The sequence below is a fragment of the Streptomyces sp. NPDC101151 genome (assembly GCF_044768335.1).
Taxonomy (GTDB): domain Bacteria; phylum Actinomycetota; class Actinomycetes; order Streptomycetales; family Streptomycetaceae; genus Streptomyces.
In genome coordinates, this window is record NZ_JBIWPP010000015.1 from 1 (window position 1) to 112,392 (window position 112,392).

Here is a 112,392-nt window from a genome sequence, read left to right on the forward strand (position 1 = left end):
AACTTGCGGGGCCCCTGAGGCTTGCGCCCCTCCCGAATCTCGAAGTCCATCGCATCCCCTGAGCTGGGGTGTTGCGACGACCACTAGAACGGAAGCCGCGGCGGGGGCCGGCCCTGTTCCGTGCGCAGGCTCAGGCCTCGCTCCTGCGCAGCACGATCTGGGTCTGCGTCGTCTGCCCGACCAGCCGGTCCCGGTCGTCGCGCAGATCCGTCTGCACCACCAGGAGGGTGCCGCCGACGTGCAGCGGCCGGGCCGTGGCGCGCACACGGCCGCCGGTGACCGCCCGCAGGAAGTTGGTCTTGGACTCCACCGTCGAGGTGCCCGAGGCGCCCTCCGGCAGGTTGAGGTACGCGCACACGGCGCCGACGCTGTCCGCCAGCGCCATCAGCGCCCCGCCGTGCAGCGCACCGCCCGCCGTACAGACGTCCGGGGACCAGGCCAGGCTGCCGACCGTGCGCTCGGCCGTGGCTTCGTCCAGCTCGATGCCCAGCCCGGCCGCGAACGGCATGGTCGCCAGCAGATCGGCCGGCTTCGGAACGACCGGCTCGGAGAGGGACATGGCGTACCGCCTTTCGTGAGTGCCGCGGTGCTCCGGACGAAGATCCGCCGCGGTGCCGCCAGGCAGTGTGCCAGCACGCTCCGGCCGGGACCCGGCCGACGGGCGCGAATGCGCCAGTCAGTCCTCGGACGAATCCTGGAGCATGGCCAGGGTCAGCACGCCGCCCCCGATGCCCCAGCCGCCGTCGGTGACCTCCTCGACCAGGACCATCGTGGTGGCGCGGGCGCGCTCGCCGTAGATCTCGGTGTACAGCTCGGTGGTACGGGTGACGATCAGCTCCTTCTGCTTCTCGTCCAGGCTTCCGGCAGGGACCTTGAAGTTCGCGAACGGCATGATGGTTCTCCTGAGTCGACGGGGTGTCGGAGGCGGGTCAGAGCGAGCTGCCCGCGGTGAGCAGGTCCTCGAGTCCGGCGCGGCGGAAGAAGTCGACGCGGATGCGGTCGGCGACCGCGGAGACGACCTCGCTGCCGTCGCGGCCGGGGTCGACGTGGGTGCGCAGCGGCCGGCCGCCGGCCGGCAGGTCCACCAGGCGTACGACCGCCTCGGCGACCTCGGCCGCATCCGCGTCCGGCGGGACGAGCGCCGCCAGCCGCTTGTCGAGGCCGGCGAGCAGGGTGCCGTAGGGCTCGGCGTAGGCGGCGGCCCGCTCGGTGTCGGCGGGCGTGCCCGCGTGAGCGAAGTGGTTGGTGCCCGAGGTGAACGCGCCGGGGACGACGATCGCGGTGTCGATGCCGAACCGGACCAGCTCGGCCGCGTAACTGACCGCCAGCGCGTCCATCGCGGCCTTCGCGGCGAAGTACGGCGCCAGGAACGGCGGGCAGCCGCCCCGGGTGCTGGAGCTGCCGATCCACACCAGCAGGCCCTCGCCGCGCGCCCGCAGGCTCGGCAGCGCCGCCCGGTTGACGCGCTGGGCGCCGAGCACGTTGACGTCGTACAGGTCCGCCAGCTGCTCCGGGGTGAAGGCCTCGGCGGGTCCGCTGACCATGTGGCCCGCGTTGTGCACCAGCACGTCCAGGCGGCCCTCGGCGGCCAGAACCCGGGCGACGGCCGCGTCGGCGGAGTCCTGGGAGGTGACGTCGAGGTCGACCGCGTGCAGGGCGACCCCGTGCTCGGCCGCGTACCGGTCCAGGTCGGCCACGGCGGGCGCGTTGCGGGCGGCCGTGTGCCGGATGCCCGCGTAGACGGTGTGACCGGCATCGGCGAGCGCGCGCACGGTCAGCGCGCCGAAGCCGCTGGAGGCGCCGGTGACCAGGACGGTCCGGGGAGTGTCGGTAGGCATGATTCCTCGCTGGGAGTGTTCTGAGAGTGCAGGGAGCCGTGAGAGTGCGGGGGCGCCGGGGGTGTTCAGACGATGCCGCCGTTGGCGCGCACGACCTGGCCGTTGACCCAGTGGCCGGCCGGCGAGGCGAGGAAGGCCACCACGGCGGCGATGTCGGCGGGCGTGCCGAGCCGCTCCAGCGGGGGCTGGGCGGCCAGCCTGGCGACGGTCTCCTCGTCCTTGCCGTCCAGGAACAGATCGGTGGCCGTGGGCCCGGGGGCGACCGCGTTCGCGGTGACGTCCCGGCCGCGCAGCTCCCGGGCCAGCACCATGGTCAGCGCCTCGACCGCGCCCTTGCTGGCGGTGTAAGCGCCGTAGGACGGGAAGGACAGGCCGACCACGGAGGTGGAGAAGGCGATGAACGAGCCGCCCCGGCGCAGCGTCCGGGCCGCCTGCTGAGCGACCACGAAGGTGCCCCGGATGTTGGTGCGGTGCATGGCATCCAGTTCCGCCAGGTCCAGTTCGGCGATCGGCGCGAGGTACATCCGGCCGGCCGCGTGGACCACGACGTCGACTCCGCCGAACTCGCGGGCCGAGGTCTTGAACAGCTCGGTGACCTGCGCTTCGTCGGCGACATCGGCCCGGACGGCGACCGCACGTCCGCCGGCCGCGGTGACCTCCTTGACGGCGGCCTCGGCCAGGTCGCGGTTGCCCGCGTAGCCGACCACCACGGCGAAGCCGTCGGCGGCGAGCCGGGTCACCGTCTCGCGGCCGATGCCGCGGGACCCGCCGGTGACGAGGGCGACGCGGGGAGCCGTGGGGGTGGATTCCTGGGTGGACATGGGAACTCCTGGGTGCTGGAGGGGGGTGGTGCCTTCTGGCTCCAGCCTGGGCGTCCGCCCGCGCTCGGGCCACGGCTCTGCTCACCCTGGGGTCGGCAACCCCTGGTTCCGGCCGGCCGCAGGAGTGACCATGGATCCGTGAACCACTCGGAACTCGCCGCATTCCTGAAGTCCCGGCGCGACCGGGTCCGCCCGGCCGACGTCGGCCTGCCCACCGGGCCCCGTCGCCGGGTCCCGGGCCTGCGGCGCGAGGAGGTCGCGCAGCTGGCCGGGCTCTCCGCCGACTACTACACCGAGCTGGAACGAGGTCGCGGTGCCCAGCCCTCCGCACAGGTGCTGGCCGCGCTCGCCCGCGCGCTGCGGCTGAACGGCGACGAACGCGACCATCTCTTCCACCTGGCCGAACGCCCGCTCCCGCCCGCCGCCCACGCCCCCACCGCGCACGTCCAGCCGGCCATGCTCGGCCTGCTGGACCGGCTCACCACCACCCCGGCCCAGATCATCACCGACCTGCACGAGACCCTCGTCCAGAACCCCCTCGCCGTGGCCCTGCTCGGCCCGCCCCCGGCCACCAGAGGCCCCGAGGCGAGCTTCGTCCACCGCTGGTTCACCGACCCCCGAGCCCGTGCGGTCTACCCCGTCGAGGACCACCCGCACCACTCCCGGGTCTTCGTCGCCGACCTGCAGGCGGTCGCCGCCCGGCGCGCCAAGGACGCCGAGGTCACGCGGATGGTCGCCGCACTGCGCAGGCGCAGCGCGGAGTTCGCCGCGCTCTGGGAGGAGCGGGACGTGGCCCTGCGCCGCACCGACCACAAACGGATCGTCCATCCCGCGCTCGGCGTCATCGAGCTGGACTGCCACAACCTGTTCAGCGAGGACGGCCGCCAGCGCCTGCTGTGGTTCAGCGCCCCGCCCGGCACCGAAGGTGCCGCGCAGCTCGAACTGCTGTCCGTGATCGGCACCCAGGACATGACGGCGGGCGCGGACCGGTCGGGACACCGGCAGGGCTGAGGGGGCGCAGGGGCGCGGGATTCACGCCGTCCGCCCCGACTCCTCACCGATGTCCGCAGACCCATGGCGGATCATCCGTCGCCTGAGGCACCCTTGACGGTGTGCGTACTGTTTCGCGACATTTGAGCATGGGCGCACGGCGGGGATCCGAAGACGGCAGGACGCGCCCGGCGCGTCATGGGGGGAGCGATCGCCCATGCGATCCATGAGCCATGTTCCACACGCCTCACCGGCCTGTGCCACACACGACACGCCAGTCGTGGAGCCGGCGGAAGGGCGGATGAGCTGAGGTGGAGATCACCATCCACAGACCGGGCGAGCTGACCTCCGCACTGCGCGGGGCCTGGCACCGGGCGATGGACGAGTCGCCGGAGTACGCCAACCCGTTCCTGGCACCCGAGTTCACGATCGGGGTCGGCCGGCACCGGGGCGGGGTGAGGGTGGCGGTCCTGCGGGAAAGCGGGGAACCCGTCGGCTTCTTCCCGTACGAGCGGGGCCCCTTGGGCACCGGACGGGCCGTCGGACTCGGGCTGTCCGACTGCCAGGCCCTGGTGCACCGGCCCGGCGTCACCTGGGACGCCGGGGAACTGCTGCGCGCCTGCGGACTCAGCATCTTCGAGTTCGACCATCTCGTCCAGGAGCAGCGGCCGTTCGCCCCGCATGTCACCGGAACCTTCGCCTCACCCGTGATCGACGTGAAGCCCGGCGACGGCACCTACGCGGAGTGGCTGCGCGGCACCTACCCGGGCCTGGCCAAGACGACGCTGAAGAAGGAACGGCGGCTCGGGCGGGACCTCGGCGAGGTGCGGTTCGAGTTCGACGAACGGGACCCGCGGGTCCTGCGCACCCTCATGGACTGGAAGTCCGCCCAGTACCGCCGGACGGGACGGATGGACCGGTTCGCGCGACCCTGGATCGTGGACCTGGTGAACCATCTCTTCCATGTACGCGAGGAGCACTTCACCGGCGTCCTGTCCGTGCTGTACGCCGGAGACCGTCCGGTCGCCGCCCACTTCGGCCCGCGCTCCGGTACGGTCCTGGCGGCCTGGTTCACCGCGTACGACCCCGAACTCCACTACTACTCACCGGGGTTGATGATGCACCTGCGGACCGCCGAGGCGGCCGCCCGGCACGGTGTGACCCTGGTCGACCTGGGACGCGGCGACAAGGAGTACAAGGACTGGCTCAAGACCCGTGAACTGCGGGTCGGCGAGGGCTTCGCCGCCCGGACCCATCCGGTGGCCATGGCGCAACGGCTGTGGCGCAGACCGGTACGCGGTCTGCGGAACACGGTCCTGGCCCATCCCCGGCTGCGCGAGCCCGCCGACCGGCTGCTCAAGACGGTCGGCCACCTGCGCACCCAGAGTCCGGCGACCGAGCCCACGGTCGGGACCCACCGCCCTCGGTCAGGATGAGCGGGCCGAGGTGACAGCTCTTTCACCCGGGTGAGGAACGGGTGGCCCCGCCACGCACGGGGCCACCCGTCGTGCGGATCCGGCGGCACCCCCGCTCCCCGCCTCACTCGCCGTGCCGTACCGCCCGTCCCACCTCCGTGCGCAGCGCCACGAAGTCGGGCAGGCCCCGCGTCGTGATCTGGTCGCGCTTGCCCGGCAGGCCGACCGCCAGGTCCCGGACGACGCGGGCGCCGGGGCCGCGGGACAGCACGACGACGCGGTCGCCCACGTAGACGCTCTCGTCGATGTCGTGGGTGACGAACACGATGGTCGTGCCGTCGGCGCGGTGCACTTCGAGGAGGAGGTCCTCCAGGTCCTCCCGGGTGCGGGCGTCCAGGGAGCCGAACGGCTCGTCCATGAGCAGCAGGGACGGGGAGCAGACGAGTGCGCGGGCGATGGCCACGCGCTGCTGCATTCCACCGGAGAGCTGCCGGGGATGCCGGCGGGCCACGCCGTGCAGGCCGACGCGTTCGAGGATGGCCTCGGCCTCCTCGTGGCGGGCGGCCCGGCCAAGGCCCCTGCGTCGCAGCGGCAGGGCCACGTTGTCGCGGACGGTGAGCCAGGGCAGCAGCGAGCGGCCGTAGTCCTGGAAGACGACCGCCAGCCGGTCGGGTACGCCGGTCACCGGTGTGCCGTCGACGGTGATCGTGCCCTCGTGCGCGGGCAGCAGCCCGGCGATGGTGCGCAGGAGCGTGGACTTGCCGCAGCCGGACGGCCCGACGACGCACAGCAGCTGGCCGTCGGGCACGGTGAGGTCGATGCGGTCCAGGACGCGGTGGTCGCCGTAGCGCTGGCTGAGGGACTCCAGGCGCAGCATCCCTCACCCGGCCCAGGGCTCGTACAGGGTGCCCGCGCTGCCGGTCACCCGCAGATGGAGCAGGAACGGGCCCGCGTCGTCGCCCCGGCCCAGCGCGTGGTCGAGGGCGGCCGGAAGGCCGGCGGGGTGTTCGACGCGGGCCGCCGGGCAGCCGAAGGACTTCGCGAGGGCCGCGAAGTCGATGCCTCCGATGTCCGTACCGGGGACGGGCGCGATGCCGATCCGGCGGCCCAGCGCGCGGACGGCCGCGTAGCCGCCGTTGTCGAGGAGGACGTAGGTGACCGGCGCCGCGTGCCGGGCCGCGCTCCACAGGGCCTGCACCGAGTAGAGCGCCGAGCCGTCACCGACCACGCACACCACCCGGCGCCGGTCGGCCAGCGCGCGGCCGACCGCGAGGGGCAGGCCCCAGCCGAGCGCTCCGCTGCCGGTCGTGAGGAAGCCGCCCGCCATCTCGACGGGCACGCGCGCGTGCAGGGCGTCGCGGTGGCTCGGGGCCTCCTCGACGAGCACCCGGTCGCGCGCCAGCCGGGCGTGCAGCAGCTCGAAGAACAGCTCCGGCGTGATGTGTTCCCCGTCGCGGGCCGGCCCGGGCGCCGGGCGGGACGGCGGCGGGTCGCGGTCCGCCTCCTTCAGCAGTTCGGCGAGCCGGGCGAGCGCGGGCCGCAGGGCCGTCACGATGCTGGTGCCGACGGGCAGCCAGGCGGCCTGCCCCACGTCGCAGTCCAGGTGGAACAGCTCGGTGCCCGGCGCCAGCAGCGGCCCGTCACCTGCCACGTGGTACGTGAACACCGGCGCGCCCAGGGCCACCACCACGTCGTACGGCGCCAGGCGCGCGGCCAGCGGGCCGGGGACCGGGGGCAGGAACCCCTGGAACAGCGGGTGCGACTCCGGGAACCCGGAGCGGCCGGACAGGGGACTGATCCACACCCCGGCACGGATCCGCTCGGCCAGCGCCCGGACCTCGTCCAGCGCGTCCTCGTCGTCCACGCCCGGGCCGACGACGAGGGCCGGTCGTGCGCAGGCGTCGAGGCGGGCGGCGAGGGCGGCGAGGGCGTCCGGGTCCGCCGTGAACGACGAGTACAGCGTGCGGGGCGCGACCGGCTCGGCGGGCCGGTCCCAGTCGTCCTCGGGCACGGAGACGAAGACCGGGCCGCGCGGATGCGTCATCGCGATCCGGTACGCCTCGGCGAGCACCGCCGGCACGTCCTCGGCCCGCTCCGGCTGGCGCGCGTACTTCACGTACGGGCGAGGGAACAAGGACGGTTCGTCGGCGCCGAGGAACGGCCGCAGCTGGATCAGCGACCGTGCCTGCTGGCCCGCCACGACGACCAGCGGCACCCGGTCGCGGAAGGCGTTGAACACGGCACCCAGTGCGTGCCCCACCCCGCCGGCCGAGTGCAGGCTGACGAGGGCCGCGCGCCGGGTGCCGAGGGCGTGACCGGCCGCCATGCCCACTGCGGTGGACTCCTGCAGGCCTAGGACATAGGTGAAGTCGTCCGGCCAGTCACGGAACATGCGCAGTTCGGTGGAGCCGGGATTGCCGAAGACGGTGGTCATGCCGGTGTCCCGCAGGAACCGGACGACCGCGTCGCGCACCGTTGCCGTCATGAGGTCCTCCCTGGGCCGACGAGCCGCCTCTCGATCGCCAGCAGACCGGTGTTGAGGAGATGCCCGAGCACGCCGAGGAGCATCAGCGCGGCCCACACGGTGAGCAGGTCGGACCGCGTCTGGGCGTCGGTGAGCGTGAAGCCGATGCCGTCGGCGGTCCCCGGCAGCAGCTCCGAGAAGACCATCAGGATCAGGCACAGCGACAGGCTCAGCCGGAGGCCGGCGAAGATCCGGGGCAGCGCGGACGGCAGGACGAGGAACCACAGCCGCTCGGGCCCCGTCAGCCGCAGCACCGCGGCCACGTCCAGCCGCAGCAGGTCCGTGGCACGGGCGCCCTCCGCCGAGTTGACCACCACCGGCCACATGGCGCTGAACGCGATCGACGCCACCTGCATGGGCGTACCGAAATCGAAGGCGACGACGAACACCGGTACCAGGGCGGGCGGCGGGACGGCCCGGGCGAACTGGAGCACCGGGTTGCACAGCGCGTACGCCCGCCGCGAGCGGCCCACGGCGATCCCGAGGGCGATGCCGGCGACGGCGGCGAGCGCGAAGCCGGCCGCCATCCGGCCCAGACTTGGCAGGACGTTGTCGACGGCCGCCCGGGTGAGGAACAGATGGCCGGGGGACCCGGAGAACCACAGATCGTGGGCGTGCCGGGCGATGCGCAGCGGGGGCGGGACGTACACGCTGCCGTGGGTGCGGGCGGCCGTCTCCCAGAGGGCGACGGCGAGCAGAAACACCGACCAGCGCAGCAGGAACGGGACGGCCGTGCGGCCCCGGCGGGTCGCGGAGCCGTGCGGTGCACGGCGGCGGCCGAGGCGCAGGTCCACGGTCATGCCCGGACCCCCTCCCGGTCCGCCCCGAACTGCCGGCGCCCACCGAGGGGTTCATGGGACCAGGCGAGAAACCGCCGCTCCGCACCCACCAGTACACCGTTGATCACCAGCCCGAGGACGCCCGCCCACACCACACCCGCGAGGACGTCCCGGGTGCCGTCCGGGTCCGTCTGCGCGTCGGCGATGAAGATGCCGAGCCCCTCGCCGAACCCGGAGAGGATCTCCGTGGCGACGGCCAGGATCAGCGCGACAGCGGCGGAGATCCGCACCCCGGCGGCGATGAACGGGGCGGTGCTCGGGAGTTCCACCCGCAGCAGCACCGCGAACCGTCCGAAGCCGAAGGAACGCAGGGTGTCCTTGGCCAGGGGATCGGTCTCGGCGAGGCCGTACACGGTGTTGAACAGCACCGGCCACAGGGACGCGTAGGCGATGAGCGTCACCTCGGTGGTGGTTCCCGACCCGAGGAGCAGCGACACCAGCGGGATCAGCGCGACGGACGGCAACGGCCGCAGGAACTCGACGATCGCACGCAGGGCCTTGTCGAGGAGGGGCACCGTACCCAGCAGCAGCCCCAGCGGTACGGCGACCGCGCAGGCGAGGCCGAGCCCCAGCGCCCAGGCCCGCAGTGTGGCCCCGATCCCGTCGAGGAAGGCCTGGTCGCCGGCCAACCGAGCGGCGCGGACGAGGACTTCGGAAGCGGGCGGCAGATAGCTGCGCCGGACGATCCCGGCCCGGGCGACCGTCTCGCAGGCACCGAAGGCCAGCCCCGCGCCGAGGACGCCGAGCAGGATCTCCTGGCGCCGCGTCATCGGGCCAGCAGGGGCGCCGGGTCGAAGGCCTTCTTCAGCAGCCCCTGGTCGTGCATCAACCGGATGAGCCGGCGCAGCCGCGCGGGGTCGGCGGTCGCCGGATACGTGGGCAGATGGAGGGACTTGGCCTGGCCGGCGGTCACCTTGGTGTACTTGGGCAGCTCCGTGCGCACGGCCTGCGGATCCTGGGCGGCGAGCTTCGATGCGGCCTCGATGGCGCGCCGGAAGCCCGCCGCGGCCTTCGGGTGCTCGGCCACGAAGGCCCGGGTGGTGACGTACCCGCTGGCGGGCAGGCCCTGCACCGGTGCCGAGCCGCCGTCCAGCAGTACCCGGGTGCCCAACTCGCCCTGGATCGCGCTGTTGAAGGGCTCGACCGCGTGGACGGCGTCCACCTGACCCTTCTCCAGGGCGGGACCCATCTGCGGGAACAGGATCTGCCGATAGACGGGCCGGCCGGCGCCCCTGGCGTCGAGGATCGCGTTCAGGGTCAGCGACTGGATGTTGTTGAGGACGGCCACGGCGATCTTCTTGCCCGCCAGGTCCGCCGGAGTCCTGATCGACGATTCCTTGGACACCAGAACGTCCATCATGTGCGGGGCGATCCGGACGCCCTCGGCGAGGATGCGGAGGTCCAGGGTGCCCTTCTCGTACGCCTGGAGGTAGGTGACGTAGTTCGCGCTGGCGATCACGCTCACCTGGCCCTTGATCAGCGCGGGCAGCGCCTGGATGCTCTGCTGCACGGGCCGGATGCGCACGTCCAGTCCCTCCTTGGCGAACAGTCCGCGGTCCCGGGCGAGATAGAGGGCGGCCGAGTCGGTGAGCGGCAGCGCGGCCACGGTCAGCTGCTGCCGCCCGTCGCCCGAGGAGGAGCCCCCGCCGCTCCCGCAGCCCGCGAGGATGAGTGCCACGGCGGCGATGGCCGCGGCGAACCTGGTCCGTCCCGATCGTGATCGACATAACGCCATACGGGCATGCCTACCCCGCGGTTGTCATGATCGCTACATGCGAGAGGTGACTTTCGTCGGTCTTTGGAGAAATGTGAAACCTTGCCGTGTTTCGGCGGGCGCGTTCGCCTCGGGAGACGTCCGTACAAGAGACGTCCGTACGGGAACCGCCTGCCCCGGAGCCGCCCGCGCCGGATCCCCGAGGCTTGTCGCCTTGAGCGAGGAAACCGATCGGTTTACGATTCTGGAAACCGATCGGTTTCATCTGTCTGGAGACTACCGTGACCGCACTGAAGAACTCCGTCGTCCTCGTCACCGGCGGCAGCCGGGGCATCGGAAAGGCCCTGGTCGAGGAGTTGTACACACGGGGAGCCGGGAAGGTGTACGCCACCGCCCGCGACCCGCGCACCGTCACCCACCCCGACGCCGTCCCGCTGCCTCTGGAGGCCACCGACCCCGCCTCCGTGGCGGCCCTGGCCGAGCGGACGCCGGACGTGACCGTCCTGGTCAACAACGCGGGCGCCTCGACCGGGGCCCGGGTGCTCACCTCGCCGCTGGAGGACATCCGCCGGGAGTTCGAGATCAACTACTACGGCCCGTTGTTCCTCACCCGCGCCCTCGTGCCGATCATCGAGCGCAACGGCGGCGGCCACATCCTGAACGTCCACTCCGCGCTGTCCTGGCTCGCCGACGGCAGCAGCTACAGCTCCACCAAGGCCGCCCTGTGGTCGCAGACCAACAGCCTGCGCCTGGACCTCCAGTCCCGCGGCATCCAGGTGACGGGCCTTCACATGGCGTACGTCGACACCGACTTGACGGCCGGCCTGGACGCCCCGAAGGCGCACGCCCGCGACATCGCCGTGGCCGCCCTCGACGGCATCGAGTCCGGGGCGCACGAGGTCCTCGGGGACGACACCACCCGCTGGGTCAAATCGGCGCTCTCGCAGGACCTCGCGTCGATGTACCAGCAGCTCGCCAAGTGACCCTGGCGTCCGGGGAGCCGGGGCGCGGCACCGCCCGTTCCCGCTCCTGGACGCGACCGATTGTGGCGCCTCGGTTTGCCCGCCCCGCCGTCCATGGCGTACCTGTGCCTCTGAGTGAAGTACCGGACCAGAACGGTGGGGTGGAACCAATGGCACGCATTCTTGTGATCGGCGGCGGCATCGGGGGAACGGCGGCGGCGCTGGCTCTGCACAAGGCCGGGCACGACGTGGCAGTCTTCGAGGCGCATCCCGACACCGCCGAGGACATCGGTGCCTTCCTCACCCTGGCGAGCAACGGCATGCGCGCGTTGGCCCAGCTCGACGCCACGGAGGCCGTCACGGCCAGCGGTTTTCCGCTGACTTCGCTGCGCCTTCTCGACGGCCAGGGCAGCGAGGTGATGCAGGCCCCGCTCGCCGGGGCGGACGACCCCGCCCTGCGCTACCGCTGCCTGCGCCGCGGCGAGCTGAACGCGGCCCTGCAGACGGAGGCGGTGCGGCGCGGCACAGCCCTGCGCCACGGCATCCGCCTGGTGTCCGTGGCAGACGGCCCCGACGGTGTCACCGCACACTTCTCCGACGGCAGCACCGCCACCGGAGACCTGCTGATCGGTGCGGACGGCCTCAACTCCGTCGTCCGCCGCCATGTCGCGCCCACCGCACAGCCCCGGTATGCCGGCCAGCGCATCTTCTACGGCTACACGGACGGCGTTCCGGCGGCCGAGGGCACCGGCGCGATCACCATGGTGCGGGGCAGCGCATCGGCCTTCGGTTACGCGGTCTCACCGGCGGGGGAGACGTACTGGTTCGCCCGTGTCGCCGGCGACCCGCTGCCCGTCGGCGGGCCGGCGCACCGCACGGCCGTCGACCGGCGCGAGGAGCTTCTTCCTCTCCTGCGCAAGGACGACACCCCCGCCGGCGACATCGTCGAGGCCTGCGCCGAGCGCATCATGGTCACCAACGCCACCGAGATGCCGCTCGGCACCCCCTGGCACGCGGGCCGCGTCCTTCTCATCGGCGACGCCGCCCACGCGGCCTCCCCGGCCACCGGCCAGGGAGCCTCGATGGCGCTGGAGGACGCCGTCGTCCTCGCCAAGGCCCTGCGCGACACCCCCGATCCGCGCACCGCGTTCGCTCTCTACGAGCACTACCGCCGCCCGCGCGTCGAGCACAACATCACCGTCAGCGGCGGCATCTCCCGCGGCACCCACACCCCTTCGCCCGCTTCCTCCACGACTCCCGGACCGCCCCGCGAGGATGACGCGCTGATCCGTCAACTGACCTGGGACACAACGCTCCGGGTCGACCCCGACCGGGAGGACTGAGCGCCCCGGGCCGGTCCCGGCCGGGAGGTTGAGCGCCACGGGCCGGCCCCGGCCGGGAGGTTTGAGCGCTGCGGTTCTGCCGCGACCGGGCGGGCCGAGCGGTGCGTCCGCCGCGAAAGTGCAAGAGGCGGAGCATGGGAGTCCATTGCCGGAGCAACCACCGGGCCCGGATCGTTCCGGTGCAACCGGCCCTTCGGCAACAAGGAGCACCCGTGCGACTCTTGAGCAGAGCAGGCGGCGCCCTGGCCGCGGCCGCCACCCTGACCCTGGGCGGCGGCACACCGGCCCCGGCGTCCGCCGCGCCGCCGGCCGCCGACGCGACCTACAGCGTGACCGTAGGCACACCGGTGCCGTTCACCCACCCCACGGACACGCCCGCCACCCCGTACACCGACAAGGACGGCACTTTCCACTACCAGCAGTCCGCCGCGCTCTACGGCGCCGAGGACCCGCGCACCTGGGACTTCTACACCGGCAAGGACTTCGACACCGCCGCCTTCGACAAGACGCTGAGCAAGGCGGTCAACCCCGCCAACGCCCAGGACCGCAACGACGACACCACCTGGCGGTGCAACAACAGCCCGACCGGACGCGAGTCGACCTACGCCCCGACCGGTTCGGGCTACGCCCAGAAGAACTACTGCGACCTGTCCGGGGTGTGGGTCGACCCCGACACCGGTGCCTGGTACGGCCTGGTGCACAACGAGTTCACCCCGCAGCCCTTCGGCGACGGACTGCACTACGACGCCATCGACTACGCCGTCTCCACCGACCGGGGCCGCACCTGGACCATCAAGGACCACGTCATCACGTCCCCGTACAGCACGAAGCGAGGGGACACGACGGCCTTCCCGAACCAGACGTACTACTACGGCGACGGCGACCAGCGCCTCTTCGTGGACACCGCCTCCGGCTACTTCTACGTCTACTACGGCTCCCGGATCGTGGAGAAGAACGGCGGCTGGAAGGCCTTCCACGAGCACGTGGCCCGCGCGCCGATCGCCGCGAAGATGGCGCCCGGCTCCTGGCAGAAGTGGCACGACGGCTCCTGGTCCCAGCCCGGCACCGGCGGCCAAGAGAGCAACATCGTGCCCGTCGACTCGGACCACCCCAGCGGCTACACCCCCGTCTCCGGCGAGTACGACCCGGCCAACACCGGCACCGCCGCGGAGCAGATCGCGGCCGGCAAGATGCCCCCGACCTCACCGCTGTTCGTCATGAACATCGCCTACGACGCCTACCTCGGTCTGTACATCGGCGAACCGCAGGCCGTCGACCAGAGCGGCAACTCACCGCAGTACTTCTACGCCACCGACGACCTGGCGTCCCAGAAGTGGCGCCTCATCGGCGACACCGGCGGCTACACGAACGCGTCCTGGTACCGCTGGTTCCTCGACCCGGCCAACAGGACCAGCTCCGCCGTCGTCGGCAGGACCTTCCGCTCGTACTGCTCCTTCGGCTGTTCCCACGACTCCTCCGGCGAACACGTCGACGTCACCATCGACTCCGGCCGGCCCGCCGCCCCGCCGGTGGACACCACCCGCCGCTACCGCATCGCCGCCGGCACGGGCCGTGTCCTCACCCAGGCATCCGGCGGCTCCACCACCACCTCCGTCGCGTCCCCCTCCGGCTCCGCCCGGGAGTCGTGGATCTTCGCACCCACGGGCGACGGCGCCTTCACCATCGCCAACGCCGCCGGCGGCCGCCTGCTGGGCGTCGGCTCGGCCTCCACCGCCGGCCGAGCCTGGGGCGCCAGGCCGACCGTCACCGCGGCACCGGCCGGCGGGCCGACCGTCGGCCAGCAGTGGTTCCTGATCCGGAGCGCCTCCGGCGACGGCGGCTACCGTCTCGTGAACCGCTACAGCGGCCTCGTACTCGCCCTGTCCGCGACCTCCGGCCGGCACGCCGAGACCACTGCGCCGCGCAACTGGACGGACACCAGCGGAAGTTCCGTCGGCGGCGGCCGCACCGCGGCCGAGCAGACCCTGTCCCTCAGCCCGGTCGGGCGGGCCCACAAGCCGTAGCCGGCCCCGGGCCCGCCGTCGGGGCGGGCCCGGATCTATGCTGCGTGCATGCTGATCGACATCGGGGAGTCCGACGCCCAGCTGGCCCTGACGGCCGCCCGGGCGGGCGCGGACGTGGTGCGCGACATGTACGGCGAGTCCCTCGCCCGCTTCGAGAAGGCCGCCGGTGACTTCGCGACGGCGGCCGACCTCGCGGCGGAGAAGACCATCGTCGAGGTGCTGCGCGGCGCGCGGCCCGACGACGCCGTGACGGGGGAGGAGAGCGGCAGCACCGGCGCCGCGGCGACGCGGCGCCGATGGCTGGTCGACCCGCTGTGCGGCACCCTCAACTACGCGGTGCGGAACATGCTGGTGGGGGTGAACGTGGCCCTGCGCGTCGGCGACGAGATCACGGCGGCCGCGACGGCCGACCCCTTCAGCGGCGAGGTCTTCTGGACCGACGGCCGGCTGGCCCGGGTCCGAAACGACGGCAGGGACGAGGAGTCGGCGCCCTCGCCGGACTCGCGGCTGGTGGACGTCAACCTCGACCCCCCGTTCCCCAACGCGCCCGGCTTCCAGGCGGTCCGGCTCCTGGCCGACCCGGCGTTCGCTCGGCGGTTCCGGCCCCGGGTGGTCTCCACGACCCTCGCGGTCGCCTGGGTGGCCGCCGGCCGCCGGGCCGCGTACGTCACTGACGGCGACCTGCGCGACAGCGTGCACTTCGCCGCCGGAATCGCCCTGTGCCGGGCCGCCGGCTGCACGGTCACCGGCATCGACGGCCGGCCCTTGCACACCGGCGCGGGCGGCCTGATCGCGGCCGCCGACGCCGAGACGCACGCCGCACTGCTGGGCATGATCAAGGAACAGATGTCACACAGCAGTTGAGGAACGTGGCTTCCGAGGTTCGTCACGCAGGGGATCCGTGACGCCCGTTCGGACGCCGGGCCAGGGCGATCCAGGACATGACCACGGTTTCATTCATGCCCCGTGGCCGGCTGCGCCTCATGGCCGGACGGGAGCGACTCCCGCTGCGGGGCCGACTTGCCGCCGCGGCGGCCGCGCAGCAGCAGGCGTCTGGCAGGGCGTTCCACCGCCTCGTACAGGACCCAGGACAGGGCGAGGGAGAGAGCGAAGGCGACCGTGGTGACCGCGAGTCCGGCCAGCACCCCGAAGTGAGGCTTGGTGCCGAGCAGGCTGACGCCCGCGCGCAGGACCAGCAGGTGAATCATGTAGAAGGCGAACGACAGTTCCCCGAGCCGCACCATCCGCCGGTGCCGCCACAGCGAGGGCAGCCCGTGCAGGTCCGCGACGGCCGCCGCCGGGATGAGCAGGGCGAAACCGGCGAGGGTGCAGACGGTGGCGGAGTAACCGGGCGTGACCTGCGGGACCAGGAAGTACCCGATGATGGCCAGGGCCAGCGAGGCCTCCATTCCGGGTCCGCGCCAGCGGCCGAGCAGGACCAGCCGGGCCGCGACCGTACCGAGGACGAACTCGGGAAGGCGGGCGGCGGGATGGGAGTAGATCGACTGGCTCATCCAGTGGTGTGCGTCCGCCCGGGCCAGGACCAGCACCGCCACGACCGACAGCGTGCCCAGCGCCGTGGCGCCCCGGGCACCGAGCCGGCGCAGCAGCAGGAACAGCAACGGGAAGGCGGCGTAGAAGAACGCCTCGCAGGCCAGCGACCAGCTGACCGGGTTCAGCGTCTGCCACCAGGGGCGCCACCAGGAGTGCAGCAGCAGCACATTGGCCAGCGCCTGCGAGCGCGTCGGCTTCGACTGATGGGCCAGTGTGTACGCCATGAGCAGCGCGACGGCCAGGGTGACCAGGTGCACCGGGTAGATCCGGGCGATGCGCCGCCGCCAGAAGTCGAGGGCACGGTCGCGCGGGCGCGCTGACCACGTCAGCACGAAACCCGACAACACGAAGAAGAACGACACGCCGGTGGCACCGGCCCCGAATCCCCAGGTCACGATGCGGCCGGCGTGGCCTCCGAAGTAGCCGAAGTTGTTCACGTGCAGGCCGAACACCAGCAGCGCCGCGACCCATCGCAGTCCGGTCAGGGACGGCAGGGAGGTCATGGCGGCGGGCGGGGAGGATCTCGCCCGGCCCGTGGCCGCGTCGGTTCGTGCGGGCGGCGTCCGGGTCGCCCGGGTCGTCGCCGTGGTCATGCAATCACCTGCCGCAGGGGGGTCGCGTGGGGCATGAAAGGGAACGTTGCCCGTTCGCCCGCTGTCCATCACATCGCGTTGTAAACATCACACTGCTGCCGAACGACGGAGCCGCGGGTATGCCACGGACGGCCGCACCTGGTGCACCCGGACGAGTGACGGTCCCGGTCGTGTCCGGCCGCCGCGATGCGCGGTGCGGGATCACCCCGCCCCGAGGCCTTGCGAGCCGAGTGTCCGGAGCGGCCGGGACCGCGTCCGGTACCCGGCGTCAGGACGACTCGTGGAGCCGGTTCGCCGCCAGTCGTTCGACCCGCGCGCCGGCGGCTCCTGCGCGGCGCCGCGCCTCGTGCGCGTCCCGGTCGGCCGTCCTTGCACGCGCACGGGCGTTCCGCTCCTCGGCGCGGGCCCGCCCCTGTTCCTCCTGGGCGCGCCGGGTCTGTTCCCGCAGTTCCCGCAGTCGCCCTTCCGCCGACGCCGACCGGCGGGCGGCCTTTTCCGCCTCGGCTTCGGCGGCCTTCGCCTCCTTCTGCCGGGCGCGCAGCTCGCGCTCGGCGTCGCGGGCCTCCTTGCGGGCCTCGGAGAGACGCCGGCGGCGCTCCTCGTCTTCTGCACGCTCGCCTGCGCTGTCTCGTGCGCGCTCTCGGTCTCCTGCGCGTTGCCCGGGCTTCGGCGTCGGCTGCCGGTTCGGCCTCGGTGCGGGAGCGGAGCGGCGGCCGACGGCGGCCTCGTCGGCCGCCGGGAACCCGATCGCGGCGCTGAGCGGCTTCACCAGCCGGCCCGCCGCCCATTCCCGGGCGGCCCCGGGGTCGGCGAGGACGGCGTGCAGAGTCTCCTCGACCTCGCGCTGGACGCCCTCGCCGACCGGATGACCGGCCTCGCCGGCCAGCCGCCGCGCCTGCCGCCCCAGCGCACCGATCACCTCGGTCTGCCTGCGGGCGAGCAGCCGCAGCTGCGGACCGTCCAGCTCGCGGTGCGCCCGGCGCAGCTCCTCGCCGAGCCCGAGCAGCGGCTGAACCTCCTCCGGCAGGCCGCGGACGAGGAGATTGCTCGTCCAGGCGGCCAGACTCGGGCGCCGCAGCGCGGCGATCTCCCTGGCGAGGTCCTGCTCGCCGGAGGTGCGTGCCTGCGCGGCGTGCCGGTCGCGAGCGGCGACGAATTCCTCCGGCCGCAGCCCGTACAGCTCGTCGGCGACGGTGTCCAGATCCACCTGCGTCCCTCTCGCACACCCTCCCGTGACGGACTCCGAGTCTCGCACCGGGTGGGGTTCATATGCGGTATGCCCGCCGTGCCCCGGTCGGGGTGCTGCCGCTTCGGGCTGCCGCCCTGTGGGCGCGGAGGGGGCAGCCGCGGGGGCAGGTGCGGGATGGTCGCGCGGTAGCCGGGTGGTCGCAGCGGAACGTCGACAGCCGGCAGGTCCGCTGGGAGCATTCGTGATCATGAGCCAGAGTGCGCGCGTCCGGCCGGCCCGGCCCGATGACGACGACCGGATCATCGCGGTGGTGGACGAGCGGTGGGAGCGGCCGATCCGTCCGGTGCTGCCCCGGCTGTTCCTCGACCACTTTCATCGCACCCAGCCTGGTCGCCGAGGACGGCGTCGGCCTGGCCGGGTTCCTGGTCGGGCTGATCTCCCTGTCGGTGCCCGATGCCGCGTACATCCACTTCGTCGGAGTGGCGCCACGGGTCCGCGGGGCAGGGCTGGCCCGCGGGCTCTACCAGCGGTTCTTCGACATGGCCGCGGTCGAGCACCGCACCGAGGTGCAAGCGATCACGGCGCCGCAGAACCAGCGTTCCATCGCCTTCCACACCGCGATGGGGTTCACGGTCGGCGGGCCCGTCCGCGACCACGACGGCCCGGGAGTCGACCGTATGGTCTTCCGGCTACGGCTACGGCTACGGCTACGGCTACGGCTCCGGCTCCCGGAGCGGCCGGGACAGGCGTCGTCCTGACGGTCGGCAGGCGGCCCGCCGGTCTGTCGGCCAGGGGCCGGACTCCGCGCGACGATGCATGCGCCGCGCACGCCGGCCGCCCCGGCGGAGGCCGACCGGACGTGCGATGATGCATGCGCCGCGCACGCCGGCCGCCCCGGCGGAGGTCGGCCGGACGGTGGGCGGGCACATCGCCTCGGACGGGCGGCAGCAGGCCGGTCCGCGCCGGCTCGGCGCCCGCCGGGGCCGGGGCGCGGGCCATGGCGCGGCCCAGCCTGCTCGTCTCGTCCCGTCTCGTCTCGTCCCGTCGGTCACCAGGACCCACGTCGCGGCCGTCGCCTCACGGACCTCCGTGACGCCGGGGCACGGAGTGCGCTCCCGTGCGGGACAGGCCGTTGCGCGGCAGCGACTTTCGCCGCCCGATCCCCTCCCTTTGGCGCTGTGCCGTAGACCATCGGGGGACGGCGCGGGCGGGCCCGCTCCCGCCAGGGTGACCGCATGCAGAACACCACAGGGATCAACCGCGCACAGTTCCTCGCCGGGATGGCGTCCGCCGGACTCGCCGCGACGCTGCTGCCCGCGGGCACGGCCCGGGCGGCGCAGCAGCGCCCCGGACTGCGCCACCGGGGCGTCGTCTACACCGTCGGCGAGGGCGGGACACCGGCCACCGGCTTCCGTACGGCCCGGATGCGCAAGGACATCCGCGCGATCCGCGACGACCTGCACGCCGACACCGTGGACGTCACCGGAGACGGCGTGGAACGCCTCACGGCCACCGCGGCCGAGGCGGCGGAGCGCGGTCTGCACGTCTGGCTCCAGCCGACCCTCGGCGACGTCCCGGAGCGGGACATCCTGGAGCACCTCGCGGAGACCGGCCGGTTCGCGGAGCGGCTGCGCCGCCAGGGCGCGAGTGTCGACTTCAGCGTGGGCTGCGAGTTCTGGCTGTTCGTGCCCGGCATCGTCCCGGGCGACACGGTCCTCGAACGCGTCCAGAACCTGCTGGACAACAAGGTCGACCCGGTCAGGATGCAGCACCGCCTGGACCGTTTCACGGCGAAGGCGGCCGCGGTCGGCCGCTCCGTCTTCCACGGCCGGCTCAGCTACGCGGCCGCCCAGGACGACCAGGTCGACTGGCGGCTCTTCGACATCATCGGCATCGACTACTACTCGTACTTCCCCCACCGTGCCGACTACGTGCGGGAGTTGCGCCGTCATCTGCGCCGGGGCAAGCCGCTGGCGATCACCGAGTTCGGCACCTGCGCCTACGTGGGCGCGCCCGAGACCCGGGGCATGGGCTGGAACGTGGTCGACCACGACAAGGACCCCGAGGAGATCAAGGGCGACCTGGTCCGCAGCGAGCGCACCCAGGCCGCCTACCTCATGCAGCTCCTCGACGTCTTCTCCTCGCTGGACCTGTATGCGGCGATGGCCTTCGAGTTCGTCTCGCTCGACGCCCCGCACCGCCCCGGCGACCCCCGGCATGACCTCGACATGGCGAGCTACTCCATCACCAAGACCATCGAGGACCGCCCCTACGACCCGGCCTCCGGCCGGCACTGGGAACCCAAGGAGGCGTTCCACGCCCTGGCCCGCCGGTACGCAAGGGAGGCATGCGGCAGCTGACCCGCCGCACCGGAACCGGGTGCTCACCCGTTCGGAGGACCCTTCGGCCCGGCGCGCGGCAGGGCAGGACGCAGGGCCACATGATGCGTTCGTGCCCGCGCGCGGCCCCTCGCCTGCCCTGCCGAGCAAAGCCACGCGCAGGCAAACACCGGCCGAATGCATGAGGTCAGAATTGCATTGTTCGTTTTCTTGAATCCTTCGTGTTTGTGAGGGTAGGTTCGGCCTCATGACCGCATCCCAGACTCCGACCACCGCCGAGGAGCTGCGCGGTGCCGGCCTGCGCGTGACGGCGGCCCGCGTCGCGCTGCTGGAGACCGTCCGGGACGGTGACCACCTCGGCGTCGAGGCGATCGCCTCCGGGGTCCGTGACCGCGTCGGCCACATTTCCCTGCAAGCCGTCTATGAGGCCCTGCACGCGCTCACCGCGGCGGGCCTCGTACGCCGTATCGAGCCGGCCGGCAGCCCCGCCCGGTTCGAAGGACGCGTCGGCGACAACCACCACCACGTCGTGTGCCGGTCGTGTGGTGCCCTCGCCGACGTCGACTGCGCGGTCGGCGAGGCACCCTGCCTGACCGCGTCCGACGACCGCGGCTTCGCGATCGACGAAGCCGAGGTCGTCTACTGGGGCACCTGCCCCGACTGTTCCACCGGCCGCAGTTTCTGAGCACCGAGTTCCGTCCATTTCGGAAGGATTGCCATGACTGAGAACCACGACGCGATCGTCACAGACGCGAAGTCGGAGGAGGGGAGCGGCGGCTGCCCCGTCGTGCACGGCCGTGCCGCGCACCCGACCCAGGGCGGCGGTAACCGTCAGTGGTGGCCGGACCGGCTCAACCTGAAGATCCTTGCGAAGAACCCCGCCGTGGCCAACCCGCTGGGTGAGGACTTCGACTATGCCGAGGCGTTCGAGGCCCTCGACCTCGCGACCGTGAAACGGGACATCGCCGAGGTGCTGACCACCTCGCAGGACTGGTGGCCCGCCGACTTCGGCAACTACGGCCCGCTGATGATCCGTATGGCCTGGCACAGCGCGGGCACCTACCGCATCAGCGACGGCCGCGGCGGCGCCGGCGCCGGCCAGCAGCGCTTCGCCCCGCTCAACAGCTGGCCGGACAACGCCAGCCTGGACAAGGCCCGCCGCCTGCTGTGGCCGGTCAAGAAGAAGTACGGCCAGAGCATCTCCTGGGCCGACCTCATGGTCCTCACCGGCAACGTGGCCCTGGAGACGATGGGCTTCAAGACCTTCGGCTTCGGCGGCGGCCGCGAGGACGTCTGGGAGGCGGAGGAGGACGTCTACTGGGGTCCCGAGACCACCTGGCTGGACGACAAGCGCTACACCGGCGACCGCGAGCTGGAGAACCCGCTCGGCGCCGTCCAGATGGGCCTCATCTACGTCAACCCGGAGGGCCCCAACGGCAACCCGGACCCGATCGCCGCGGCCCGCGACATCCGCGAGACGTTCCGCCGGATGGCGATGAACGACGAGGAGACGGTCGCCCTCATCGCCGGTGGCCACACCTTCGGCAAGACCCACGGCGCCGGCCCGGCCGACAATGTCGGCGCCGACCCCGAGGCCGCCCCGATGGAGCAGCAGGGCCTCGGCTGGCGGAGCACCTACGGCACGGGTGTGGGCAAGGACGCCATCACCAGCGGCCTCGAGGTCACCTGGACCACCACCCCGACCCAGTGGAGCAACGGGTTCTTCAAGAACCTCTTCGAGTACGAGTACGAGCTCACCCAGAGCCCGGCCGGTGCCCACCAGTGGGTGGCCAAGGACGCCCCGGAGATCGTCCCGGACGCCTTCGACCCGTCGAAGAAGCGGCGTCCGACGATGCTCACCACCGACTTGTCGCTGAAGCTCGACCCGATCTACGGGCCGATCTCCCGCCGGTTCTACGAGAACCCGGAGGAGCTCGCGGACGCCTTCGCCCGCGCCTGGTACAAGCTGACCCACCGTGACATGGGCCCGAAGTCCCTGTACCTCGGCCCGGAGGTCCCGGCGGAGACGCTGCTGTGGCAGGACCCGCTGCCGGAGCGCGTGGGCGAGCTGATCGACGGTGCGGACATCGCCTCCCTGAAGGCCAAGCTGCTCGACTCCGGCCTGACCGTGTCCCAGCTGGTCTCCGCCGCGTGGGCGTCCGCGTCCACGTTCCGCGGCAGCGACAAGCGCGGCGGTGCCAACGGCGCCCGCATCCGTCTGCAGCCGCAGCGCGGCTGGGAGGTCAACGACCCCGACCAGCTGGCCCAGGTGCTGCGCGTCCTCGAAGGCATCCAGCAGGAGTTCAACGCCTCCTCCGGCGCCAAGCAGGTCTCCCTGGCCGACCTCATCGTCCTCGGCGGTGTCGCGGCCGTGGAGAAGGCGGCCAAGGACGGCGGCCACGAGGTGGAGGTGGCCTTCACCCCCGGCCGTGTCGACGCCACCGACGAGCACACCGACGCCGAGTCCTTCGCCGCGCTGGAGCCGGCGGCGGACGGCTTCCGCAACTACATCGGCAAGGGCAACCGCCTGCCGGCCGAGTACCTGCTGCTCGACAGGGCGAACCTGCTGGGCCTGAGCGCCCCCGAGACGACCGTCCTCGTCGGCGGCCTGCGCGTCCTGGGCGCCAACCACCAGGGCTCGCAGCACGGTGTCCTCACCGACCGGCCCGGCACGCTCACCAACGACTTCTTCGCCAACCTGCTCGACCTGGGCACGACGTGGAAGTCGACCTCCGAGGACCAGACCACGTTCGAGGCCCGTGACGGTGCCACGGGCGAGGTGAAGTGGTCCGGCACCCGTGCCGACCTGGTCTTCGGCTCGAACTCCGAGCTGCGCGCGCTCGCCGAGGTCTACGCCTGCGACGACGCGAAGGAGAAGTTCGTGAAGGACTTCGTCGCAGCGTGGGACAAGGTCATGAACCTCGACCGGTTCGACCTCGTCTGATCAACCTCCGAAGGCGCCCAGGCCGGCCCGCACGGGCCGGGCTGGGCGCCTTCGCCGTCCCTGGGCCCAGGAGGACGACGACGACACCCGCGTCTGCCGCCCGGAGATCCACGACAGGTACAGGTCGCAGATCCACGGCAGGTGCAGGTCGTGGCAGTCGCTCGCCGGAGACAGACCCCGGCCGCACCGTGCGACGGTGTACGGACCGACCTCAGCGGCCCAGTGCCGCCGCGCCCGCCTGCGCGTACCGCTCGTCCAGGTCGCCCGACGGGGCGCCCGCCACGCCGATGCCCGCGACCGGGGCGCCCTTGGCGGTGACCGGGGCACCGCCCGCGAGGAACAGCGTGCCCGGGATGTCCTTCAGGTTCGGCGCCTGCTCCAGCCGCTTGGCCAGCTCGGACGTGGGCGCGTTCCAGGAGACCGCGGTGAACGCCTTGCGTTCGGCCGACTCGTACGACTGCGGGCCCGCACCGTCGCCGCGCAGGGTGACCAGGGTGTTGCCGGTGCGGTCGACGACGGCCACCGACACCTGCCGGCCGTCCTTCTCCGCGGCGTCCACGGCGGCCTGCGCCGCCTTCGTGGCCGCGTCGAGGGTGAGGTGCGTGCTCTGGGTCAGGTTGCCGTTCCGGGCGGCCACGGCGGCGGGTGCGCTGCCCGTGGAGTCGGCGGCGCTGGCGGCGACCGTACCGACGACACCGGCACCGGCGACGGCGAGGACGGCGCCGCCGACGAGGACGCGGGTACGGCGGGACGGCTTCTTGCGACTGGGCATGACGAGGACCTCTCTGCGGTCGGATTCGGGGGCGGAGTCGCTCCCGAATCGATCCTCGGCCCGGATCCGGGCCGAGGGCGTCGACGGACCGGTGGTCCCGGGGGTCATCCGATCGGATGACCCCCATGGCCTCGGGCCAGGGAACAATGGAGGGTGTTTGCCCAGCTCAGCGCGATGGTCAGGGAGGATCCGCCGGTGGCCAGGCCCGAACGCGACGACACCCGCGCCCTCACCGTCGTCATGCACACGGCGTTCTTCGTGCTGCTGGCCGCGTCCCTCGCCCGCTATCTGGCCCGGCACGCTGAGGGGCCGCGCACCCCCTGGATCATCGCCCTCTCCGCCCTGCTGGCGGTGCTCTACGTCCTCGGCCCGGTCCTCGGCATCCGCCCGACCCCGCGCCGCCTGGTCTGGCTGGGCCTGGTGGTGGCGACCTGGGCGCTCCTCGTGGTCCTGGCCCCGAGCTTCGCCTGGTGTGCGGTCCCGCTCTTCTACACCGGCCTGCGCACGCTCCCCGCACGCGCCGCGATCCCGCTGGTCGCGGTGCTGACGGCGCTGGCCGTGGCGGCTCAGCTGAGCCTCGCTGGCTGGCCGGACCCCAACGTGCTGCTCGCACCCCCGGCCGTGGCCGCCGTGGCCACCACCGTCTACGTCGTCATGCAGCGCCAGGCCGCCCGCCGGGACGCCCTGATCGCCGACCTCGTCCGGACCCGCCGCGAACTCGCCGCCACCGAGCGCCGGGAGGGCACCCTCGCCGAGCGTGAACGGCTGGCGCGGGAGATCCACGACACTCTCGCCCAGGGCCTGTCCAGCCAGCGGATGCTCCTGCAGGCCGCTGACCGCCTCTGGGACAGCGCCCCGGACACCGCCCGCGACCACGTCCGTACGGCGGCGTCGATCGCCGAACGCAGCCTCGCCGAGGCCCGCCGCTTCGTCCACGACCTGACGCCGGCCGACCTGGCCGAGGGCGGCGGCCTGCTCCAGGCCCTGCGCGCCGTCGCCGAGCGCGAGACGACGCCGGCGCTCACCGTCCGCGTCCACACCGAGGGCACCCCGCCCGCCGCGCTGCCCGCGCCCGTGGAGTCGGCCCTGCTCCGCATCGCCCAGGGAGCGCTGGCCAACGTCCGCGAACACGCGGCCGCCACCACGGCGACCCTCACTCTGACCTGCCTGGACGACCAGATCGTCCTGGACGTGACGGACGACGGCCGAGGCTTCGCCACCGGTACGGCCCCGGAAGCCGGAGAACGCGGCCACGGCCTGTCCGCCATCCGCGCCCGGCTGCGCCAGCTGGGCGGCACCCTGACCATCGAGTCGGCCCCCGGCGAGGGCACGGCCCTGTCGGCCTCGATCCCGCTGGAGCCCAGATGACCGGGACACCCGAGCCGGCGCCCAAGGCCCCCGTCCGCATCCTCGTCTGCGACGACCACGCCGTCGTACGCGCCGGACTGCTCGCCCTGCTGCACAGCGCCCCGGACATCGAGGTCGTCGGCGAGGCCGGCAGCGGCGAGGAGGCGCTGGCACTGGCCCGCAGGACGACACCGGACGTCGTACTGATGGACCTGCAACTGGGCGTGGGCATCGACGGCGTGGAGACCACGCGCCGCCTGTGCGCCCTCACGCCCGCCCCGCACGTCCTGGTCCTGACGACGTACGACACCGACGCGGACGTCACCCGCGCCATCGAGGCCGGAGCCACCGGTTATCTGCTGAAGGCCGAGCGCGCAGAGGACCTCTTCACCGCGATCCACGCCTCCGCCCAGGGCCGCCCCGCCCTCTCACCCCCGGTCGCCGACCGCGTCATGTCCCGCCTGCGCAACCCCCGCCCGGCCCTCACCCCCCGCGAACGGGACATCCTCGCCCACCTCGCCCAGGGGCTCCCCAACCACGCCATCGCCCGCGCCCTGTACATCAGCGAGGCCACGGTCAAGACACACCTGCGCCGCATCTACGACAAGCTCGGCGTCGACACCCGGGCGGGTGCCGTCGCGGTGGCGAAGGAACAGCGCCTGCTGCCCTGAGACGGCCACCGCGGCCACCGCGCGATCCGCCACATGTCATGCCGCCGGATGCTCTGCTGTGGCGGTGCGGCGCCACCTCGCGCAGCGTGGGGCAAGGGGGACCGATGGGCGAGGCCGGTGCTCCGGCCGCGAGAGAGGTGGGACGCATGGACACGGAGGTTTCCCGGCCCCGGGTCGTCGTGGGTGTCGACGGGTCGCCGTCCTCGTACGCGGCCCTGCGCTGGGCCGTGCGCTACGCCGGGCTCCTCGACGGCACCGTGGACGCGGTGGCCGCCTGGGAGCTGCCGGGCCTGTACGGCTGGTCGGGGCCCGCGGTGGACATGGACGTCGACCAGGAGGAGGCCCGGGAACGGATGGAGCGGGAACTGACCGAGGCACTCGGCGCGGACGCGGCCGGCTCGGTACGGCCACTGGTGGTGCACGGCAACCCCGCCGACGTTCTGCTCAGGGCCGCGGAGGGCGCCGATGCCCTGGTCGTCGGCGGCCGGGGGCGAGGCGGCTTCGCCCGTGCCCTGCTGGGTTCCGTCAGCCAGCACCTGACACAGCACGCCAGTTGCCCCGTGGTGATCGTGCGCCCGGGGGCGACGTGAGACGAGACCCAGGTCAGGCCCGGCTCTGATGCTCCCCGAAGTCCCCTTGGTCCAAGTGGGTGGCGAGGACCGCCGCCTGGACCCGGCGCTGCACGCCCAGCTTGGCCAGCAGCCGGGAGATGTGGTTCTTGACGGTCTTCTCCGACAGATACAGCTTCTGGCCGATCTCGCGGTTGGTCAGGCCCTCGCCGATCAGGGCCAGGACGTCCCGCTCACGGGAGGACAGGTTCTCCAGCTCCGGCGGCAGCGACGGAGCCCGAGCGGAATCGGCGCGCAGGGAACGCATGAGACGGGCCGTGGTCGCCGGGTCCAGCATCGACTGGCCCGAGGCGACGGTGCGGACCGCAGACACCAGGTCGGAGCCCTTGATCTGCTTCAGCACATACCCGGAGGCACCGGCCATGATCGCGTCCAGCAGGGCGTCCTCGTCGTCGAACGACGTCAGCATCAGACACGCCAGCTCCGGCATCCGGTCGCGCAGCTCCCGGCAGACCGAGATGCCGTCGCCGTCCGGGAGACGTACGTCGAGCACCGCCACGTGCGGGCGCAGGGCCGGTCCGCGGGCGAGCGCGTGCTCGACCGTGTCCGCGTCGCCGACCACCGTGATGTCCGGCTCGGCGCCGAGGAGATCGGCCAGGCCGCGGCGCACGACCTCGTGATCGTCCAGCAGGAACACCCGGATCGGATGCTCCGCCGTGAAGGTGCGTGTCTCGGTCATGCCGACCTCTCGTTCCCCCCGAAGAGACGGACTGCGCTGCCCACCAGGCCGATCATCACTCCCCGGCCCCGCCGGCGCCAGGGCCGACCGGCCCACTTGCGCCGGCGGCGAGGGCCGGTCGGTCCCCGGCGGGGCCAGGTGACCCCTGCACCCCGCCCCCGCCGTGTCACCACGCTGAGATTCCTGACCCTCCCGGCTGATGTGCCGACCACCGACGACAACCTCCGGAGTCCTCATGTCCCAGGCCGCCCACCCGGACGCCGCCGCACCGACCGAAGAGGAACTGCGCACCCTGGACGCGCACTGGCGAGCCGCCAACTACCTGGCGGCCGGCCAGATCTACCTCATGGCCAACCCGCTGCTGACCGAGCCACTGAGGCCCGAGCACATCAAGCCCCGGCTGCTCGGACATTGGGGTACCTCGCCCGGCCTGAACCTCGTGTACACCCACCTCAACCGGGTGATCAAGGCGCGCGGACTCGACGCACTGTGCGTCTGGGGACCCGGCCACGGAGGGCCGTCGGTCGTCGCCAACTCCTGGCTGGAGGGCAGCTACAGCGAGACGTACCCGGACGTGTCACGGGACGCGCCCGGCATGGCGCGGCTGTTCCGGCAGTTCTCCTTCCCCGGCGGGGTGCCCAGCCACGTGGCTCCCGAGACCCCGGGCTCGATCCACGAGGGCGGCGAACTCGGATACTCGCTCGCGCACGCCTACGGCGCGGCCTTCGACAACCCGGACCTGCTGGTGGCCTGTGTGATCGGCGACGGCGAGGCGGAGACCGGACCGCTGGCCGCCTCGTGGCACTCCAACAAGTTCCTCGACCCGGTCCACGACGGAGCCGTCCTGCCGATCCTGCACCTCAACGGCTACAAGATCGCCAACCCGGCCGTGCTCGCCCGGCTCCCCGAGGACGAACTCGACGCGCTGCTGCGCGGCTACGGGCACGAACCCCTCCATGTCACCGGCGACGACCCGGCCACGGTCCACCGCGCCCTGGCAGCGGCCTTCGACGAGGCACTGGACCGCATCGCCCGGGCGCAGCGCGCCGCCCGCGACGACAGCACCGGTGAACGCGTGCACTGGCCGGTGATCGTGCTGCGCACCCCCAAGGGCTGGACCGGCCCCGCCGAGGTGGACGGCGAACCCGTCGAAGGGACCTGGCGCGCCCACCAGGTCCCGCTGGCCGGCGTCCGGGAAAACCCCGCACATCTGCGGCAGTTGGAGGAGTGGCTGCGCTCGTACCGGCCCGAGGAGCTGTTCGGCCCCGACGGACGGCCCGTCGCCGACGTCCTCGCGTGCATCCCCGAGGGGACCAAGCGTCTCGGCGCCACACCGCACGCCAACGGCGGCCTCCTCGTCCGCGAGCTGCCCCTGCCGGACCTCGACGGCATCGCCGTACCCGTCGACAAACACGGCACGACCCTGCACGAACCCACCCGGGTCCTGGGCGACCTGCTCGAACAGGTCATGCGGGACACCGGCTCACGACGGGACTTCCGTCTCGTCGGACCGGACGAGACCGCCTCCAACCGGCTCCAGGCCGTGTTCGAGGCCAGCGGAAAGGCCTGGCAGGCCGCGACGCTCCCGGTCGACGCACACCTGGACCGGCACGGCCGGGTGATGGAGATCCTCTCCGAACACCTCTGCCAGGGCTGGCTGGAGGGCTATCTGCTGACCGGCCGGCACGGACTGTTCTCCTGCTACGAGGCGTTCGTGCACATCGTCGACTCGATGGTCAACCAGCACATCAAGTGGCTGAAGACCTGCCGCGAGCTGCCCTGGCGGGCCCCCGTCGCCTCCCTCAACTACCTGCTGACCTCGCACGTGTGGCGCCAGGACCACAACGGCTTCTCGCACCAGGACCCCGGCTTCGTCGACCACGTCCTCAACAAGAGCCCCGAGGTGGTCCGCGTCTATCTGCCGCCGGACGCCAACACCCTGCTGTCCGTGACCGATCACGTCCTGCGCAGCCGGGACTACGTCAACGTGATCGTGGCCGGGAAGCAGCCGTGCTTCGACTGGCTGTCCATGGACCAGGCCCGCGCCCACTGCGCCCGCGGCGCCGGGATCTGGGACTGGGCCGGCACCGAGAACGGCAGCCCCCCGGACGTCGTCCTGGCCTGCGCGGGAGACGTACCCACCCAGGAGGTGCTGGCCGCCGCGCAGCTGCTGCGCCGGCACCTGCCCGACCTGGCGGTGCGGGTCGTCAACGTGGTCGACATGACCCGGCTGATGCCCCACGACGACCACCCGCACGGTATGACCGACTTCGAGTACGACGGTCTGTTCACCACCGACAAACCGGTGATCTTCGCCTATCACGGCTACCCGTGGCTGATCCACCGTCTCGCCTACGGCCGCACCGGCCACAGGAACCTGCACGTGCGCGGCTACAAGGAGTCCGGCACCACGACCACCCCGTTCGACATGGTCGTCCGCAACGACCTCGACCGCTACCGGCTCGTCATGGACGTCATCGACCGTGTGCCCGGCCTCGCGGTGCGCGCCGCCGCCGTACGCCAGACCATGGCCGACGCCCGCACCCGCCACCACACCTGGATCCGCGCCCACGGAACCGACCTGCCGGAGGTCGCGGAATGGAGCTGGCACGGCTGAAGCCACCGGGGGCACGGGAGCCGGCCCCTCCTGCGCCCCCGCCGCGGTGTCAGTGGGAGCCGTCGGGCCCCGGCACCGGGACGAGCGGGGGCAGCGGAAGCACCTCGAAGACGCTCGACAGGCCCGTGACCCGCAGCATCCGCAGGAAGCCGGGGCTGTCGGCGACCAGCCGCAGCCGGCCCCGCCGGGCCAGCGCCCGGTTCCGGGTCCGGCACAGCACGCCGAGGCCGGTGCAGTCGATGAACGCGACCGGGCGCAGATCGAGCACCAGGTCGGGACGCGGATGCGCGGTCAGCGCGTCGAGCCTCTGGGACAGCGCGGTCGCGGTGAGCATGTCGATCTCGCCGTGCACGGGCACGACGGTCGTTGCCCGGGGTGTGTGGTCCGCGGGGTCCGGTGCCGACGAATGGTTCTCGGACATGGCATCAGCCAACCGATCTGCCGGGATGCGCGATAGGGCCGATCGGCCCAACCCCGGTGGCGTCCGGACCACCGTCCGAGGCCGCCGGGCGGGAATCCCCGCCGTCTGTCCCCGGCTCGGTGAGCAGGACCCCGGTGACCACATCGGGGCGGATGCGCACCGCGTGATCCACGCCCTGCTGGGGCGCCCAGGGATGCAACAGCTCCCGGATACGGGCCAGTTCGCGGGGGTCGGTCACCAGGTGGGCGTAGCCCGTGACCACCACGCTCCAGCCGAGGTGGGTCCGCGGGTCGATGGCGTCGGCCTCGTAGGCGACGACGACCCCGGTGCCGTTGGCCCGACGCGCCTGGGACGTCAGGGCCGCGCCCTCGTGCGTGCGGATGACGATGTCACCGTCGTCCAGCACGTGACTGACCGGGCGCACGGTGGGCAGCGCCTGCCGGGTGAAGACGATCCTGCCCAGGGACACACTGCCCAGCAGCCGCAACGCCTCGGCCCGGTCGAGGTCGATGCGCCGGCACGCCGGGTTGTCGTCACGGATCATGGCTGGCTTCTTCGCGGGTACGTCGGTCTCTCAGCCCCGGTCGGTGGCGGGGCGGAGCGACACCGCGGGGGATCGGTGCCGCTCCTGTGTCCACTGTCGGCCCTCGCCGCGCTCCCTCTCCAGTGCCGATCGGCCCCGGCGCGGGGCCGGACGTCCCACGCCGGCGCCGTGCAGGGGCCGTCGCCGGTGCGACCCGGCCGTGGACGTGCCGCCCCCGGCCGGGGACCGATACCGTGGCATATGACCCGACCGGTCGGGGCCGGGCCGAGGGGACCTGGAGGAATCTGGTGGCAAGCCCCGGGGAGCCCCGCGTACGGCTGCCGCACCTGAGGCTGGACGAACTGCTGGAGGAGCTGCAGGCGCGGCTGGAAGCGGCCCGGGGCACCCGGGACCGGGTGCACAGCCTGCTGGAGGCGGTGCTCTCCGTCGGCCGCGAGCTGGATCTGGAACAGGTGCTGCACTCCATCGTCGAGGCGGCCGCCGTCCTCGTGGACGCCGAGTACGCCGCCCTCGGCGTCATCGGACCCGACGGCAAGCGGCTGTCGGCCTTCCACACGGTGGGGGTCGGCGAGGAGGAGATCGCCCGGATCGGCCCCTTCCCCGAGGGCCACGGCATCCTCGGCGAGCTGATCCGGCATCCGCAGCCGCTGCGGCTCGCGAAACTCTCCGGCCATCCGGCCTCGTACGGTTTCCCGCCCGGCCATCCGTCGATGAACAGCTTCCTGGGCGTTCCGATCCGGGTGCGCGACCAGGTCTTCGGCAATCTGTACCTGACCGAGAAGCGCGGCGGAGCGGAGTTCGACGAGGAGGACGAGTCGGTGCTGTCGACGCTGGCCGTGGCGGCCGGCGTGGCCATCGACAACGCCCGCCTGTACGAGGAGTCCCGGCTGCGCGAACGCTGGCTGCGGGCCAACGCGGAGATCACCCACCGGCTGATGTCCGGCAGCGAGCGGGCCGAGGCCCTCGGCCTGATCGCCGACCGTGCCCGGGAGATCACGGCTTCGGCCCTCGCTGCCGTCGCGCTTCCCATGGAGCACACCGATGCGCTCGCCGTCGAGATCGCCGTGGGTATCGACTCCGAGGCGCACCGCGGCCTGGTGTTGCCCCGGAACAGGAGCCTGATGGGGCTGGCCTTCGCCGCCGCCGCGCCCGTCAGCAGCGCCGACGTCAACAAGGACGAACGGATCTCCCCCGAACCAGCGCGCTTCCACGGGCTGGGTCCGGCCGTCGCCGTTCCCATCGGGACCAGCGAGCGCAGCGTCCGAGGAGTCGTCCTGCTGGCGCGCAAGGCCGGCCGTGCGGTGTTCGCGGGCTACGAGACCGAGATGCTCCAGGGCTTCGCCGGGCAGGCCGCGATCGCGATGGAACTGGCCGAGCGCCGCGCGGACGCCGAGCGCATCGCCGTCCTCACGGACCGCGACCGGATCGCCCGGGACCTGCACGACCTGGCCATCCAGCGGCTGTTCGCCACCGGCATGACGCTGCAGAGCGCGGGCCGCTTCATCGAGCACCCCGAGGCCGTCGAGCGGGTGCTGCGGGCCGTCGACGACCTCGACGAGACCATCAAGATCATCCGCTCGACCATCTTCGGGCTGCGGGCGCGCGCGGGCACCGCCGGCACCGGGCTGCGGGCCCGGGTGGTGCGCGTGGTCGGCGAGGCCGCCCCGGTCCTGGGCTTCGCGCCCAGCGTGCGCATGGAAGGCCTGGTCGACACCGACGTGCCGCGGGAGATCGCCGACCACGTCGTGGCCGTCCTCTCCGAGGCGCTCACGAACATCGCCCGGCACGCGCAGGCCGACCGCGCTGAGGTGGCCCTGACCACCGACGGCCACGAGGTGACCCTGACGGTCTCGGACGACGGCACGGGCATCCCGCCCGGCGGCCGCCGCAGCGGTCTGCGCAACATGTCCGAGCGGGCGGAACAACTGGGCGGACGGCTGGAGGTGTCCCGTCCCGACGGCGGCGGCACGACGCTGCGGTGGCAGGTGCCCGTGCCCCCGGAGTAGGCCCCGGGAAGCCGACGCCCTCACCGGCCGCCGGACGGGAACCCGGGGCCGTCGTACGGCTCTTTCGCCGTGCGGGCGGCACCGATCCGCTTCGAGGTGCACGATGGTGTGGTGACGCTCAGCGGCCGGTTGTACGACACCGTTCCGGTGCCGCTCGACGTCCGCCCGGCTCGTGCCGCGGCGGGCGTGGCGGGCGCGCGGTGCGCCCCGGCCGGTCCGCTCCGTCACCCGGACCTCGACCCGGAGCTTCGGGACGCCGAGCGGGCCCGCACGCCCTGACCGGCGGCCGCCGGCACGCGAGAGGAGGCGGCGACCGATGACGCGGACACCTCCCACAAGAGTGACCCGGGTGCGGTGCTGGCGATGGCATCGCAACCCGCTCCGTCGGCACAGCGATGTCGTCGAGGCCTGGATCGTGCTCGCCACGTGGATCCTCGTCGTCCTCGGCGGCGCCTTCGCGGGCACCGCGGCGGCACTGTCGGTGGACTCGGCGTTCTCCGCACGGCGGGCCCAGGTCCACGCGGAGACCGCCGTCCTGACCGACGACGCGGCCAGGACCCCGCCGGCCGGCAGCGGCTATGAGGACGGCCGGGTGTGGGCCACCGTGCGCTGGACGGCACCGGACGGCACGGTGCACAACGACCGGACCAAGGTCTTCCCCGGCGCCCCGGCGGGCAGCCGGGTCACGGTGTGGACGAACCACTCGGACCGCCTGGTCTCCGCGCCCCTCAGTACGGGTGAGGCGGCACTGCAGTCGGCCCTGACCGGCGTCCTCGCCGCCTCTTCGACCGGCGTGGCCGTCTGGACCGCGGGCTGGCTGGTCCGCACCTGCCGCATGCGCCGGCGCCTGTCCGAATGGGACGAGGAATGGAAGCGGATCGGCCCGGAGTGGCGGAACTTCAGCAGCGGCGGCACCTGAGCGGGAGGCGGCACCTGAGCCGGCACGGGGGCCGGGAGGTGCCGCTCATCCGGCTGTGCCCGTCGGCGCGGTCATTCCAGGCCACCGCTGCCGTAGGGGGCGTAGAGGTCGAGCAGCCGGATTCGGGAGGCGTGCAGCCGCTGGGCGACCACGCGCCCGATCCAGACCGCGATGGCCCGCCCGAACTCGGGGTCGGCCGCGCACATCGTCCGGACCGGCTCCGCGTCGAACTCCCACGCCCGCACCGGTGTCAGGGCCTCGCCCCCCAGGTGCCACAGATGAGGATCGAAGAGCCAGGACCAGCCGACCAGTTCGCCGTGTCCGAGCGACTCGATGACCGCTGGACGCCGGCCGGGCACGTGCAGGTCGAGGGCGACGGTGCCGTTCCGCACGATCCAGAAACGGTCGGCGCTTCGGCCCTCCTCGAAGAGTCGGGCCCCGGCGTCGAAGGAGACCGCGCGGGCGACCCGCATCAGCTGTTCGCGATGTTCGGCGGGCAGGGCCGCGCTCATGGTGGTGACGGAGGTCATCGCTCCCGCTCCCTTCGCTGCAGGTCCCGTAGCCCCCGTGACCGTGGGGCTCCTGCTCCCAGCCTGCGCTCGTCCGGGCCCGGCCACAACGTGCCGCTCGGCCCCACGAGGGGCCCTTGGGCCCAGGGAACGGCATGGGCCGGTGTCCGGCCGACCTGTCCGGCCGCGAGTCTCTTTGACGCGGATGCGGCTCGACCCCGCCACGACGGCGTACGTCGCCCGCGGAATCACTCACTCAATCTGCTTGAGACGACACAGCAGCCTCGCGGGCTGTGTTTTTGGCTGCCGTAGAACGTCCGGCGTGACGTGGGGCATACGCGACTAATGCCCATTGTGGATAGTTTGGTGTGCTTGCCCTGCTCACGGCGTCATGTCATCGAGTGCATCGCCCCGTCGTTCGTCCAGGAGACCCATGCGCCCTCGCATACCTTCCATCCCGCGAAGAGCCTCCGCTCCGGCCATCGGCCTGGCCGGCGGCGCCCTGGCCGTCGGCACGGGCGGCCTGTATCTGGCCGGGCTGTTGCTCACGGGCGGGGAGATCGAGGCCGGTACGACCGTGCGCGGCGTGGACATCGGGGGCCTGAGTCGCGCGGACGCCGTCCGGGAGGTGGAGAAGCACCTGGCCCCGGCGGGCTCGCGGGAGCTGGCCGTGACGGTCGGTGACCGCAGAGGCGCGGTCGATCCGCGACGGGCCGGGCTCAGCTTCGACGTCGAGCAGACCGTAGACCGGGCGACGCGTACCGGCTCCGATCCGTTCAGCGTGGTCGGCGGCCTGTTCCACTCGCATGGCGGCGACATCGAGCCGGTCGTACGCGTCGACGAGAAGAAGACCCGCGCCGCTCTGGTGAAGCTGGGCAGATCTCTCGATCAGAAGGTCCGCGACGGCGCGGTCTCTTTCGCGGACGGCCAGGTCGAGCAGGTGGCCCCACGCCGCGGCTACGCGCTCGACGTGGACACCGCGGTCGGCACTCTGCGCAGCTCCTTCCTGCGTGGCAAGGCCGGCCCCGTCACGGCCCTGCCGGCCCGCGAGACCGAACCGAAGGTCACGGCGGCGGAGGTACGACGAGCGGTGCGCGAGTTCGCGCGGCCGGCCATGTCGGCGCCGGTCACGCTCACCGCGGGTGACAAGCGGTTCACGATCGGCCAGGCCGCCCTGGGCAAGTACCTCACGATGCGACCGGACGGCACCGGCAGGCTGATACCAGGGGTCGACGGCAAGGGCCTTCGGGCGGCACCCGAGCTGGCCGGCCTCGCCAGTGAGCCCGAGAACGCCGACGTGGGGCTCGACGGTGACAAGGCCGTGGTGGCCGACGACGCAACGACCGGCCGGCAGGTCACGCCCAAGTCGCTCGGCAATGCCGTCCTGCCGCTGCTCACCAAGTCGGGTACCGCCACCCGCACCGGCGAACTCACCACCCGCAGGATCCAGCCCGAGGTGAGCCGTGAGAACGCCGCGCAGCTGGGACTGAAGGAGAAGCTGTCCTCCTTCACCGTCAATTTCGAAAAGGCCCCGTACCGCACCAAGAACATCGGCCGTGCCGCGGAGTTGATCAACGGCTCCGTGATCAAGCCGAACGAGACATTCAGCCTCAACCGGACCGTGGGCCAGCGCACCGAGGCCAACGGCTTCGTCGAAGGCATCATCATCCTCGACAACGAGTTCACGAAGGCGTCCGGCGGCGGGGTCTCCACCGTGGCCACCACGGTCTACAACGCGGCGTTCTTCGCCGGGGTGAAGTTGGTGGAACACGGCGCCCATTCCTTCTACATCGAGCGCTACCCGGAGGGCCGCGAGGCGACGGTCGTCTGGGGCAGCCTGGACCTGAGGTTCAAGAACGACACCGGCAACGCCATCTACATCAAGGCCGAGGCCACCGACACCTCCGTGACCGTCACCTTCCTGGGCACCAAGAAGTACGACGAGATCAAGTCGGTCAAGGGGCCGCGCACCGATGTGAAACAGCCGGCGAAGAAGGTGAGCACCGACGAGAATTGCGTGCCGCAGACACCGCTGGAGGGCTTCGACGTCACTGTGGAACGGGTCTTCTACAACGACGGCCGGGAAGTCGAGCGAGAGCCGTTCCGCACGCATTACGCCCCGCGCGACGAGATCACCTGCGAATGATGCCGAGCCCGACGTCAGACATGTCGGCCATGACCCGTCGCCATGCTGTCGGGTGGCTCCGTCCGTAACTCGCCGGACAGCCCTCAGCCGATGAACGCAACCTCGGGGTAGGCGGCCGAAGGACCGTTGAGGAGACCGCGGTCGGGGCGGTGCCGGAGGTGCACGTCGAAGAAGGCGCTGAGGTAGGCGCGTTGTGCCCGTAGGGAGCGAGCCGGCTCGACGTCCCCGACGAGCCCGGCGAGCTTGTCGGCGGGCATCTTCCCGGCGGCGGCGATGAGCGGCAGCTGGGTCTGGAGATCGGTGTAGGCATAGTGGCCGGCGGAGGTCATCTGAAGGTTGAGGTGCCAGCCGCGCAGGTTCTTCCAGAGGGATGAGAGCACGTCGTCGTGGTGGTTGCCGAGCATGCTGTTCATCAGCAGGAATGGCCGATCGAGGCCGTCCTCGACGACGGAGCCGATCGCTTCCGCCCCTGAGCCCACCGCGCCATCGAGATCGGCGGCCGCGAGGATGCGCGGGTCGTCGTACATCGCCTGGGCGGCCGTGGCGCCGCCGATCGAGTGCCCGAACATGCCGACCGCGGACACGTCGGCGATGTCGCTCTTCTCCAACTGGTCGAGGACGAACCTGACGTCGGCCACCCGAACGTCGGCCAGGGCGCGCAGAGTTGCCTCCTCCGTGGCGTCGAGCACGGTGGCCACGCGGCCGTCGGGGAACTGCACGGCGATCGTCTCGTGGGTATGGTCGATGGCCACCACCAGATAGCCCCGGCTGGCCAGTTCCTCGGCAAGGACGGTCCCGAAGCCGCGTGGGAGGTTCCTGCCCGGCGAGTAGAGGATCACCGGCAGCCCGCCGCGCCGGTGCCGTACCGGGGCGCGGTGGACGGCGTGGGTCCGCGTGGCCGCCCAGTCGACGGCCCCGGGCTCGACCGAGAACTCCTCCTTCTGTTCAACGAGCCGCTGCCACTCGGCCGCCACCCCGGACGGCAGCTGAAGGGCGGGCGCTTGCTCAGGCACGGGCCGGGCGGGATACCAGAAGGTGACCATCAACTCCCGTGCGGCGGCGTCGCGGGTAGGAAGCCAGGGATCGGTGCGCGCGTTGTCCACCAGGTGCAGCGACATCGTGCCGACGGGGAAAGGGCCGGTGGGCGTCGGCAACGTCATGGTGACGGGGTGGGGACGGGGCCGGCCGCCGAGTGCCGCCTCGGCGCTGCTCGCACCGGCCATCGGTGCGAGCAGCGCAAGGCCGAGCACACCGGCGAATTGGCGGCGGCGAAGGTTCGCAGAGTTCATGCCTCAAACGCTAGGGAGCGGACCCGGCTGGAACGTCCGCCCTCAGGGGGGACCACCTCCGCCGGAGGGTGGAGGCGTTCAGACAGTTGGGCTGATGCCGGCGCTTGGGCCAGGGCCACGCGTACCGTGCTACGGGTGGTGTCCTCCATCGTCGGACGGGCTCGATCTGGTGGCCACGGAGTTCAGGCCTGCGTGACCGCAGGCCTGTTCGGTGCGCCGGACGCGACGGATGTCGCGCAGTGCGCGCCGAGGGTGGATCGTTTGCCGACACCCGCTTGACACGTGGTGCGCCGTGACGGGGCGTGGCGCAAATCAATACGTGGCGCGGGTCAGTAGTACTGGGCCAGGCAGAATTCGTGTTCCTCCGGATCGGCCATCACGACGACCACCCCCTCGTCGTAGTCGTGCCGTTCGCCGGTGAACCGGCCGCCGAGTGAGATGACTTGGGCGATGCCCTCGTCGATGTCGTCGACGACGACATCGAGGTGCAGGCGTACCTTGCCGTGCTTCGGCTCGGCCACCGGCTGGAAGACGAGGCGGGGCAGCGGGTCACCGCGCTCGCCGAGGTAGACCCAGCCGGGCATGGACGGGCCCTGCGGGCGGTCCAGCAGGACGCTCCAAAAGCCCGCCACCTTTTCGACGTCGACGCAGTCGATGGTCACTCCGGACCAGCGGTTCGGCATGCTGTCAGCTCTCCTGTTGTCATGGCGTGGGTGGTCGACGGTCCATGGCTGACCCGTTCCTCGGTCAGCTGCGCGGCCGCGATGCCGTCGATGCGGGCGGTCAGCCGCGCCTCGGATTCCTGGCGCAGTTCGACCCCGGTGGCGTGGGTGACGCCTCCGGCGCCGACCACGACGTCCGGCGCCCACAGGATGCCAGCTCCGCGAGGAGGCGGGCGGTGGCAAGGTTCGTCCAGTTGATTGTTCGCCGGGCCTGCGACGGCGGCGCACCGCACGCGCGGCACCGTGCAGGCGGTCAGCTTGACCGGCTCGAGGATCACCCGCGAGCCATCCTCACCTAGGACGCTCGTGGCCGGTGCGGACCCGGGTCGCCGCCGTGCTCCTTTTCCTCTCCGCACAACCCGTCAGCCGCATCGTTCGCCTCACCATCGACGACGTCACCGACGGCGAGGCCACCGTCACCGTGCAGCTGGGAGCCCCGCCGCCCCCGCTGCCGGAGCCCGTCACCGATCTGATGCGGGCCCTGCATCCAGTCCCGGCAGCACCTGCCCTACGCCGGCAGCAGGAGCTCACAGTTGCTCTTCCCCGCCCGCCGGCCCGGACAGCCGATGAACCCGCGACACCTCTACATACGAGTCCACCGGTCCCAGGCCGTACGAGGGTCACCGACCCCCGGGCGTCCGGCAGGGGCAGCCCCTGCGAGTGGGCTGCCCCCACGGGCGTCATGCCTGCGGCTCGTAGCTCCCGCTGAAGGACGGCGAGCCGGAGACCTGGGCGTCCGGCGGCACTGTTCCGGCGGAGGTACTGGAGCGGCTGATGTTGTCGCGGCCTACCCGCGCGCGAGTAACGGCCTTGCGCAGCACTTGCACCACCTGCGCCCACCGCGGGCTGATGTCTCCCGTCGCCCACATCACCAGCCCCACCAACACCGTGACCAGGACTCCGACCGTGCCGGCGAAGCTCAGCGTCACCGCACCGACCGGCGACTCGATGCCTGCGGCCGGGATGATCTCCCGCCTGCCGAACGTCATGAACCAGGTGGTCCACGCGACCAGGACGGTGCCCAGTCCGACGAGCGTCACGCGCAGCGCGCGGATCGCACGGTGCGCGTGGACGCCCACCGTGCCCGGCGCGGACCCCAGCACCTGGGCCGCCTCCGCTTGGGTCATCCCCAGCTCCCGGGTCAGCAGCATCACCCTGCGCTGCCGCAGCGGCAGGTCGCTCAGCGCCTCGTCGACAACGTGCCGCAACTCGGCCTCGGCAACGGGGTGGACCGCCGGTTCGTCCTCCGGCCGCACGTCCGCGTCGAGCGAGGCGTAGCCCTTGCCTTGGGCGTGGCGCTCCGCCGCCAGCTTGATCTCGTTGCCCATGCACGTGTAGACGTAGGCGCGCACGTTACCGATCGGCTTCGTGACGGCCAGCACGGACTTGAGGGCGTTCTGCACGACGTCCTCGGGGTCCGCCGACGACTGCGGCACCCCACGGTTGCGCAGCCGGCTCCCGGCGTAGCGGACCAGCTTCCTGTACCGCTCCTCGACCAGCGCCCCCAGAGCCTCGGCGTGCCGTGACCGCGGCCTCTCCTGATCAACCACGCCGTCCCCGCTTCCCCATCCGGCGCCCCTTGCCCGCCCGGACGTCCGACTTCCCCTTCGCACGGATCATCTCGGCCTTGCCCGCCGCGCGGTTGCGGAACGCGATGCTCTTCAGCACGCTGCTCAGCGCCGGCGCGAAGAGCAGCACCAAAAGCGCCACGACCCCTGAACCCGTCGACCCCACCGGACCTCCTCCAGTCTGCGGCCCAGCGCTTCACGGTGAAGCAGCGGCCGTACGCATGCTGAGAGGCGCACGGCCGCCGGATTCTTTACACGGCACCAAAATCTTGCGGGGACATCGCCTGGGCTGTGTGGGAGTAGGGAGTACCCAGTTCCTCCGGCACCGCGAGCGCATGTACCGGCGGCGGACCGAATGACGGCCCGGCGCTCGCCCCAGTGCTGACCTTCGGGTGGTCGTCTGACTGGCGCTCTACGCCCTTCTCTGACTCTGACCTGGACTGTTACCGGCACGGGACCGCATTTGCCCGTCTGCTCGATGACCTCGGCCGGGCTGCCGCCGATGACCCGGACGGCATCGAGGACCCGCGCACTCGCTTCGCGCTCCCGCTCCCGATGAGCGTCATGTACGAGCTGCTCGGCGTGGACCCCGAGCACCGCGGCCGGCTGCACGACCACGGTGATCACCGGAGTGGGCGCCTCGCAGTCGAGCGTGGTGTTGACGGTCCACAAGTGCCCGGTGAGCAGGCGTGGTTCCGTGATCTCGTCGAGGACCTGGTGGTGTTCGACGGTGAGGTCGGCGACCTTGCGTACGTCCGCGGCGTCCAGGCCGAGATGCGGGCACGCCCGCGTCGTCACCCGGCGCCTGCGGGAGTGGGCCTTCGAGTATGACCGGCCGGTGTCAGGGCCGGGCCCTACCGTTCCCACTGTGCAGCCCCGACCGTTCGCCCGCTGTCTTCGAGAGGACCAGCGATGACCACCGACGCGCACGAGCACTGGAAGTCCCTGACGGTGCGCCGTCCCGGCGACGTCCCCGCGACGACGCCGCTGGCCTGGCACGTCGAGAAGCTCACCGAGCACAGCGACCGGCTGATGAACAACGCACTGCCCGCCAACTTCAAGTACGCCGTCCAGCGCGGCGACGCCGGCGATGCGCTCGCCGCTCTCGCCCTGCGCGAGTCCATGCACCGCGACATCGAGGCCCAGCGCGGCAGCCGGGTCCGCGAGGCGATCGAGCTGGGCGCCACCTGGAACCAGGTCGCGGATGCCCTGGACGTCACCCCGGGCGAGGCCCGCGCCCTGCTGCGTGACTGGGCGATCGGGCAGCACCAGCTGCACCAGGGCGACATCGACAACGGCCGGACCGCGCCGCTCGGCCTCAGTGCCGAACGGCATGCGGCCGTGGTCGCCCTGACCGAGCTGCGCGACGACCAGGCGGCCTCCGCGGCCAGGACGCAGGCGCGCAGGTGAGCAGCCCGACCCCGGAGGAGCCGGTCAGCCGGATCGGCAGCCTGGCCTCGCAGCTCGCCCGGCGCACCAGCCTCGCCAGCGGTCGGGCTGACTCGGGATGCTTGGCCCTGCATGCGGAGGAACATCGCGGACCTGTCCATCCACCCGCGGTGCCTTGCGCGAGGCGCTCGCCACGCGACCCGCTTGCGACACCGCACACACGACTGGAGGCCGGAGTTCGATGCGGTGTCGTGCGGGGCCGGCTGGAGCGGTCGGCAAGGCCTGCCTCGCCCTCGGCTCGCCGGCGGCGGACCCACCTGTGGGCCGTGGCGCGGGAAGTGCCCATTTCGGCGGCCACATGAGCGGCCGGGCGACCTGCGCAGACACGTTCGACCAGCAGCAGCCTGCCGTGAACGGTCAGTCGGGCATTACGGTGGGACAGGAAGGCCTCCGTGCGGTGCAGTCCTGGACAGCTCCACCACACCGGAGGTCTTCGCCATGATCGAACCCGGCTGGTGTCAACAACGCTCGTGATCAATACAGCTGGACGCTGTGCCGGGGCGCGGGACGAGGCAAGAGCGCGCTGGTCCCTATGGAGGTGCAGACGCCGGCCGAGCAGACCTTGAGCCGCTCGTACGTCACTGCTGACGAACTGCGCTTCGACGTCATCACGTTGTCGGTGGAGCACCATCCGGACCGTAGCGCGACGTTGACGTACTGGCTGACTGTGGGCCGCCAGGGCCATCCGAATGAACGCTGGACGGTGGCCCTCCCGTGGAACGACAAGTCATGGGCGGGCATGTTCACCTCACCTGCGCCTCCTGCTGACCGGCTTCGGCAGCTCGTGCACCTCGTGCACCTCGTCCATGCCCATCTGGAAGAGTGGTGGGACACGAAGGGACACAGCCGGCAGTCGGCGAAGACGGGACGGCGACTTTCCTACTGCGAAGGACCGCACGACAGTCGCGTGACGAGCGTGGCGCACTCCCCGGCCTCCTGCCGGTCGAAGACCAGCTCCGTTGGCACCCCCGGTCACCGCTGCGGCCTCCGTCCCGCTGCATTGGCGGCCGGTGTACGACCCGCGTTGCCCCGGCGACCCGCGTCGTTTCGACTGGTCCAGAGACAGCTCTTGACCGTGGCAGAACGACGGCGGGTCGCCCGCTTCTCAGTCGTCGCTGATCCACTCGAAGGCGAGCGCCTGCTGCCAGGCGGCGATCATCTCCTTGATGATGATGTCCATCTCGCGCGCGGTCGCGCGGCCGTAGGCGGTGGCGGGAATGCCGTGTGCCGGTCCTTGAGCGGCGAACTGCTTGCGCATCTCTTCGAGGACCAGGGGGATCTTGTCGTCCCCGTGGCCTTGTTCGCGGGCCTTGTGCGCAATGCCGGCTCCCGCCGAGTAAGCGCTGTAGCGCGCCTTGTCGCTCGGGGGCATGGCGTCGTCGGGGCGTAGAGTCGCGTCGGCCACCTCGTACTCGATGCCGGCTCGGCCGCTCCACAACGTCAGCAGCTGACCCGGGGAAAGGACGGGCCGGCCGTTGACGCGCAGGATGCCGGTGAACTCCACCCTGGTGGTGCCGTTGTCTTCCTGCCGCACGCCGAGCTGCGTGCCGTCGACGGACACCGCGGACATGGGCACATCGGCGGGCAGCCGGACCGTACGGGTACGAGTCATACCCGGACGCTACACCGACTCCCTGCGCGAACATCCAAGCCGGCCAACTGTCCCGCACGCAGGTGCGGTTCGCGGGCGACGCACTACGTTGGGCAAGCCATGAAGCCCTTGCGGTTCCAGCAGGGCACCGAGCCCTGGCCCACCGAGGCCGGCACGCTGCTCCACTGGTACATCACCGTGGGCTGGGACGATCCCCGGCACCAGCCCCCCGGCCCGGCTGCTCGCCGATTCCCACCGCACCCTGCTGGACGCGGGCTTCCCCTTCACCCCGGTCGAACCGCGGTGGGCACACATCACCGTCGACCGGATCAGCCGCCGCCCGCCTCATCACCGCCATGCAGCGCGTCCGGCTCGCCGACGAGGCCGCCCGGTGCCTGGCGGACGTGCCGGGCTTCGCAGTGACGGTGGGCAGTCTGCAGTCGACCACTCCGGCGTGGTCGCCGGCCTTCGTCCCGACGAGGACCTGGACGGCCTCCACACACTCATCCGCGGCGTGACCCGGGCCGTCCTCGGAGACGACGCCTGCCGGTATCCCCCCGTGATCCCGCACCTCACCACCGCCTACGCCCACGGCGAGGCCGACTCCGACCAGGCCCAGCGCATCCTGCGCCGCGTCCGGCCCGGCCACGCCGACCTCACCGTCGACGCCGTGCACTGGGTCGACGCCCGCGCGAACCCCACCGGCAAGGCGATCACCTGGGATCACCTGGATTCCGCTCGGCATCGAGCGTTGACGCCGCCCGGCCACGGCGGTGTGCATGACGACGTCCTCCACCCCTCAGGCCGTGCGAGTGAACGTGGTCCGACGCGAATCTTGCCCGGCGCCATAGCCACAGCACCTGGGCACGGACCTCGGCCGTCGGTCGGAGCCCGGAGGGGCCCAGAGGCGGATGTGCGGGACGGCGCGACTGCGTAGCGTGAGAAGTGGTTCTGGCACTCAGAGGACAGGAGGCCCGACCCATGGCCATCGAACTCAACCACACGATCGTCAGCGCGCACGACAAGCAGGAGTCCGCGCAGTTCCTCGCCGAGCTGCTGGGGCTGGAGGTGGCAGCACAGTACGGCCCGTTCATCCCAGTACAGATCCCGAACGGCGTGACGTTGGACTACATGGACACGGCCGGCTCGATAACCCCGCAGCACTACGCGTTCCTGGTCTCGGAGGACGACTTCGACGCGATCTTCGCCCGGATCCGCGCGGCCGGTCTCGCGTACTGGGCGGACCCCTACCACAGTCGCTCCGGCGAGATCAACCACAATGACGGGGGCCGTGGGGCGTACTTCGAGGACCCGAACGGACACAACCTGGAGATTCTGACGAGGCCGTACGGCAGCGGCGGGGACTGAGGCCTGGCTCCGTTCGCGGGATCTGCGTTACCTCCAGGGCCGGACGGTCGGGCGTCAGGACGCGCGATGGAACGTCGCCGCCGGTCCGACGGCGTCTGTCGCGGGGCGGGCCTCCTTCCGGCTCGGAGGTCCCGGACGAAGCCCCCATGGCCCACCTTCAGCCCCAGCCCGGCGAGCGGCTTCCACTACGCGCTGTGGCGAGGTTTCCGGGCGGCTGTCTTCTTCGTGGCCTTCCTGGCCGGCTGTTTCTCAGTGGCCGCCTTCGTCCTCGGCTTCGCCGGCTCGGGTACGTCGGCATCGCTGGCCGGCTCGCCGCGGGAAGCCTTGGCCTCCCGCACGGATGCGTTCAGAGCGGCCATGAAGTCGAGCACCTGGGGCAGCTGCTTCGGCTCCGGCGCCGGGGGAGCGGCTTCTCTCTCCCCCCGCTGTGCCGCGATGATCTGCGCCATGGCCTCCGTGCGCCGGTCCTGGGTGCCTCGCACCTGTCGCGTGGGAGCGAGCCAGGGAAGACACCGTTCCTATACTCACCAGGAAGGACACAGCCAAAATCTGGACGTGATGTTCACCGGCGGTGCGTTCACCAGCGTCGTCATGCCTGGCCACTCGGCACAGCTCGGACTGCCGTACTGGCGGCGCTGCCCCGCCCGGACGATCCAGAACGGGGCCGCTGCACGCTCAGCCTACGGCGCCTCATTCCCCCTGGGTCGCAACGCCGGTGATCTCCACGGACACCTTCGTGCCCGCCGGCCGACTCCCGCGACGAGTGCGTCGAGCGCCTGGAGCAGCTCGTGCAGCTGGACCTCGTCCCCGTCATGCTGCCCGTGCAGATCGGCGGCGACCGGTGGATGGCCCGAGCCGTACACCGGCCGGCGGTCCGAGCTGACGAACCTGCGTCGACGTCCGGCTGACAGCTCGAAAGCCGTTGCTCTGCTGCGGGTTGTCTCTACGCTGCGCGCATGAGCGCGAGCGGGTGAATGACAGGCGCGTCGGTGAGTTCCGCGACCGGCTTCAGGCACTACCGATCAACGCCTGAACGAAACCGCCTTGTGCGTGAGGGGATTGTGCCCCGGCGCGGCAGGCGGCCGGAGTGAGCGGAAGCGGTCCGCCTCGGCGATCCTGCCGCCGTGGTGCCGTAAGTCCCCGAAGAGCAGCGGGGTGCTGCCGCTGCTCATGATGCGCGACTGCGCCCACCTTCCTCGTTCGAGGAGGCGGGCAGCCCTGCTCCGCCGGAAGTAGGTGATGGCCCGGCTCGGCGACCGGTACCCCGCGCTCACCCGCCGCCGTGTCAGGCATCCCGTCATCGGCCTGGAGATCACCTGCTGATTCCGGCGCCTCCGACCTCCCTGTGACCCGAGGTGCCGAGGTGTTCCGTGCGCGCCGGGAACAGCCGGTACAGCCGGCACTGTTGCATCGACCGAGGGACCGGCGCCGCGCGGCCGGGGAACACGGTGACCACAAGGTCGTCGCCCCGACAGGATCCGGGCCCTCGGGATCGCGGTACGCCCGCCGCGCACTCGGACCGAGACGTATGTCTGCAGGAGGACTGTTTCATGACTGACCGGCCATTGACGCTCATGGCAGTGCACGCCCACCCCGACGACGAGGCCACCGGAACCGGAGGGGTCCTCGCGCGGTACGCGGCGGAGGGTGTCCGCACGGTTCTCGTGACGTGTACCGACGGCGGTTGCGGTGACGGACCGGGAGGTGTCAAGCCGGGCGATCCCGGACACGATTCGGCTGCCGTTGCCTTGATGCGCCGTCAAGAACTCGAGGCGAGCTGTGAGGTCCTGAAGGTCAGTGATCTGGAGATGCTGGACTATGCCGACTCCGGGATGATGGGCTGGCCGAGCAACGACGCCCCCGGATCCTTCTGGCAGACCCCGGTGGAGGAAGGCGCCGCCCGACTCGCGGAACTCATGCGGCACTACCGACCCGATGTGGTCGTCACCTATGACGAGAACGGCTTCTACGGCCACCCCGACCACATCCAGGCCCACCGCATCACGATGGCGGCGCTGAAGATGACCGCGCTGACACCGAAGGTGTACTGGACGACGATGCCCCGCTCGATGATGCAGCGGTTCGGTGAGATCGTGCGCGAGTTTCATGAGGACATGCCTGAGCCGGATCCTGCCGAGGCCGCGGCGATGGCCGAGATCGGCCTCCCCGACGATGAGATCACCACGTGGGTGGACACCACAGCGTTCAGCGGTCAGAAGTTCGACGCGCTGGCCGCGCACGCCAGTCAGGGCGAGAACATCTTCTTCCTCAAAATGGGCAAGGAGAGGTTCGGTGAGTTGATGGGCATGGAGACCTTCGTACGAGTCCAGGACGCCACCGGCGCGGCCGTACCCGAGAACGATCTCTTCGCCGGACTGCGCTGATCCGCCTGTCAGACCGGGGCCGGGGAAAGCTCATCGGCCGCACGGCGTGATCGAGCGTGCTCGCACACCCGGAATCTTGTCCACGCGGCTTCCGCTCCGACAGCCCGCGACCAGGCCGGCAGGCTCTCGCCGGCGTCGGCGGCGCGTGCCCGCACGCCGACCCGGCACCGGCGCGCTCGTCCCCCGACCACCTGGCAACCGCACAGGTGGGGGACCTGCCGTCTGCCGGCCGATCACTGTGGTCTGCACTCGGCGTTTGTCCAGGGCCATGCAACCTCCAGCCGTACTGGAGAGGGAATCCGCCTCTGGTCGGCGCCCGGCCACACTGCCGGGCGCCCGACTGATCGGCGATGTCTCCCACCACCGGCAACGCCGGGCGCCGCTGAGACACACGGACCGTCTGGGGCGTGGCGTCACGACTCGCGGACGGGAGCTGCAGCGCTGCGCCTGGTGGTCTTCACCGGTAGGGGCTACTGGCTGCCACCAGTTGAGGTGATCAGGGCGATGAGCACGAGCAGGCACGTGATGAGGGTGATGACCTGCTCGGCGGTCCGGCCTTCTTGGCGCGCCAGGACGATTGCGGCGGTGACGGCATAGGGCCACGAGCGGCGCGGCGGCCGTGCGGGGTTGGGTGTGACCGCGCCGGGTCTCCAGAGATTGAGTCGTGTGCTGGAGACTCACGTTCCTCCATGGTCTGGTTGTCTGCCGTAGCCAAACGAGATTGCTGCAGGTGAAGACTCATAGATCAGGGACAACCTCACGTTGTTCCTGGACAAAGCGTTTCTCCCTGGCGGACGTGCGGCCTGGGCGACGTGACCCGACCACGCGTCCCTTCGCGGAACCGAGTGAGATTCCGGACAGGTTCCTGCTCGCGGTGTCGCCACTTTGTTCACTCGGATGGCCCGTGCGCGGGGACAAGCCGACCGGTGCCTTCGAATATGGAATCCCGGGTGTCGCCCGACAACCTCGCGCCGAAGGAATGACATGCGAATACGCAGCAGGTCGTGTGGCAACTCGACCATCGCCCGCTGGGGTGCGGCACTTCTGGTGGCATCGGGAATCACCTACGCCCTGGCAGCCGAAACGGCGCAGGCAGGCGGTCCAAGCGGTGGTCCCCGAAGGGAGAAGCCCACCATCGTCCTCGTACACGGCGCCTTCGCCGACGCGTCGAGCTGGAACGGAGTCGTGGAACGGCTCCAGAAGAACGGCTACACAGTGGCCGCACCGGCCAACCCCCTCCGCGGTGTTCCCCAGGACTCGACCTACCTCGCGAGTTTCCTGAAGTCCGTCAGGGGACCGATCGTCCTGGTCGGTCATTCCTACGGGGGAGAGGTGATCTCGCAGGCTGCCGTCGGCAACGACAATGTCAAGGCCCTCGTGTACATCAACGCGATCATGCCCGACGTGGGAGAGTCGTTCTCCAGCCTGTCGGCGAAGTTCGCTCCCGCCCCACTCACCACCGCTCTGAAACAGGTGCCTTTCCGTAACGGTGACGGCACCACCGGCACGGACGTGTACGTACAGCCGGACAGACTGCGCCGGGTCTTCGCGGCGGACCTGCCCACGAGTCAGACTGACATTTTGGGAGCCACACAGCGTCCGATCGCGCTGTCGGCGTTCGCGGACAAACTCACCGGCGCCGCATGGCGGAACAAACCCGTGTACGTTCTCGTCGGCAAGCAGGACCAGGCTATCAACCCGAGCCTGGAGCGTTTCGAGGCGAAGCGGGCGAAGGCCCGCAAGACGATGGAGATCAACTCCTCACACGTGTCTCTTGTCTCCCACCCGCAGGAGGTCAAGAATCTGATCGTCGACGCCGCCGAGGACTACACGTGGAAATAAGGCAGTCGCTCGAACCGGCCCGCTGCGCCCGGACCTCTGGGGCGGTGTGTCAGGTGGTGGGGGGAGACGGTCGCCGAAGACGAGGGCGGCACGCCCCTCTCGTCGGTTGGTCTGCGCGCACGGTCCCCTGGCCATGACGGCACCGTAGGCAACGGCCGCATTCCCCGACTGACTCCCCACCTCTTCGAACAGCACAGCCGGCCCCGCTCGAAGGTGCCGTACAGGGTCGTCCTCGCGATCGCGTGACTGAACAGGAGGAAATTCAGGTAGGCAGGGTCGATGTCTCGGACACCTCCAGTTCTTCCACGCCGACGGCATGCAGTTCGAACCTGCCCCGAATCCGGCGTAGCCACCACCCTCATCCGCACATCCCCCTGCGCCGCAGGCGACAGCCGCCGCCACCTGGAACGGGAGGCACATGCCCCCAGCCTGCCGGCGGGCAGCCACGGCCGATGATCTGACCGAACCTCGGCATGCCGAGTCCGACCGGCTGCTCCGCTGCAGCGTCGACCAGGCAACCAACCGGTTTCGGGTCGCCAGCTGACGAAACCTGCCAACCGAAGCACTCAGTCACGCCGGTAGATGGTCATGATGATCGGAAGTCGGCCGGCGGTTGTTTCTCGTCCCCATGCGTGGGTCGGGCACAATCAGGCGCTGTGCCGAGTCCTCCTGACCCTGCCGTTCTCTATCCCGACGTCGTAGCCTGCGGCAGTCTCGCGGCAGCGCTCCGGACTGTGGCGGAAGGATGCCTCAACTCCGTTGCCGTCGTGTCCTGGGGATCTGGTTCGCTGCTCCATGAGAGCGTCGCGAGCACCCTGCCGCACCGCGCGCCTCTGCAGATCAGCGCGTCGCGGCACGAACGGCGGTGGTCGATCCGCGGCGAGGAGCCGTTCCAGGGCTCATGCCTCATCAAGGGTGCGACGGACGACCTGGCCCAGGTCGCCAGGGCGGCTCGGGCCTGGCACGACGGACAGTCCCTCGGCGACATCCGCCGGGCAGCACCGTTCGTGTGCCTGACCGGCCACTTCGAGGTGCCTGACCTCGATCCCGTCCGCCTGGTGGAATCGGAGTGGCAGAGCATGCTCCAGGAGGCACGGGAGCTGGAGTACTCCTGGCAGGAGCAGTACCAGGCCCTGATCGAGGCGGCTTACGCCGAGCCGGCACTACGCGTCCTTTACCCGTTCACCAGCCACTGGGCGCTGCGCTTCTCGACCACCACCCGCCCGAGCCTGACCCTTGGCAGCCCGTGCCTGACCGCGGGTGGCGACGGCACGTACGGGGTGGGCAACGGCTTCATCACCCCGGACCTGGGCGTGTTCAAAACGGCGCCCGAGGCCGTGGCACTGGCAGTGCGTCACCTACCGGCCGGCTTCGGGCCGGTCACGCTCGGCTTGCCACTCCAGCCACCCTCCTGAGGCCATGCGCTCGGCCTGTCGGTCCCAGCACAGGCGAGCCGCCCCGGATCCGCTGGGCGAGACGGACAGTACGCGAGACGACCGCGACTGGCCGGCAGGCATCGACCGGCGCTCTGAAGTCCCGCCGCCGTCAGCCCGCACGGGCGGGGCCGGGCGGGGAGAACGCGGGGACCCGCGGCCGCACCGGGTCCTGTGGCTGCTCGGGCTCGGCAGGGCCGCATGCAACCTCACAGGTACCCGACTTGGCGTCCACGTCGGGGCCCAGACGCGCAAGTCGAGGCATTGGTCGATTCATTCGGGTCGTCTTGCTGCGCGTCGTCATCGCGCTGGTCGTCAAACCCGCCTACGGCCAGTTCGCGTGGGTGCCACGAGCGAACTTCATCAGGGCAGCGCCTTCTGAGATCCGGTCCGCCTCGGGGGCGGCCAGGACCAGACCGTCGACCGTGACCAGCCAGGCCGCCACGCCGGATTCGCCCTGCAACCGCACGAGCCCGTTCGGAGTCCTGATCACGCGGCTGGGAAAGGGTTGGACGGGGTGGTGCTCGGGCTTGTACCTTGCAGTGGAACGTGACACCGCCCGGGGAGGTGAGACCCATGAACGCTGTATCGACGTGGGTGCTCCCCCTTTCCTGTCACGGCCGGCGATTGACGTAGGTGTCGCCGGGAGCGCCTCGACAACAAGGCACTCCCGAAAGGGCAACACCTATGAACTCTCCACAGTTCACCGCCGAGCCGTCGTCCAACGATGCGATCGAGCGCGACTTCACTGTGGGTGAAGTCCCCGGACTCCGGTCGTCGGCCTCCGGCGGCGATCGCGCCCCTCTCATGTTCGACGTGATCATTGCCGGGTGCGGGCCGACCGGCGCGATGCTGGCCGCCGAACTGCGCCTGCACAATGTGCGGGTACTCGTTCTGGAGAAGGAGACCGAGCCCGCGTCGTTCGTCCGTATAGTCGGTCTGCATGTTCGCAGTATCGAACTGATGGCAATGCGCGGACTGCTGGATCGCATTCTCGAACACGGACGACAGCGTCCGGCCGGCGGATTCTTCGCCGCCATCGACAAACCCGCGCCCAAGAGCCTGGATTCCGCGCACGCCTATCTGCTGGGCATCCCGCAGCCGGTCATCGTTCACCTCCTCGAAGAACACGCGATCCAACGGGGTGCGCAGGTACGGCGCGGGTGTGCGCTGGCCGACTTCGAGCAGGACGACGAGGGTGTGACCGTCGAGCTGGCCGACGGCGAACAGCTGCGCTCGCGCTATCTCGTCGGCTGTGACGGCGGGCGCAGTACGGTGCGCAAACTGCTCGGTGTCGGCTTCCCGGGAGAGCCCTCGCGGACCGAGACGCTGATGGGCGAGATGGAAGTGGGTGTGCCGCAGGAGGAGATCGCCGCCAAGGTGACCGAAATCGGCGAGACCAATAAGCGATTCTGGCTCAGGCCGTTCGGCGAAGGTGCATATAGCGTCGTGGTCCCCGCCGCGGGAGTCAGCGATCGCGCGGAACCACCCACTCTGGAGGATTTCAAACAACAGCTGCGCACCATCGCCGGAACAGATTTCGGCGTGCACTCCCCGCGCTGGTTGTCCCGCTTCGGGGATGCCACACGTCTGGCCGAACGCTATCGGGTCGGGCGGGTGCTGCTGGCCGGCGATGCGGCACACATCCATCCCCCCACCGGCGGACAGGGCCTCAACCTGGGCGTTCAGGACGCATTCAACCTCGGCTGGAAACTGGCCGCACAGATCCGCGGCTGGGCGCCGGAAACACTGCTGGACACCTATCAGGCCGAACGTCATCCGGTCGCCGAGGACGTGCTGGACAACACCCGCGCCCAGATGGAACTGCACTCCACCGAACCGGGCCCGCAGGCCGTGCGCAGGCTGCTCACCGAACTGATGGACTTCGACGAGGTGAACCGCCATCTGATCGAGAAGATCACCGCGATCGGCATCCGCTACGACTTCGGCGACGGCCCCGACCTGCTCGGGCGGCGCCTGCGCGACATCGACGTGAAACAGGGCCACCTCTACGGTCTGTTGCATCGCGGCCGCGGACTACTGCTGGACCGCACCGAACGTCTGACCGTCAGCGGCTGGTCGGACCGGGTCGATTACCTCGCGGATCCCGGTGCGGTACTGGATGTTCCGTGCGTCCTGCTACGCCCCGACGGCCACGTCGCGTGGATCGGTGACGATCAGAGGGACCTGGACGACCACCTCTCTCGCTGGTTCGGCAAGCCCGCCAACTGATTTCGCCCGAGCAACCGAAAGGCCCGTGAGGAGGATCGAACGGGCAGTGGCGACTGACCATCGGTTGCTGAACCTGGTCGACGTGAAAGGCCGTGGACGGTCGGGCGACGGCCATGGCGACGACGCCCTCGAAGGCGGCTGGAGTGCGCCACCCAGCTGCTGCCCGGGCACCGCCGTACAGGGCCCGGGCAGCAGTGAGTGATTGCGTAGGTCAGCCGGCTCGGACGGATGCTCCGTAGGTGGCGGTTCGGCGGAGCACCGCCGCGTCCTGTGCCGGTTCCGGCCATGCCTGGATGAGGTACCACTCGGTGATCTCGTCCGGGGCGAGGTCGATGGCGGTGTCCCGGCCGCGGGCGTGGACGCGCAGCCGGTAGTCGCCGGGGCCGTCGAAGGAGAGCACCGGCAGTTCCTCGTCCAGGTCGTCCATCAGGCCTCGCACCATCAGCTGTCCCGACACCGAGTGCAGGGGCAGTTCGACGATCTCTTCCCACTGGGCGTCCCCGGGCTGGGTGGCCGTTTGAGACGCGCACCTGCTTGCAGAGCAGCTTCGGTCGGCGCCGGGCCGGGGCCCGAGCTCGCGCTCGTGATGGTCCATGTTCCTGGTCTCTCCTTTCGGGTTCATGAGCTCGACGTCACTGATGCGAATGCGATCGAAGGCAGCTGCGAGGCTGCGCCACCGCTGGACGAGTGCGCCCTGGTATGTCACCTGCGCGGTATGAAGAGCGGGCCGGCCCGTTTGATCCAGCGCGCGACGATGTCCGTGTGGACGCGGTGCACGCCGGGGAGGCCGCCGATGCGCTCGGCGAGGTACCGATGCAGAGCGTCGGCGTCAGCGAGTTCGAGGATCGCGAGGACGCTGGTGGTTCCCGTGGTCGTCGAAGCGAAAGCGACCTCTGTGTGAGAGCCCAGATCGCTTGCGACGGCGGCGAGCGCGCCGGGTCGCACGTCCATCCAGCAGATCACGTCGACATGTCGTCCGTAGAGTTTGGGGTCGACCTCGACTTCGAACATCAGCACTCCACGGCCGGTGAGTTCGGTGATGCGGCGGCGGACGGTCGATTCGGGGATGCCGGACACCAGAGCCAGGCGGGCGATGCTCATGCGTCCGTCGGCGGCCAGGAGACGAAGCAGACTTACGTCGTCGGCGGATGGCGGTGCGCCGACGGGTGACGAGCCTGCGAGGTGCCCGCGCGTGACCGGGGTCAGGTCCTCGCGTTCGCCCGTGGTGAGTGCCTGCAACCGGCCGGGCCATCCGCCGACGCCGGCGATCGGCGAGAGCAAACGCTGGGCGGTCACGGTTGCGATACTCGCGCTGCGCCTGAACTGCTCCAGCGTGCCGGCACGGTCACCGATCGGCGCGGGCGTTCGGACGATGCAGCTGAGCTCGCCATTGCCGGCCAGCGAAGCGATCCAGGTTGTGTCGTCCCGGTCGGCGAGCATACGGGCGACGGCGTCGACCGAAGCGCTCGGTGCCGTGATGCGCAGGAACCAGTCCTCCTGCTGTCGTGTGTCGGGGCGGGTGACGCCGACCACGCGCAACGCCAGCCGAGAACGGAGCCGATGGTAGCGACGCGAGACCGCACGCTCGGACATCCCGAGCACCGCCGCGATCCGCGCGAACGAAGCCCGCCCGTCGAGCTGCAGCGCGTGCAGCACACGCCGGTCGTCCTCATCGAGCCTGTCTGTTTCCGCCATGCTCACAGAATCTAGCGAAGTGATCCGCCACTTCCGCCGTTCCAGACAGACAATCCCAGCCGTGCGCAGCAGCTTGGGTGCGTGACCGCTGCACGGTCACCCGGCCTAGTGCGGCCGACTACCGCCGTCAGGAGATGATCATGCTCACTGTTCTGCCCATCCGCTACGTCGCCGACGTCGAGGCATCCCGCCGCTTCTACGAGGGACTCGGCCTGGCCTACCGCAGAGACGTCAGTGTCCCGGTCTGGGCACACCTCGACGCCGCGGCAGGTGCCGTCGGCGTCCACGACGCGGCCGCGTCGAAAGGGCGGCTGCCCGGCACAGTCGAACTTGGTTTCACGACCGGTCAGCGACTCGAAGACGTGTCCGCTCAGCTCACCGAACGCGGCTATGAGCACACCCTCTTCGACGAGGACTTCGGCCGCAGCATCCGAGTCACCGACCCCGACGGCGTCGTCATCCAGATCCAGGAGATCGACCCCGACACTGTGCGCCGCTCGCAATCGCGGCTGTGACAAGGCCGATCAGGCAGGAGGAAGCAACGTGGAACCCGTCATTGCACTAGTCGGCGTGACCATCGTCGTCTACGTCGCGAACAGGATCTGGCGGCGAACCCCCCGAGGGCTGGAGATCGCCCTCCGCGCCGGAGTTGCCGCCATGTTCACCCTCACCGGACTCGCCCACTTCGTCGGGATGCGAGCCGACCTCATCGCGATGGTTCCCGACTGGCTGTCCGCCCCCGGTGCCATCGTCACCATCACCGGCATCCTCGAACTGGCCGCCGCGGCCGCCATGATCCACCGCCGTCTCGCCACGACCGCCGCCGGGGGGCTCACGCTGCTGTTGATGGCCATGTTCCCCGCCAACGTCCACCTCGCCGTCTCCGGAGCATCGCTGCCGTGGTGGGACGAACTCGTGCCCCGCACGATCATGCAAGCGGTCTTCCTCACCGCCACTGCCACCGTTCTCGTCCTCACGTTGCGACCAGCCGGCCACGCTCCGCGAATCGAAAGCGGACCGGCAGCCGACGCGTTGCACTCGGCGTACGGCCTCGTCAACGGCGTCGAGGCCGCTCGGACACCGTCGCCGCCCGCGAACGAACGCAGGCCAAAAGCGCTGTCACCGCACGTCCCTGGCCCTGCTCATGACCAGTGACAGGGCGCCTTCGGCAGGTTCACCGGCCGGGCCGCGTCCTTGCGGCACGGCCTCGGCGCCCGAGTTCCTCGGCGCCGGATTGCCGACGGCCCGTACCCCCTGATCCTGGCCGGTCTCAGGGGCGCCGACCTCGGTCGACGCCCCTGAGGTACACGCGGCTGTGCTGTGCGTCGAGGGGATGCAGAGCGATGTTCAACCAGTTCAAGTCCCCTGACAGGACATGCACACCGGCCCTTCGGTGAGATCGGCGAGCGCCCCCGGCTCCTTCAGACCGAGGTGGGCGAAGGGGGTGATTGGCGGGGTCCCCTTTCCTGCGGAGGGAAGGGGGTCCGCCCGATGTGACCGGGGGTTGTCGGGATGCACCGTTCGGACGAGCGTCTCGGTGTCCGCCTCTGGCAGCGTGCAGGCGAGCAGCAGCCCGTCGTCCTGATCCCGCTGACCTGCAACGCGATCCAGCACCTGTTCCTCGCCGTCACCGTCCCCCGACCGATCTTGCCCACCGGCTCAGGTGGTCGGACTGGCGACGCCGACACCACGCACGATCACACACAAGCCACTACCGGCGACAACCCGCATCCCATACATGAAGATCACGCTCTACATCTGGAGTACTAGAGCAGGATGCGGAGGTCGAGCACGGGCCCTGCGGCGTCGACCGCCGTCGCATCCAGTTTCTCCAGGACATGGAGCATCGGCTTGTTGCCCACCGCCACCGCCGCGGCCAGCGCGTAGTGTCCCGCTCGGCGGGCGACGGTCGCCGCATGTTCGGCCAGCGCGGTACCGAGCCCCCTGGCCTGCCACGCGTCCTCGACCAGGATCGCGAGTTCCCCCACCCCTTGCTGATCGGTGTGCATGACGTTGGTCATGGCGATGATGTGGCCCGTACGCTCGGCCGGAGCGGTCACCAGCGTGGTGCCGCGCTCCGGGCTGGACAACTGACGCCATTCGGCAGGTGAGAGCCCAGACCTGCCCGCGTGGTATCGCAGGGCTCGGCTGCCCAGCGAGCAACGGCGGTGCAGTTCCTGGACCGGCACCAGGTCGGCGGGGGCCGCCTGCCGGGTTCGGGTGGCGGTGCCGTCGGTCAGCGTGATCGAGTGTGCGTCGTCTCGACGGCTGGCATCGGGCATCGACGTTCTCCTCCTTGCGATCGTGACTGCTGCGCCGCGGGTCCCGGGACGCAAGCGCGGCCTTGCTACCGCAGCAGTCTTTTGCCGCCTCCAGCCCTACTCAAGGGGACTTCGCGTCAGGTTGATCGCGTTGCGCTTATGTTCAGTCACGGAGGGGAGTGGAAATATGAAGGAGTCGTGTCGTCGTCGACGCCGATGCTGAGTATTCCTCACGTCATTGCCCAAGGATTTACACGAAGGGCCGCCCGGCCTTCGCCACCAGGACAGGCCGACGAACGACCGTACCTGGCGTGAGCGGACCCTGTCTGTTCTGGAGGAACTCGGGCCCGCCGTGCGCACGATCTTCGCGTGTGGCTGCCTGGCCAGTCCCGGCCCGCGGCGTGAGATGCACGGCGGGCTCCAGGTCGTGGAGGACTGGAACGGTGCGAACACTGTTTTGCACTACGGCAACGACGGCGCGCTGACCGGCACGGGCAAGGAGCACGCCGAGACCTCGATGCTCGCCCTCCACCTTGATCCCGGACCCCGGACCCCGGAACCTGACCTCGCCGGCCGGCCGGGCGGGCCGGGCCGGGCCACGGCGGCCCGCACCTGGGTAAGCAGGAACTGGCAGGTCCTACAGGGAGGGGGGTTTACTGGGTGCGTGGGTCCAGCTGATGCCTTTGTGGGGCGCCGCGCCGAGGTGGGCGCCCTCTTGCACTGTGCGGAGGCGGTGGGCGAGGGGGCGCCGTGGGTGGTGGTGGTCGAGGGGGAGGCCGGGATCGGCAAGACCGCGTTGATCCGCCATGTCGCGCAAGGCCTGGTGGACTTTGAGGTCTTGTGGGCTGCTTGTGATGTGTCGGAGCAGGATTTCGCCTTCGGGGTCCTGGACCAGGTGGTGCGGCGCTTGCCGGGGTGGCCGCGCGAGGCGTTCGTGCCCGGGGAGCGCGGCACGGGACGGCGCCCGATGGAGCTGGCGGCCCGTCTGCTGGGTGTGCTGGCCGAAGCCGAGCGTCCCCTGGTGGTGGTCATCGACGATGCGCAGTGGGCCGACGAGGAGTCGTTGGAGGCGCTGGCGTTCTTGGTGCGGAGGCTGTGGTCGGAGCGATTGTTCCTGCTCTTGACCGTCCGGGTGCCGGGGCAGGCGTCCTTGCCCGGGGCAGGGGAGGCCAGTGCCCGGGCGGCGCGGGTGGGCCGCGGCGCGGCTCACCTGCAGACGATCCGGCTGCGGGGGCTGGATGCCGCGGAGGTCTGTGACCTTGCCGTTTCGCGCGGTGGCAGGGAACTGCCCGTGTTCGCGGCGGCACGCCTGCAGGAGCACACGGGCGGGCATCCGCTCTACCTGCGCTCGCTCCTGGACAGTGTCCCCTGGCAGGCGCTGAGCGAGGCGCGTGGGGTACTTGCGGTGCCCACCACCTTGGCCGACACCGTGCGCGCCACGCTCGAGCGGCTGCCGGCCGACAGCCGTCTGCTGGTCGAGGGCCTCGCGGTGCTGGACACCCGGACTCCGCTGGGACAGATCAGTCAGCTCACCGGCCTTGACGACGCGGCCGCCGCACTGGGGCCGGTCCTGGACGCGGGGCTGGTGACCTGGTGGCCCGGCGACCCGTCCAGTCCGGTCGAGATCGTTCACGCCCTGCAGCGCGAGGCCGTCTATGAGGCGATGGCCCCGGTGAGGCGCCGGACCCTCCACGAAGCGGCCATCGCACTGGTGGAGCCGTCCGCGGCCTGGGGGCACCGCGTCGCCGCAGCCGATCAGGAGGACGAAGCCCTCGCCCAGGATTTGGCGGCCGAGGCGGATCGGTGCCTGGCGATCGGGCATGTGGGGCGCGCCGCGACCTTGCTGCTGTGGTCCTCCGAGCTGTCGGCGGACCGGGACCGGCGCGAGCGCCGGCTGCTCACCGCCGTCACGCAGGTGCTGAACGCCTGCGACTTCCCCCGCGCGGCCTCGCTGCGCCCGGCCGTGGAATCCTGTGCGCCGTCGGCGATGCGCTTGTGCGTCCTGGGCCGCTTCGCCGCGACCGAAGCGGACTTCCCCGCCGCGGAGCGCCTGCTGCTCGACGCCGTCCAGGCCGCACAAAGTGAGGGCGACCGCGGCAGCGAGGTACGGGCCAGCATCCACCTCGGTGGCATCTACGACTGGCAGACACAAGGCGACAGCGCCGCCCACGCGCTCAGACGCGCGATAGCCCTCAACCCACCGGACACCCCCACCCTGCGGATCGCCCAGTGCCTGCTCGCCCTCGCCGAAGGCTTCCGCGAAGGCCCCTCAAGCGGCCTGTCCGTGGCGTACGAGGTGCTCGCCGACCGCCCCGCGGCGCAAACCGGAAACCAGGACACCCCCCTGCTCTACGTGCGAGGCATGCTGCGCACCCTCACCGGCGAGTTCGCCTCGGCCATCCAAGACCTCAATGCGGTCGTCGCGCGAGCCGAAGCCGGAGGGGCGACCGGTATGGCCGCCCTCCAGAACCACTTCCTCGCCCTCGCCCAGTACCTGGCCGGGCACTGGGACGACGCCACCACCACCATCGAGATCGTCCTCGACACCGACGCGGTCGAGCAGCAGATCTTCGGCTACGCCCTCGGCCAGGCCATCGCCGCGATCCTGGCTGCCGGACGCGGGCACTGGGACAAAGCCCAACAGCACCAAAGCGAGTGCGAACGCCGAGCGCACAGCGTCAACCCGCCGCAGGACCGCTTCTACGCCGTCATGGCAGCCGCCGAGATCGCCCGCGCCCGCAACAACCCCGCCGCCCTCAGCCGCGCCCTGGAGGGTCTGAACGGGTGCGGCGCCGGCATGCTGCGTCTGCGTCCTGCCTGGTGGCTCCCCCTGCAGGCGGAGGCTCTCGCTGTCACCGGTCAGACCGGGCCGGCCGAAGACGCCCTCGCGGAACTGGCCCACCTCGCCGCCACCGTCCCGTACCTGCGCGCGCACACCGCCTGGGTACGCGGCCGGCTCGCCCAAGCACGCCGCGACCACGACGCCGCCCGCACCGCCTACCAGGAAGGCCTGGCCCCCAGCGACGGACACGACGAGTCGCCGCTGCTGCGCGGACGCCTGGAACACGCACTGGGCCGGCTCCTGCTCGACGACAACGACCCTTCTGCGGTCGACCATCTGCACGCGGCCCGGTCCGTATTCCTGCGGCTGCGCGCGGCCCCCTACCGTGAACGCGTCGACGCCGACCTCTCCCGCACCCCGACCGGAGCCATCCGGACCGCGGGGCCGGAACGGATCGCCGCACTGACAGACCGGGAGCAGGCGGTGGTGCGCCTGGCCGCCGACGGCCTGACCAACATCGAGATCGCACACGAGCTGTACATCAGCGTCAAAACAGTCGAGTACCACCTGGGACGTGCCTTTGCCAAACTTCAGGTCAGTTCCAGACGCGAGCTGAGGCAATTCAGTACTGTCGCCCAACCATGAGGAACCGGAGCTGCCCGAAGCCTGCCCGGGACATCCGGACCGCGTGGGGAGGCCTACTGCCACGCACCATAGTCTCCAGGGCTTGTCTCGCCGTGCCCGGCAGACAGGCCGAGCCGCCTGAACAGGGGTGTGCTGCGCGACCAGCACCCCGACCTGGCCGATCACCCTGTGAGTCTCGGCGCGCGTGGTTGGGACAACCATTTGTGGCGACTCGGCGACGACCTCGCCGTCCGGCTGCCCTGGGCGACGCAGTCTGCCGACGCGCTGCTGCGCAAGGAGCACGCCCGGCTGGTCCGCCCTCGCCCCGGACCTACCTCTGCCGGTCCCCGTTCCGCAGCGCCTCGGGGAGCCGGCCGAGCGATTTCCGCGGCCCTGGATCGTCACCACCTGGGTGCCGGGCGAGCCCGCCGACCGGGCCCCCGCCACGCGCGCCGCGGACGCGGCCGACAGCTTGGCCGCCTTCCTGACGGCTCTTCACCGACGCGCTCCCGACGGGGCACCCGCCGGCCGTGGCCGCGGGGGGCCGCTGGCCGATCGCGCCGCGCACTTCGCCGAGCAGCTCGCCTCGGCCACCGAGCTGGGGCTGCTTCCCGACCCGAACGCCGTCCGCACGGTCTGGGAAGACGCGGCCTCCGCGCCCGACTGGACGGGTCCGGCCCTCTGGCTCCATGCCGACCTGCACCCGGCCAACGTCCTCACCGCGGACGCACCTTCTGCGGCGTGATCGACTTCGGCGACCTCTGCGCGGGCGACCCGGCCTGCGACCTCGCTGCCGCTTGGATCCTGCAGCCGGACGGCGCCGTCGACCGCATCCATGACGCCTACCGGCCGACCCCGCACGCCGCGACCCTGCGCCGCGCCCGCGGCTGGGCGGTGCTGCGCGCCCTCGCCGGCATGCTCATCGGAGAGGCCGGCGTCCGCGGCCGCCCTGGCGGCAAGCCCACCTGGGGCCCACCCGCACGCACCGCACTGCAACGTCTCATCGCAACGGCTCGCTGAACGACCGGGCTTCAGCGGTTCCGGAAACCCAGGTCAGCAGTTCCGACTGGCCCTCGACGAGTTCTTCGACCAGATCGCCTGGCCGGCTTCGGGTGTGACTGAGCGGCCCGGTTGTCCATTCTGAGGGGTGTCAGTCGGCCGCTGGGAATATCGCGTGTCCGTGATATGGCGTCCCTGGTCAGCCTCCGCTGGGCACCAGGGTGGTGACGAGCGCGGTAGCGAAGGGGGACAGAACGCTCAGGATCGCCAATGGGTTTCTCAAGAACCTGCCGTCGATGTGGAGCTGTGCTTCCATCCGGGTCCTGGCCGCGATCAGGTCCTCACCGAGGAGCCCCGAATCGGGAGCGGGCAGTGCCCGCTCAACGAGTGCGAACGCCCAGGTCCGCCAGGTGAGTACCAGGGGGAGCAGAATCGCCACCAGGACGGCGGCGAAGAAAGCGCCGTACCCCAGGACAAATACCGGTGGGAAGTCGTCCGGCTCAACAGCGCCCGAACCGATCAGCGCCAGACGCAAGGCGCCAGTGTTGAAGGCGGACGTCGACACGATCAGAGAAGGAGCGAGTCCGCTCCTTTCGATCGTCCGCCACATGGTCAGGACGTCGGTGACGGCGGTGGCTATGGCCGTGGGATCGGCCGCGCCATCCGGGGCCGTCACCTGCTCTGCTGCCTTCTTTGCGCTCTCCTGCGCCAGCCAGACGGAGATCACCCATGGAGCTGCGGCCGCCGCGCCGACCGCGGTGAGCACAGTGATGAGCGCCGGAAAGTGACGGATCGGCACTTCGAAGGAGTTGCCCCGGCTGACCCCGCCGAGCATTGTGCCGGCAGCCAGCATGAGAACGGCGTACGACGCGAGCGACGCCAGCCACCACCTTCGCCCTCGCCGCCACGATGCAGGAAACGCCCGGATCGCCGTGATGCCCCGGACAAGCAGGGCGATCCAGACGGCGAAGGAGAGGGTTGCCATGGCTGCCCAGAACCGAAAGTCGTGATCGACGAAGGCATCGTCGCGTGAATTGAGCTGCGCGAAAACGACCAAGCCGTGGAAAACGAGCGCCGCGAGGAGTACGAAGACCATGGCGCGTGCCGCCGGAGAAGCCCACCACCTGCGGACGTCATCCCTGATCGCCACCCTGCCCCCTGAAGCGCTGCCGGCTGATCCCTCGATTGTGCTGGCCCGGACCGCACCGGTGAAGGCTTCGCCCGGGCCGGGACGGGACCTGCCCTGGGCCGGTGTCATCCCCGTTGGCCGGGCGCGCCTTGCGCCCCCTGCGCTCACCGCCGACGTCGTCTGACGCGCCGGGCGCCGCACCCGCCAACGTTTGGGGGGTCCCAGTAGTGGCGACGACTGCCGGCGCGACGACCGTCAGCAGGGCCGCGAGCCAGGCGGCCGGCCGTCGGTGTGATCCTGTCGCCGGGTGCGCCGACGACTTCGCGCGTCGCTTCGACAAGGGGCGGGGTAATCGCCTCATGTCTCTCCCGTACGTCGGATGGCGGGCTACCTGCACACCGGACCTCCTCGCGATTCAACGTGCTTGTCTGCGTCGGAAGTTGATGATCTCGGAGCCTGCCGACCGAAACCTGGAGGGCACTGCCAGGCGGCGCCCGGTTGAGCGGGAACATGTCCTTGGTCACGCCTTTCCGGCAGCGGGCGGTGCGGCGCGGGGTGCAGGCTCCGGAGCTGGTACCGGCATAGTTCTTGCGGGCTTTCGCGGACGCGCAGCGGGTGGGGTCGTCGCAGAAGTCGACCGACACCCGGGCGCCGGTGATCTCGCCGATGCCGGGCATCGACAGATAGGCGTCAGCGGGCGGGTGCGAGAGAAATTTCATTGGCGCATGTACGCCGGGTAAGTGGAGGAAGCCCGTGCGTGAGCGACGCGACCCACTACGCCACCCGGCCGCGACCGGCACGGCCATGACCGGCGATCAGGTGCGGGCGGAGTCGGTTCGACGTTCCCGGAAAAAAGCTCCGATGCGATGCAACCCGGTGCCGAGCCCGTGCGTAGAGGAGTCGACAAGCACACCTCACAGGGGGATCCTCATGCACTCGAACCGTTCGGCCGGTCGGACCGCCGGCCGTCTCGGAGCCGCTGTCGCGGCCTGTGTCGTTCTGCTCCCGGCCGTCGGCTGCTCGGCGAACGCGGGTACCGGCGTCCGGACGGCTGCCGACTCACCGGACGCCCAGGCGTCCGCCGCGGTCGCCGCGAAGGCCAGGAGCGGGAACAAGGACGGTACGGGCAAGGCGTCCAACGCCCGCCCGGCTCCGTCCGTGCCGGAGCCCGCCGTGCTCGCGCAGGCGCAGGTGCACATGTCCGACGGGGACACGGTCGGTGTGGGCATGCCGATATCCGTCACCTTCCCCCGGCCGGTCCCCACCGCCGAGCGCAAGGCCGTGGAGAGTTGGCTGCGCATACAGACCTCGTCCGGCACGACCGGCGCCTGGAGTTGGGTGAAGGACCGGAATCTCCTGGACGGGGAGCGTGTGGATTTCCGCCCCAGCACCACCTATTGGAAGCCGGGCATCAAGATCACCCTCCGCCGCGGCTCGCACGGCGTGAGTCACTTCACCATCGGCCGGTCGCTGGTCGCCACTGTCGACACGAAGACGGACATGATGACCGTCGACACCGGCGGGAAGACGAACCGCATCCCGATCACCGCGGGGAAGCCGGGGCTGGACACCTGGAAGGGGACGATGGTCGTGATGGACAAGCAGCCCAAGGTGCTCATGGACTCCCGCACCGTGGGCATGGGCCCGAATGACACCTACCACGGCTACTACTACTGGGCTCTGCACCTGACGACGTCCGGTACCTACGTGCACCAGAACCCGCATGCCGACACAGCGGCCGGACACAGTAACGTCACACACGGCTGTGTCGGTCTCGCCACCAGCACCGCCAAGGGCTTCTACGACCAGGTACGGGTCGGCGACGTCATCAAGGTCACCGGGGCGAACAAGGACACGGTCGCCCCCGGCAACGGCTACGGCGACTGGAACCTGACCTGGAAGCAGTGGCTCGAGAACAGCGCCGCCGGCGCCACCACGACCGCATGATCCCCGCCGCAGCGGCGGTACACCACGCGCCCCGCGCCGTAAGAAGAAAGCACCACCAGGTGACCGAAGACGAGTTCGACCTCTTCTACACGGCTGCCTACCCGCGTCTGGTCGGCCAGCTGTACGCCCTGACGGGCGACCACGCCGAGGCTCAGGACGTGGTCCAGGAGGCATTCATACGCGCCTGGGACAGGCGGTCGTCCGTCCTGAACGGCGACCGGGATCCCGAGGCGTGGATCCGCACGGTGGCACACCGTCTGGCGATGAGCCGCTGGCGGCGGGCGCGCCACTGGTGGCAACTGGTCCGGGGCGACCACGCCCCGCGGCCCGTGTCCGGACCGAGCCCGGACCATGTGGCCTTGGTCGCCGCTCTGCGGCGCGTGCCGGAGGCCCAGCGGACCGCGATCGTGCTTCATCACCTGTGCGATCTGAGCGTGGAGCAGATAGCCGCCGAGACCGGCGCGGCTCCCGGCACCATAAAGGCGCGCCTGTCACGCGGCCGCACCGCACTCGCCACTCACCTCGTGAGCGAAGCACCGCACCCGACGGAGGAAGCCTGTGCCTGAGCAGCAGCCCCCGCAGCCGCTGACCGAGTCGGAGCTGTCCGCCCGGTTCCACGACCTGGCCGCACAGGGCACGGCACCAGTTCCGACCTCGGGCGCGCAGGTCAGAAGCCGGGCGGTACGCCGGCGCCGCAACCGACGCGTCGCGCTCTCCACCACCGTCCTCGCGGCAGCGGCCCTCACCGTCATCACCACCGGCGTCTTCGACTCCCACACCAAGCCGGCCACACCTCCCGCGACGTCCGTCTCCCACACCCCTCGACCCGCCCCGTCCGCTGCGCCCGTCCAGCGGGTTACGGTCGACCTGAACTCCAGGCTGCTGACTGTCGAGGGCGCGAAGTACGGCCTCGACGTGCCCATGGCCGTCTGCCCGATCGGCGAGACGAGGGTCACGGTCACCGCCAAGTACCCCACGCTGACCATGCCTGGCCCGGCCGGCCTCGGCGAGACTTCGGCAGTGAGGCGGTGGGCAGTCACCTTCACTGACGGCAATCACCACGAGCGACTGCTGTTCTGGGCGCTGGACCGCTCCGCGGGTCTCAACAGCATCGGCCACGACACCAACTCCGGCTCCATCGCCCTCGGACCCGACACCGGCAAGGAGGTGTACGACGCCATCGGGCCCGGCACGCGTGTGGAGATCAAGGGCTGGCAGGCCGCGAACGCGCAGCCGGACTCCCTGTGCTCCGACCGCCGGCCGATCACCGGCACCCACTGACGCCGAACCGCCGGGGAGCCAAGCCCAGCAAGAAGGAACCGGTCGCACAAGGCCGCCGCCCCCAGGGGCCGGCTACAGACCGGGCGCCGGCGCCCTCTGAGCGATGCGGATACCGCCTCCCTGCCTCCCTGCCTCCGCACCTTTCTTCCTGCCTGACCGCTCCCGCTCCCCGCCGTCGTCTGCGACGTCGCGGTGTGTTCACCGGTGTGCTCCCGCGGGCCGTGAGACTGCGGACGGCCGGCTCGGCACCCGACACCCCGCAGACGTGTGCGCCGCGCACGCATCAGGTGCTACGGTAAGTGTGAAGCGTGCGCGACGCACGCATCATCTCCTCCTTGCGCTCGTCTTGAAAGGACGCTCCCATGACCCGCACCGGTATCAAGGCCGCCCTCAACGACCTTCTCTTCAACCGTGACATCACGCTGGACGAAGCCGCCGCCCGGCACTTCGCCCCCGACTACCGCCAGCGCACGGACGGCGAGTGGGCCGACCGCGCCGAATTCCTCGACCACATCGCCCACCTGCGTGGCATCGTCGCCGACGGTCACATCGACGTGCACGAGGAGCTGTACGACGGTGCCAAGTACGCCGACCGGCACACCTGTCACATCACCAAGACCGACGGCACCACCGTCGTCATGGAGGTCTACGTCTTCGCCGACCTCACCCCCGACGGCCGCTTCCACCGCATCGAGGAGACCACCCTCATGCTCCACGGCACCGACGCCGACCGCGACCTCGGCAGCGCCCGCTGACGTGGATTCCGGCGGGCAGCAGGCGGCGTAGGGGTGCGGGCCGGCCCCGGCGGCGCCGTCGGTGAAGCCAGTTCCTGTGCCCGGCGGCCAACCGGGACGCAGAGGTTGACTTCCCGATGGGGAAGTCGACCTGTGGTGCGGGAGGGAATTCCCTCGTCAGTCTTCAGTCGAACCAGACCACGAGTCGCACGTGTTCTGGCCCGTGCAGTTCGCCAAGCGTTCGCATCACGTCCCAGACCGGCGCCCAGTGGGTCGCCGGTCCGGCGACCGTGCTGCGGCTGCGCGTGCCGGACTGGTCGGTCTCCTCCCAGTCGGCAGCGGCCAACTCGGCCCAGCTGATCCACGTTGTTCCGTGTGCGTACTGCGGCCCGCCCCACGCGTTGAACGCGGCCCTCAGACCGTCCGAGGCGTCGTCCGGAAGGCCGCGGTCTTCGGCCAGCGGCTCGAATCCGAAGGAATTCCGGACGCCGAAGAGGCAGGCGAGTGCGTCATAGGCGTTGCCCGTGTTGAGGAAGAAGAGGTCGATGGCGGCGCACCAAACCGCGTCCTCGTCGTCCTGGCCCCAGATCCGGGCCAGAGGTCTGCACTCGATCATCCCGCTCACGTCGGTAGACATGTCTGCAGTCTGCCGAGAACGGACAAGTCTCATCGCCTCGATTTCGATGCAGAACCTGACCGGGAGGTTGGGGCGGGGTGACTTTGTAGAGGCGCCCGTCCCGGATGAGGGCCTGCAGCATGTTGATTCTGCGGCGGGCAAGGGCCATCACGGCTGCTGACGGACCTGGAGATACAACTCCAGCTCCCGAACCCCGAACCGGAGTTGTGGCCCTCGCTCACCTGGAGGGGGCGGGAGCCGTCACGGGCGGCGGTTGATGGGACAGGACCGAAGGGGCGGCGAGCGACGAGTACAGGCTGGTGGGCTAGATTCGTGGTCGTCTTCGCAAGTCCCGCTGCCTGAGGAACTGCCCGTGTCCCAACTACCGTCCCTGGGCGGCCTGAAATCCTCGTACACCCCGACGCAGATACGACGCAACCGCCTGATTTTCCTCGGACTGGTCCTTGTCCTCGTGGGCATGGTGGCGTTCTACGTCTTGGGCCCGTACGACACGAAGGACGACTCCGCGACGCTCAAGGCCGGTGACTGCTTCCAGAACATCGGCACGGACAAGGAAGCGAAGACCAAGAAGCTCGATTGCACTGACCCGCACGCCGACTACAAGGTCCTGAAGATGGACGAGGACGGAGTCGTCGATACCTTCTCGTGCTCCGACGTCCCGGGCACGACCGGCTCGCTCACCCAGTCAGGCCCCGGAAAATGGTTCGTCGTCTGCTTCAAGGAAAACGACGAGAAGGGGTAGAAACAGTCGAGTCAGAGCCGCTTCGCGGCCGCTGGTGTGCCTGTCGCGCCTGCGGTCGCCGTCCTGGCTCCGTTCACTTGCAGGGACTGCCTCCTCATGACCTCTTCGCGTTCACCGGCGCGGATTGCACTGCGGATTCCCCGGCTTGAACGGTATGTGGAGCCGTGGAACGCGGCGTCTGTGCGCACTGCAGAGCGGACCGGGTTCCAACGTGAGGGGCTGCTGCGGGCGTGGCAGCAGGTCGGTACCGAGCGCCGGGACATGTTCATGTACTCGCTGCTGAGCGGCGAGCTGTAGCGCCGCTGGCCCGGTTGACCCTCAGGCCGACGGGACCAGCACGGTCCGAGCGGCGCCCGGTCAGCCGGGCGTTGTGGGTAGTTCGACGCGTGCTCGTGTGCCGGCGAGCCGGTAGGAGTCGGTGCCTGTCTCGATGATGGTGCCGTTGAAGGCGAGCCGGTCGACGAGGGCCGCGCACAGGACCGAGGTGAGCCGCGATTGCCATGACGGCACCAGACCTCACCGTCTTTCGGCATAGGGGCCGGCGCCCGGTTGGTCATGGTCTCCCTGGTGACGTACACCCGTATCGATCCGGCGCATCGGACGGTCTTCTCGCCCATCGTCATCGAGGACGCAGGGAGCAAGGACCCCGGATTCGACAGGGTCGTCATCTCGGGCGGCCTGGGGAACGCGGCCGCGGTGCAGTCCATGTCTCATTCACTGCGCGGACTGAACCCACTACCCACTGTGGTCTCACCATGGCTTCCGACCACCGCACCCTTGCGGGAGAACCATCGTTCTCGCTAAGATGCCGGAAGTGGAGAACGATCGTTCTCTGCTAGGTGGTGGCTCCGTCGCCGCCTGGGCGCCGCCGCGGAACTGGCAGTTGCTCTTGGCGTGGACTGAGCCTGACCAAAGGAAATGACATGACACACGAACCGCGCCGCCCGTTCCCCCCGTTCACCCGTGAGTCCGCGGTGGAGAAGGTCCGACTGGCGGAGGACGGCTGGAACTCCCGCGACCCGGAAAAGGTGGCCCTTGCCTACACCGTGGACTCTCAGTGGCGAAACCGCGCGGAGTTCGCCACCGGCTACGACGAGATCGTCTCCTTCCTCACCCGGAAGTGGAATCGGGAGCTCGAATACCGGCTCATCAAGGAGCTGTGGGCCTCCGGCGGCGACCGCATTGCTGTGCGGTTCGCCTACGAGTACCACGATGACTCGGGCAACTGGTTTCGTGCCTACGGCAACGAGAACTGGGAATTCGATGATGACGGGCTGATGCATCACCGGTACGCCTGCATCAACGAACTGCCGATCAAGGAGTCGGAACGTTTGTTCCACTGGCCCCTGGGGCGGCGACCCGATGGTCACCCGGGCTTGAGTGACCTGGGTCTGTAGAGACTCGCCGCCGAGGACGGCTGGCGATGCGGGGCATTCTCGGTGACTGCGGCCCAGAGGGTCATCGTTCAGCAGCTTGAGAGAACGATGACTCTCTGTAGCCCAGCTGGGCCTCTGGCGTCGTTGCCCAGGGGTACCCGTAAGCAATCGCACGACGTGAGCCGGTCCCATTCAGGGGCCTGGAGTTCATCGGGGCATTTCCATGATCCTCTCGCAAGCCTCCGTGCCACTCTTCCTTCACCCTCGGATCGCCCGGCATGGCATGATCGCCCTCCCGGCCGAGGACCGCTGGGTCCGCGTGGTCCGACACTTCGCGACGGCTCTGCTGATCCACTGGGGTGTCGCCGAGGACGACCGGGACTCCATCCTGTTGATCGTTGGTGAGCTTGCGGCCAACGCGGCCCAGCACGGGCGCGCCGACATGACCGTGAGCATCACGCTGGTGGAGCGGAGCGTGCGCATAGAAGTCGCCGACCGCGGAGCCGGCCCCGCCCCTGTCCCCCCCAAGCGCTTCGGGTCCTGTGACGAACACGGCCGGGGGCTGGACATCGTCGAGTGCCTGGCGGAGTGGTCCGAGACACGCATGGGGCCAGGCGGCCGGCAGGCCCTCGCCGGTTTCCGTCTCGCCTCCACCGAAGCCGCCGGGCCGGGCAGTACAGAGCGAGACGGCGTACGGTCCGACTGCCCGCGCGGTATCGTGGGAGAACGATAGTTCCCCCGGAGGGTGTGACTGAAGTGGAACGCGAAGAGGCCGAGAAGCGAGTTCTCGACGCAGCCGAAGAGCTGTTCTACGGCCAGGGCATCCGGGCTGTGGGCATGGACGCGATACGGTCCGCCTCCGCCGTCCCACTGAAGCGCCTGTACCAGGTCTTCCCCTCCAAGGATTCCCTGATCGAGGCGTATCTGCGACGGCGGGATGCGCGTTGGCTGAGTGATCTGGCCCAGTATGTGGAGACCGTCGAATCGCCGACACAGCGCGTCCTGGCGGTATTCGACTGGTTGTACCGCTGGTTCAGCGAGCCGGACTTCCGTGGCTGCGGTTTCATCAACGCCTTTGGTGAGATGGGGGCGATGTCCCCCGCTGTGGCCGACATCGCGAAGGCTCACAAGCAGGCGTTCCGGCAATACGTCGCTGACTTGGTGGCTGCTGCGGAAGCGCCCAGCTGGCTTACCGACCACCTCCTTCTTCTCGCCGAGGGCGCGATGACCACGGCAGCCATCTACGGTTCCCCCGAGCCGGCCCGCCAGGCCAAGGACGCTGCGCGCACCTTGCTGCAAACCTCTGGTACGGGGACCGGTATCCCTGTCTGAAGCCCTTGAGATCGCGTCCTCTGCGGTCAGGCGGACCAGGCGCTGTGCAGCAGCAGACTGTCGCGGAAAGCCAGAGAAACGGGTTGTCGTGGGGCGGGAGGGCGCAGCGTTGAGCCTGGGGCCGTGGCGTTGTACGAAGGGTCCGCACCGACTTTGCGCCCGGCCCGGGCCGGCTCCTGCGCGAGAGTGCGGGGCGACTTCACCGTCCACCGCAACGGCGACATCGGATCACCCCGCTCGTCCGGCTGGACCAGCTCCAGCAGTGCGGGTCGCAGCCCCGGGGCGAGATCCGCGACTCTCATGCGACTTGGTCGCCGTTCCGCGGGCCGCAACTCGGTCCTCCTGCTCAACGTACCCCCGGTCACCAGTGGGTTACTGCCGGCCGCCGAGAACATTCGGCACGGCCGGCAGATCGAGTCCTACGTGGTGGAGACCCGGCACGGCGGCACCTGCACGGAGGCGACCCGCGCCGGGAGGGTGGGCGCGAGCCACGAGCCGCATCCTGCTCTGGTTGTGGTCGAGTCCGGCGGTGGGGTCGGTCCGATAGGTCAGTGCTGTGCGCGTGAGCAACTCACCGACGGCGACCGGGCGTTCATCGGAGCGATCGTGCCGGTCGGTAGGTTCGGCCGGTGGACTTCGAAACAGCTCTGCCGCCGAATTTCCTGAACCACCACGGAACCGTCGTCCCACCCCATGACGAAAGGAGCCGGTGGCTCCCGCCCTCGTCGGCCTCACCCGCGGGCCGTCCCGGACATGCAGTCGTTCTCGGGCAAGCGCGCCCCGCGGGTCAGGGTGAGGTGGAGTACCCGCTGGAGGCAGCCCATTGCCGTGTGAGGCGGGTGAAGGCTTTGGCGGCAGCGCTTTGGTAGGAGCCCGATCGACGGAGCAAAGTGACCGTGCGCCTGGGCAGGGGCGGGTCAAGGGGGACGGGGTGCAGATGCGGGTGATCGTCGGCGATGGCCTCGGGGAGCACAGAGGCCAGGGGAGTGCGCTGGACTATTTCGGTGACGGCATTGATCGAGTTGGCTTCTACCGCGATGTGCGGTGCGGTCTGATGCTGTCCGAAGTAGGTGTCGATGTGCCTACGGGTGGCGAAGTCGCTGCTGAGCAGGGCCAGGGGGCGTCCCTCGAGATCTTGCACGGCTAGCGGTCCGGTGCGGTCGGCGTAGGGGTGGAGAGTGCCGACGACGAGGCTGAGGGCTTCGGTGAACAGGTCGTCTGCGGTGATGCCGGGAAGGTGGGAACCGCGAAAGGCGATGCCGAGGTCGAGGTCGTCGGCGAGGAGGGCGGATTCGATGCGATCCTGCGTCATCTCCTTGATGCTCAGGCTGATGCGGGGATGGTGGGCCTGGAGCTGTCCGGCGACGGGGCCGATGAGGTAGGCGGTGAAGGTGGGAGTCACCGCCAAGCGCAGGTTGCCGCGGGAGAGGTCGGCCACGTCGTGGATGGCGCGTTCGGCGGCGGAGAGCTCCTGCAGGGCGCGGCGAGCGTGGTGGACGTAGGTCTCACCGGAGTCGGTGAGCCGCACCGCACGTCCGGTGCGGTCCAGCAGCTGCGCGCCGATCACGCGTTCCAACTGTTTGATCTGCTGGGACAGGGTCGGCTGGGAGATGTGCAGGGCTTCGGCCGCGCGGGTGAAGCTGCCGTGTTCGCTGACGGCGAGCAGATAGCGCAGATGACGGAGTTCGAAGCCCATGACGTGGAGTATAGACAGAATCAATAGATCGTATATCTACAGCGTCTTGGACGCTATAGCCGCAGCTCATGCATGGTGGATCTCGTCAGCCCCCACAAGGCTGGCACTCGCAGAAGGGAGTGACCATGCAAGACCTCGTAGAGGGTGTCGCACATTTCCAGCGGGGCGTCTTTCCTGCCAAGGCCGCGCGCTTCCAGCACCTCGCCACCACCCACCAGCCCACCACACTGTTCATCAGCTGCTCCGACGCCCGCGTCATACCTGAGCTGATCACGCAGAGCGAGCCCGGTGAGCTGTTCGTCATCCGTACCGCCGGAAACCTGGTGCCTGCCTACGCCCCCGCAGCCGAAGGGGTCGCGGCGAGCGTCGAGTACGCAGTCGATGTCCTGGGCGTGTCGGACATCGTCGTCTGCGGGCATTCGGCCTGTGGTGCGATGACCGCCCTGGCCGACGACCATGACCTCGCCACCCTGCCGGCCGTCGCCCGTTGGCTGCGGCACGCGGACGCTTCCCTGGCCCGTGCGGCTTGTGCCGAGCCCGGGCCGGACCGGGTAGGAGATCTGGTACGGAGCAACGTGATCGCCCAGCTGGCGAACCTGGCAACGCACCCCTGTGTCGCTCGGGCGCTGGCAGCGAAGACCGTCACGCTGCACGGCTGGGTCTACGACATCCCCACCGGCACGGTCGACCAGCTTGACCCGGCCACGGGCCGTTCTGCCTCCCTCGCGGCCTGAGCCGCGCTGCCCTGCTTGTCCGGGCCGCCATCCGGCGGTCTGATCCCCCCGCCGTACGACTCCGCTGTGCCCGCCATGGTGCGGGCCGGCACGTTGGAAAGGAACACCTCATGGTGCACGCTCAGTTCGACCCCGCAGCTCGCCAGGCCCTGGCCGCCGCGGTCGTTGAGGCCAAGACGCGTAAGGACCTGTCCTGGCAGCAGATCGCCGACGTCACCGACCTGTCGGTCGCATTCACCACTGCCGCCCTGCTGGGGCAGCACCCGCTGCCGGAGGCTGCCGCGAGGGCGGTTGCCGAGCTGCTGGACCTGGGTGAGGAGGCGGCAGTGCTGCTGCAGAGCATCCCGACCCGCGGCTCCGTTCCTGGCGGCATTCCCACCGACCCGACTATCTACCGTTTCTACGAGATCGTTCAGGTCTACGGCACCACGCTCAAGGCCCTCATCCACGAACAGTTCGGCGACGGCATCATCAGCGCGATCAACTTCAAACTTGACGTCAAGAAGGTCGCCGACCCCGAAGGCGGGGAGCGCGCGGTGATCACCCTGGACGGCAAGTACCTGCCCACCAAGCCGTTCTGATCCGCCGCTGTGTCACGGGCCCTTGAAGCCGAGGGGCCCGGTAGGCATGCCGATCGGATTCTGGCGAGCGGGGATGTCGCCCGTCTGCGCACCGGCGAGACCGCGGGATGCTTCGCCGGCGGACATGCCGACGCGGGCGGGGCTGAGGACGAGAGCGGGCCCGCGCACGGTTGGTGGTCTTCAGGAATCGCTCCGGGCTCGGAGCTGTCGGCCGATCAACCCGACGCCCGTCGCGCCGGAGGCGGCGTCGCGCGCCGGCAGGACGGCTTCCTTCGGCGGGTGGTCGAGCCGGCATCCGTCCGGCGCCAGGTACGCCGCTGCGGCGTGCCAGGCGAAAGCCTCGTCGGAGTGCTCCGGGCAGGGCGGTCTCACGAGTGTCTGGAGCAGTGCTGCCGCCTTGACGTGCAGAGGCTCGTGGATGTCGCGGGCGAGGGTTCGGGCGTTGCCCCGGGCGACAGCCGCGTGGAGCGGGCCGTAGTCGTCCACCCGGGGATCACCGGGCAGCAGCTCGGCGGCGTGCGGCAGGAGGGTCACATCGAGCGGGTGGAGCGGTTCGTCCTGCAGGCCTGGCGCCCGACATGCTTCCGGCCCCCTCGACGTGGATGTCGAGGGGGCCGGTGCGTTGGTAGCGGGGACAGGATTTGAACCTGCGACCTCTGGGTTATGAGCCCAGCGAGCTACCGAGCTGCTCCACCCCGCGTCGGTACGCCCAGCTTACGTCATGCACCGGCCAGTGCTTACCCGGACATGGGCCGGGCAGGAGGTGCCCGAGAGGCGTCTGCAGTGGACTCGAAGGCTGCCTCGGCAGTGCATCACCTGAACGCACCAGGGCAGAGCCCCGTGAACCGGGAATGGCTCCCTGCCGTCGCGGGCCTTGAGCCAGCCGACCGGCGCTGCGCGGCCTCCGGCCTGACGCCCTCTTCGCGGTGGTCTGCCTGGGCGGCTGCCCATTTCGCGGCCGACTGCCGCACCGGCGCCCTACGGGGTCGTATTGGCGCACCCCTAGGGCATACTGGCGCCTCACCAGTGCAACAAAATGTTTAAGGAGGGGAAGTTGGCAGCCAGTTTCAGGACAGTCACCGCGGTGGGAGAGGCTCATCTTGTCCAGGCGGAGGCTCTGGCGGGTGCCTTCCAGGAGGCGATCGCGCCCGCCACCGTCAACTACGACTTCGGCCACATCCGGGATGCCGCCGCCATGCTTCCCGACAGCGACATCGTCACGATGGTCCGTGGCTGGGGGCTCCAGGAGGAGGCGCCGATCCTGGTGATGGCGCTCTCCCTCAAGGAGGCGGTCCGCCAGGCTCTCCCGCCCGAGGCGGCTCAGGCTCCGTTCTGGGACACCGTCGAGCGCGACCTCATGGATGCCTTCACCGGTCTCGCGGCGCAGGAGGGCGTACCGGGACTGGCGTACTACGAAGAGGGGCCGGACCGCACGAGCTACTATCGCGATCTGTTCTTCGCCCTCCAGGACAGGGAAGCCGGCGCGTACCTGTACGCCGTCGCCTTCTGTACCGACGTCACCGTCGGCTTTGGCAAGTCTCGTGTGGGGGCTCTGGGTCTCACCGACACTGCCCCGTTCGCGGTCCGGCTCAACGCGATCGTCGTGCGGCAGAAGCTCGCGAACGTGGCCTGATACTCCCGGCATCGTCCGCTGCTTCCTTATCGGGGCCCGTCCCGCGCACGTCCAGCGGAGGTCCCCATGACCAGTCACGGCCCGCCGTCCCGGGCCGTGGAAACAGCGCGCCGCCGTGCGGTGGTGGCAGCCGCCTTGCGGGGTGGGGGCCGTCGCGGCGGTGACAACGCGCATCCGGTTCAGGCAGGTCGGGCCGCGATGTGGAGGGGGCGCCTCGTGCTCGTCCCGGACCGCGGGAGTGTCTGTGGCCGGGAGGGTCCGTCCGACGTGGCGAGCTTGGGCCTGGCCGCTGATGTGCCACAGCGCGGATCCGCGTCAGGCGGCGAGGACGTTCCGCAGTGGACCGAGGCCCGGGTGTGGTCCCGTCCGCATGAAGTCCTCCTCGCCAACCTCCGCAGTGTGAACGCCCTGGACTTGTCCCGGGCGGCGGTCGACGACTCCCGCATTCGAGTGTTGGAGGGGGCTCCAAGGCGGGATGAAGCCCCTCGACCGGGGGGGCGTACGGGCAGCAAACACCACCCGATCACCGACGCCACCGGCACCCCGCTGCGCTGACCGGCGGCTGCCGCAACGACGTCACCCAGCTGATCCCACCGCTCCAGGCCGTGCCGCCGGTGCGGGGCAAGCGCGGCCGCCCCGACGCCGACCAGACGTGGTGCTGGGTGACCGCGGGTACGACCACGACAAGTACCGCCGACTGGTTTGGGACCTCGGAGACAAGCCGCTGATCGCTCGCCGCGGCACCGAACACGGATCCACAAGTTCTGAGCAATGCTCCGCCCCGGACCCTCGGTCGACTGGCATGCCTCGGCCGGAAAGACGACGACCTCGCAGGGGAGAGCCCCAAGATCCAGTCTTGCTCCGGGGGAAGCGACGTCAGCCGTGCCGTCATCCGATCGGGGGAACGGGCGCACGCGCCTACGCCTTCACCCTGGACCTGTCAGTTCAGTACTGAGCCCGATGCACGGCTCGGGAAGGCAGGGATCCCCAGTGAGTGAACCCAACGACGCGGCGCTGTCACCAGTTGCGCGCACAAAGGCCGGGCATGCGGAGACCGGCTGCACCGATCCGCCACACCGCCTGGCGTCGACCGGCGCAGAAGTACATCCGGGCCCGAAGCCGTACCCACGGCCGCAGGCGGCCGTCGATCACCCATGCATATCAGCGCATGCACGTGAGGAGAATGCCGTGACCGAGCGCGTCGTACTCGCCTATTCGGGCGGTCTGGACACCTCCGTCGCCATCGGCTGGATCGCTGAGGAGACGGGCGCCGAGGTCATCGCTGTCGCGGTCGACGTCGGCCAGGGCGGCGAGGACCTGGACGTCATCCGCAAGCGTGCCCTCGCATGCGGTGCGGTCGAGGCCGAGGTCGCCGACGCCAAGGACGAGTTCGCCGACGAGTACTGCCTCCCGGCGATCAAGGCCAACGCCCTTTACATGGACCGTTACCCGCTGGGCAACGCACTGTCCCGGCCGACGATCGTCAAGCACCTCGTCGCCGCCGCCCAGAAGCACGGCGCTACCACGGTCGCCCACGGCTGCACCGGCAAGGGCAACGACCAGGTCCGCTTCGAGGCCGGGATCGTCGCCCTCGCCCCCGATCTCAAGTGCATCGCGCCGGTCCGTGACTACGCGATGACCCGGGACAAGGCGATCGCCTTCTGCGAGGAGAAGCAGCTTCCGATCGCCACCACCAAGAAGTCCCCGTACTCCATCGACCAGAACGTCTTCGGGCGTGCCGTCGAGGGCGGCTTCCTGGAGCACATATGGAACGGCCCGATCGAGGACATCTACGAATACACCTCCAACCCGGCCACCCCGCGCGACGCCGACGAGGTGATCATCAGCTTCGAGGGCGGCGTCCCGGTCGCCATCGACGGCAAGCCCGTCACCGTCCTGCAGGCGATCCAGCAGCTCAACGAGCGCGCCGGCGCCCAGGGCATCGGCCGGATGGACATGGTCGAGGACCGGCTGGTGGGCATCAAGTCCCGCGATGTGTACGAGGCTCCGGGCGCGATCGCCCTGATCACCGCCCACCAGGAACTGGAGAACGTCACCGTCGAGCGCGAGCTGGCCCGCTACAAGCGGCAGGTCGAGCAGCGCTGGGGCGAACTGGTCTACGACGGCCAGTGGTTCTCCCCGCTCAAGCGCGCGCTGGACGGCTTCATCAACGAGGCCAACCAGCATGTCTGCGGCGACATCCGGATGACCCTGCACGGCGGCCGCGCGGTCGTCACCGGCCGGCGCTCCCAGTCGTCCCTGTACGACTTCAACCTCGCCACCTACGACACCGGCGACACCTTCGACCAGGCGGCGGCCAAGGGCTTCACGGACATCTGCATCCTGTCGTCGAAGATCGCCGCCAAGCGCGACTTCGCCTGACCCCGTACGGCCTTCGGGTCACCTCACGCGCATCAGTCTGACAACCGCCTCCTCGCCTGCAAGGGTGGGGAGGCGGTGGCGCGTCATGCGCCCGCCGCCTCTTCGGAACGAGCCTGCTGCTGTCGGCGTGGCCTGTCCGGCCGGGCCCGGTCTGACCGCCTGGGGCATCACCACCGAGGGCGAGCCGGTCTTCGTCGGCCTGGAGACCGCCGACAGGGAGTCGACCGACGCGTGGCACGGGTTCTCCACCGCCCCGGTGGACGGGGAACTCGTCTCGCCGCTGCTGGTGATCGCCGAAAAGCCCGATCAGCGCCGGCGAAGTGGCTCCTCCTGCAGGTCGAGGTGCCGGACGACACCCACACACATGGCCCGTCGGCTGCGCGGCGTGAGCGGCCGACCTGGTGAGCGCCGGGGTGCTCTCGGTCCGGAGGCGGCAGGTGTTCGACCTTCCCGGGATCCGGCTGTGCGGGGTCGAGCACCGCACCGACCGCCGCCGCTGTGGGTCGGTGCGCTCACCCCTGCCCCTCGCCCCCGGCAGGGTGTCGCGGCTGGGGCCCCGGCACGGGCCGTGCCTGAAGGCTTTCGCGGTCCGCCTGTTCACCTCGCCTGCACTTGCACCAGCCCTATGAGCGATGCGCGGGAATGACCGGACTTTCATGCAGTGGTGTGGTCGACGCCGCGTTCGTAGGGTCGCGCAAGGCTTCCACAGGGCGGACGGGATGAACCGGTCGGCGACCGGGCGGGCTTCGAACTCCATGGGACGGCGGAGCGGTTGCGGATCGTCCCGCTGCAGGCCGCCGTCGGTCTCGGCAGCGAACAGCACCCGCGGCTCGGAAGGGCTGATCGGGGGAAGCCAAGTCAGCCGTGCCGTCCTCTGATCGGGGGAACGGGCTCACGCCCCTGCGCCTTCAACCTGGACCTGTCGGTTCGTTACTTTGCCCGCTTCTCACGACTGTGCCCGTTACGCGGCTCGGGAAGGCAGGGCTGTCCGTTGAAGGGACCTCCATGCCCGATTTCATCTCCACGCAGGTCAAGCAGGCCCTGGTGGACATCCTCGACCTCGGCCTCCCGGCCGAGGACATCCGCGACCAGGCCTCGCTGTACTCCACGACCATCAGCCTGGATTCGCTGACCCTACTGCGCGTCATCACTGAAATGGAACGCAGGTTCGAATGTGAGATCGATGATGAGGCCGTGATGACCGCAGACCTTGTCGATGTGGGAAGCCTGGTCGGCCTGGTGCGGTCCCAACTCGCCCTGGCCGGTGTCGGCCGAGAGCCCGCCGGCAGCTGATCCACTCCAAGGAGATTCCCGTGAACACCCGCATCGAACCATGCCCCGCCACCGCGGAGCAGGTTCCCACTCACTGGTACAACGTCATCGCCGACCTCGCCGGCTATGTACCGCAGGACCGCAAGCCGGCCCAGCAGCCCGGCAGGCACGGCCTGCGGCCGCAGCTGCCGCTGTCCATGTACCGGCAGAGCGTCGGCGACGAGCCGTACATCGAGATTCCGGTCGAGGTCCGTGCCCAGTACGAGCACTGGCGGCCCACCCCGCTGGTCCGGGCCCGCCGGCTGGAGAAATTCCTCGGCACGCCCGCCCGGATCTACTACAAGTACGAGGCCGCGAGCCCCTCCGGCAGCCACAAGATGAACTCGGCCATCGCCCAGGCCTACTACTACAAGAAGGCCGGCGTCCGGGAGCTCGTCACCGGCACCGGCGCCGGACAGTGGGGCACGGCCCTGGCCATGGCCTGCACGGCCTATGACATGGAGTGCACCGTCTTCATGGTGCGGTGCAGCTACGAGCAGAAGCCACAGCGGCGCGTGATGATGGAGCTCAACGGGGCCCGCGTCATCCCCAGCCCGAGTGTGACCACCGACGCCGGCCGGTCCATCCTGGCCAACGACCCCGACTGTGCCGGCAGTCTGTCGGTGGCCAGCTCCGAGGCCCACGAGTACGCCAACGAGGGCGACGGCGTGTGCTACTCGGCGGGCAGCGGCGACAACCACGTCCTGCTGCACCAGACGGTGATCGGACAGGAGGCTCTCGCGCAGCTGCGGAAGCTCGGTGAGTACCCTGACACCGTGGTGGCGGCCCTGGGCGCCGGCAGCAATTTCGCCGGACTCACCATGCCCTTCCACCGCGACGCCATCACCACCGGGCGCCGTACCCGCCTGGTCGCCGTCGAGCCGAAGTCCTGCCCCAAGCTGACGCGCGGTGTGTACATGTGGGACCACCACGACGCGCTGGGCACCACGCCCATGTCGAAGATGTACACGCTGGGCCATACGTTCATCCCCGCGCCCATCCACGCCGGCGGACTGCGCTACCACGGGGCGGCTCCCGCGATCAGCTGGATGTACCACGAGGGGCTCATCGACGCCGTCGCCTACGGGCAGAGCGAGGTGTTCGAAGCCGGAGTGGCCTTCGCCCGCGCCGAACAGGTGATCCCCGCACCGGAGTCGGCCCATGCCGTCCGGCACGTCATCGACCGGGCCGTACGGGCCCGGGAGACCGGCAAGGCCGAGACGATCCTGTTCAACCTCAGTGGGCACGGACTGATGGACCTCGGCTCGTACGAGAACTACCTCAAGGGTTTGCTGGACGACGACTCCGTGGCCGAGGACGAGGTCGAGCGCGCGCTGGCCAGGCTGTCCCAGACAGCGATGCGGTAGGGCCGGCCATGGACCTTGCCTGGACCCCCGAACAACTCGATCTGCACGCCCGCCTGCGCGAGGGCGGCGCCGCGGCGAGCGACTGGCAGACACTGGCCGATCTGCGGGTGATGGCCCTGGCCGCCCCCGGCGAACACGGCGGCCTCGGCCAATCAGCGCTCAACTGCGCCCTGGCCCTCGACGGCCTCGGCTACGGCTGCCGGGACATCGGGCTGCTGATCGCCGCCGGCGCGCACATGTGGGCCGTCGGGCTGCCGTTGGCCAGGTTCGGCACGCCGGAACAGAAGGCGGCCTGCCTGCCGGGGCTGTCCGCCGGCCGACTGGTCGGCGCCCACGCCATTACCGAAGCCGAGTCCGGCTCCGATGCCCTCGCTCTGCGGACCGTGGCCCGCCGCAAGGGCACCACCTATGTGCTGACCGGGCGCAAACGATTCATCACCAACGCGCCCGAAGCGGACCTCTTCCTCGTCTACGCGAATCTCGACAGCCGGCTGGGCTTCACGGGTGTCACCACGTTCCTCGTCGAACGCGGACAGCCCGGCGTCCGGGTGGAGGCCGAGCAGCGCAAGATGGGCCTGAACTCGTGCCACTGGGGCCAAGTCGTACTCGACGAGTGCGTAGTGCCCGAGCACATGCGTCTCGGCGCCGAAAAGCAAGGCCCGGCGATCTTCTCGACCGTCATGGCCTGGGAACGCACCCTCCTGCTCGCGCCCCTGCTCGGTGCCATGGAACGCCAGCTCGAGGAGTGCGCGGACCGTGCCCGGACACGACGCCAGTTCGGCAAGCGCATCGGATCCTTCCAATCGGTGGCCAACCGGATCGTGGACATGCGGCTGCGCCTGGAGACCTCCCGCGGCCTGCTCCGCTCGGCGGCCTGGGAACTGGACCACGGCCCCACGGACGGCGGGCGGCAAACGCTCTCCCCGCTTCCCGAACTGGTGAAGCTCCAGGTGAGCGAGGCCGCGGTGGCCACCTTCGAAGACGCCATGCAGATCTTCGGCGGCCAGGGCTACACCCAGGAAGCCGGCATCGAGGAGAGGCTTCGCGACGCGCTCGGGACCCGGATCTCCTCCGGGACCTCCGACATGCAACGCGACGTCGTCGCCGCCAAGCTCGGAGTGAGGTAGACGTGACACAGCAAGCCGGCGTACCCGCCGCAACACTGACGACCCTGCTGGAAACGGCGGTCCGCGACCACCCCGACACCATCGCCGTCAAGGAGCGGCGGCGCCGCGTCACCTATGCGGAACTGGACGCGATCAGCAACTGCGCGGCCAGCGCCCTGACCGCCCAGGAGCCCGTCCGGGGCAGGCGCGTCGGTGTCTGGCTGAACAAGTCGGTCGAGGCCGTCGCCGCCATCCACGCAGTCCTGCGCTGCGGAGCGGCGTACATACCCATCGACCCCACCGCACCCCCGAAGCGCGCCGCTGCCATCCTCGCCGACAGCGGGGCCTCGTGGCTGATCACCACATCGGAACGGGCGCAGACCCTGCGGTCCTGCGCTCCGGAGGTGTCACGCGGGCTGTCGCTGCTGACCGTCGGCGAGGTCGACACCGGAGATCCGGTCACCGCGGCGGACGCCACCTGGGAGGACGCCCTCACCCGGTACGCCGGCGCCCCGCCCGTCCGAGTCACTGTCGCGCCGGACGATGTCGCTTACCTCTTGTACACCTCCGGCTCCACCGGCACGCCCAAGGGCGTGGTGCTCACGCACGCAAACGCGCGCGCCTTCGTCGACTGGGGCGTCGACGAGTTCGCGCTGTCTTCCCGTGACGTTCTGGCCAGCCACGCCCCGTTCCACTTCGACCTGTCGATCCTCGACCTCTTCGGTGCCGCCGCGTGCGCCGGCGGCGTGGCGCTGGTCCCGGAGAGCCATCAGGGACTGGGCAGGGCTCTGGTCCGGTTCGTCGCCGAGCAGGACGTCTCGGTCTGGTACTCGGTGCCCACCGCCCTGCGGCGCATGGTGGACGCCTCACGCGCCGGCGAACTGGCCGACACCCGGCTGCGTGTCGTGGCCTTCGCCGGCGAGGAGTACCCGACGCGTCACGTGCGCGCGCTGCGCGGCGCGCTGCCTGCAGGAAGTGCCCTGTACAACCTGTACGGGCCGACCGAGACCAATGTGTGCACCTTCCACCGGCTGGCCCCCGAAGACCTCGCCAAGGACGCGCCCCCGGCCCCGCCCATCGGACGCGCCTGCCCCTACACGACCACCTTCCTGCGCGGCCCGGACGGTACGCCACTGCCGGAGACCGGCGAGGCGGTCGGTGAACTGTGTGTCACGGGCGGATCGGTCATGCGCGGGTACTGGAACGACGGGGAGAAGACGGCCGCCGCCCTCGTGGAGCGGGCGGGGCGCCGGTTCCACCACACCGGAGATCTGGTCCGGCGCCGCGCCGACGGCCTCATGGTCTTCGTCGGGCGCGAGGACACGATGGTCAAGGTCAAGGGCCACCGCATCGAACTCGGTGAGATCGAGGCGGTCCTGGACGGTCGGACCGACATCGCGGACGCGGTGTGCGTGATCGCCCCAGGCGCCGAGGACGGCGACCAACTGGTGGCGTTCGTGACGGCAGTGCCCGGCACCACGCCGAACCCGCGGGAACTCACCCGCCACTGCAGGGACTTCCTGCCGGGATACATGATCCCCGAACACATCGAGGTGGTAACCGCCCTCGACTACACCTCGACCGGCAAGGTCGACCGCCGGTCCCTCGCCCGATGCGTCCCCGTAGGGCGGTGAGCGGTGCACACGCTCGTACACAAGCGACGGCTGTCGGCACACATCCTGGAGACCTGGGAGTGGGCCAGCCCGTCACTCGGCCGTGTCAAACGCGCCAGCGTGCTGGTGCCTCGGAGATGCACGGCAGAGGGGCGCGCCGTCTCAGCTCTGTATCTGCTGCACGGATTCGGCGGCAGCCGCATCACCTGGCTGACCGGCACCCGACTGACCGAGCATCTCGCGGACCTGGAGCTGCTGGTGGTGCTGCCGGAAAGCGGTCGCCGCTGGTTCATCAACGACCACCGTGGATTCCGGTACGAGGACTATCTCGTCAACGAGTTGATTCCCTTCGTCGACAACCGCTATGCCGTGCACCTCAGGACCGGTGTCCGAGGTATCGGAGGCTTCTCGATGGGCGGCGCCGCCGCCCTGATGCAGGCCCTGCGCCATCCGGGCTTGTTCACAGTGGCCCTCAGCCACGCAGGCGCGTTCGAGGCACCGTCACGCGTCGGCGACCCCTACACCAGGACGCGCCGGAACCCGGACACGGCGATCCCGTCCACGGAGGCCCACGAGCGGGTCTGGGGGCCGCCCGGTAGCCGGGTACGGCACCGGTACGACCTGGCGGCCCTCCTGGAACGCCAGGAAGGCGGCGACCTGTCCGTCTACGCCGACGTGGGAGTCGACGACTATCCCCGGATTCTGCGGATGAACCGGAGAACCGTGCGGAAGCTGGTCACGTCCGGAATCGAAACAGAATTCTGCGAGCGCCCGGGTGGTCACGATCTTGAGTTTCTGGACCGGGCACTTCCCCATTCCCTCGAATTCACCGCGAACAGACTCAGGAGGAATTGAAGATGTGTGGAATTGCTGGCTGGGTGGACTGGCGGCGCGATCTGACGCAGGTCGAACCGGTCATCGAACGCATGACCAAGATGCTCGTACCGCGCGGCCCCGATGCCCAGGAGACATGGCTCTCGCCGCGTGCGGCCCTGGGCCACAGCCGCCTCGCCGTCATCGACCTCGACGGCGGGCGACAGCCCATGGCGCGCGCCGACCGCGCCGGCGGCCAGGCGGTGGTCACTTTCAGCGGCGAGATCTACAACTTCCGTGAACTGCGCACCGAACTGTCCGCCCGCGGCTGGTCGTTCTGCAGCCGTTCCGACACCGAGGTCCTCCTCACCGCGTACCTCGAGTGGGGGACCGACTGCGCACGCCGCCTGAACGGTATGTATGCCTTCGCCATCTGGGACGAGCGGGTCCGCCGACTGGTCCTCGTCCGCGACCGGTTCGGTGTCAAGCCTCTCTACTGGGCACGCACCGACGACGGAATCCTCTTCGGATCCGAGCCCAAAGCCCTGCTCGCCCATGACGAGGTATCGGCCGAGCTGGACGCGGAAGGCGTCGCCGAGCTGATGGCGGTGCCGCGGGCGCGCACCCCTGGGCACGGCACCTTCCGCGGCATCCACGAGGTCAAGCCCGGCTGCCTCTTGGTCGCCACCGGCACTGGGGTACAGGAGAGCCGTTACTGGCGGCTCGAGGCCCGGCCGCACACCGACGACTTCACCACCACGACAACGACCGTGCGCTCCCTGCTGGAGGACATCGTCGGCCACCAGGTGGTCGCGGACGTACCTGTCGGCACCCTGCTGTCCGGGGGCATCGACTCCAGTGGGGTGACCGCGCTGGCCGCCCAGGCGCTCGACGGCGGCTTGACGAGTTTCGCGGTCAACCCACCGGCCGCGGACGGCCCCGGCTCCGACACCTGGCGGCCCAGCTCGGACGGCCCCTTCGCCGCGCTGGTGGCCTCCTCGCTCGGCATCGGGCACCTGGTGAGCGACATCGATGTAGACACCCTGGTCGAGCGGTTCGACGTCGGACTTCAGGCCCGCGACCTGCCCGGCTGGGGCGACCTCGACACCACCATGTACCTGCTGTTCCAGACGATCCGCCGACACTGCACGGTCGCGCTGTCCGGCGAGGCGGCGGACGAGATGTTCGGCGGCTATCTCTGGCAACTCGACCCCCGCTACGTCTCCCACCCCTCCTTCCCCTGGATGTACGGCCGCCGCCAGCCCGACTTCCTGCTGCGCGAGGACGTACGCCGGCTGATCGATCCCGCCCGCTACGAAGCCGACCGCTATCACCAGGCGCTGGCGGAGGTTCCCCTCCTCGCCGGCGAGGACCCCGACCGGCAGCGCGAACGCGAGGTCTTCCATCTGGGCCTGACCCGGTGGCTTCCCGGCCTGATGGACCGTCAGGACCGGCTCAGCATGGCGGTGGGCCTCGAGGTCCGTGTGCCCTTCGCCGACCACCGCCTGGCCGAGTACCTCTTCAACGTCCCCATGCGGCTCAAGCGGCACGCCGACACCCCGAAGGCGGTCCTTCGTGAAGCGTTCCGCCACCTCCTCCCCGACGAGGTCGTAGACCGGCCCAAGAGCGCCTACCCGGCCAGCCGCAACGACACCTATGTGGCCCGTATGCGTGATCTCGTCCTGGACCTGCTGGCCGACCCGCACGCCCCGGTCTTCGATCTCGTCGACCGGGAGCGGGTCAGGACGGCGGTCACCACACAACTCGGCGACCTACCCGGTCCCATCACCGCGGTCACCCCCGCCATCAGTCTGTCGTACCTGCTGGAACTGAACCGCTGGTTCGAGCGCTACGACGTACGCCTCGCCCTGTGAGACGACCGCGCAACCCGCAGGCCGGCCGGACGGCGTCGGTGCGCTTGTCGTCCCACTGGTGGCGCCAGGACTCGAATACTCGAAGGAGGTGTTCTTCACCCACTGAGCCTCGCCGCGGACCAGGAAGCGGAACTCCTCGGCGAGGGCGTCTTTGAGCAGGTTGTCGAACTCGACCGGCCGCGTTGGGGCTTCGCCGGGCCGTCCGAGGGCCTTGTACCTGTGGCGGGAGGTCGACCAGCGAGATCCCGGCTCCGGACCGGGGCGACGCGCGGGAAGGAGCAGCACCGGGTGGCCGGGTCGAGGACCGCGACCTTCAGTGGGATGCGGGCCGCGGTCTGGATGCGGGCGAGCCGGGTGTGGCCGGGTATCAGGATCGTCAGCCGTCCGCCCGGCCTGAGCACCGTAACCGGACACGCAGCACGCACCGCACGGTGCCCGGCCCCACACGGCTGCGAGCCGCCCCCCCCGGCATGCAGCTGCCCCACACACCCTTGCCAACCTCGCGCTGTTGCCGGGCCTGTGCAGCACGCCTCCAGCCGGCCGGACGCCGGCCGCACCTCGGTGTCCCGTCGTCAGGCCCCTGCCGGTACCTTCTCGCTCTCCTCGCCCGCCGGGGTGGTGGTGTCCGTCTCCTGGGCGCCGTCTTGCGACTCCTGCGGCACGCTGTAGTACACGGTGCTTCCCTGCTTCGCCCGCTCGATACGGCTCTTGGCGACGAGGCGCTCAAGGGTGTTGCGCACCGTGTTGACGTCACGGGCACGTGCGGGAAACGCCTTCTCCAGGCCGGTGACGACTTCGGCGGCCGTGCGCGGCCCGCCGGGGTTCGTGTCCAGGACACGCAGCAGAAGATCACCCAGCGAGGGCTCCGCACCCTTGTCCGCCTTCTCAACGACGGCGGCGTCCTGCGCCGGAGTCTTGGCGGCTTGCCTGGTGGCCGCCGCCGCGGCCGTCTTCTTGGCCGGGGCCTTCTTCGGAGCCCTGGCCGGGCTCTGCTTCACGGCCTGCTTCTGCGCGGTGGCGGAGCCGGCCTCCTTCCGCGGCCCGGGGACGGCGGCTTCCGGCGGCCCGACTGGCGCAGAAGTGCCGTCCTCGGCCCGAGGTACCGCCGTCGTGCCGGGGCGGGCCGGGACCAACTCCACCTGCTCGGTCAGCCACTTCTCATCCGCCTTCAGCTGCCCGAGAGTTTCCTGGAGCCTGGCGATGTGCTCCTGGATGTCCTCTTGCCGGCTGCGGTTGGACTCGAGGTCGGCGGCATACTGCCGCTGGTACTTCTGCTGAATGGATGTGGCGGCGGCGGTGTCAGGCATGCGGTGCACGCTCCCTCGGTCCCTGGTGTGTTGCGCGGATGCTACCCACCTTCACCCGCTCCGGCCGATCTCCCGCCGGAACTCACCCCGTAAGAGAACACCACCAAGTGCCCACCACCCGGGCCGCCTGCCCTGCTGCTCCTCACCGTGTTGAGCAAACCGGAGCTCATGAACGTTGGGTGAGGTGGGCAACGTAGGGTCGTCGAGGGAAGTCGAAGGGGAGCGAGCCATGACCAGCGCGCAATGGGCCGAGCACGCGGCCTGCCGGAGTATCGACCCCGAAGTGCTCTTCTCCCAGGGCGCCGAGCAGAACCGGGCGAAGACGGTGTGCAACGGATGCGCGGTCCGTACCGAGTGCCTCGCCGAAGCACTCGACCAGCGCATCGAGTTCGGCGTGTGGGGCGGCATGACCGAACGCGAGCGCCGCGCCCTGCTGCGCCGCAGGCCGGACGTCGCCTCCTGGCGGATGGTTCTGGAGGAGGCGCGTCAGGCGTTTGTGCGGGCCCCTGCCGGGTGACCGCCCGGCGTGCCCGGCCTTTGGCCTGGCCTCCTGCCGGCGTCTGCGTTTCGCGCACGCGGCTCGTGCAGGCCGGCACCGTGCTCGGCCGGACCCTCTGGTGGGGGAGCGGCCCACCGGCAGCGGCATCACCCCTCACGCGCTTGTGGGGGCGTGGTCTGGGCCCGGATTCCGAGCTGCAGATCTGCTTGCCGGCCCGGCATCGCAAGAGGGTCCGTGAGGCGGATCGGCAGTCTCACGACCTGCGGGCACCGCCCGGCCCGCGGCGGCGGTCGTGACGATCGCGGTGGGAGAGGATCGGCCAACCTCGGGAGGGCCAGGGCACGCTGCGGGTGTCGGGAGTCCGGCGGACGTCAGACGCACCGCCGGCGATTCACCGGCGCACTCTTGATGGATCATGACCGTTGCTCTCTGGTGGGAGCCGGTTTCGCGGTGTAGCGTCGCTGTCAGATGTTCTGGTTCGCCCAGCCGCCCGCGCCCCGGCGTGGGCGCTTTGCTGTGCGGTGTATGGCCAGGACGTCGTTTTCGGGTCCGCGCGGTGCGGGTCCGGTATCGAGTGGAAGGCTCAGCATGGCCAGCGGAACCGTCAAATGGTTCAACGCCGAAAAGGGTTTCGGCTTCATCTCCCAGGACGGCGGCGGGCCGGACGTCTTCGCGCACTACTCCAACATCAACGCCTCCGGCTTCCGTGAGCTTCAGGAGGGCCAGAAGGTGACCTTCGACATCGGCCAGGGCCAGAAGGGTCCGCAGGCGGAGAACATCACCCCCGCCTGATCCGGCGTAGTGCGGCTGCAGGTCCCGGAACATCACCGGGACCTGTTCCGTTCGCCAAGGTCCTCCCCCGCTGACCACGTCCTGTTGCCTCTGGTCGCAGGGTGCGGCGCTGCCTCCTTTCAGCTGACGGAGGCTGCTGTCGTCGTGAGGCCGAGCACATCGTCCTCGGCGCGTCTGTGACCACACCATCGCCCGGGCGCCGCTGGGAAGGCGGTGGGCGACAGGCGGACCGCGTGTCGCACGTCGCTGGCAACCCCTCTTCGGCTCCCCGTAGTTGACCGGTCACCGGCCGCGCTGGTGCCTGGCCGGCCGGATCGGGGCTTGCGACCCGTGAGGGTCAGTGGTCCGCCCGCCCCAGGACTGCGATGTCCCGCCCGATAGCCACCACGAGGTCGCCGTCGTCGGTGCAGACGAGGTGCGTGGCGACTCTGGGCAAGTGGAAGACCGCCACGGGTTCCCGGTGGGCCGGGTCCCAGGCGCACACCCGCCTGTCCCGGCCCGCGCTGACGACGACCCTGCGACCGTGCAGTCGTCCTGCGGCCAGGGCAGTGACCGCGCCGGAGTGGCCGTTCAGCGGAGCGCCCAACGGCTCCCCGGCCGTCGCGTCCCACAACCGCACCGTACGGTCGGTGCTCGCGGACACTGCCAGAAGGCGATCGTCTGCGGGCAGGAGGAGCACGCTTCCCACCGCGCCTGTGTGGCCGGAGAGAGTGTTCAGGAGCAGAGGGCGTCCGGGTTCGGTGACGTCCCAGATCGTCATGCGGCGGTCGTCCCCGCCCGCGGCGACGAAGGTACGGCCGAGCATGCTCGTGACAGCGACTGCCTGGACCGCAGCCGAGTGCTGGGCGAGGGGCTCACCGATCGCGCGTGCAGCCGACAGGTCCCACAGCCGCACGGTGGAGTCGCTGCCCCCGGTGACGGCCACCGGTGTGCTGCCGACCCGTCCGGCGGCGATCGCATGTACCCACCCTCTGTGACCGGCCAGGGGCGACAGCAGCGCCTGACGGGTGCTGATGTCCCACAGCCGGGCTCTGCCGTCGGCGCCCGCCGTCAGGACAGCCGCCTGGTCGTCGACCTGGGCCGGAGCGCAGACTGTGATCAGTCCGTGGTCCGTGTCGAGTCGGCCGCGCTCGCCGCCGTCCTCGATCGCGCGCAGCCAGAGGGTCGCACGAGAGGCGCTCGCCACGATCGTGCCGCTGCCGCGCTCCACCAGTGCCAGCGCGCCGACCTCCTGCGGATGACCGGGAAGCGGACGGGAGTGCTGCGCCCCGGACAGCCGCCACAAACGCACCGTGCCGTCGCGACCACCGCTCCCGACGACAAGCCGTTCGCCGGCTTGTCCCACGCAGACGCTGTCGACTCGCGTTTCGTGCCCCGGCAGGCTGCGGGACCGACCGGATCCCCAACCGATCCGGTGCACCGTGACGTCGTCGCCGGTGGCCTTGACGACTGTCGGCGCATCCGAGGTCGGAGTCACCGCCGAGATGGATTCGGACGGAGCGCGTCGGCCGATCCCCTGCTGCCGCAGGGTCAGTAGGGACCGGCCCTCGGCGACGTCCCAGATCTGAACGGTGCCGTCCAGATGGGTGGTGGCGATCGCGGGGCGGCCGTTGAAAGCGGTGGAGGCCACGGCAGCCGCCTGGGTGTGTCCGGGCGGCGCGTTGCGGTAGGGGCCGCCTCGCTCCAGGTCCCACCAACGCCATGTGAAGCCCGGTTGGACGGCGACGGCGAGCAGGCCCTCCGGGCGCCCGTCCGGACCGGTGAGCGTCACCAGGGCCAGGGATCTGATGCTCCGTCCGGTGCGGCGCAACACGATCACGGGCTGCGCCGGCCGCGCCGGGTCCCACACCCTGATGGTGCCGTCGGCACCCGCGGACGCGAGGACGTGACGCTGCTGCCATGTGGCCACCGCCAGCGTTGTCACCGGGCCGCGATGACCGGCGAGCAGGGCCACCTGGCGGCCCGTCTCGGGGTGCCACAACCGGACGGTCGCGTCGTTGCCCGCGCTCGCCAGCAGGGGCCCGCTGACGGTGTCCACCAGAGCCAGGGCCCGCACGGTGCCGTCGTGTCCCCGCATCGGCTTGCCTCGCAGCCGGCCGTCGGCCACATCCCAGGCTCTGACCGTGTGGTCTGCGGAGCCGCTGAACAGGACATGCCGTCGGGCCACTTCGGCCAGGCACACCGCCGTGACACGGTCGGCGTGTCCGGTCAGTGTGCCGATGAGGGCCTCGCTGACGTGGGAGCCGGTCGCCCACAGCGGAATCCAGGTGACCTCTCCTGTTCCCCCGCCCAGGGCCAGTGCCCGGCCGAGCCGGGGCTGGTTGAACCGGGCGGCGTCCAGCGCAAGTGTCTCCCGGCGTGCCGAGAAATCGCGGGCGTCGCCACGCTGCGGTGAGGCCCGGAACACCGCGGCCGCCACGCAGGCTTCGGGAGAGGTGGCCAGGTCGAGTACCTCTGCGATGGCTGCCGGGTCGGCGCGCACCAGGAACTCGGGGTCGGCGAGCAGCTCGTCGACGCGTCCCGCGTCGGCGGCGTGGCCGGCGACGTGGCGCAGTAGGTAGGGGTGGGCCAGATCCCAGCGGAGCCGTCCGTCCGCAGCGCGCACGGTGGACAGGAGGGCGTCCAGTACCGGGGCGGGCGCACCTCGTCCGCCGAGGAAGGTGACCAGTTCGTGGTGGTAGAGCCGGTGGAGCCTGGTGCCGTCCTCGTCGATGGAGTGGCGCAGGTAGAACTCGAGGTCGGTGAGCAGGGTCCGTGTGTCCGGCAGGTCCAGCGGATCGGCGTTCTTGGGACCGAGCGCGGCGGCGAGGGCGGGTATGAGGTCCAGCGGAAGGCCCGGTCCCTTCGCATGGGCGAGAGCGGTGAGCACCGGACGGGCCCAAGGCGTGCCGATCCGGCGCAGATGCATATCCAGCATGTCCGGCAGGGTGGTGGGGACCTCGCGAAGCGTCTGGTCCAGAGTCGGCAGGGTGACCGCGTCGGTGGACGTGAGCAGGTGGTGGAGATAGACGCCTGCGAGCAGGAACGGACCGGGCACGGAGGCTGCGCCCGGCATCGACATGGACGAACCTGGTGAGGGCAGATCTGCTACGACGGACGAGGCAGGTCCTGGTGACGGATCGGGCGCCGACGGACCCCGTGCGACGGCTGTCCTGGGGTTCGGGATGGGGGCCAGAGCCGACGCGACGCCGTAACTCAGCGCTTCCCGAACCGTTTTGTGCGTCGACTGGTTGTACCGGGCGGACGACGCCAGGCATCGCCGGATGTAGTGGGCCAGGTCTGCGCGCGTGACATCGGCGGGGATGTCGTCCAGGTCGGTGAGCCCGCCGGCTGCGGCTGCCTCGGCGAGGAGAGCACGCAGTTCGCTCTCCTGGCGGGTTCCGATCAGAAGTCGGCAGGCCGCACGCGGTCGTGTCGCGGAGGCTCTCAGCAGCGGTCCGATCAGCGTCTCCAGCACCTCGCCGGGCGCTGCGGCCTCGTCCAGGGCGTCGATGACGACAGTTGCGGTGGGATCTCCGCAGGCGGCACGGTCTTCGAGGGCGGTGGCCAGTGCGACCGCCGTGAGAGGGGCCGTCGCCGCTCCGGGGGAGGGTGGCCCGGCCACGCCGAGCTGACGGGCGAGCGAGTTCAGCAGCTCCTGTACCGTACGGCCGCGGGCGTGCACCGCGCCGAACGTGAACTGCTGCGCCACGCCCGGAAGCGGTACGTCCGTCAGCAGCTCGAACGTGACGTCTGCGAGTTCCGGGTGCGCGGCGCACACCAGCATGCCGACAAGGGCCGACTTGCCCGCCCCCGGCCGTCCGGTGACCACGCGCAGGCGCGGACTCCCGGGACTGTCGGGATCGTCCAACCAGCCGCTCAGCAGCGATAGTTGTTCCTCGCGTCCGCTGAACAGGCAGCGGCCGACAGTCGCCGGGGAGGCAGGGTTCGCGAACGCCCGGCCGACGAAGTGCTTGCCGTCCAGGACCGGGTCGAGTTCTTCGAGGAAGCCACGGAGCAGTTCCTCGACCTGTGCGCGGAACTGGTCGCCGTGGCCGCGTGCGTGCAGCGGGTTGCGGAAGAGGTGGACCTGTGGCTCCTCGCCGAGGGCGAGCGGCGTCGCGTCGACCTCCTGGGGTATGCCGTCCTCTCGCACCCGGCGCAGTTCGAGTTCGCGCCGGATCTCCTGGGCCACGAGTCGCAGGGGAACGAACGCCACGGCCGGGTCGGTTCCGAGTCCGTCCTGCGCGAGCCTGCCCAGGACGGTCGACACGGCCGCGCTGAAGCGGCCCTCGAACGCCTTCTGCCATGGCGCCGCGGCGGCCAGTACCCACACCTTGCGGTTCTTCGCCCGTAGCCGTCTCCGCCAGGCTTGCCACTGCCAGTCGACCGCCGTACCGGCGAAGCACACATCCAGCAGCACGAGGGCCGAGGTGATCTGCGCGAATTCCTCCAACTGGTCGAGGAACCCGGGCACATACAGGCCGGGCTGCCCGGGGCTGTCGTGGGTGGCGATGAAGAGGCCGCCCTGCTGGGTTGCCCGGCCGTGACTGAGCAGGTGGACAACGAGACCGGGGGCCGGTCCGGCGTCCGCGGCGGCTGTTGCGGTGGCGGAGACACAGTGGTCCAACGCCTCCTGAAGAGCGGGAAGCGTTACGTTCTCCAGGGCGTCGCCACCGTGCACGGCACAGCCGGCGGCGGTCAGGGAGGCTGCGACAGCTCTGGCGCGCTGCCCGGCGAAGGCGAGGGGCGGGAAGGTGTCCGACTCGTCGAGCGGTCCCTCGTCGGGCTCCTCGCCCCGCTCGGAGCGCGGTGCGAACTGTCCGATGCCGACGACCACGGCGTGGGCGCTGGGCCGGTGTTCCCCGGACGTCATGGCCCCGCTGGTGGGCGGGGCGCCGAGGGCCCTTCATCGCTGTCCCTGGACCGCCAGACCAGCCGAATCGCGAAGTTCCCCTCGCTGCTCTGATCTGCGATGACGGCCCCCGCATCCGCGGTCATGCGGACGCCGAAGCAGACTTCCACCTCGTCCGGCCGGGGTTCGACCCTGGTCATCGGACGCAGCAAGACGTTGGCGGCGCGGCGGATCTGGTCCATCGCGTCGTCCAGGGTCCTCACCGCGTCGACCGCCCGTCGGCCGAAGCCGACGTCCGTGTAGTCCCTGTCCCCAGAACGGTCGACCTCCACGGAGACGACCGTGCCGTCTTCGAGAAGAAACCGTGTCAGGTCCTGATCCCTCATGTCAGTCCTGTCCTGTTTCTCCAGATCTGCTCTGGAAGGGCCTTCCCACCTGTACGCTACGCCGCGTGATGAACTCGGTACGAATCCGGATCATCTTATGCGCGCAAGCTGCAAGTTGGGGGAATCATGCGGCAACTCGTGGGTGTGCACGGGGTGGGCAATTTCCGGGCCGGTGAAACGGCCGCGGATGCGGCGGAGCGCCTGACCAAGGCGTGGCGTACATATCTGGCGCGCGGTGCGCTGGACCAGCGAGTGGACGAGTTCGAGGTATCGGTGGCGTACTACGCCGGTCACCTCGCTCCCAAGGGCGCCCAGGGAACGGACGACGTGCCCCTGGAACACCTCGATCCGGCCGTCGAGGAACTGGTGCGAGCCTGGATCGACGAGTTCGACCTTCCCGACGAGCAGGCGCAGGGACTCGGCACCTGGCCCCTGCGCCAGGCGATCGGCTGGATCGCCGAGCGGCGGCGGCTGGCTCCGGACCTGGTGGAGAAGTTCGTCTCGCGATTCTTCCCCGAGGTGGCCGCCTACCTGCCGCCGGCCGAGGCGGCATCAAAGGCGCGCAATGCCGCGCGGGCGGCGGTCGAGCAAGAGATCCGAGAGCGTCGTCCGCACGTGGTCGTCGCGCACTCCCTCGGCTCCGTCGTAGCCTACGAGGCTCTGTGGGCGCAGCCCGACATCGAGATCGATCTGCTGGTCACGCTGGGGTCGCCGCTGGCTCTGCCGCATGCCGTCTTCCCGCGGCTGGCGCCGCCGGCCAGGGACGAGCTCGGACAGAAGCCCCCCAGCGTGCGTCGCTGGGTGAACATCGCCGACCCGGGCGACCTCGTGGCCATCCCGGCCGGCGGGATATCTCGCCGATTCCGCCTCGTCGACCTCGACGTCGGTGACGCCATCCACGCCTTCGACTTCCATCTGGCCGCAAACTACCTGGCCTGCAGGAAACTCGCCGACGTGCTCGCGGAATCCCTGTCCGACGGCACGTAGCAGGCACGGCAGCGGGCGTCCGGGGCAGTCGGCGCCGAGTGCGGGCCGGCCCGCTGTCACCTGCCCGCACTGGACGCACGGTGGGCCGTGGGCGTACTGCGAGCAGACAGGCGTGCGGTGGGCGACGTCCTCCGGCCTCGTCGAACCCGGCGCGAGGCCGGCGCCGGTGAGCAACATGTGTGCCCCGTTGTGGTGTCCAGCACTGGCTGCTCACGTCGGAATCCCGGACGCGCCGGGTGTTCGTGGGCATCGCCCTGCGTGAGCTGGAGATCGGGGACTTCGGTCTGGGTGTCACCTACGCGTGCATGGGGCTCGGCGCGGTGCGCGGCGGAGCGCTCTCCGGGCCGGTCGCCAGAAGACTTGAGGTCGGCGCCACCCTGATCGCCTTCCGTCTGCTCACCGCTGTCGGGCGGCTGCCCCTGGACCTCGCCGAGCGTGGGCCGTGTGTCCTTCCGGCCGTGTCCCTGGGCTTCTTCGTCGTGTCGCCGGCCATCGTCGCTCGCCTTCTCCCGCACCCCGGAAGCCCGTACCACCGCCCAGTTCGAACCCTTGGCCGCAGCCTGAGTCATCGCGAAGCAGTCATCGCGAAGCAGGCACCACGGAGCCGCGGGGGTCCGAAAAGGCGCTCGGAACCCCTCCGGGCGTGCCGCCTCAGCAGCGCAGCGCCTCGAACGCCTGGCGTGCGCCGATCCCGATCGCGAGATCGATGTCGGGCGCGAGGCCGGCCCGGCGGTCGGAGCGGGTGAGCGCGGCGACGGCCACCCGGTCGCCGGACTCGGCCTCGACCACACCGATCTCGTGCCGCAGGTGGAGGAAGGTCCCCGTCTTGCCGCTCAACCGCAGTGTGTCCGCCCGCAGTTCGCTCGCCAGCCGCTGGGTGAAGACCTGAAGGCCCATCAATCGGCGCAGTTCGGCCGTCGCCCGGGGACGGGCGATCTCGTCTGCCCACACCCGCTGCAGGAGGTCCACGAGTGCCGAAGGCGAGCCGAGGTTGGCGTGGGCCGGATCGAGGGTCTCGATGGTGTGCCGTCCGGCACGCTCGTCGCGGACGGCCAGTTCCAGGGCGAGGGAGAAGTCGTTGCCGGCGGCTCCTGCCGCGCACTCGTACATGTGGTTCATCCGGTGCCGTACCCGTATCCCGCCGCACCCCCACGCAGCAAGGCGGGCGTCGACGTCCGCCACCGGCACCAGGTCGAACAGCGCGTCGGCGGCGGCGTTGTCGCTCACCGAGAGCATCAGCATGAGAAGGTCGCCCACGGCCACGGTGGCCGGGTGCCGGAACGCCGCGAGACCGGTGGGACCGACGCTGCTCTCGGCAGGGTCGACCGTCACCGGGAGCGCCGGATCGAGTTCCCCGGCGGCGATCCGGTCCAGCACGACCAGGGCGAGCGGGACCTTCACCACCGAGGCGAGAGGCACCGACTCGTCTACGTCGAAGCCGAGTTGCTCGCCCGAGTCGAGATGGCGGGCGAGGAACGAGCCGCGCACGCCAAGGGCCGCCCAGTCCGCCGCGACTGCCTCGGCGACATCGAGAAGCGCGCCGTCCCCGGCCACACAGGCCGGGCGGTACACCGGTTCCGGGCTCATCCGCGTGCCGCCAGTCGCGACGGGGCGTCCGTACCCGCGGACCCGGACCGCATCGAGTCCGGTACGGCGGTCGCGGCGCCGGCAGCTGCCGTGAGCAGCGGGGCGAGCCAGTCGGGAACGGCCATTGCCTCCCGCTGACTCTGTGTCCCCTGAATGTCGTACCCCCGGTGCAGTGCGGCATCGGCCAGCGGCGCCCAACTCGCCCCGCCCTGTCGTGCGAACGGTTCGGCGCACAGCAGCACCGCCCCGCCGGCCAGGGTCTCGGCCAGGGCGGTGGCGGCCGGTCCGGCCGGGCGTACCAGGTCCTCCGGCAGCCCGGCGCGGGCGGCGGCACGGACCAGCCTGTCACGCGCGTACGGCACTTCGTCCTCCGTCAGGGTCAGAACGGGCAGCACCGTGGGCGGTCCACCGGCCCTGCCATGTCTGCGGCGTGGCCGCAGGTCCTCCAGATGGATCGCACGGGGCCGGTGTCCCGTCGCTCCGGTGGGCGCCGGCCCAGATGCGTCCGGCGGTGCGGCCGACGCCAGGCCGAGGGGTACACGGATCCCGGCATGCTCAGGGGGGACGCGTACGAGCGCGTAGGCCAGCGAGCCGTCGGCGAGCCCGGCGACCCGCTCCTCCGGCGCCAGTTCGCGCATGCCGAGCGTGATCCCGCGTTCGGTGCCCGCGCGAATGACGCGCGCCAGCGCCGCGGGGGCACAGCCCGTGGGCACCCCAACGGCACGCACCTGCGCCTGGCGGGCCGACCGGGCGACCTGCCCGAGCCGCTGGGCCCGGTCCAGCACGTCCTGCGCGTAGGGAAGCAGGAGGAGGCCCAGCTCCGTCGTCGTGACCTGCCGCCGTGACCGGTCGAACAACAGGCCGCCGAAGTGAGCCTCCAGCATCTTGATACGGCGGCTGAGGAGCGGCTGGGCGATGCCGAGCCGGTCGGCAGCGCGCGAGAAGCTCGCCTCGTCGACGGTCGCGACGTACGCCTCCAGGTGTGCGAGCAGATCCATCCAGCAGTCATATCAATAAGTTATGAGGCGTTCAAAGTTCACTCTTGGACATGAGTCGAGTCCTCCTGTTTCGCTGGTCCCCGTCGAAGATCCACCAAACCGACGACGGACGACCTGGGAGAACTCTGCACATGACCAGTGCCAACTCACTGCCGCGCCGCCGACTGTTCAAGGCCGGTCTTGCCCTCACCACCGCCGCGGTGGTCACGCCTGCCGTGGCGGCGCCGACCGCGTCCGCGGCCCCGGGCGCCGAACCGGACGATCCGCACACCGAACTGAGCGCACTGGAGCAGCGCTACGGCGCGCGTCTCGGCGTGTACGCCCACAACCTGCGCACCGGCCGGACCGTGGCGTACCGCGCGGGGGAGCGGTTCGCGATGTGCTCGACGTTCAAGGCGTTCGCCGCCGCGGCCGTACTGCGCGACCACGGTGGGTGCGCGCCGCTGGACCAGGTGATCCACTACCCGCCGCGGGACATCCTGCCGAACTCCTCGAAGACCGAGGAGCACCTCGCCACCGGCATGTCGGTGGGCGACCTGTGCGCGGCCGCGATCCAGTACAGCGACAACGCGGCCGGCAACCTCCTGCTGCGCCAGATCGGCGGACCTGACGGCCTCACCCGGTTCTTCCGGTCGCTCGGCGACCGGGTGAGCCGGCTCGACCGCTGGGAGACCGACCTGAACACCGCCGTCCCCGGCGACCTGCGCGACACCACCACACCGGAAGCCATCGGGCGGAGCTTCGAGCGGCTGACAGTGGGCCGGGCCCTGGAGGCCGCCGACCGAGAGCAACTCGTCGCCTGGCTCAAGGGCAACACCACCAGCACCGAACGCTTCGGCGCAGGACTGCCGCCGGGCTGGGTCCTCGGTGACAAGACGGGAACCGGTGACTACGCCACCGCCAACGACATCGGCGTCGCGTGGACGACCCGGAACACACCCCTCGTGCTGGCCGTGCTGTCCACGAAGACCGCCCAGGAGGCGCCCGTGGACAACACATTGATCGCCGACACGGCCCGCGTCCTCGCCCGCACTCTGGCCCCCGGCGAGTAGGGCCCCGCGTTCATGTGACGGAGTAGCGATCAACGGCAATGTCGTAGCCCCTGGCCCGACTCGCACGGGCGTAGGGCTTGCTCTCGGACAAGGCCCACGGTGTCCAGCAGCCGGCGAGGTTGCCGGAGGTCACGAGAACCACGGTCGGCCGGCCGGTCTCATCCGAGGCCGCCGGCACCCACTCCCACCACATTGCGGAGTCCGGTCCGGAAGCAGTGGCTCGGTCCGCGACCACTGCACATCAGTCGACGACCTGACCGGCCCGACGCCCCGCTGATCTGAACAGGTCTGCCTCGGGGCAGGATGGGCGGTGTGCTGCCTCCCCGACTGACGTGGTGTGACCCCCGGCCCATCCCCCGGTTGAACCGGCAGGAGCCGGTGACCATGATTGTTCGCGATCCCACCTTCCACGAACCGACTGAAGAGGATGACTGCTGGAGGTTCGGATACTTCTGTCGGTCGCATGGCCGCCATTACCTGCACGAGTCCTGCGGGGAAGGGCCGCATCTCGTCGCGCTGCACTGCGAAAAGCACGGGCCGGAGAACATGTGGCCGCAGCCGAACATGCTGATGTTCCCCGCAGGGTTCGATCCCCTGCTGAGCGACGCGCAGTTGGCCTGGACAAAGGCAGAGTGGGACGTCGTCGACTAGGCAAGACCCGAAAGAGACCGTCTGATACGCCGTGTTTGCGGGCGGTGGGTGGCCTTCTCCGCCTTTCGCCTTCTGGCGTATGTATCGACCGGGTCGAAGGCCAGGGGCCCAGAGCTGAACGACTTCGGCATGGCCGGGCACGGCTACTACGTGCTCGTCCCCAACCTCTACACCGGCACGGCCCGGCAACGGTGATCGAACTTCCCGAGTACATCGGAAACGAGATCCGGCCCGTGATCACCGATCGGCTGATACCCCTTCATCGAGACGCACACCACCGAACGCGTCGTGCGCGACGCCGACGCGTACCTCAGGTTCCTCACCACCCAGCCCGAGGTCTGCGCCGGACCCGTCGCCGCGATCGGCTACTGCATGGGTGCCCCCTTGGCGATGCGCACCGTGGTGGCCCCCCCCGACCTGGTTGCCGCCGTCGCCGGATTCCACCCCTGGTAACCGACACGCCGGACAGCCCGCATCGCCTCGTCTCCGAGCTCACCGCCGAAGTCCACCTCGGCTTCTCCGAGAACGACATGGCGCCCGAGGCCATCAGCGCGCTCAACCATGCTCTGGATGCCGCAGGTGTCGTCCACACCACCGAGGTCTACCCCGGCACCGTCCACGGCTCCGCCATGTCCGACACCTACGCCGTCAACCCCTCCGGGCTGAAGTGTCACTGGGACCGTCCGCTTGCCCTCCTCGACCGCACCCTGGTCAACAGCTGAGGCTCCCGCCTGGAAACCAAACCTGAAGTGCACGGCTCCGGAGTCCTTGGCACGTACGCCGTGCCGTCAAGCAAGATGATCGGAAGGGCGCAGGGCGCAGGGCGCAGGGCGCAAGGAGGATTTCTCGACGAAATGATCTCGTGAGATGACTCGGCCCAGGGGATCCCGCGAGCCGCGATGAACCTCCGGCGTCCGGCGGTCCTACGGTCGAACCCGTCACCGAGGAGGACTTCTGATGCGCAGCGTGACCTATTCGATGGGCGTCTCGCTCGACGGTTACATCGTCGGTCCGGACGGCGGCTTCGACTGGACGGCGCCCGACGAGGAGGTCTTTCGCTTCGTCACCGACGAGATTCGAGAGGTCGGCGTCCACCTGCTGGGACGACGGCTGTACGAGACGATGCTGTACTGGGAGACCGCCGACCAGGATCCATCGCTCGACGACTCAATGCTTGAGTGGGCCGCGATCTGGAAGCCGCTTCCCAAGGTGGTGTTCTCCACGACGCTGTCGGCGGTGCAGGGCAATGCGCGCCTGGCCTCGGGCGGGCCGGCGAAGGAGATCGAGGGGTTGCGAGCCGAGCCGGGGGAGGGTGACATCGCGATCGGCGGCGCGACTCTCGCCGCTGAGGCAGCCGCGTCGGGTCTGATCGACGAGTACCGGGCCAGGGTCTATCCGGTGCTGGTCGGCGGTGGCATTCCGTTCTTTCCCCAGCGCGAGCGCCGGGTGGACCTCGAACTCGTCGAGACCCGCACCTTCAGCTCGAGAGTCGTCTACCTCCGCTACCGCGTGGCGCGCTAGCCGACTCGTCCGCCGAGACCTGGGGGGCGAGGCGACGGACATGATCTTGTGGTGAAACCTGTACCACCAGGGGCTTCACGCCTGCCGACAGTCGGGGACCAAGCGCCGAGTCGAACCGCACGACTCCGCAGAGATCGTCTCGCTGAGAAAACCTCGATGTGCAAGGTGTCCAGGCTGGTTCGGCGTGTGAGGCAGCGGCACGGTGGACGACGTTCTATCTAATCGCGAAACCAATGGTGACAGCATTTGCGATCAGATAGACGATTGTTGTCGATAGGGCCACAAACCTGTTTGTCCGGCGCACCGAGGGGCTTTTTTTGGGGTCGGCCCAGCTCCAGACGATGTAGGTGGTACATCCCACCGCGACCAGTGTATAGAGCAGGGTGGCCAAATGGATTTGATCGATCAAGGTTACTCCGAAGAGGATTCCTGACAGGGCCGAAGAGCGCATGCTGACCACTACGCTGAAGAGGGAGGCGCCAAGAACTCCATACCGTGCTCCCATGACGGAAAGAAGCTCCTTCGACCAGATCCAGTAAGAGATGAAAGAGATGAGGAACGCAACATAAGCGGGCCATGCCTCTCTGATGAAGCCGGCCACATCGTCCCTGTCGAGCTTGAAATCGATGACAAATTGACTGTACTGACTGTTCTGCCCGTGGGTGATCCTCGGATCCCCGAAGGAAGTCTGATAGGTGTGCGTCACCACCTGTACGCCAAAGTCCCTGATCTTGAACCCGCCGAGACTGATTCCGTGGTCATATCCGGAGTTCGCGGTGTCGGCCACGTAGGTAAACTGGGAAGCGTTGAGTTCGGAATCTTCCACCTGAATTTGAACATCTTGCCTGTCGAACGGGTACTCGCTCAGATCGAATTTCTGTCGGAAGGTGCCTGACACCTTCACTTGGGACCAGTATTGGCTGCCGACTCTCTCCACGGATCTATCGCTTTGGCTCACCTGCGTGGCGTTGATGAATTCAAGGCGCCGGGTGGCGTCGAGATCGGCGCTCGGGCAGACGCTCCAAAGCCAGAAATCCGCATTGATGGTCCGTGGTGAAACGTCCAGTCCATAGATGTCTGTGATGTATGCTCCGATGCGGCAGGTAGGCGCAGCCGTTGCCGGAGGGGCCAACACCTCCAAGGTGGCCATAACCATCATGGTATACACCAGAAGGGTGATGGACTTCCGACGCATCCAGCTTCCTGACTTGCCTGTTCGGATTCCGGCAGGAGAGCGGTGGTCGGGATATGGGCAGTCAGGCTTTGCCATGGTCCCAAAGTATCGGAGCGAGCCGAGGCTGTTTCGGGATGACACACCCTCACGGTTCCCCCTGCGGCCGTTGACGTTCCGCCATGTGGTGTAACGGAACTTGGCTGGCAAGCCCACGGCTATTGTTTCCCTGCTGCAGTGATTGCCGGTGACTGTGCCCTGGATTTGGGCAGGCCCTGGCACCCCTCCCGTCTCACCTGAGAGCATCCCGGTGTTTTCACCGCGCGGAATCTGAAGGGAAGCCTCGGTGGACGGGCCGCGGCCGAGTAAAACCGTTGGCCGGTCGGATGGCCCGCTGTACGGCGTCCAACGCGTCCACCAGTCGGGGGACTGCGGGATCTGCCAGAACGAAGACGATGGAGCCGACGGCGACGCACAACCCAACGGAGCACTTCCCATGACCACCCTGGCTGAGTACGACGTCCGTCTGGATGTGCGTCCGTACGCCGGCAGTCACATCCAGATCCGGCCGGAGATCGCGCGGCTGCCGCACGAGTCCGACTGCCGTGGCACGAGCCTCTGCCTGGACGCCGGGCACGTGGCGTACGGCGGCGGTGACCACCTCGGCCCGGCCGGCGTCCGGCGCCGGGCCATCGACCGGTAGGGGCTGGCCATGGACGTCAGGGACCACACGACACAGGTGCCCGCTCAGCAGACGGCCGGCACGGGCGACGCGGCCGCGACGATCTCGCGGCGGCTGCGGATCATCACCCTCATCGCCACCTTCGGCGGACTGCTCTTCGGTTACGACACCGGTGTCATCAATGGTGCCCTGCCCTACATGAGCCGGGACCTCGGTCTGACGCCGGTCACCGAGGGCATGGTCACCAGTTCGCTCCTGCTCGGTGCCGCGCTCGGCGCGGTCGTCGGCGGCCGGCTGTCCGACTCCCGCGGCCGGCGCCGTACGATCCTCGCCCTCGCTGTGCTGTTCTTCGTCGGTGCGCTCGGCGCCACCCTCGCTCCGACCACCGCGGTCATGATCGTGGCCCGCTTCGTGCTCGGCCTCGCGGTCGGCGGGGCGTCGGTGACCGTGCCGGTCTACCTCGCGGAGATCTCGCCCGCCGAGCGGCGCGGCGCCCTGGTCACTCGCAACGAACTGATGATCGTCAGCGGGCAGTTGCTCGCCTTCACCTCCAACGCGATCATCGCCCAGGTGGGCGGCGAGTCCGGCGGCATCTGGCGCTGGATGCTGGTCATCGCCACCATCCCGGCCGTGGTGCTCTGGTTCGGCATGCTGGTCATGCCCGAGAGCCCGCGCTGGCTGGCCTCGAAGACCCGCTTCGGCGAAGCCCTCGAGGTGCTGAAGCGGGTACGGACCCAGGCGCGCGCGCAGGCCGAGCTGAGCGAGGTCTCCGCACTCGCCGTCAAGGAGGAGAGGGAAAGACTCGGCGGCTGGCAGGACATGCGGTCCACGCCGTGGCTGCGCAAGCTGATGCTCGTCGGCTTCGGCATCGCGATCGTGCAGCAGATCACCGGCGTCAACACGATCATGTATTACGGCACCCAGATCCTCACCGACGCCGGGTTCACCGCCGACAGCGCTCTGACGGCGAACATCGCCAACGGTGTGATCTCGGTTCTTGCCACCTTCGTCGGTATCTGGCTGCTGAGCCGTGTCAACCGCCGACCCATGCTGATGGCCGGTCAGATCGGCACCACCGTGGCCCTGCTGCTGATCGGTGTCTTCTCCCTGGTGGTGCCCTCGGGCGACGGCCGGGCCTTTGCGGTGCTGGCCATGACCATCACCTTCCTCGCCTTCCAGCAGGGCGCGATCTCCCCGGTGACCTGGCTGATGCTCTCTGAGATCTTCCCCATGCGGATGCGCGGTTTCGGTATGGGTGTGGCGGCCGTGGTGCTGTGGCTGACCAACTTCGCCATCGGGCTGGTCTTCCCCTCCCTCGTCGCCGGGATCGGGATCTCCAACACCTTCTTCCTCTTCGTGGTGGCCGGCGTCTTCTCCCTCGTCTTCGTCAAGCTCAACGTCCCCGAGACCAAGGGCCGCACGCTCGAAACCCTCGAATCCGAACTCCGGGCCCGCTTCTCCTGACCCCGGCCTCCTCGCGTATGGCGTTCGGCGGTCGCGATGCGGCCGAGGGCATGCCGACAGGACAGGCAGACACAGGTCTTCCCACCGGCCGTCAGGGCCCCTCGGAGGGAGGGGTGATGTCGCGTCCTGCACTTCCGGATTCCCTGCAGGGCAGGCCGGCCTCGATGTCGCATGCCAATATCGCATCAGCAGTGCTGAGCGGCGGCTCCGTGAGAAATGGAACCGACCGGCGTACTGCCGCCTGACAGTGGGTGACCGATTCCCGATGATTTACTGGAAGACAGAAGGCGGACCCCGTGCCATTTCTTGACGAATTCTTCCGGATGAACCGGTGTGCATTCGCTGACGCACTTCGCGACGACAAGGCCGGCCGTTACGGTGGATGGACGCCGCTGGACTACCTCGAAACGTTCGTCAACGCGCTTCTGCCCAAGGGGAGTGATGACGAAGTCTGGATGCAGCGCACACTCGACGGAAACTCGGTCGGCGCGTGGATCTTCGATTGGGTGAATGAAGGGACGGATATACAGAAGACTTACAACAGCGGCAATCAGATCAGCTTGGGGGAGCTCAATCGCAATCGGCCATATTGGCTGAATAATTTCCGCGAGTGGCTCCTTGTACATGCGCGTGCCAATGCCTGAGCGTTCCACCAGCGTGCCGATGGCTGGGGTCAAGCGTTGCTGGACTCGGTGCCCGGAACCCTGATGGTGCGAGGTCCGATGGCCGCCCCGGATCCGATGGCCGACCCGGGTGAGGAGCTGCCGGTGCTGTCCTTCGACGGCCCCGGCCGCTACCGGCTACACATCGATGCCCGCGACGGGACACCACGATCGGCCTCGCCCTGAACGAGGTCACGGAGAGTCGTACTCAGCCAACTGTGGCCATGCCGAGAGACTGGCACACACGACCATGTGCACCGCCAAGAGGGTCGGCTTATCAGGCAGTTGCCGACTGGACCTCGTCCGTGGCTGCTGCCGTCGGCTCGTTCGGCTCCGACGGAATGGCGGCGGTGTAGAAGACGGAGTTCCCTTGCTTGGTCCGCTGAACCTGGCTTTTTGCCACCAGGTTTTCGAGGGTGGTGCGCACAACCGTGGTCTTGATGTTGCGGCCGGGGTGCACACGGCCGAGCGCCTCGGCGACTTCCGCCGCGGAACGGGGTTCGCTCTGGTCGGTCAGGTGGCTGTGGATGAGTCCGACCAGCGTGGTTCCCGTCTTCGCCGCAGCCGTTTCCTTGGCGGCGGGCTTCGTGACGGACCGCTTCTTGGCCTTGGGCTGCTCCGCGTTGGCCTTCTTCGCGGGCCGACGAGTGCCTGACGCAGCCGTGGTCTTCTTCCTGGGGGAAGGCACGGTGGGGCTGTCGGCCTTGGCGGGTTCGGTGACCGGGGTTCCGGCGCCGAGTGCCTGTTGCATGCTCACCAGCACGGTGTGGTCATGCTGCAGCGTGTCCAACTGCTGTTGCAGCTCGGTGAGTTCGACCGTGATGCGCTCTTGCTCCTTGACGTTGCGTTCCAGGTCGCCGGCCACCTGGTTGAGATACTGCGAAGTCAACTCGCTGGCGATAACCGTGCCTTCGGACATCGTTCTCTCCTCGGTTCGTGGCTGGGTTCAAGCCCTCGCGTGCCGTTGCGGCGCGTCAGGGAAAGATGTTCCGGCCGCGGAGTGCCCTGGTCTAGCGATGATACGGGTGGGAAGCCCTGCTTCTACTCTGTGAGCAACGTTTTCCCGTGCAATGCTCGTGGCAACGCGACTTGCCACCCTGACGTGAGCGGCCATCGAAGGCGGGCCAGGCACAGCGAGTCCTGCTTCCGGCCCTCGGTCGAGCCCCCGCCTTCGTCACCGGGTCGGTATCCCCAAGGCCGCGGTCCGGCAGACGTCCATGAGCCGTCGGTCGGGAGACCAGAACACCGCCTGGAATTCGTCCGACCCCTGTGCGGAGAAGCCGAATTCGCTCACCCTGCCGCGCAGTTCGTCCAAGGCAGGAGCCCAGATGTTCGGGCCCGGCTGCCCGGCACCGCCGCAATCTGTCCCACGTAGGTGTCCGTGGCCTCCACCGTGCCGGTCGGGCCCACCTGGCGGGACGAACCCGCGGACCGGCGGTCCCCGGCGGTATTCCGCATGCCCAGTACGTGGGGCTCGGCATACCGGGCGTGTCCGTCGACGGTAATGACATCGAGGCCGTCCGCGACTGTGTCGCCTCTGCCGTGGAGCGCGCCCGCACGGGCGAGGGACTCACGCTCGTCGAGGCCGTGACATACCGCAAGACCGACTTCTCCGGGGCCGACCGGGGCGGCTACCGGCCGGGCGGAGGGAGGTGCCGATTTCACCGATCCACTGGAACTCGCGCGGCGGCGGCTGCTCACTGCGGGCACCGCCCCTGCACAGGTCGAGGCCGTGGGGCGGCGGGCCCGCCGGGAGGTGGCGGACGCGGTCGCCTTCGCCCGGTCGAGCCCGTGGCCGGAGCTGGTGGACTTGGGCTGCTGACTTCGGCGATCCGGTGCGATGACCAGGTCGTGGTGTTCGAGGGCAAGCGGTTCCGCCTGCAGCGGCCCCGTCCCCGAAGGCGAACACCTGGCCCCGCTCGGGACGGCCCTCGGCGCAAGCAGGCGGCTGCCATGGTCGACCGGGAGCTCTTCGCGCTGCACTCCTGGACGCAAGGCGCACTCAGTGTTCCGCCCCGTATCCGGGATCTCGCTGCACGGGTCCGGGATCGCCGCAGCGTCCAGCCCTCCTGGCCCTTGCGGCCTGCGGACATGCGTCGGACTGCTACTACCGCCCCAGGGCGCTACCAGATCAGGCACCAGTAGGTGCCGGCCTGCCCGGTGCCCACCGATGTGAGGCCCCTGGGGAGCACTGCCGGATCCGGCTGGCCGACGGCCGCCAGTGAGCAGGCCGGGTCGCCGACCACTCCGGCGGCGGCCATGCGCTGAGCGGCGGCCGTTGCCGCTGGGCTTGTGTACCACCGTGTCGACGCCGGTGACGGCACTGACGGCGCAGCGGGAGATGACGGCGCAGCGGGAGATGACGGCGGCCGTGGTGACGGTGCCGGCGGTGACGTCGGTCGTGGCGATGTCGGCTTCGGCTTCGGTGTGGGGTAGGTGGGCGACGCCGGTGATGCGGCAGCCGAGCGTGTGGACTTCGGTGCCGTCTCCGCCGGCGGCTTGGGTGCCGAGGGCTGCGTCGATGTCGGCTTCGGCCTGGGAGGGGGATACGGGCTGGCCGTCGTCCTGCCAGGCGTCGGCTGGGGCCGACTGCTGGACGGTGTCGGTTGCCGGGAATGGCCCGTCGGCGTCGGCGTGGGAGCCCGGGAACTGCCCGTCGCCGTCGGCGTCGGTGTGGGTTCCGGTGTGCTTGTCGACGTGGACTGTGCCTGGCCCGAGGGCACGGGGTGGGGCGTGCCGTCGTCCGGCGCCACCAACGCCCAGACGCCGATGCCGCCGAGGACGAGCACGGCGGCACCGCCCGCGATCCACGGGGCCCGCCGGGGACGGCGTCGGTGACGGTTCATGCTTCTTACTGTCCGGAAGCCGCCGCGGTGCCGCCACTCGGGTTACCGACCTCGGGTTTTCGAGTGGCGCTGGACAGCGCCTGCCTGCGCGAGGGCCCAACGGGCATCTGCGCCGACGAGCTCGTCACGCTGCGTAAACACGCGCTGCCCACGCGTGGCCGGGATCTGCCGCGTCCGCCCCCACCGGCCGGGGCTGACACCGGCCCGGCAGGGCGGCGCAAGCCGGGCGAGGGCCACGCAGGACGGGCCCGTCGTCCCTTCCTGGACGACGGTCAGTGGACGCGAGCGTCATACGGCGCATCAGCCGATCGCCGCCCGGAACCCACCGGCAAGCGGGCCACGCTGGGACCAGCGATGCACGGCCCCGGCCCTGCACCGCTCGCACCGGCACGATCGGCCCCCGGCTGCCCGCAGTGAAGGAGAGAAGGATGACGGACGTTCTCACCCGGATGCGCCACGAAGGCGTCTCGGTCTGGCTCGACGACACGGGCGCAGGCCCAGGAGGTCGGGGAACGATCGGCCCCGACTCTCTGCGCCCGATGATCGAAGCGGGACACGTGGTGGGAGTCACCTCCCATCCGACGCTCCTCGCCGAAGCGCACCGCCACGAGGCCACCTACCGCGCGCGTCTGCGCGGTCTGACCGCGCGGGAGCGCACGCCGGAGACCGTGGTCAGGTGGGTGGCGGCCGAGGACATCCGGCGCGAATGCGATCTTCTGCTTCCCGTGCACCACCGCACCGCCGGCCGGGACGGGTTCGTCTCGGTCGAACTTGACCCGGCCCACGCCCACGACACCCGAAGCATCGTCAGAGAGGCGCGCCTCGTCCGGTCCCTCATCGACCGCCCCAACGTGCTGGTGCAGATCCCGGCCACTGCCGCGGGGACGCGCGCGCTGACCGTGTGCGTCGGGGAGGGGATCGGCGTCGACGCCACGCTTGTCTTCTCGCCGGACCGGCACCGGCAGGTACTGGAGGCCTACCTCGCTGGTCTGGAGGCCGCGGAAGCCCAGGGCCGAGCGGTCTCGGACATCGTGTCCGTGGCCTCCTTCTCCGTCGACGCGTTCGACTCCGTGGTGGACGCCGAACTGGCAAAGGCAGGGACCCCGGAGGCCAAGGCGTTCGTCGGACGTGCCGGGCTCGCCAACGCACGTCTCGCCTACGAGGTGTTCCAAGACGTGACCGCCTCGTCGCGCTGGCGTCGGCTGGCCCGCAAGGGCGCGCGAACCCAGAGGCTCATGTGGGTGTCCACAGGGGCGTGCCGACCCGATCGCCGGGACACCCTGTACATCGAGGAGCTCATCGCCAGGGACACAGTGAGCACCATGCCTGCGTGCACCCTCGATGCCCTGGCCGGCCACGGCCGGATCGTCGGGGACCGGGTCAGGGGTCACTACGCGGACTCCCGCCGGATCCTCGCCTACCTGCGCTGGTTCGACATCTTCCCGGAGGCGGTGGCACACCAGCTGGAGGAGGAGGGGCTGCGGCGCATGCGGGCATCGTGGCGGGCGACCCTCACCGAGGTGAGGCGGGACATACGGGACAGGTGGGTGCCGGCCGACGAACGTCGCACCGGACCGGCGCCTGCGGTTCCCGCGCAGAACTTGATGAGGTCGTCATCGGCACAGAGTCACTTCCTTGGTCATGCGCGAGTGCGTGGAGAGTGACCGAGAGGTTCGGACCGCGGGCTGCCGTCGAGGGAAGTGCGAATCCAGGCTGCCGTAACCCTGCGGTCCTGCGGCCCTGCGGTCCTGCGGCCCTGCGGCCCTGCAGTACGGGGGAGCGTTCCGATGGGCCGAGGCGACAAGGCCGTCCCCCGGCCGATGGGCCGATCAGCCGATGTGGGTACCGAATCGCGCGCCGAAGCTGGATGCAGGCGTGAGACCGCGCCAGAACGCTCCCTGGGCGAAGGAGACCGACGATGATTCGCTTCCAGCTCCGCGGTTGGTGGAAGAGGCTGTGCTGTAAAGATGCCCCGTACGTCCACGAACGACGTCTGCGGCAGGCCCGCTTCGGATCCCCGCACCACTGAGAATTCCCCGGCCGGGACGAGGCCTCGGCGCGGTCGTTGCGCTGGAGTCTCACCACTCGGCGGTCGGTTGGACGATGCTCAGCCGACCCCGTCGCCCGCGGCCACCGGCTGTGCTTCCAGCTCCGGTTCGGAGAGCAATTGGGCGATGAGGTCCGGGGATCCGCCGACGTAGGTGCTGACCAGGTCGACGTCGCCGCCCACGCACCAGGCACGGTCCTCGGGCCACCACAGGTCGGGCAGTTCGGCGAACTCGTCCAGGGTCAGCGGTGACACTGCGTCGGTCAGGGTTCCGGACAGCAGCACCTCGTCGCGGCCGGGTGTCTCGAACGTGGGGAACCGGTCGAAGTCCCACCGCCCGTACCCGTGCCACAGACCGAACCAGCAACGCTCCGGGGTCCGGGTGTGCCGGGACAGCAGCGGGATGAGGGGTGAGGCGACCGCGGGCGGTGTCGGCCCCTCTGCCGGATGCTCGTCCCACACACCGGGCAGGCCGTAGTCGGAGGCGTTGACATAGTCGCGGTCCACCCCGATGACCTCGTGCCAGTTCGTGCCCGGTGCCACCCTGGTGCCGTGCGCCGCGGCCACCGTCGACCAGCGCACCGGTCGCTCGTCCAGTGAGGCGGGATGCAGGATCCTGGCGTAGGCCCCGAAACCGGGAGCGGCGATGCCCGCCACCGTGCCGAAGGCGCCGTGTCCCGGGGCGCGTTCGGTGAGCCACCGGACCGGCGAGACATCGGTGGTACGGACGTGCAGGCGTCCGTACCACTCCGGAGCGGGGTTCTGCTGGACCGGGCGACAGTCGTTCACCCGCACAGTCTGCCCGTACTGGGCGGAGAGGGCAGGATTCGAACCTGCGTGGGCCCCGGGGGGCCCGACCTCGAGGCGTGCTCGCTGGTCCCCGATCAACCACTCCGGGCACCTCTCCCTGTGTCCGGCTTCCGGTTTCCCGTGCCGTTCACAGGAACAACAGTGCCAGGAGGGGCTGACGGGGGACTGATGCCGCGTTGACGAGTTGCCCCGTCAGGCACCCCGATGCACCACGTGGCCACCTGTCACCGTCAACACGACCGGTGCGTCGGTCAGTTCGTCGCCGGGAGCGAGTACAGGGTCGACGGACAAGGCGGTCAGGTCGGCACGGTGCCCGGGCGCGATACGGCCGGCCACGCCGGACTCACCGGCTGCGGCGGCCGCGTGGCTGGTGCAGCCCTCCAGCGCCTGCAGCGGCGTGAGCCCCGGCCGCTGAGCTGCCGCGCCCTTGGGATGGTGGGCCGTCGCGAGCACGGCCCGCACGTCGTAGTGCGCGATCGGCCAGTCCGAGCCGAGCGCGACCGTGGCCCGGGCCTCGCGCAGGTCCCGCAGCCGCCAGGCGCGGGCAGCCCGGTCCGTGCCCAGGCGGCGGGACCACTCGTCGGTGCCGTCGTCCCGGGTGTAGCCGGTGTGCGGTGGCTGCAGCGAGGCGGCGACGCCCAACTCCGCGAAACGGGGAAGGAGTTCGTCGGGAACCGTCTCGATGTGCTCGATCCGGTGGGCCCCGCGCCCGCTCCGCCCGAGCGAGGCGACGGTGTCCAGGACGTGCCGCACGGCCGCGTCCCCGATCGCGTGCGTGGCCGTCCGCACGCCCGCCGCGTGCAGGGTGCGTACGGCGGCCGCGTATGCCTGTGGGTCCGGCCAGAAGGCATCCGTGCCCTGGCCGTGGCAGTCGGGGTGCTCCAACCATGCCGTGCCGCCCTCGACGGTGCCGTCCATGAAGAACTTGACCCCGCCGACCAGCCAGTGCCGGCCGCCCCTGCCCTGCAGGTCGATCAGTTCCCGCAGGGCGTCCTCGTCCGCGCCGGGCATGCACCAGGGCGCGAACCGCAGTCGCACGGGCAGGACCGTCTCCCGCGCCACCGCGGCCACGAGGTCCAGGTCGCCGCCGTCCATCACATGGGCGCCGGTCAGTCCGGTGCCGGCCATGGCGGACAGCAGCTCAAGCAGCCGGGCGCGCCGTTCGGTGTACGACGGCCGCGGGACGACGTCGGCCACGAGGTCCATCGCGGCATGCTCGACGAGGTGACCGGTGGGCCTCCCCTCGGTGTCACACACCACCTCGGAGCGCTGGGTGAAGGAGCGCGGCCCGGTGACCCCGGAGGCGGCCAGGGCCGCATCGTTGGCGAGTGCCGAGTGGCCGTCGTACAGGCGCAGGAAGGCGGGCGTGGAGCCCACGACGTCGGCCACGAGGTCGTGGTGGACGGGCCGGCCCTCGAAGGCGTTGTGGTCCAGGCCGTAGCCGACGACCCAGTCGTCCACCCGTTCGGCCTCGGCGAGTGCTGCGCGGAGCCCGGCCAGGTCGGTCACGGCCGACAGGTCCGTGCCCGTGGCCATGTCCAGCCCCCACACGGGATGACTGTGCGAGTCGACCAGGCCGGGCACGAGGTGCGCACCGGTCAGATCGACGACCTCGGTGCCGGGGCCGCGCCACTCGCGTACGTCCTCGGCCTCCCCGACCGCGGTGATCGTCCCGTCGTGCACGGCGAGGGCCGAAGCGGTGGGGCGGGCGGGGTCGAGGGTGCGTACCTGGGCGCCGGCGAGGATGAGGTCGGCAGCGGGCATGAGGCAACTCCTGTACGGAACGGGGTCATTCGGCGGGGACGGCGGGTTCGGGGGTGAAGGTGGGTTCGGCGGCGAAGGCGGCGTACACCTGGGGGCGTCTGCGGCGCAGCCACCATGCCAGCGGCAGCCCGAGGGTGAAGACGACGGGCGCCACGACGACGAGCAGGGTGTTCACGGCCGGGGACGCGCTGGTGAACAGGTCGATGTGGCCCACCACCAGGACGATCGCGGTCGCCAGCAGGACAGCGGCGACGACGGGGGCCACCAGCGTGCGCAGACTGCCCTCCTGATGGCCGACCCGCCGGAAGTAGCAGGGTACGGCGATCGCGGCGAGCAGTTGCAGCAGCAACAGGCCGATCATTCCCGGGGTGTTCACCCACAGCAGCAGCTGCTGGTAGGGGTCGGCGTCGGCGGCCCAGAACGAGAGAACCACGACCGCGCCGAGGACCGTCTGGGCGATGCCCGCGAGGTACGGCGAGCGGTGGCGCGGGTGGATGAGGCCGAGCCGGCGGGGCAGTACGCCCTCTTCCGCCAGGGCGAGCGCGTAGCGGTTGATGGCGTTGTGGAAGGCGAGGAGAGAGGCGATGACACTGGTGATGATGAACACGTGCATGAGGTCGGCCGCCCAGCCGCCCACGTACGTGGTGATCGCGGTGAAGAACAGCCCGGCCGGGTCGTTGCCCGCCGCCTGTACGACCCGGTCGTCGCCGAAGGCCTGGACGGCCACCCAGACGATGAATGCGTAGAAGAGGCCGAGGAATCCGACGGCCAGGTAGGTGGCGCGCGGGACCGTGCGCTCGGGATCGCGGGCCTCGCGGCGGTAGATGACGGTCGACTCGAAGCCGGTGAAGGCGGCGAAGGCGAAGGCGAGGACCGCGGCGATGCCGGGGACGAACACGTGCGCCGGGGCCAGCGATGCCACGGACAGGCCGTGGGCGCCGCCCTTGAGGAGGACCCCGCCCGCGAGCAGAACGAGTATGCCGGTCTCGGCGACTAGCAGGACGCCGAGCAGCTTGGCGCCGAAGTCGATCGAGCGGAAGCCGCCGTAGCCGATCAGCAGCAGCCCGGCCAGGGAGACGGGCAGCCAGGGGATGCCGGTGCCGATGAGGGAGTGCACGGTGTCCCGGGTGGTGGAGGCGAGCAGGCCGTAGACGCCGATCTCCATGCCGTTGTAGCCGATCAGGGCCAGCAGGGCGGCGCCGATGCCGGCCGGGCGGCCGAGCCCCCGGGTGATGAAGGCGTAGAAGGCGCCGCCGCTTTTGATGTGGCGGCTCATGGTGGTGAAACCTACGGCGAAGACCGCGAGTGTCAGACCGGCAAGGAGGTAGCCGACGGGCGCGCCGACGCCGCCCAGCAGGATCGCGAGCGGAGCGACGCCGGCCATGACGGTCAGCGGTGCGGCGGCCGAGATGACGAAGAAGGCGATGTCTGCGGTGCCGAGGGAACCGGAGCGGAG

102 protein-coding genes, 1 tRNA gene and 8 pseudogenes (1 of these 111 only partly in view) are annotated in these 112,392 nt (G+C 70.2%); 64 read left to right on the forward strand and 47 right to left on the reverse strand.

All coding sequences use genetic code 11. The annotated features are described in order from the left end of the window. Positions 1–130 precede the first annotated feature (130 nt). From ACIRU3_RS25645 to ACIRU3_RS25660, 4 genes are all read right to left on the reverse strand, one after another. Entirely contained in the window at positions 131–559 is a 429-nt protein-coding gene (locus ACIRU3_RS25645) for a PaaI family thioesterase (RefSeq protein WP_404060438.1), read from the reverse strand. 117 nt (positions 560–676) lie between these two features. Further along, positions 677–892 carry a tautomerase family protein gene (locus tag ACIRU3_RS25650; RefSeq protein ID WP_404060441.1) on the reverse strand — a complete coding sequence of 72 codons (216 nt, stop codon included), beginning with the start codon at positions 890–892 and terminating at the stop codon, positions 677–679. 37 nt (positions 893–929) lie between these two features. Further along, complete coding sequence (locus ACIRU3_RS25655; RefSeq protein WP_404060443.1) at positions 930–1,838, reverse strand: SDR family NAD(P)-dependent oxidoreductase; 909 nt, start codon at positions 1,836–1,838, stop codon at positions 930–932. A 65-nt stretch (positions 1,839–1,903) separates the two neighbouring features. Next, positions 1,904–2,659, reverse strand: coding sequence for an SDR family oxidoreductase (locus ACIRU3_RS25660; protein ID WP_404060446.1), 756 nt, complete (start codon positions 2,657–2,659; stop codon positions 1,904–1,906). Between the two features lie 138 nt (positions 2,660–2,797). Between ACIRU3_RS25660 and ACIRU3_RS25665 the strand changes: the two genes are divergently transcribed. Together ACIRU3_RS25665 and ACIRU3_RS25670 are read left to right on the forward strand one after the other, a co-directional pair. Further along, positions 2,798–3,670: a helix-turn-helix domain-containing protein gene (locus tag ACIRU3_RS25665; protein ID WP_404060449.1), complete on the forward strand. Its 873-nt coding sequence runs from the start codon at positions 2,798–2,800 to the stop codon at positions 3,668–3,670. Between the two features lie 290 nt (positions 3,671–3,960). After that, entirely contained in the window at positions 3,961–5,085 is a 1,125-nt protein-coding gene (locus ACIRU3_RS25670) for a GNAT family N-acetyltransferase (protein ID WP_404060452.1), read from the forward strand. A 103-nt stretch (positions 5,086–5,188) separates the two neighbouring features. Here the strand turns inward: ACIRU3_RS25670 and ACIRU3_RS25675 are convergent, their stop codons facing one another. Genes ACIRU3_RS25675 through ACIRU3_RS25695 form a run of 5 tightly spaced genes read right to left on the reverse strand, consistent with a single transcriptional unit; the run spans position 5,189 to position 10,105 of the window. Beyond that, on the reverse strand, positions 5,189–5,941 hold the full coding sequence (locus ACIRU3_RS25675; protein WP_404060454.1) for an ABC transporter ATP-binding protein: 753 nt from the start codon (positions 5,939–5,941) through the stop codon (positions 5,189–5,191). Between the two features lie 3 nt (positions 5,942–5,944). Further along, positions 5,945–7,549, reverse strand: a complete 1,605-nt coding sequence (mdlC, locus tag ACIRU3_RS25680) for a benzoylformate decarboxylase (RefSeq protein WP_404060456.1) — start codon at positions 7,547–7,549, stop codon at positions 5,945–5,947. After that, complete coding sequence (locus ACIRU3_RS25685; RefSeq protein WP_404060458.1) at positions 7,546–8,388, reverse strand: ABC transporter permease; 843 nt, start codon at positions 8,386–8,388, stop codon at positions 7,546–7,548. Before ACIRU3_RS25685 ends, mdlC begins: the two co-directional genes overlap by 4 nt. Continuing rightward, entirely contained in the window at positions 8,385–9,197 is an 813-nt protein-coding gene (locus ACIRU3_RS25690) for an ABC transporter permease (protein ID WP_404060461.1), read from the reverse strand. Before ACIRU3_RS25690 ends, ACIRU3_RS25685 begins: the two co-directional genes overlap by 4 nt. Continuing rightward, a complete protein-coding gene (locus ACIRU3_RS25695; RefSeq protein ID WP_404060463.1) occupies positions 9,194–10,105 on the reverse strand; it encodes an ABC transporter substrate-binding protein in 912 nt (303 codons plus the stop codon). The genes ACIRU3_RS25690 and ACIRU3_RS25695 overlap by 4 nt, the downstream gene beginning before the upstream one ends. 317 nt (positions 10,106–10,422) lie before the next feature. Between ACIRU3_RS25695 and ACIRU3_RS25700 the strand changes: the two genes are divergently transcribed. The 4 genes from ACIRU3_RS25700 (at position 10,423) to ACIRU3_RS25715 (ending at position 15,334) form a co-directional block, all read left to right on the forward strand. Further along, positions 10,423–11,124, forward strand: coding sequence for an SDR family oxidoreductase (locus ACIRU3_RS25700; RefSeq protein ID WP_404060466.1), 702 nt, complete (start codon positions 10,423–10,425; stop codon positions 11,122–11,124). Between the two features lie 149 nt (positions 11,125–11,273). Then, positions 11,274–12,446, forward strand: coding sequence for an FAD-dependent oxidoreductase (locus ACIRU3_RS25705; RefSeq protein WP_404060468.1), 1,173 nt, complete (start codon positions 11,274–11,276; stop codon positions 12,444–12,446). A 221-nt stretch (positions 12,447–12,667) separates the two neighbouring features. Further along, positions 12,668–14,470: an RICIN domain-containing protein gene (locus ACIRU3_RS25710; RefSeq protein ID WP_404060471.1), complete on the forward strand. Its 1,803-nt coding sequence runs from the start codon at positions 12,668–12,670 to the stop codon at positions 14,468–14,470. Positions 14,471–14,518: 48 nt separating this feature from the next. After that, a complete protein-coding gene (locus ACIRU3_RS25715; protein WP_404060474.1) occupies positions 14,519–15,334 on the forward strand; it encodes an inositol monophosphatase family protein in 816 nt (271 codons plus the stop codon). Positions 15,335–15,423: 89 nt separating this feature from the next. Here ACIRU3_RS25715 and ACIRU3_RS25720 read toward each other — a convergent pair whose 3' ends face one another. Together ACIRU3_RS25720 and ACIRU3_RS25725 are read right to left on the reverse strand one after the other, a co-directional pair. Further along, complete coding sequence (locus tag ACIRU3_RS25720) at positions 15,424–16,617, reverse strand: acyltransferase family protein (RefSeq protein ID WP_404060476.1); 1,194 nt, start codon at positions 16,615–16,617, stop codon at positions 15,424–15,426. Between the two features lie 268 nt (positions 16,618–16,885). After that, a complete protein-coding gene (locus ACIRU3_RS25725; protein WP_404060479.1) occupies positions 16,886–17,824 on the reverse strand; it encodes a hypothetical protein in 939 nt (312 codons plus the stop codon). Between the two features lie 239 nt (positions 17,825–18,063). Between ACIRU3_RS25725 and ACIRU3_RS25730 the strand changes: the two genes are divergently transcribed. From ACIRU3_RS25730 to katG, 4 genes are all read left to right on the forward strand, one after another. Further along, positions 18,064–18,564, forward strand: a complete 501-nt coding sequence (locus tag ACIRU3_RS25730; protein ID WP_404060483.1) for a GNAT family N-acetyltransferase — start codon at positions 18,064–18,066, stop codon at positions 18,562–18,564. 477 nt (positions 18,565–19,041) lie between these two features. Beyond that, on the forward strand, positions 19,042–20,166 hold the full coding sequence (locus tag ACIRU3_RS25735; protein ID WP_404060486.1) for an abortive phage infection protein: 1,125 nt from the start codon (positions 19,042–19,044) through the stop codon (positions 20,164–20,166). A gap of 226 nt (positions 20,167–20,392) precedes the next feature. Beyond that, on the forward strand, positions 20,393–20,830 hold the full coding sequence (locus tag ACIRU3_RS25740) for a Fur family transcriptional regulator (RefSeq protein WP_404060489.1): 438 nt from the start codon (positions 20,393–20,395) through the stop codon (positions 20,828–20,830). A gap of 33 nt (positions 20,831–20,863) precedes the next feature. Then, positions 20,864–23,089 (forward strand): catalase/peroxidase HPI, encoded by a 2,226-nt coding sequence (katG, locus tag ACIRU3_RS25745; protein ID WP_404060491.1) that lies wholly within the window; start codon positions 20,864–20,866, stop codon positions 23,087–23,089. 211 nt (positions 23,090–23,300) lie between these two features. On the opposite strand, the gene ACIRU3_RS25750 is transcribed toward katG, so the two are convergent. Next, the gene (locus ACIRU3_RS25750; RefSeq protein WP_404060494.1) at positions 23,301–23,861 is read right to left on the reverse strand and encodes a heme-binding protein; all 561 of its coding nucleotides are present in this window, start codon (positions 23,859–23,861) and stop codon (positions 23,301–23,303) included. Between the two features lie 174 nt (positions 23,862–24,035). Here ACIRU3_RS25750 and ACIRU3_RS25755 point away from each other — a divergent pair, with 174 nt between their 5' ends. The 3 genes from ACIRU3_RS25755 (at position 24,036) to ACIRU3_RS25765 (ending at position 26,469) form a co-directional block, all read left to right on the forward strand. Continuing rightward, complete coding sequence (locus ACIRU3_RS25755) at positions 24,036–25,229, forward strand: sensor histidine kinase (protein WP_404060797.1); 1,194 nt, start codon at positions 24,036–24,038, stop codon at positions 25,227–25,229. Continuing rightward, positions 25,226–25,879: a response regulator gene (locus ACIRU3_RS25760; protein WP_404060497.1), complete on the forward strand. Its 654-nt coding sequence runs from the start codon at positions 25,226–25,228 to the stop codon at positions 25,877–25,879. Before ACIRU3_RS25755 ends, ACIRU3_RS25760 begins: the two co-directional genes overlap by 4 nt. A gap of 146 nt (positions 25,880–26,025) precedes the next feature. Beyond that, entirely contained in the window at positions 26,026–26,469 is a 444-nt protein-coding gene (locus tag ACIRU3_RS25765; RefSeq protein ID WP_404060500.1) for a universal stress protein, read from the forward strand. Positions 26,470–26,482: 13 nt separating this feature from the next. Here ACIRU3_RS25765 and ACIRU3_RS25770 read toward each other — a convergent pair whose 3' ends face one another. Continuing rightward, positions 26,483–27,187, reverse strand: coding sequence for a response regulator (locus ACIRU3_RS25770; RefSeq protein ID WP_404060503.1), 705 nt, complete (start codon positions 27,185–27,187; stop codon positions 26,483–26,485). 235 nt (positions 27,188–27,422) lie between these two features. Between ACIRU3_RS25770 and ACIRU3_RS25775 the strand changes: the two genes are divergently transcribed. Next, positions 27,423–29,804, forward strand: a complete 2,382-nt coding sequence (locus tag ACIRU3_RS25775; protein ID WP_404060505.1) for a phosphoketolase — start codon at positions 27,423–27,425, stop codon at positions 29,802–29,804. Positions 29,805–29,853: 49 nt separating this feature from the next. Here the strand turns inward: ACIRU3_RS25775 and ACIRU3_RS25780 are convergent, their stop codons facing one another. Together ACIRU3_RS25780 and ACIRU3_RS25785 are read right to left on the reverse strand one after the other, a co-directional pair. After that, the gene (locus ACIRU3_RS25780; protein WP_404060508.1) at positions 29,854–30,225 is read right to left on the reverse strand and encodes an STAS domain-containing protein; all 372 of its coding nucleotides are present in this window, start codon (positions 30,223–30,225) and stop codon (positions 29,854–29,856) included. Between the two features lie 109 nt (positions 30,226–30,334). Continuing rightward, positions 30,335–30,769: pseudogene (locus ACIRU3_RS25785) on the reverse strand (pyridoxamine 5'-phosphate oxidase family protein); the annotation flags it as partial. A 287-nt stretch (positions 30,770–31,056) separates the two neighbouring features. Between ACIRU3_RS25785 and ACIRU3_RS25790 the strand changes: the two are divergent. The 3 genes from ACIRU3_RS25790 (at position 31,057) to ACIRU3_RS25800 (ending at position 33,694) form a co-directional block, all read left to right on the forward strand. Continuing rightward, positions 31,057–32,775: a GAF domain-containing protein gene (locus tag ACIRU3_RS25790; protein WP_404060511.1), complete on the forward strand. Its 1,719-nt coding sequence runs from the start codon at positions 31,057–31,059 to the stop codon at positions 32,773–32,775. Positions 32,776–32,844: 69 nt separating this feature from the next. Then, positions 32,845–33,054, forward strand: a complete 210-nt coding sequence (locus ACIRU3_RS25795; RefSeq protein ID WP_404060514.1) for a hypothetical protein — start codon at positions 32,845–32,847, stop codon at positions 33,052–33,054. A 37-nt stretch (positions 33,055–33,091) separates the two neighbouring features. After that, positions 33,092–33,694, forward strand: a complete 603-nt coding sequence (locus ACIRU3_RS25800) for a hypothetical protein (protein WP_404060517.1) — start codon at positions 33,092–33,094, stop codon at positions 33,692–33,694. A 71-nt stretch (positions 33,695–33,765) separates the two neighbouring features. On the opposite strand, the gene ACIRU3_RS25805 is transcribed toward ACIRU3_RS25800, so the two are convergent. Then, entirely contained in the window at positions 33,766–34,224 is a 459-nt protein-coding gene (locus tag ACIRU3_RS25805) for a cyclic nucleotide-binding domain-containing protein (protein WP_404060520.1), read from the reverse strand. Positions 34,225–34,636: 412 nt separating this feature from the next. On the opposite strand from ACIRU3_RS25805, the gene ACIRU3_RS25810 reads away from it, so the two are divergent. Next, entirely contained in the window at positions 34,637–36,349 is a 1,713-nt protein-coding gene (locus ACIRU3_RS25810; protein ID WP_404060523.1) for a VanW family protein, read from the forward strand. An 83-nt stretch (positions 36,350–36,432) separates the two neighbouring features. On the opposite strand, the gene ACIRU3_RS25815 is transcribed toward ACIRU3_RS25810, so the two are convergent. The 5 genes from ACIRU3_RS25815 to ACIRU3_RS25835 form a co-directional block, all read right to left on the reverse strand. Beyond that, positions 36,433–37,638 carry an alpha/beta hydrolase family protein gene (locus tag ACIRU3_RS25815; protein WP_404060525.1) on the reverse strand — a complete coding sequence of 402 codons (1,206 nt, stop codon included), beginning with the start codon at positions 37,636–37,638 and terminating at the stop codon, positions 36,433–36,435. Positions 37,639–37,967: 329 nt separating this feature from the next. Then, positions 37,968–38,321: a VOC family protein gene (locus ACIRU3_RS25820; RefSeq protein ID WP_404060528.1), complete on the reverse strand. Its 354-nt coding sequence runs from the start codon at positions 38,319–38,321 to the stop codon at positions 37,968–37,970. Then, on the reverse strand, positions 38,297–38,638 hold the full coding sequence (locus ACIRU3_RS25825) for a hypothetical protein (RefSeq protein WP_404060531.1): 342 nt from the start codon (positions 38,636–38,638) through the stop codon (positions 38,297–38,299). The genes ACIRU3_RS25820 and ACIRU3_RS25825 overlap by 25 nt, the downstream gene beginning before the upstream one ends. Positions 38,639–39,040: 402 nt before the next feature. Continuing rightward, positions 39,041–39,910: an RNA polymerase sigma factor gene (locus tag ACIRU3_RS25830; RefSeq protein ID WP_404060534.1), complete on the reverse strand. Its 870-nt coding sequence runs from the start codon at positions 39,908–39,910 to the stop codon at positions 39,041–39,043. Continuing rightward, positions 39,903–40,094 carry a hypothetical protein gene (locus ACIRU3_RS25835; RefSeq protein ID WP_404060536.1) on the reverse strand — a complete coding sequence of 64 codons (192 nt, stop codon included), beginning with the start codon at positions 40,092–40,094 and terminating at the stop codon, positions 39,903–39,905. Before ACIRU3_RS25835 ends, ACIRU3_RS25830 begins: the two co-directional genes overlap by 8 nt. A gap of 398 nt (positions 40,095–40,492) precedes the next feature. On the opposite strand from ACIRU3_RS25835, the gene ACIRU3_RS25840 reads away from it, so the two are divergent. Both ACIRU3_RS25840 and ACIRU3_RS25845 read left to right on the forward strand, forming a co-directional pair. Then, positions 40,493–40,759: a hypothetical protein gene (locus tag ACIRU3_RS25840; RefSeq protein ID WP_404060538.1), complete on the forward strand. Its 267-nt coding sequence runs from the start codon at positions 40,493–40,495 to the stop codon at positions 40,757–40,759. A gap of 81 nt (positions 40,760–40,840) precedes the next feature. After that, complete coding sequence (locus ACIRU3_RS25845) at positions 40,841–41,338, forward strand: hypothetical protein (RefSeq protein ID WP_404060540.1); 498 nt, start codon at positions 40,841–40,843, stop codon at positions 41,336–41,338. 193 nt (positions 41,339–41,531) lie between these two features. Here the strand turns inward: ACIRU3_RS25845 and ACIRU3_RS25850 are convergent. Both ACIRU3_RS25850 and ACIRU3_RS25855 read right to left on the reverse strand, forming a co-directional pair. Beyond that, positions 41,532–41,759: pseudogene (locus ACIRU3_RS25850) on the reverse strand (helix-turn-helix domain-containing protein); the annotation flags it as partial. 723 nt (positions 41,760–42,482) lie between these two features. Further along, a complete protein-coding gene (locus tag ACIRU3_RS25855; protein ID WP_404060543.1) occupies positions 42,483–42,989 on the reverse strand; it encodes a hypothetical protein in 507 nt (168 codons plus the stop codon). A 433-nt stretch (positions 42,990–43,422) separates the two neighbouring features. On the opposite strand from ACIRU3_RS25855, the gene ACIRU3_RS25860 reads away from it, so the two are divergent. Together ACIRU3_RS25860 and ACIRU3_RS25865 are read left to right on the forward strand one after the other, a co-directional pair. Further along, the gene (locus tag ACIRU3_RS25860) at positions 43,423–43,905 is read left to right on the forward strand and encodes a hypothetical protein (protein WP_404060546.1); all 483 of its coding nucleotides are present in this window, start codon (positions 43,423–43,425) and stop codon (positions 43,903–43,905) included. A 44-nt stretch (positions 43,906–43,949) separates the two neighbouring features. Further along, the gene (locus ACIRU3_RS25865; protein ID WP_404060549.1) at positions 43,950–44,336 is read left to right on the forward strand and encodes a VOC family protein; all 387 of its coding nucleotides are present in this window, start codon (positions 43,950–43,952) and stop codon (positions 44,334–44,336) included. Between the two features lie 185 nt (positions 44,337–44,521). On the opposite strand, the gene ACIRU3_RS25870 is transcribed toward ACIRU3_RS25865, so the two are convergent. Continuing rightward, the gene (locus ACIRU3_RS25870) at positions 44,522–44,818 is read right to left on the reverse strand and encodes a hypothetical protein (protein WP_404060552.1); all 297 of its coding nucleotides are present in this window, start codon (positions 44,816–44,818) and stop codon (positions 44,522–44,524) included. Between the two features lie 1,068 nt (positions 44,819–45,886). On the opposite strand from ACIRU3_RS25870, the gene ACIRU3_RS25875 reads away from it, so the two are divergent. The 3 genes from ACIRU3_RS25875 (at position 45,887) to ACIRU3_RS25885 (ending at position 49,977) form a co-directional block, all read left to right on the forward strand. Then, on the forward strand, positions 45,887–46,720 hold the full coding sequence (locus ACIRU3_RS25875; RefSeq protein ID WP_404060554.1) for a PIG-L family deacetylase: 834 nt from the start codon (positions 45,887–45,889) through the stop codon (positions 46,718–46,720). Between the two features lie 984 nt (positions 46,721–47,704). Continuing rightward, entirely contained in the window at positions 47,705–48,562 is an 858-nt protein-coding gene (locus ACIRU3_RS25880; RefSeq protein WP_404060556.1) for an alpha/beta hydrolase, read from the forward strand. A gap of 767 nt (positions 48,563–49,329) precedes the next feature. Next, complete coding sequence (locus ACIRU3_RS25885) at positions 49,330–49,977, forward strand: DUF6193 family natural product biosynthesis protein (RefSeq protein WP_404060559.1); 648 nt, start codon at positions 49,330–49,332, stop codon at positions 49,975–49,977. A 343-nt stretch (positions 49,978–50,320) separates the two neighbouring features. On the opposite strand, the gene ACIRU3_RS25890 is transcribed toward ACIRU3_RS25885, so the two are convergent. Beyond that, complete coding sequence (locus ACIRU3_RS25890) at positions 50,321–50,488, reverse strand: hypothetical protein (RefSeq protein WP_404060562.1); 168 nt, start codon at positions 50,486–50,488, stop codon at positions 50,321–50,323. Between the two features lie 194 nt (positions 50,489–50,682). Here ACIRU3_RS25890 and rox point away from each other — a divergent pair, with 194 nt between their 5' ends. Next, positions 50,683–52,227, forward strand: coding sequence for a rifampin monooxygenase (rox, locus tag ACIRU3_RS25895; RefSeq protein WP_404060565.1), 1,545 nt, complete (start codon positions 50,683–50,685; stop codon positions 52,225–52,227). 211 nt (positions 52,228–52,438) lie between these two features. On the opposite strand, the gene ACIRU3_RS25900 is transcribed toward rox, so the two are convergent. Next, a complete protein-coding gene (locus ACIRU3_RS25900; RefSeq protein ID WP_404060568.1) occupies positions 52,439–52,822 on the reverse strand; it encodes a hypothetical protein in 384 nt (127 codons plus the stop codon). A gap of 107 nt (positions 52,823–52,929) precedes the next feature. Next, positions 52,930–53,922, reverse strand: a complete 993-nt coding sequence (locus ACIRU3_RS25905; protein WP_404060570.1) for an Lrp/AsnC family transcriptional regulator — start codon at positions 53,920–53,922, stop codon at positions 52,930–52,932. Positions 53,923–54,062: 140 nt separating this feature from the next. On the opposite strand from ACIRU3_RS25905, the gene ACIRU3_RS25910 reads away from it, so the two are divergent. The 3 genes and pseudogenes from ACIRU3_RS25910 to ACIRU3_RS25920 all read left to right on the forward strand — a co-directional run. Then, positions 54,063–54,437 (forward strand): VOC family protein, encoded by a 375-nt coding sequence (locus ACIRU3_RS25910; protein ID WP_404060573.1) that lies wholly within the window; start codon positions 54,063–54,065, stop codon positions 54,435–54,437. A gap of 28 nt (positions 54,438–54,465) precedes the next feature. Continuing rightward, the gene (locus tag ACIRU3_RS25915; protein ID WP_404060576.1) at positions 54,466–55,077 is read left to right on the forward strand and encodes a hypothetical protein; all 612 of its coding nucleotides are present in this window, start codon (positions 54,466–54,468) and stop codon (positions 55,075–55,077) included. Between the two features lie 423 nt (positions 55,078–55,500). Beyond that, positions 55,501–55,664 (forward strand): annotated as a pseudogene (locus ACIRU3_RS25920) (IS701 family transposase); the annotation flags it as partial. Positions 55,665–55,688: 24 nt separating this feature from the next. Here ACIRU3_RS25920 and ACIRU3_RS25925 read toward each other — a convergent pair. After that, positions 55,689–56,204 (reverse strand): GNAT family N-acetyltransferase, encoded by a 516-nt coding sequence (locus tag ACIRU3_RS25925; RefSeq protein WP_404060578.1) that lies wholly within the window; start codon positions 56,202–56,204, stop codon positions 55,689–55,691. Between the two features lie 217 nt (positions 56,205–56,421). Between ACIRU3_RS25925 and ACIRU3_RS25930 the strand changes: the two genes are divergently transcribed. Together ACIRU3_RS25930 and ACIRU3_RS25935 are read left to right on the forward strand one after the other, a co-directional pair. Beyond that, complete coding sequence (locus ACIRU3_RS25930; protein WP_404060581.1) at positions 56,422–59,610, forward strand: AAA family ATPase; 3,189 nt, start codon at positions 56,422–56,424, stop codon at positions 59,608–59,610. Between the two features lie 117 nt (positions 59,611–59,727). Next, positions 59,728–60,609 (forward strand): annotated as a pseudogene (locus ACIRU3_RS25935) (phosphotransferase). Positions 60,610–60,787: 178 nt separating this feature from the next. Here ACIRU3_RS25935 and ACIRU3_RS25940 read toward each other — a convergent pair. Beyond that, positions 60,788–61,684: a hypothetical protein gene (locus ACIRU3_RS25940; protein WP_404060583.1), complete on the reverse strand. Its 897-nt coding sequence runs from the start codon at positions 61,682–61,684 to the stop codon at positions 60,788–60,790. On the opposite strand from ACIRU3_RS25940, the gene ACIRU3_RS25945 reads away from it, so the two are divergent. The 5 genes from ACIRU3_RS25945 (at position 61,683) to ACIRU3_RS25965 (ending at position 65,700) form a co-directional block, all read left to right on the forward strand. Then, on the forward strand, positions 61,683–61,901 hold the full coding sequence (locus ACIRU3_RS25945; RefSeq protein WP_404060585.1) for a hypothetical protein: 219 nt from the start codon (positions 61,683–61,685) through the stop codon (positions 61,899–61,901). The genes ACIRU3_RS25940 and ACIRU3_RS25945 overlap by 2 nt on opposite strands. Before the next feature lie 746 nt (positions 61,902–62,647). After that, positions 62,648–63,664, forward strand: coding sequence for a L,D-transpeptidase (locus ACIRU3_RS25950; protein WP_404060587.1), 1,017 nt, complete (start codon positions 62,648–62,650; stop codon positions 63,662–63,664). Positions 63,665–63,723: 59 nt separating this feature from the next. Continuing rightward, positions 63,724–64,230 carry a SigE family RNA polymerase sigma factor gene (locus ACIRU3_RS25955; RefSeq protein ID WP_404060590.1) on the forward strand — a complete coding sequence of 169 codons (507 nt, stop codon included), beginning with the start codon at positions 63,724–63,726 and terminating at the stop codon, positions 64,228–64,230. Continuing rightward, positions 64,223–64,945, forward strand: a complete 723-nt coding sequence (locus ACIRU3_RS25960; RefSeq protein ID WP_404060593.1) for a L,D-transpeptidase — start codon at positions 64,223–64,225, stop codon at positions 64,943–64,945. The genes ACIRU3_RS25955 and ACIRU3_RS25960 overlap by 8 nt, the downstream gene beginning before the upstream one ends. Before the next feature lie 362 nt (positions 64,946–65,307). Then, entirely contained in the window at positions 65,308–65,700 is a 393-nt protein-coding gene (locus ACIRU3_RS25965; protein ID WP_404060596.1) for a nuclear transport factor 2 family protein, read from the forward strand. 163 nt (positions 65,701–65,863) lie between these two features. Here the strand turns inward: ACIRU3_RS25965 and ACIRU3_RS25970 are convergent, their stop codons facing one another. Further along, positions 65,864–66,316, reverse strand: coding sequence for a hypothetical protein (locus ACIRU3_RS25970; RefSeq protein ID WP_404060599.1), 453 nt, complete (start codon positions 66,314–66,316; stop codon positions 65,864–65,866). A gap of 352 nt (positions 66,317–66,668) precedes the next feature. On the opposite strand from ACIRU3_RS25970, the gene ACIRU3_RS25975 reads away from it, so the two are divergent. Then, positions 66,669–67,058 (forward strand): hypothetical protein, encoded by a 390-nt coding sequence (locus ACIRU3_RS25975; RefSeq protein WP_404060601.1) that lies wholly within the window; start codon positions 66,669–66,671, stop codon positions 67,056–67,058. A 357-nt stretch (positions 67,059–67,415) separates the two neighbouring features. On the opposite strand, the pseudogene ACIRU3_RS25980 reads toward ACIRU3_RS25975, so the two are convergent. Further along, positions 67,416–67,535 (reverse strand): annotated as a pseudogene (locus ACIRU3_RS25980) (AAA family ATPase); the annotation flags it as partial. 446 nt (positions 67,536–67,981) lie between these two features. Between ACIRU3_RS25980 and ACIRU3_RS25985 the strand changes: the two are divergent. The 3 genes from ACIRU3_RS25985 (at position 67,982) to ACIRU3_RS25995 (ending at position 69,766) form a co-directional block, all read left to right on the forward strand. Beyond that, entirely contained in the window at positions 67,982–68,455 is a 474-nt protein-coding gene (locus ACIRU3_RS25985) for a DUF1348 family protein (protein WP_404060604.1), read from the forward strand. Positions 68,456–68,717: 262 nt separating this feature from the next. Next, on the forward strand, positions 68,718–69,167 hold the full coding sequence (locus ACIRU3_RS25990) for an ATP-binding protein (RefSeq protein ID WP_404060607.1): 450 nt from the start codon (positions 68,718–68,720) through the stop codon (positions 69,165–69,167). Positions 69,168–69,190: 23 nt separating this feature from the next. Continuing rightward, a complete protein-coding gene (locus tag ACIRU3_RS25995; RefSeq protein ID WP_404060610.1) occupies positions 69,191–69,766 on the forward strand; it encodes a TetR/AcrR family transcriptional regulator in 576 nt (191 codons plus the stop codon). A gap of 140 nt (positions 69,767–69,906) precedes the next feature. Here ACIRU3_RS25995 and ACIRU3_RS26000 read toward each other — a convergent pair. Together ACIRU3_RS26000 and cynR are read right to left on the reverse strand one after the other, a co-directional pair. Further along, positions 69,907–70,083, reverse strand: a pseudogene (locus tag ACIRU3_RS26000) (ISAzo13 family transposase); the annotation flags it as partial. A 470-nt stretch (positions 70,084–70,553) separates the two neighbouring features. Beyond that, positions 70,554–71,462, reverse strand: a complete 909-nt coding sequence (gene cynR / locus ACIRU3_RS26005; RefSeq protein ID WP_404060613.1) for a transcriptional regulator CynR — start codon at positions 71,460–71,462, stop codon at positions 70,554–70,556. Between the two features lie 125 nt (positions 71,463–71,587). Here cynR and ACIRU3_RS26010 point away from each other — a divergent pair, with 125 nt between their 5' ends. Together ACIRU3_RS26010 and cynS are read left to right on the forward strand one after the other, a co-directional pair. Next, positions 71,588–72,196: a carbonic anhydrase gene (locus tag ACIRU3_RS26010; RefSeq protein ID WP_404060615.1), complete on the forward strand. Its 609-nt coding sequence runs from the start codon at positions 71,588–71,590 to the stop codon at positions 72,194–72,196. A gap of 110 nt (positions 72,197–72,306) precedes the next feature. Further along, positions 72,307–72,777, forward strand: a complete 471-nt coding sequence (gene cynS / locus ACIRU3_RS26015; RefSeq protein WP_404060617.1) for a cyanase — start codon at positions 72,307–72,309, stop codon at positions 72,775–72,777. A gap of 180 nt (positions 72,778–72,957) precedes the next feature. Here cynS and ACIRU3_RS26020 read toward each other — a convergent pair whose 3' ends face one another. Both ACIRU3_RS26020 and ACIRU3_RS26025 read right to left on the reverse strand, forming a co-directional pair. Then, complete coding sequence (locus ACIRU3_RS26020) at positions 72,958–73,311, reverse strand: fic family toxin-antitoxin system, toxin component (protein WP_404060619.1); 354 nt, start codon at positions 73,309–73,311, stop codon at positions 72,958–72,960. Positions 73,312–73,400: 89 nt separating this feature from the next. Further along, a tRNA-Met gene (locus ACIRU3_RS26025) sits at positions 73,401–73,477 on the reverse strand. 354 nt (positions 73,478–73,831) lie between these two features. Here ACIRU3_RS26025 and ACIRU3_RS26030 point away from each other — a divergent pair. The 8 genes from ACIRU3_RS26030 (at position 73,832) to asnB (ending at position 84,876) form a co-directional block, all read left to right on the forward strand. Then, positions 73,832–74,410 (forward strand): Type-2Aa cytolytic delta-endotoxin, encoded by a 579-nt coding sequence (locus ACIRU3_RS26030; protein WP_404060621.1) that lies wholly within the window; start codon positions 73,832–73,834, stop codon positions 74,408–74,410. 1,188 nt (positions 74,411–75,598) lie between these two features. After that, on the forward strand, positions 75,599–76,792 hold the full coding sequence (locus ACIRU3_RS26035; protein WP_404060623.1) for an argininosuccinate synthase: 1,194 nt from the start codon (positions 75,599–75,601) through the stop codon (positions 76,790–76,792). A 1,005-nt stretch (positions 76,793–77,797) separates the two neighbouring features. Beyond that, positions 77,798–78,085: an acyl carrier protein gene (locus ACIRU3_RS26040; protein ID WP_404060625.1), complete on the forward strand. Its 288-nt coding sequence runs from the start codon at positions 77,798–77,800 to the stop codon at positions 78,083–78,085. A 20-nt stretch (positions 78,086–78,105) separates the two neighbouring features. Then, positions 78,106–79,470, forward strand: coding sequence for a TrpB-like pyridoxal phosphate-dependent enzyme (locus ACIRU3_RS26045; RefSeq protein ID WP_404060627.1), 1,365 nt, complete (start codon positions 78,106–78,108; stop codon positions 79,468–79,470). An 8-nt stretch (positions 79,471–79,478) separates the two neighbouring features. Then, positions 79,479–80,597 carry an acyl-CoA dehydrogenase family protein gene (locus tag ACIRU3_RS26050; protein WP_404060630.1) on the forward strand — a complete coding sequence of 373 codons (1,119 nt, stop codon included), beginning with the start codon at positions 79,479–79,481 and terminating at the stop codon, positions 80,595–80,597. A gap of 2 nt (positions 80,598–80,599) precedes the next feature. After that, a complete protein-coding gene (locus ACIRU3_RS26055) occupies positions 80,600–82,210 on the forward strand; it encodes an amino acid adenylation domain-containing protein (RefSeq protein WP_404060633.1) in 1,611 nt (536 codons plus the stop codon). Between the two features lie 3 nt (positions 82,211–82,213). Then, complete coding sequence (locus ACIRU3_RS26060) at positions 82,214–83,044, forward strand: alpha/beta hydrolase (RefSeq protein WP_404060636.1); 831 nt, start codon at positions 82,214–82,216, stop codon at positions 83,042–83,044. A gap of 2 nt (positions 83,045–83,046) precedes the next feature. Next, positions 83,047–84,876, forward strand: coding sequence for an asparagine synthase (glutamine-hydrolyzing) (gene asnB, locus ACIRU3_RS26065; RefSeq protein WP_404060639.1), 1,830 nt, complete (start codon positions 83,047–83,049; stop codon positions 84,874–84,876). A 572-nt stretch (positions 84,877–85,448) separates the two neighbouring features. On the opposite strand, the gene ACIRU3_RS26070 is transcribed toward asnB, so the two are convergent. Beyond that, positions 85,449–86,183, reverse strand: coding sequence for a hypothetical protein (locus ACIRU3_RS26070; RefSeq protein WP_404060642.1), 735 nt, complete (start codon positions 86,181–86,183; stop codon positions 85,449–85,451). 229 nt (positions 86,184–86,412) lie between these two features. Here ACIRU3_RS26070 and ACIRU3_RS26075 point away from each other — a divergent pair, with 229 nt between their 5' ends. Both ACIRU3_RS26075 and ACIRU3_RS26080 read left to right on the forward strand, forming a co-directional pair. Continuing rightward, the gene (locus tag ACIRU3_RS26075) at positions 86,413–86,700 is read left to right on the forward strand and encodes a WhiB family transcriptional regulator (protein ID WP_404060644.1); all 288 of its coding nucleotides are present in this window, start codon (positions 86,413–86,415) and stop codon (positions 86,698–86,700) included. Between the two features lie 570 nt (positions 86,701–87,270). Next, positions 87,271–87,474, forward strand: coding sequence for a cold-shock protein (locus tag ACIRU3_RS26080; RefSeq protein WP_094222245.1), 204 nt, complete (start codon positions 87,271–87,273; stop codon positions 87,472–87,474). Between the two features lie 337 nt (positions 87,475–87,811). On the opposite strand, the gene ACIRU3_RS26085 is transcribed toward ACIRU3_RS26080, so the two are convergent. Both ACIRU3_RS26085 and ACIRU3_RS26090 read right to left on the reverse strand, forming a co-directional pair. Beyond that, positions 87,812–92,329 carry an AAA family ATPase gene (locus ACIRU3_RS26085; RefSeq protein ID WP_404060647.1) on the reverse strand — a complete coding sequence of 1,506 codons (4,518 nt, stop codon included), beginning with the start codon at positions 92,327–92,329 and terminating at the stop codon, positions 87,812–87,814. Further along, a complete protein-coding gene (locus ACIRU3_RS26090) occupies positions 92,326–92,694 on the reverse strand; it encodes a CU044_2847 family protein (protein WP_404060650.1) in 369 nt (122 codons plus the stop codon). Before ACIRU3_RS26090 ends, ACIRU3_RS26085 begins: the two co-directional genes overlap by 4 nt. A 126-nt stretch (positions 92,695–92,820) precedes the next feature. On the opposite strand from ACIRU3_RS26090, the gene ACIRU3_RS26095 reads away from it, so the two are divergent. After that, positions 92,821–93,681, forward strand: a complete 861-nt coding sequence (locus ACIRU3_RS26095) for a serine peptidase (RefSeq protein ID WP_404060653.1) — start codon at positions 92,821–92,823, stop codon at positions 93,679–93,681. Positions 93,682–94,332: 651 nt separating this feature from the next. On the opposite strand, the gene ACIRU3_RS26100 is transcribed toward ACIRU3_RS26095, so the two are convergent. Together ACIRU3_RS26100 and ACIRU3_RS26105 are read right to left on the reverse strand one after the other, a co-directional pair. Beyond that, positions 94,333–95,268: a serine hydrolase gene (locus tag ACIRU3_RS26100; protein ID WP_404060656.1), complete on the reverse strand. Its 936-nt coding sequence runs from the start codon at positions 95,266–95,268 to the stop codon at positions 94,333–94,335. Further along, on the reverse strand, positions 95,265–96,266 hold the full coding sequence (locus ACIRU3_RS26105) for a LysR family transcriptional regulator (RefSeq protein WP_404060658.1): 1,002 nt from the start codon (positions 96,264–96,266) through the stop codon (positions 95,265–95,267). The genes ACIRU3_RS26100 and ACIRU3_RS26105 overlap by 4 nt, the downstream gene beginning before the upstream one ends. Before the next feature lie 131 nt (positions 96,267–96,397). Here ACIRU3_RS26105 and bla point away from each other — a divergent pair, with 131 nt between their 5' ends. The 4 genes and pseudogenes from bla (at position 96,398) to ACIRU3_RS26125 (ending at position 99,490) form a co-directional block, all read left to right on the forward strand. Continuing rightward, on the forward strand, positions 96,398–97,318 hold the full coding sequence (gene bla / locus ACIRU3_RS26110) for a class A beta-lactamase (RefSeq protein WP_404060661.1): 921 nt from the start codon (positions 96,398–96,400) through the stop codon (positions 97,316–97,318). A 384-nt stretch (positions 97,319–97,702) separates the two neighbouring features. Beyond that, the gene (locus ACIRU3_RS26115) at positions 97,703–97,969 is read left to right on the forward strand and encodes a hypothetical protein (RefSeq protein ID WP_404060800.1); all 267 of its coding nucleotides are present in this window, start codon (positions 97,703–97,705) and stop codon (positions 97,967–97,969) included. Positions 97,970–98,098: 129 nt separating this feature from the next. Beyond that, positions 98,099–98,691: pseudogene (locus ACIRU3_RS26120) on the forward strand (dienelactone hydrolase family protein). A 235-nt stretch (positions 98,692–98,926) separates the two neighbouring features. Next, positions 98,927–99,490, forward strand: coding sequence for a dihydrofolate reductase family protein (locus ACIRU3_RS26125; protein WP_404060663.1), 564 nt, complete (start codon positions 98,927–98,929; stop codon positions 99,488–99,490). A 214-nt stretch (positions 99,491–99,704) separates the two neighbouring features. Here the strand turns inward: ACIRU3_RS26125 and ACIRU3_RS26130 are convergent, their stop codons facing one another. Next, positions 99,705–100,760 (reverse strand): hypothetical protein, encoded by a 1,056-nt coding sequence (locus tag ACIRU3_RS26130; protein WP_404060665.1) that lies wholly within the window; start codon positions 100,758–100,760, stop codon positions 99,705–99,707. A gap of 397 nt (positions 100,761–101,157) precedes the next feature. On the opposite strand from ACIRU3_RS26130, the gene ACIRU3_RS26135 reads away from it, so the two are divergent. From ACIRU3_RS26135 to ACIRU3_RS26150, 4 genes are all read left to right on the forward strand, one after another. Then, positions 101,158–101,364 carry a hypothetical protein gene (locus ACIRU3_RS26135; protein WP_404060666.1) on the forward strand — a complete coding sequence of 69 codons (207 nt, stop codon included), beginning with the start codon at positions 101,158–101,160 and terminating at the stop codon, positions 101,362–101,364. A 9-nt stretch (positions 101,365–101,373) separates the two neighbouring features. Then, positions 101,374–102,807, forward strand: coding sequence for a sugar porter family MFS transporter (locus ACIRU3_RS26140; protein ID WP_404060668.1), 1,434 nt, complete (start codon positions 101,374–101,376; stop codon positions 102,805–102,807). Between the two features lie 296 nt (positions 102,808–103,103). Beyond that, positions 103,104–103,451: a hypothetical protein gene (locus ACIRU3_RS26145; RefSeq protein ID WP_404060671.1), complete on the forward strand. Its 348-nt coding sequence runs from the start codon at positions 103,104–103,106 to the stop codon at positions 103,449–103,451. Between the two features lie 78 nt (positions 103,452–103,529). Further along, a complete protein-coding gene (locus ACIRU3_RS26150; protein ID WP_404060673.1) occupies positions 103,530–103,655 on the forward strand; it encodes a hypothetical protein in 126 nt (41 codons plus the stop codon). A gap of 91 nt (positions 103,656–103,746) precedes the next feature. Here ACIRU3_RS26150 and ACIRU3_RS26155 read toward each other — a convergent pair whose 3' ends face one another. Beyond that, complete coding sequence (locus ACIRU3_RS26155; protein ID WP_404060676.1) at positions 103,747–104,388, reverse strand: BlaI/MecI/CopY family transcriptional regulator; 642 nt, start codon at positions 104,386–104,388, stop codon at positions 103,747–103,749. Between the two features lie 548 nt (positions 104,389–104,936). On the opposite strand from ACIRU3_RS26155, the gene ACIRU3_RS26160 reads away from it, so the two are divergent. Then, the gene (locus tag ACIRU3_RS26160) at positions 104,937–105,614 is read left to right on the forward strand and encodes a thiamine pyrophosphate-dependent enzyme (protein WP_404060678.1); all 678 of its coding nucleotides are present in this window, start codon (positions 104,937–104,939) and stop codon (positions 105,612–105,614) included. On the opposite strand, the gene ACIRU3_RS26165 is transcribed toward ACIRU3_RS26160, so the two are convergent. Then, a complete protein-coding gene (locus ACIRU3_RS26165; RefSeq protein ID WP_404060807.1) occupies positions 105,593–105,730 on the reverse strand; it encodes a hypothetical protein in 138 nt (45 codons plus the stop codon). The genes ACIRU3_RS26160 and ACIRU3_RS26165 overlap by 22 nt on opposite strands. Positions 105,731–105,905: 175 nt before the next feature. On the opposite strand from ACIRU3_RS26165, the gene ACIRU3_RS26170 reads away from it, so the two are divergent. Together ACIRU3_RS26170 and tal are read left to right on the forward strand one after the other, a co-directional pair. After that, complete coding sequence (locus ACIRU3_RS26170) at positions 105,906–106,307, forward strand: hypothetical protein (RefSeq protein WP_404060681.1); 402 nt, start codon at positions 105,906–105,908, stop codon at positions 106,305–106,307. 436 nt (positions 106,308–106,743) lie between these two features. After that, positions 106,744–107,979, forward strand: coding sequence for a transaldolase (gene tal, locus ACIRU3_RS26175; protein WP_404060683.1), 1,236 nt, complete (start codon positions 106,744–106,746; stop codon positions 107,977–107,979). 443 nt (positions 107,980–108,422) lie between these two features. On the opposite strand, the gene ACIRU3_RS26180 is transcribed toward tal, so the two are convergent. The 4 genes and pseudogenes from ACIRU3_RS26180 to ACIRU3_RS26195 all read right to left on the reverse strand — a co-directional run. Then, positions 108,423–109,151, reverse strand: a complete 729-nt coding sequence (locus ACIRU3_RS26180) for a hypothetical protein (RefSeq protein WP_404060686.1) — start codon at positions 109,149–109,151, stop codon at positions 108,423–108,425. 23 nt (positions 109,152–109,174) lie between these two features. Then, a pseudogene (locus ACIRU3_RS26185) lies at positions 109,175–109,269 on the reverse strand. Between the two features lie 95 nt (positions 109,270–109,364). Further along, entirely contained in the window at positions 109,365–110,936 is a 1,572-nt protein-coding gene (locus ACIRU3_RS26190) for an amidohydrolase (protein ID WP_404060689.1), read from the reverse strand. A 25-nt stretch (positions 110,937–110,961) separates the two neighbouring features. Beyond that, positions 110,962–112,392 carry the 3' portion of an APC family permease gene (locus ACIRU3_RS26195; protein WP_404060692.1) on the reverse strand. 57 nt of this gene lie beyond the right edge of the window, so 1,431 of the gene's 1,488 nt are visible here — the last part of the coding sequence; the start codon falls outside the window, past its right edge; the stop codon is at positions 110,962–110,964.

Bases quoted from the DNA above. Each gene is read 5' to 3' on its own strand.
- ACIRU3_RS25645 (WP_404060438.1), bottom strand. From the start codon at position 559: ATGTCCCTCTCCGAGCCGGTCGTTCCGAAGCCGGCCGATCTGCTGGCG.
- ACIRU3_RS25650 (WP_404060441.1), bottom strand. From the start codon at position 892: ATGCCGTTCGCGAACTTCAAGGTCCCTGCCGGAAGCCTGGACGAGAAG.
- ACIRU3_RS25655 (WP_404060443.1), bottom strand. From the start codon at position 1,838: ATGCCTACCGACACTCCCCGGACCGTCCTGGTCACCGGCGCCTCCAGC.
- ACIRU3_RS25660 (WP_404060446.1), bottom strand. From the start codon at position 2,659: ATGTCCACCCAGGAATCCACCCCCACGGCTCCCCGCGTCGCCCTCGTC.
- ACIRU3_RS25675 (WP_404060454.1), bottom strand. From the start codon at position 5,941: ATGCTGCGCCTGGAGTCCCTCAGCCAGCGCTACGGCGACCACCGCGTC.
- mdlC (WP_404060456.1), bottom strand. From the start codon at position 7,549: ATGACGGCAACGGTGCGCGACGCGGTCGTCCGGTTCCTGCGGGACACC.
- ACIRU3_RS25685 (WP_404060458.1), bottom strand. From the start codon at position 8,388: ATGACCGTGGACCTGCGCCTCGGCCGCCGCCGTGCACCGCACGGCTCC.
- ACIRU3_RS25690 (WP_404060461.1), bottom strand. From the start codon at position 9,197: ATGACGCGGCGCCAGGAGATCCTGCTCGGCGTCCTCGGCGCGGGGCTG.
- ACIRU3_RS25705 (WP_404060468.1), top strand. From the start codon at position 11,274: ATGGCACGCATTCTTGTGATCGGCGGCGGCATCGGGGGAACGGCGGCG.
- ACIRU3_RS25715 (WP_404060474.1), top strand. From the start codon at position 14,519: ATGCTGATCGACATCGGGGAGTCCGACGCCCAGCTGGCCCTGACGGCC.
- ACIRU3_RS25720 (WP_404060476.1), bottom strand. From the start codon at position 16,617: ATGACCACGGCGACGACCCGGGCGACCCGGACGCCGCCCGCACGAACC.
- ACIRU3_RS25735 (WP_404060486.1), top strand. From the start codon at position 19,042: ATGCAGAACACCACAGGGATCAACCGCGCACAGTTCCTCGCCGGGATG.
- ACIRU3_RS25740 (WP_404060489.1), top strand. From the start codon at position 20,393: ATGACCGCATCCCAGACTCCGACCACCGCCGAGGAGCTGCGCGGTGCC.
- katG (WP_404060491.1), top strand. From the start codon at position 20,864: ATGACTGAGAACCACGACGCGATCGTCACAGACGCGAAGTCGGAGGAG.
- ACIRU3_RS25750 (WP_404060494.1), bottom strand. From the start codon at position 23,861: ATGCCCAGTCGCAAGAAGCCGTCCCGCCGTACCCGCGTCCTCGTCGGC.
- ACIRU3_RS25755 (WP_404060797.1), top strand. From the start codon at position 24,036: ATGGTCAGGGAGGATCCGCCGGTGGCCAGGCCCGAACGCGACGACACC.
- ACIRU3_RS25760 (WP_404060497.1), top strand. From the start codon at position 25,226: ATGACCGGGACACCCGAGCCGGCGCCCAAGGCCCCCGTCCGCATCCTC.
- ACIRU3_RS25765 (WP_404060500.1), top strand. From the start codon at position 26,026: ATGGACACGGAGGTTTCCCGGCCCCGGGTCGTCGTGGGTGTCGACGGG.
- ACIRU3_RS25770 (WP_404060503.1), bottom strand. From the start codon at position 27,187: ATGACCGAGACACGCACCTTCACGGCGGAGCATCCGATCCGGGTGTTC.
- ACIRU3_RS25775 (WP_404060505.1), top strand. From the start codon at position 27,423: ATGTCCCAGGCCGCCCACCCGGACGCCGCCGCACCGACCGAAGAGGAA.
- ACIRU3_RS25780 (WP_404060508.1), bottom strand. From the start codon at position 30,225: ATGTCCGAGAACCATTCGTCGGCACCGGACCCCGCGGACCACACACCC.
- ACIRU3_RS25800 (WP_404060517.1), top strand. From the start codon at position 33,092: ATGACGCGGACACCTCCCACAAGAGTGACCCGGGTGCGGTGCTGGCGA.
- ACIRU3_RS25805 (WP_404060520.1), bottom strand. From the start codon at position 34,224: ATGACCTCCGTCACCACCATGAGCGCGGCCCTGCCCGCCGAACATCGC.
- ACIRU3_RS25810 (WP_404060523.1), top strand. From the start codon at position 34,637: ATGCGCCCTCGCATACCTTCCATCCCGCGAAGAGCCTCCGCTCCGGCC.
- ACIRU3_RS25815 (WP_404060525.1), bottom strand. From the start codon at position 37,638: ATGAACTCTGCGAACCTTCGCCGCCGCCAATTCGCCGGTGTGCTCGGC.
- ACIRU3_RS25820 (WP_404060528.1), bottom strand. From the start codon at position 38,321: ATGCCGAACCGCTGGTCCGGAGTGACCATCGACTGCGTCGACGTCGAA.
- ACIRU3_RS25840 (WP_404060538.1), top strand. From the start codon at position 40,493: ATGTACGAGCTGCTCGGCGTGGACCCCGAGCACCGCGGCCGGCTGCAC.
- ACIRU3_RS25845 (WP_404060540.1), top strand. From the start codon at position 40,841: ATGACCACCGACGCGCACGAGCACTGGAAGTCCCTGACGGTGCGCCGT.
- ACIRU3_RS25855 (WP_404060543.1), bottom strand. From the start codon at position 42,989: ATGACTCGTACCCGTACGGTCCGGCTGCCCGCCGATGTGCCCATGTCC.
- ACIRU3_RS25865 (WP_404060549.1), top strand. From the start codon at position 43,950: ATGGCCATCGAACTCAACCACACGATCGTCAGCGCGCACGACAAGCAG.
- ACIRU3_RS25875 (WP_404060554.1), top strand. From the start codon at position 45,887: ATGACTGACCGGCCATTGACGCTCATGGCAGTGCACGCCCACCCCGAC.
- ACIRU3_RS25880 (WP_404060556.1), top strand. From the start codon at position 47,705: ATGCGAATACGCAGCAGGTCGTGTGGCAACTCGACCATCGCCCGCTGG.
- rox (WP_404060565.1), top strand. From the start codon at position 50,683: ATGAACTCTCCACAGTTCACCGCCGAGCCGTCGTCCAACGATGCGATC.
- ACIRU3_RS25900 (WP_404060568.1), bottom strand. From the start codon at position 52,822: ATGGACCATCACGAGCGCGAGCTCGGGCCCCGGCCCGGCGCCGACCGA.
- ACIRU3_RS25905 (WP_404060570.1), bottom strand. From the start codon at position 53,922: ATGGCGGAAACAGACAGGCTCGATGAGGACGACCGGCGTGTGCTGCAC.
- ACIRU3_RS25910 (WP_404060573.1), top strand. From the start codon at position 54,063: ATGCTCACTGTTCTGCCCATCCGCTACGTCGCCGACGTCGAGGCATCC.
- ACIRU3_RS25925 (WP_404060578.1), bottom strand. From the start codon at position 56,204: ATGCCCGATGCCAGCCGTCGAGACGACGCACACTCGATCACGCTGACC.
- ACIRU3_RS25945 (WP_404060585.1), top strand. From the start codon at position 61,683: ATGGCGCGTGCCGCCGGAGAAGCCCACCACCTGCGGACGTCATCCCTG.
- ACIRU3_RS25940 (WP_404060583.1), bottom strand. From the start codon at position 61,684: ATGGTCTTCGTACTCCTCGCGGCGCTCGTTTTCCACGGCTTGGTCGTT.
- ACIRU3_RS25950 (WP_404060587.1), top strand. From the start codon at position 62,648: ATGCACTCGAACCGTTCGGCCGGTCGGACCGCCGGCCGTCTCGGAGCC.
- ACIRU3_RS25965 (WP_404060596.1), top strand. From the start codon at position 65,308: ATGACCCGCACCGGTATCAAGGCCGCCCTCAACGACCTTCTCTTCAAC.
- ACIRU3_RS25970 (WP_404060599.1), bottom strand. From the start codon at position 66,316: ATGTCTACCGACGTGAGCGGGATGATCGAGTGCAGACCTCTGGCCCGG.
- ACIRU3_RS25985 (WP_404060604.1), top strand. From the start codon at position 67,982: ATGACACACGAACCGCGCCGCCCGTTCCCCCCGTTCACCCGTGAGTCC.
- ACIRU3_RS25990 (WP_404060607.1), top strand. From the start codon at position 68,718: ATGATCGCCCTCCCGGCCGAGGACCGCTGGGTCCGCGTGGTCCGACAC.
- cynR (WP_404060613.1), bottom strand. From the start codon at position 71,462: ATGGGCTTCGAACTCCGTCATCTGCGCTATCTGCTCGCCGTCAGCGAA.
- ACIRU3_RS26010 (WP_404060615.1), top strand. From the start codon at position 71,588: ATGCAAGACCTCGTAGAGGGTGTCGCACATTTCCAGCGGGGCGTCTTT.
- cynS (WP_404060617.1), top strand. From the start codon at position 72,307: ATGGTGCACGCTCAGTTCGACCCCGCAGCTCGCCAGGCCCTGGCCGCC.
- ACIRU3_RS26040 (WP_404060625.1), top strand. From the start codon at position 77,798: ATGCCCGATTTCATCTCCACGCAGGTCAAGCAGGCCCTGGTGGACATC.
- ACIRU3_RS26050 (WP_404060630.1), top strand. From the start codon at position 79,479: ATGGACCTTGCCTGGACCCCCGAACAACTCGATCTGCACGCCCGCCTG.
- asnB (WP_404060639.1), top strand. From the start codon at position 83,047: ATGTGTGGAATTGCTGGCTGGGTGGACTGGCGGCGCGATCTGACGCAG.
- ACIRU3_RS26070 (WP_404060642.1), bottom strand. From the start codon at position 86,183: ATGCCTGACACCGCCGCCGCCACATCCATTCAGCAGAAGTACCAGCGG.
- ACIRU3_RS26075 (WP_404060644.1), top strand. From the start codon at position 86,413: ATGACCAGCGCGCAATGGGCCGAGCACGCGGCCTGCCGGAGTATCGAC.
- ACIRU3_RS26080 (WP_094222245.1), top strand. From the start codon at position 87,271: ATGGCCAGCGGAACCGTCAAATGGTTCAACGCCGAAAAGGGTTTCGGC.
- ACIRU3_RS26085 (WP_404060647.1), bottom strand. From the start codon at position 92,329: ATGACGTCCGGGGAACACCGGCCCAGCGCCCACGCCGTGGTCGTCGGC.
- ACIRU3_RS26090 (WP_404060650.1), bottom strand. From the start codon at position 92,694: ATGAGGGATCAGGACCTGACACGGTTTCTTCTCGAAGACGGCACGGTC.
- ACIRU3_RS26095 (WP_404060653.1), top strand. From the start codon at position 92,821: ATGCGGCAACTCGTGGGTGTGCACGGGGTGGGCAATTTCCGGGCCGGT.
- ACIRU3_RS26100 (WP_404060656.1), bottom strand. From the start codon at position 95,268: ATGAGCCCGGAACCGGTGTACCGCCCGGCCTGTGTGGCCGGGGACGGC.
- ACIRU3_RS26105 (WP_404060658.1), bottom strand. From the start codon at position 96,266: ATGGATCTGCTCGCACACCTGGAGGCGTACGTCGCGACCGTCGACGAG.
- bla (WP_404060661.1), top strand. From the start codon at position 96,398: ATGACCAGTGCCAACTCACTGCCGCGCCGCCGACTGTTCAAGGCCGGT.
- ACIRU3_RS26115 (WP_404060800.1), top strand. From the start codon at position 97,703: ATGATTGTTCGCGATCCCACCTTCCACGAACCGACTGAAGAGGATGAC.
- ACIRU3_RS26125 (WP_404060663.1), top strand. From the start codon at position 98,927: ATGCGCAGCGTGACCTATTCGATGGGCGTCTCGCTCGACGGTTACATC.
- ACIRU3_RS26130 (WP_404060665.1), bottom strand. From the start codon at position 100,760: ATGGCAAAGCCTGACTGCCCATATCCCGACCACCGCTCTCCTGCCGGA.
- ACIRU3_RS26135 (WP_404060666.1), top strand. From the start codon at position 101,158: ATGACCACCCTGGCTGAGTACGACGTCCGTCTGGATGTGCGTCCGTAC.
- ACIRU3_RS26140 (WP_404060668.1), top strand. From the start codon at position 101,374: ATGGACGTCAGGGACCACACGACACAGGTGCCCGCTCAGCAGACGGCC.
- ACIRU3_RS26150 (WP_404060673.1), top strand. From the start codon at position 103,530: ATGGCCGCCCCGGATCCGATGGCCGACCCGGGTGAGGAGCTGCCGGTG.
- ACIRU3_RS26155 (WP_404060676.1), bottom strand. From the start codon at position 104,388: ATGTCCGAAGGCACGGTTATCGCCAGCGAGTTGACTTCGCAGTATCTC.
- ACIRU3_RS26165 (WP_404060807.1), bottom strand. From the start codon at position 105,730: ATGGCCGCCGCCGGAGTGGTCGGCGACCCGGCCTGCTCACTGGCGGCC.
- tal (WP_404060683.1), top strand. From the start codon at position 106,744: ATGACGGACGTTCTCACCCGGATGCGCCACGAAGGCGTCTCGGTCTGG.
- ACIRU3_RS26190 (WP_404060689.1), bottom strand. From the start codon at position 110,936: ATGCCCGCTGCCGACCTCATCCTCGCCGGCGCCCAGGTACGCACCCTC.